Annotated in this window: 111 protein-coding genes and 3 tRNA genes (2 of these 114 cut by a window edge); 43 read left to right on the top strand and 71 right to left on the bottom strand. The window is 54.2% G+C overall.

The window, feature by feature from the left end:
- Window positions 1-870: the 3' portion of a succinylglutamate desuccinylase/aspartoacylase family protein gene (locus H6853_05810; protein ID USO03059.1), read on the top strand. 162 nt of this gene lie to the left of the window's left edge; the window shows 870 of its 1032 coding nt (coding positions 163-1032); the start codon falls outside the window, past its left edge; the stop codon is at window positions 868-870.
- Window positions 871-939: 69 nt separating this feature from the next.
- On the top strand, window positions 940-2793 hold the full coding sequence (locus H6853_05805) for a sulfotransferase (GenBank protein ID USO03058.1): 1854 nt from the start codon (window positions 940-942) through the stop codon (window positions 2791-2793).
- Window positions 2794-2812: 19 nt separating this feature from the next.
- Here H6853_05805 and H6853_05800 read toward each other — a convergent pair whose 3' ends face one another.
- Window positions 2813-6649, bottom strand: coding sequence for a type I secretion C-terminal target domain-containing protein (locus H6853_05800; protein USO03057.1), 3837 nt, complete (start codon window positions 6647-6649; stop codon window positions 2813-2815).
- 214 nt (window positions 6650-6863) lie between these two features.
- Between H6853_05800 and H6853_05795 the strand changes: the two genes are divergently transcribed.
- Window positions 6864-7346: a DUF4402 domain-containing protein gene (locus H6853_05795; GenBank protein ID USO03056.1), complete on the top strand. Its 483-nt coding sequence runs from the start codon at window positions 6864-6866 to the stop codon at window positions 7344-7346.
- Between the two features lie 24 nt (window positions 7347-7370).
- Here the strand turns inward: H6853_05795 and H6853_05790 are convergent, their stop codons facing one another.
- Window positions 7371-8732, bottom strand: coding sequence for an MBL fold metallo-hydrolase (locus tag H6853_05790; protein USO03055.1), 1362 nt, complete (start codon window positions 8730-8732; stop codon window positions 7371-7373).
- Between the two features lie 80 nt (window positions 8733-8812).
- Between H6853_05790 and H6853_05785 the strand changes: the two genes are divergently transcribed.
- Window positions 8813-9505 (top strand): TIGR00730 family Rossman fold protein, encoded by a 693-nt coding sequence (locus H6853_05785; protein ID USO03054.1) that lies wholly within the window; start codon window positions 8813-8815, stop codon window positions 9503-9505.
- 18 nt (window positions 9506-9523) lie between these two features.
- Here the strand turns inward: H6853_05785 and H6853_05780 are convergent, their stop codons facing one another.
- On the bottom strand, window positions 9524-12178 hold the full coding sequence (locus H6853_05780) for an HAD-IC family P-type ATPase (protein USO04616.1): 2655 nt from the start codon (window positions 12176-12178) through the stop codon (window positions 9524-9526).
- Between the two features lie 193 nt (window positions 12179-12371).
- On the opposite strand from H6853_05780, the gene H6853_05775 reads away from it, so the two are divergent.
- Window positions 12372-12647 (top strand): peptidoglycan-binding protein, encoded by a 276-nt coding sequence (locus tag H6853_05775; protein USO03053.1) that lies wholly within the window; start codon window positions 12372-12374, stop codon window positions 12645-12647.
- 109 nt (window positions 12648-12756) lie between these two features.
- Here the strand turns inward: H6853_05775 and H6853_05770 are convergent.
- Window positions 12757-12833 (bottom strand) — tRNA-Ile (locus H6853_05770).
- A gap of 116 nt (window positions 12834-12949) precedes the next feature.
- On the opposite strand from H6853_05770, the gene H6853_05765 reads away from it, so the two are divergent.
- Complete coding sequence (locus H6853_05765) at window positions 12950-13405, top strand: hypothetical protein (protein USO03052.1); 456 nt, start codon at window positions 12950-12952, stop codon at window positions 13403-13405.
- A gap of 54 nt (window positions 13406-13459) precedes the next feature.
- Here the strand turns inward: H6853_05765 and rpoD are convergent, their stop codons facing one another.
- The 3 genes from rpoD to H6853_05750 all read right to left on the bottom strand — a co-directional run bounded on the left by rpoD (window position 13460) and on the right by H6853_05750 (window position 18154).
- Window positions 13460-15616 carry an RNA polymerase sigma factor RpoD gene (gene rpoD, locus H6853_05760; GenBank protein ID USO03051.1) on the bottom strand — a complete coding sequence of 719 codons (2157 nt, stop codon included), beginning with the start codon at window positions 15614-15616 and terminating at the stop codon, window positions 13460-13462.
- A gap of 85 nt (window positions 15617-15701) precedes the next feature.
- Window positions 15702-17543: a DNA primase gene (locus H6853_05755; protein ID USO03050.1), complete on the bottom strand. Its 1842-nt coding sequence runs from the start codon at window positions 17541-17543 to the stop codon at window positions 15702-15704.
- Between the two features lie 152 nt (window positions 17544-17695).
- Window positions 17696-18154: a GatB/YqeY domain-containing protein gene (locus H6853_05750; GenBank protein USO03049.1), complete on the bottom strand. Its 459-nt coding sequence runs from the start codon at window positions 18152-18154 to the stop codon at window positions 17696-17698.
- Between the two features lie 98 nt (window positions 18155-18252).
- Here H6853_05750 and carA point away from each other — a divergent pair, with 98 nt between their 5' ends.
- The 3 genes from carA to carB are packed head-to-tail and all read left to right on the top strand — an operon-like array spanning window position 18253 to window position 24921.
- Window positions 18253-19428 carry a glutamine-hydrolyzing carbamoyl-phosphate synthase small subunit gene (gene carA, locus H6853_05745; GenBank protein ID USO03048.1) on the top strand — a complete coding sequence of 392 codons (1176 nt, stop codon included), beginning with the start codon at window positions 18253-18255 and terminating at the stop codon, window positions 19426-19428.
- On the top strand, window positions 19425-21623 hold the full coding sequence (locus H6853_05740) for a fused MFS/spermidine synthase (GenBank protein ID USO03047.1): 2199 nt from the start codon (window positions 19425-19427) through the stop codon (window positions 21621-21623). The genes carA and H6853_05740 overlap by 4 nt, the downstream gene beginning before the upstream one ends.
- A 13-nt stretch (window positions 21624-21636) precedes the next feature.
- Entirely contained in the window at window positions 21637-24921 is a 3285-nt protein-coding gene (gene carB, locus H6853_05735; GenBank protein ID USO03046.1) for a carbamoyl-phosphate synthase large subunit, read from the top strand.
- 129 nt (window positions 24922-25050) lie between these two features.
- On the opposite strand, the gene H6853_05730 is transcribed toward carB, so the two are convergent.
- Entirely contained in the window at window positions 25051-25479 is a 429-nt protein-coding gene (locus H6853_05730) for a hypothetical protein (protein USO03045.1), read from the bottom strand.
- A gap of 133 nt (window positions 25480-25612) precedes the next feature.
- On the opposite strand from H6853_05730, the gene H6853_05725 reads away from it, so the two are divergent.
- Together H6853_05725 and greA are read left to right on the top strand one after the other, a co-directional pair.
- Window positions 25613-26197: a hypothetical protein gene (locus H6853_05725; protein USO03044.1), complete on the top strand. Its 585-nt coding sequence runs from the start codon at window positions 25613-25615 to the stop codon at window positions 26195-26197.
- A 91-nt stretch (window positions 26198-26288) separates the two neighbouring features.
- On the top strand, window positions 26289-26762 hold the full coding sequence (gene greA / locus H6853_05720) for a transcription elongation factor GreA (protein ID USO03043.1): 474 nt from the start codon (window positions 26289-26291) through the stop codon (window positions 26760-26762).
- Between the two features lie 3 nt (window positions 26763-26765).
- On the opposite strand, the gene H6853_05715 is transcribed toward greA, so the two are convergent.
- Complete coding sequence (locus H6853_05715; GenBank protein USO03042.1) at window positions 26766-27575, bottom strand: class I SAM-dependent methyltransferase; 810 nt, start codon at window positions 27573-27575, stop codon at window positions 26766-26768.
- On the bottom strand, window positions 27575-28060 hold the full coding sequence (locus tag H6853_05710; protein USO03041.1) for an Lrp/AsnC family transcriptional regulator: 486 nt from the start codon (window positions 28058-28060) through the stop codon (window positions 27575-27577). Before H6853_05710 ends, H6853_05715 begins: the two co-directional genes overlap by 1 nt.
- 121 nt (window positions 28061-28181) lie before the next feature.
- On the opposite strand from H6853_05710, the gene H6853_05705 reads away from it, so the two are divergent.
- From H6853_05705 to H6853_05690, 4 genes are all read left to right on the top strand, one after another.
- Entirely contained in the window at window positions 28182-29108 is a 927-nt protein-coding gene (locus tag H6853_05705) for a mitochondrial fission ELM1 family protein (protein ID USO04615.1), read from the top strand.
- Window positions 29109-29113: 5 nt separating this feature from the next.
- The gene (gene trxB, locus H6853_05700) at window positions 29114-30100 is read left to right on the top strand and encodes a thioredoxin-disulfide reductase (protein ID USO03040.1); all 987 of its coding nucleotides are present in this window, start codon (window positions 29114-29116) and stop codon (window positions 30098-30100) included.
- Between the two features lie 89 nt (window positions 30101-30189).
- Entirely contained in the window at window positions 30190-31080 is an 891-nt protein-coding gene (locus tag H6853_05695) for a LysR family transcriptional regulator (GenBank protein USO03039.1), read from the top strand.
- Window positions 31081-31082: 2 nt separating this feature from the next.
- A complete protein-coding gene (locus H6853_05690) occupies window positions 31083-32309 on the top strand; it encodes a patatin-like phospholipase family protein (GenBank protein ID USO03038.1) in 1227 nt (408 codons plus the stop codon).
- On the opposite strand, the gene H6853_05685 is transcribed toward H6853_05690, so the two are convergent.
- The 3 genes from H6853_05685 to H6853_05675 form a co-directional block, all read right to left on the bottom strand.
- Window positions 32306-33529, bottom strand: a complete 1224-nt coding sequence (locus H6853_05685; protein ID USO03037.1) for an aspartate transaminase — start codon at window positions 33527-33529, stop codon at window positions 32306-32308. The two genes, H6853_05690 and H6853_05685, sit on opposite strands and share 4 nt — an antisense overlap.
- A gap of 66 nt (window positions 33530-33595) precedes the next feature.
- Window positions 33596-34717, bottom strand: a complete 1122-nt coding sequence (locus H6853_05680) for a phosphotransferase (protein USO03036.1) — start codon at window positions 34715-34717, stop codon at window positions 33596-33598.
- A complete protein-coding gene (locus H6853_05675) occupies window positions 34623-35018 on the bottom strand; it encodes a hypothetical protein (protein ID USO03035.1) in 396 nt (131 codons plus the stop codon). Before H6853_05675 ends, H6853_05680 begins: the two co-directional genes overlap by 95 nt.
- Window positions 35019-35155: 137 nt before the next feature.
- On the opposite strand from H6853_05675, the gene H6853_05670 reads away from it, so the two are divergent.
- On the top strand, window positions 35156-35737 hold the full coding sequence (locus tag H6853_05670; GenBank protein USO03034.1) for a hypothetical protein: 582 nt from the start codon (window positions 35156-35158) through the stop codon (window positions 35735-35737).
- 9 nt (window positions 35738-35746) lie between these two features.
- Here H6853_05670 and mfd read toward each other — a convergent pair whose 3' ends face one another.
- From mfd to H6853_05655, 3 genes are all read right to left on the bottom strand, one after another.
- Complete coding sequence (mfd, locus tag H6853_05665) at window positions 35747-39208, bottom strand: transcription-repair coupling factor (protein USO04614.1); 3462 nt, start codon at window positions 39206-39208, stop codon at window positions 35747-35749.
- 99 nt (window positions 39209-39307) lie between these two features.
- A complete protein-coding gene (locus H6853_05660) occupies window positions 39308-39586 on the bottom strand; it encodes a succinate dehydrogenase assembly factor 2 (protein ID USO03033.1) in 279 nt (92 codons plus the stop codon).
- 58 nt (window positions 39587-39644) lie between these two features.
- On the bottom strand, window positions 39645-40244 hold the full coding sequence (locus H6853_05655) for a hypothetical protein (protein USO03032.1): 600 nt from the start codon (window positions 40242-40244) through the stop codon (window positions 39645-39647).
- An 86-nt stretch (window positions 40245-40330) separates the two neighbouring features.
- Between H6853_05655 and recG the strand changes: the two genes are divergently transcribed.
- Complete coding sequence (recG, locus tag H6853_05650; protein USO03031.1) at window positions 40331-42418, top strand: ATP-dependent DNA helicase RecG; 2088 nt, start codon at window positions 40331-40333, stop codon at window positions 42416-42418.
- Between the two features lie 72 nt (window positions 42419-42490).
- A complete protein-coding gene (locus H6853_05645; protein ID USO03030.1) occupies window positions 42491-44443 on the top strand; it encodes a hypothetical protein in 1953 nt (650 codons plus the stop codon).
- Here H6853_05645 and H6853_05640 read toward each other — a convergent pair.
- The 3 genes from H6853_05640 to H6853_05630 are packed head-to-tail and all read right to left on the bottom strand — an operon-like array spanning window position 44424 to window position 47616.
- Entirely contained in the window at window positions 44424-45101 is a 678-nt protein-coding gene (locus H6853_05640) for a DUF502 domain-containing protein (GenBank protein USO03029.1), read from the bottom strand. The genes H6853_05645 and H6853_05640 overlap by 20 nt on opposite strands.
- Before the next feature lie 48 nt (window positions 45102-45149).
- Entirely contained in the window at window positions 45150-46121 is a 972-nt protein-coding gene (gene cysK, locus H6853_05635) for a cysteine synthase A (GenBank protein ID USO03028.1), read from the bottom strand.
- Entirely contained in the window at window positions 46111-47616 is a 1506-nt protein-coding gene (locus tag H6853_05630) for a glycine--tRNA ligase (GenBank protein USO04613.1), read from the bottom strand. The genes cysK and H6853_05630 overlap by 11 nt, the downstream gene beginning before the upstream one ends.
- A 167-nt stretch (window positions 47617-47783) precedes the next feature.
- Here H6853_05630 and H6853_05625 point away from each other — a divergent pair, with 167 nt between their 5' ends.
- Window positions 47784-49502, top strand: coding sequence for a sulfotransferase (locus H6853_05625; protein ID USO03027.1), 1719 nt, complete (start codon window positions 47784-47786; stop codon window positions 49500-49502).
- Here the strand turns inward: H6853_05625 and H6853_05620 are convergent.
- The 6 genes from H6853_05620 to ssb form a co-directional block, all read right to left on the bottom strand.
- A complete protein-coding gene (locus tag H6853_05620) occupies window positions 49499-51085 on the bottom strand; it encodes a hypothetical protein (protein ID USO03026.1) in 1587 nt (528 codons plus the stop codon). The genes H6853_05625 and H6853_05620 overlap by 4 nt on opposite strands.
- 138 nt (window positions 51086-51223) lie before the next feature.
- Window positions 51224-51299, bottom strand: a tRNA-Lys gene (locus tag H6853_05615).
- A gap of 76 nt (window positions 51300-51375) precedes the next feature.
- Window positions 51376-51879 (bottom strand): pantetheine-phosphate adenylyltransferase, encoded by a 504-nt coding sequence (coaD, locus tag H6853_05610; GenBank protein ID USO03025.1) that lies wholly within the window; start codon window positions 51877-51879, stop codon window positions 51376-51378.
- Window positions 51880-52444: 565 nt separating this feature from the next.
- A complete protein-coding gene (gyrA, locus tag H6853_05605) occupies window positions 52445-55141 on the bottom strand; it encodes a DNA gyrase subunit A (protein USO03024.1) in 2697 nt (898 codons plus the stop codon).
- 18 nt (window positions 55142-55159) lie between these two features.
- Window positions 55160-55654: a DUF2059 domain-containing protein gene (locus H6853_05600; GenBank protein ID USO03023.1), complete on the bottom strand. Its 495-nt coding sequence runs from the start codon at window positions 55652-55654 to the stop codon at window positions 55160-55162.
- A 72-nt stretch (window positions 55655-55726) separates the two neighbouring features.
- Window positions 55727-56200: a single-stranded DNA-binding protein gene (gene ssb, locus H6853_05595; protein ID USO03022.1), complete on the bottom strand. Its 474-nt coding sequence runs from the start codon at window positions 56198-56200 to the stop codon at window positions 55727-55729.
- Between the two features lie 436 nt (window positions 56201-56636).
- On the opposite strand from ssb, the gene H6853_05590 reads away from it, so the two are divergent.
- Together H6853_05590 and uvrA are read left to right on the top strand one after the other, a co-directional pair.
- On the top strand, window positions 56637-56912 hold the full coding sequence (locus H6853_05590; protein ID USO03021.1) for a hypothetical protein: 276 nt from the start codon (window positions 56637-56639) through the stop codon (window positions 56910-56912).
- 46 nt (window positions 56913-56958) lie between these two features.
- On the top strand, window positions 56959-59898 hold the full coding sequence (uvrA, locus tag H6853_05585) for an excinuclease ABC subunit UvrA (GenBank protein ID USO03020.1): 2940 nt from the start codon (window positions 56959-56961) through the stop codon (window positions 59896-59898).
- 11 nt (window positions 59899-59909) lie between these two features.
- On the opposite strand, the gene H6853_05580 is transcribed toward uvrA, so the two are convergent.
- Entirely contained in the window at window positions 59910-60341 is a 432-nt protein-coding gene (locus H6853_05580; GenBank protein USO03019.1) for a hypothetical protein, read from the bottom strand.
- Window positions 60342-60526: 185 nt separating this feature from the next.
- Here H6853_05580 and H6853_05575 point away from each other — a divergent pair, with 185 nt between their 5' ends.
- Window positions 60527-60796 carry a DUF2892 domain-containing protein gene (locus H6853_05575; GenBank protein USO03018.1) on the top strand — a complete coding sequence of 90 codons (270 nt, stop codon included), beginning with the start codon at window positions 60527-60529 and terminating at the stop codon, window positions 60794-60796.
- A 175-nt stretch (window positions 60797-60971) separates the two neighbouring features.
- On the opposite strand, the gene H6853_05570 is transcribed toward H6853_05575, so the two are convergent.
- Window positions 60972-61058 (bottom strand) — tRNA-Leu (locus H6853_05570).
- A gap of 77 nt (window positions 61059-61135) precedes the next feature.
- Between H6853_05570 and H6853_05565 the strand changes: the two genes are divergently transcribed.
- On the top strand, window positions 61136-61756 hold the full coding sequence (locus H6853_05565; GenBank protein USO03017.1) for an exopolysaccharide biosynthesis protein: 621 nt from the start codon (window positions 61136-61138) through the stop codon (window positions 61754-61756).
- A gap of 29 nt (window positions 61757-61785) precedes the next feature.
- The gene (locus H6853_05560) at window positions 61786-62337 is read left to right on the top strand and encodes a disulfide bond formation protein B (protein ID USO03016.1); all 552 of its coding nucleotides are present in this window, start codon (window positions 61786-61788) and stop codon (window positions 62335-62337) included.
- A gap of 3 nt (window positions 62338-62340) precedes the next feature.
- On the opposite strand, the gene H6853_05555 is transcribed toward H6853_05560, so the two are convergent.
- Both H6853_05555 and H6853_05550 read right to left on the bottom strand, forming a co-directional pair.
- Window positions 62341-62724 carry an STAS/SEC14 domain-containing protein gene (locus tag H6853_05555; protein ID USO03015.1) on the bottom strand — a complete coding sequence of 128 codons (384 nt, stop codon included), beginning with the start codon at window positions 62722-62724 and terminating at the stop codon, window positions 62341-62343.
- A 61-nt stretch (window positions 62725-62785) separates the two neighbouring features.
- Window positions 62786-63274, bottom strand: a complete 489-nt coding sequence (locus H6853_05550) for a hypothetical protein (GenBank protein USO03014.1) — start codon at window positions 63272-63274, stop codon at window positions 62786-62788.
- 276 nt (window positions 63275-63550) lie between these two features.
- On the opposite strand from H6853_05550, the gene H6853_05545 reads away from it, so the two are divergent.
- Window positions 63551-63814: a hypothetical protein gene (locus H6853_05545; GenBank protein ID USO03013.1), complete on the top strand. Its 264-nt coding sequence runs from the start codon at window positions 63551-63553 to the stop codon at window positions 63812-63814.
- 55 nt (window positions 63815-63869) lie between these two features.
- On the opposite strand, the gene H6853_05540 is transcribed toward H6853_05545, so the two are convergent.
- The 3 genes from H6853_05540 to H6853_05530 all read right to left on the bottom strand — a co-directional run bounded on the left by H6853_05540 (window position 63870) and on the right by H6853_05530 (window position 65680).
- Complete coding sequence (locus H6853_05540; GenBank protein USO03012.1) at window positions 63870-64220, bottom strand: hypothetical protein; 351 nt, start codon at window positions 64218-64220, stop codon at window positions 63870-63872.
- 33 nt (window positions 64221-64253) lie between these two features.
- Window positions 64254-64841, bottom strand: coding sequence for an HNH endonuclease (locus tag H6853_05535; GenBank protein USO03011.1), 588 nt, complete (start codon window positions 64839-64841; stop codon window positions 64254-64256).
- 185 nt (window positions 64842-65026) lie between these two features.
- Window positions 65027-65680: a phospholipase gene (locus H6853_05530; protein ID USO03010.1), complete on the bottom strand. Its 654-nt coding sequence runs from the start codon at window positions 65678-65680 to the stop codon at window positions 65027-65029.
- Window positions 65681-65814: 134 nt separating this feature from the next.
- Here H6853_05530 and H6853_05525 point away from each other — a divergent pair, with 134 nt between their 5' ends.
- The 3 genes from H6853_05525 (at window position 65815) to H6853_05515 (ending at window position 68123) form a co-directional block, all read left to right on the top strand.
- Window positions 65815-66597 (top strand): FTR1 family protein, encoded by a 783-nt coding sequence (locus H6853_05525; GenBank protein USO03009.1) that lies wholly within the window; start codon window positions 65815-65817, stop codon window positions 66595-66597.
- On the top strand, window positions 66548-67639 hold the full coding sequence (locus tag H6853_05520; GenBank protein ID USO03008.1) for a lipid A deacylase LpxR family protein: 1092 nt from the start codon (window positions 66548-66550) through the stop codon (window positions 67637-67639). Before H6853_05525 ends, H6853_05520 begins: the two co-directional genes overlap by 50 nt.
- 166 nt (window positions 67640-67805) lie before the next feature.
- Entirely contained in the window at window positions 67806-68123 is a 318-nt protein-coding gene (locus tag H6853_05515; protein ID USO03007.1) for a helix-turn-helix transcriptional regulator, read from the top strand.
- Here H6853_05515 and H6853_05510 read toward each other — a convergent pair.
- The 4 genes from H6853_05510 to H6853_05495 form a co-directional block, all read right to left on the bottom strand.
- Window positions 68112-69596, bottom strand: a complete 1485-nt coding sequence (locus H6853_05510) for a DUF853 domain-containing protein (protein ID USO03006.1) — start codon at window positions 69594-69596, stop codon at window positions 68112-68114. The genes H6853_05515 and H6853_05510 overlap by 12 nt on opposite strands.
- A 6-nt stretch (window positions 69597-69602) precedes the next feature.
- Complete coding sequence (locus tag H6853_05505; GenBank protein ID USO03005.1) at window positions 69603-70424, bottom strand: carbon-nitrogen hydrolase family protein; 822 nt, start codon at window positions 70422-70424, stop codon at window positions 69603-69605.
- Window positions 70425-70509: 85 nt separating this feature from the next.
- Window positions 70510-70767: a glutaredoxin 3 gene (gene grxC, locus H6853_05500; protein ID USO03004.1), complete on the bottom strand. Its 258-nt coding sequence runs from the start codon at window positions 70765-70767 to the stop codon at window positions 70510-70512.
- Window positions 70768-70820: 53 nt separating this feature from the next.
- Window positions 70821-71555 (bottom strand): ComF family protein, encoded by a 735-nt coding sequence (locus H6853_05495; GenBank protein USO03003.1) that lies wholly within the window; start codon window positions 71553-71555, stop codon window positions 70821-70823.
- Between the two features lie 38 nt (window positions 71556-71593).
- Here H6853_05495 and H6853_05490 point away from each other — a divergent pair, with 38 nt between their 5' ends.
- From H6853_05490 to gloB, 3 genes are read left to right on the top strand one after another with little or no spacing between them, the layout of a single operon-like run.
- Window positions 71594-74008 carry a class I SAM-dependent methyltransferase gene (locus tag H6853_05490; GenBank protein USO03002.1) on the top strand — a complete coding sequence of 805 codons (2415 nt, stop codon included), beginning with the start codon at window positions 71594-71596 and terminating at the stop codon, window positions 74006-74008.
- Complete coding sequence (locus H6853_05485; protein ID USO03001.1) at window positions 74008-74859, top strand: methyltransferase domain-containing protein; 852 nt, start codon at window positions 74008-74010, stop codon at window positions 74857-74859. Before H6853_05490 ends, H6853_05485 begins: the two co-directional genes overlap by 1 nt.
- Window positions 74856-75569, top strand: a complete 714-nt coding sequence (gene gloB / locus H6853_05480; GenBank protein ID USO03000.1) for a hydroxyacylglutathione hydrolase — start codon at window positions 74856-74858, stop codon at window positions 75567-75569. Before H6853_05485 ends, gloB begins: the two co-directional genes overlap by 4 nt.
- Here gloB and H6853_05475 read toward each other — a convergent pair.
- Both H6853_05475 and H6853_05470 read right to left on the bottom strand, forming a co-directional pair.
- Window positions 75566-75901, bottom strand: coding sequence for a hypothetical protein (locus H6853_05475; protein USO02999.1), 336 nt, complete (start codon window positions 75899-75901; stop codon window positions 75566-75568). The genes gloB and H6853_05475 overlap by 4 nt on opposite strands.
- Window positions 75902-76003: 102 nt before the next feature.
- The gene (locus H6853_05470) at window positions 76004-76186 is read right to left on the bottom strand and encodes a DUF1192 domain-containing protein (protein ID USO02998.1); all 183 of its coding nucleotides are present in this window, start codon (window positions 76184-76186) and stop codon (window positions 76004-76006) included.
- A gap of 222 nt (window positions 76187-76408) precedes the next feature.
- Between H6853_05470 and H6853_05465 the strand changes: the two genes are divergently transcribed.
- Window positions 76409-77104: a DUF1013 domain-containing protein gene (locus H6853_05465; protein ID USO02997.1), complete on the top strand. Its 696-nt coding sequence runs from the start codon at window positions 76409-76411 to the stop codon at window positions 77102-77104.
- Between the two features lie 217 nt (window positions 77105-77321).
- Here the strand turns inward: H6853_05465 and H6853_05460 are convergent, their stop codons facing one another.
- The 8 genes from H6853_05460 to petA form a co-directional block, all read right to left on the bottom strand.
- Window positions 77322-77513, bottom strand: coding sequence for a YdcH family protein (locus H6853_05460; GenBank protein ID USO02996.1), 192 nt, complete (start codon window positions 77511-77513; stop codon window positions 77322-77324).
- A 276-nt stretch (window positions 77514-77789) separates the two neighbouring features.
- On the bottom strand, window positions 77790-79301 hold the full coding sequence (locus tag H6853_05455) for an aldehyde dehydrogenase family protein (protein USO02995.1): 1512 nt from the start codon (window positions 79299-79301) through the stop codon (window positions 77790-77792).
- A 4-nt stretch (window positions 79302-79305) separates the two neighbouring features.
- A complete protein-coding gene (locus H6853_05450) occupies window positions 79306-80928 on the bottom strand; it encodes a Na/Pi cotransporter family protein (GenBank protein USO02994.1) in 1623 nt (540 codons plus the stop codon).
- Window positions 80929-81007: 79 nt separating this feature from the next.
- Window positions 81008-81559, bottom strand: coding sequence for a DUF924 domain-containing protein (locus H6853_05445; GenBank protein ID USO02993.1), 552 nt, complete (start codon window positions 81557-81559; stop codon window positions 81008-81010).
- A gap of 9 nt (window positions 81560-81568) precedes the next feature.
- A complete protein-coding gene (locus H6853_05440; GenBank protein ID USO02992.1) occupies window positions 81569-81880 on the bottom strand; it encodes a hypothetical protein in 312 nt (103 codons plus the stop codon).
- Between the two features lie 9 nt (window positions 81881-81889).
- The gene (locus H6853_05435; GenBank protein ID USO02991.1) at window positions 81890-82651 is read right to left on the bottom strand and encodes a cytochrome c1; all 762 of its coding nucleotides are present in this window, start codon (window positions 82649-82651) and stop codon (window positions 81890-81892) included.
- A gap of 3 nt (window positions 82652-82654) precedes the next feature.
- The gene (locus tag H6853_05430) at window positions 82655-83941 is read right to left on the bottom strand and encodes a cytochrome b/b6 (GenBank protein USO02990.1); all 1287 of its coding nucleotides are present in this window, start codon (window positions 83939-83941) and stop codon (window positions 82655-82657) included.
- Window positions 83942-83954: 13 nt separating this feature from the next.
- Complete coding sequence (gene petA, locus H6853_05425; GenBank protein USO02989.1) at window positions 83955-84497, bottom strand: ubiquinol-cytochrome c reductase iron-sulfur subunit; 543 nt, start codon at window positions 84495-84497, stop codon at window positions 83955-83957.
- Window positions 84498-84607: 110 nt separating this feature from the next.
- Here petA and H6853_05420 point away from each other — a divergent pair, with 110 nt between their 5' ends.
- The gene (locus tag H6853_05420; protein ID USO02988.1) at window positions 84608-85063 is read left to right on the top strand and encodes a tRNA (cytidine(34)-2'-O)-methyltransferase; all 456 of its coding nucleotides are present in this window, start codon (window positions 84608-84610) and stop codon (window positions 85061-85063) included.
- On the opposite strand, the gene H6853_05415 is transcribed toward H6853_05420, so the two are convergent.
- The 3 genes from H6853_05415 to H6853_05405 all read right to left on the bottom strand — a co-directional run bounded on the left by H6853_05415 (window position 85052) and on the right by H6853_05405 (window position 88993).
- Window positions 85052-86242, bottom strand: a complete 1191-nt coding sequence (locus tag H6853_05415) for a CCA tRNA nucleotidyltransferase (protein ID USO02987.1) — start codon at window positions 86240-86242, stop codon at window positions 85052-85054. The two genes, H6853_05420 and H6853_05415, sit on opposite strands and share 12 nt — an antisense overlap.
- Window positions 86243-86294: 52 nt before the next feature.
- Entirely contained in the window at window positions 86295-86957 is a 663-nt protein-coding gene (locus tag H6853_05410; protein ID USO02986.1) for a response regulator transcription factor, read from the bottom strand.
- A gap of 149 nt (window positions 86958-87106) precedes the next feature.
- A complete protein-coding gene (locus H6853_05405; GenBank protein USO02985.1) occupies window positions 87107-88993 on the bottom strand; it encodes a lytic transglycosylase domain-containing protein in 1887 nt (628 codons plus the stop codon).
- Window positions 88994-89091: 98 nt separating this feature from the next.
- Here H6853_05405 and H6853_05400 point away from each other — a divergent pair, with 98 nt between their 5' ends.
- Window positions 89092-89988 carry a 4-hydroxy-tetrahydrodipicolinate synthase gene (locus tag H6853_05400; GenBank protein USO04612.1) on the top strand — a complete coding sequence of 299 codons (897 nt, stop codon included), beginning with the start codon at window positions 89092-89094 and terminating at the stop codon, window positions 89986-89988.
- A 592-nt stretch (window positions 89989-90580) separates the two neighbouring features.
- Window positions 90581-91075 carry an SsrA-binding protein SmpB gene (gene smpB / locus H6853_05395; protein USO02984.1) on the top strand — a complete coding sequence of 165 codons (495 nt, stop codon included), beginning with the start codon at window positions 90581-90583 and terminating at the stop codon, window positions 91073-91075.
- Between the two features lie 49 nt (window positions 91076-91124).
- Here smpB and H6853_05390 read toward each other — a convergent pair whose 3' ends face one another.
- The 9 genes from H6853_05390 to flgB form a co-directional block, all read right to left on the bottom strand.
- A complete protein-coding gene (locus H6853_05390; protein ID USO02983.1) occupies window positions 91125-91361 on the bottom strand; it encodes a hypothetical protein in 237 nt (78 codons plus the stop codon).
- 4 nt (window positions 91362-91365) lie between these two features.
- Window positions 91366-92475: a recombinase RecA gene (gene recA / locus H6853_05385; GenBank protein ID USO02982.1), complete on the bottom strand. Its 1110-nt coding sequence runs from the start codon at window positions 92473-92475 to the stop codon at window positions 91366-91368.
- A gap of 176 nt (window positions 92476-92651) precedes the next feature.
- A complete protein-coding gene (locus H6853_05380; protein USO02981.1) occupies window positions 92652-95153 on the bottom strand; it encodes a PAS domain S-box protein in 2502 nt (833 codons plus the stop codon).
- Between the two features lie 107 nt (window positions 95154-95260).
- On the bottom strand, window positions 95261-96343 hold the full coding sequence (flhB, locus tag H6853_05375) for a flagellar biosynthesis protein FlhB (protein USO02980.1): 1083 nt from the start codon (window positions 96341-96343) through the stop codon (window positions 95261-95263).
- 9 nt (window positions 96344-96352) lie between these two features.
- Window positions 96353-97126 carry a flagellar biosynthetic protein FliR gene (gene fliR, locus H6853_05370; protein ID USO02979.1) on the bottom strand — a complete coding sequence of 258 codons (774 nt, stop codon included), beginning with the start codon at window positions 97124-97126 and terminating at the stop codon, window positions 96353-96355.
- 7 nt (window positions 97127-97133) lie between these two features.
- A complete protein-coding gene (locus tag H6853_05365; protein ID USO02978.1) occupies window positions 97134-97400 on the bottom strand; it encodes a flagellar biosynthetic protein FliQ in 267 nt (88 codons plus the stop codon).
- Window positions 97401-97484: 84 nt separating this feature from the next.
- The gene (locus H6853_05360) at window positions 97485-97796 is read right to left on the bottom strand and encodes a flagellar hook-basal body complex protein FliE (protein ID USO02977.1); all 312 of its coding nucleotides are present in this window, start codon (window positions 97794-97796) and stop codon (window positions 97485-97487) included.
- Between the two features lie 39 nt (window positions 97797-97835).
- Window positions 97836-98249 (bottom strand): flagellar basal body rod protein FlgC, encoded by a 414-nt coding sequence (gene flgC / locus H6853_05355; GenBank protein ID USO02976.1) that lies wholly within the window; start codon window positions 98247-98249, stop codon window positions 97836-97838.
- A 22-nt stretch (window positions 98250-98271) separates the two neighbouring features.
- Window positions 98272-98682 carry a flagellar basal body rod protein FlgB gene (flgB, locus tag H6853_05350; GenBank protein ID USO02975.1) on the bottom strand — a complete coding sequence of 137 codons (411 nt, stop codon included), beginning with the start codon at window positions 98680-98682 and terminating at the stop codon, window positions 98272-98274.
- 58 nt (window positions 98683-98740) lie between these two features.
- Here flgB and H6853_05345 point away from each other — a divergent pair, with 58 nt between their 5' ends.
- The 4 genes from H6853_05345 to fliP are packed head-to-tail and all read left to right on the top strand — an operon-like array spanning window position 98741 to window position 100441.
- A complete protein-coding gene (locus H6853_05345; protein USO02974.1) occupies window positions 98741-99124 on the top strand; it encodes an EscU/YscU/HrcU family type III secretion system export apparatus switch protein in 384 nt (127 codons plus the stop codon).
- 1 nt (window position 99125) lies between these two features.
- Window positions 99126-99386 (top strand): hypothetical protein, encoded by a 261-nt coding sequence (locus tag H6853_05340; protein ID USO02973.1) that lies wholly within the window; start codon window positions 99126-99128, stop codon window positions 99384-99386.
- Window positions 99387-99399: 13 nt separating this feature from the next.
- The gene (locus tag H6853_05335; GenBank protein ID USO02972.1) at window positions 99400-99687 is read left to right on the top strand and encodes a FliO/MopB family protein; all 288 of its coding nucleotides are present in this window, start codon (window positions 99400-99402) and stop codon (window positions 99685-99687) included.
- Entirely contained in the window at window positions 99668-100441 is a 774-nt protein-coding gene (gene fliP, locus H6853_05330) for a flagellar type III secretion system pore protein FliP (GenBank protein ID USO02971.1), read from the top strand. Before H6853_05335 ends, fliP begins: the two co-directional genes overlap by 20 nt.
- A gap of 6 nt (window positions 100442-100447) precedes the next feature.
- On the opposite strand, the gene H6853_05325 is transcribed toward fliP, so the two are convergent.
- The 9 genes from H6853_05325 to H6853_05285 form a co-directional block, all read right to left on the bottom strand.
- Entirely contained in the window at window positions 100448-103381 is a 2934-nt protein-coding gene (locus H6853_05325; GenBank protein ID USO02970.1) for a tetratricopeptide repeat protein, read from the bottom strand.
- Window positions 103382-103419: 38 nt separating this feature from the next.
- Entirely contained in the window at window positions 103420-104142 is a 723-nt protein-coding gene (locus tag H6853_05320) for an OmpA family protein (protein ID USO04611.1), read from the bottom strand.
- A gap of 80 nt (window positions 104143-104222) precedes the next feature.
- Window positions 104223-104957 carry a flagellar motor protein MotB gene (locus H6853_05315; protein ID USO02969.1) on the bottom strand — a complete coding sequence of 245 codons (735 nt, stop codon included), beginning with the start codon at window positions 104955-104957 and terminating at the stop codon, window positions 104223-104225.
- Between the two features lie 63 nt (window positions 104958-105020).
- On the bottom strand, window positions 105021-105602 hold the full coding sequence (locus H6853_05310) for a protein phosphatase CheZ (GenBank protein USO02968.1): 582 nt from the start codon (window positions 105600-105602) through the stop codon (window positions 105021-105023).
- Between the two features lie 17 nt (window positions 105603-105619).
- On the bottom strand, window positions 105620-106009 hold the full coding sequence (locus H6853_05305) for a response regulator (GenBank protein USO02967.1): 390 nt from the start codon (window positions 106007-106009) through the stop codon (window positions 105620-105622).
- A 197-nt stretch (window positions 106010-106206) separates the two neighbouring features.
- Window positions 106207-106947: a flagellar protein FlbB gene (locus tag H6853_05300; protein USO04610.1), complete on the bottom strand. Its 741-nt coding sequence runs from the start codon at window positions 106945-106947 to the stop codon at window positions 106207-106209.
- Window positions 106948-106988: 41 nt separating this feature from the next.
- The gene (locus H6853_05295; protein ID USO02966.1) at window positions 106989-107630 is read right to left on the bottom strand and encodes a hypothetical protein; all 642 of its coding nucleotides are present in this window, start codon (window positions 107628-107630) and stop codon (window positions 106989-106991) included.
- Window positions 107627-108757 carry a flagellar motor switch protein FliM gene (fliM, locus tag H6853_05290; protein USO02965.1) on the bottom strand — a complete coding sequence of 377 codons (1131 nt, stop codon included), beginning with the start codon at window positions 108755-108757 and terminating at the stop codon, window positions 107627-107629. Before fliM ends, H6853_05295 begins: the two co-directional genes overlap by 4 nt.
- 89 nt (window positions 108758-108846) lie before the next feature.
- Window positions 108847-109461 carry a flagellar basal body-associated FliL family protein gene (locus H6853_05285; protein USO02964.1) on the bottom strand — a complete coding sequence of 205 codons (615 nt, stop codon included), beginning with the start codon at window positions 109459-109461 and terminating at the stop codon, window positions 108847-108849.
- Window positions 109462-109737: 276 nt separating this feature from the next.
- Between H6853_05285 and flgF the strand changes: the two genes are divergently transcribed.
- From flgF to H6853_05265, 4 genes are read left to right on the top strand one after another with little or no spacing between them, the layout of a single operon-like run.
- The gene (gene flgF, locus H6853_05280; protein ID USO02963.1) at window positions 109738-110478 is read left to right on the top strand and encodes a flagellar basal-body rod protein FlgF; all 741 of its coding nucleotides are present in this window, start codon (window positions 109738-109740) and stop codon (window positions 110476-110478) included.
- Between the two features lie 37 nt (window positions 110479-110515).
- On the top strand, window positions 110516-111307 hold the full coding sequence (gene flgG / locus H6853_05275) for a flagellar basal-body rod protein FlgG (protein ID USO02962.1): 792 nt from the start codon (window positions 110516-110518) through the stop codon (window positions 111305-111307).
- Window positions 111308-111330: 23 nt separating this feature from the next.
- A complete protein-coding gene (gene flgA, locus H6853_05270; GenBank protein ID USO02961.1) occupies window positions 111331-112302 on the top strand; it encodes a flagellar basal body P-ring formation protein FlgA in 972 nt (323 codons plus the stop codon).
- A gap of 12 nt (window positions 112303-112314) precedes the next feature.
- Window positions 112315-113073 carry a flagellar basal body L-ring protein FlgH gene (locus H6853_05265; GenBank protein USO02960.1) on the top strand — a complete coding sequence of 253 codons (759 nt, stop codon included), beginning with the start codon at window positions 112315-112317 and terminating at the stop codon, window positions 113071-113073.
- Window positions 113074-113127: 54 nt separating this feature from the next.
- Here the strand turns inward: H6853_05265 and H6853_05260 are convergent, their stop codons facing one another.
- The 4 genes from H6853_05260 to H6853_05245 form a co-directional block, all read right to left on the bottom strand.
- Window positions 113128-113466 (bottom strand): hypothetical protein, encoded by a 339-nt coding sequence (locus H6853_05260; protein USO02959.1) that lies wholly within the window; start codon window positions 113464-113466, stop codon window positions 113128-113130.
- A 229-nt stretch (window positions 113467-113695) separates the two neighbouring features.
- On the bottom strand, window positions 113696-114130 hold the full coding sequence (dksA, locus tag H6853_05255) for an RNA polymerase-binding protein DksA (GenBank protein ID USO02958.1): 435 nt from the start codon (window positions 114128-114130) through the stop codon (window positions 113696-113698).
- 90 nt (window positions 114131-114220) lie between these two features.
- Window positions 114221-114664, bottom strand: a complete 444-nt coding sequence (locus H6853_05250; GenBank protein ID USO02957.1) for a flagellar assembly protein FliX — start codon at window positions 114662-114664, stop codon at window positions 114221-114223.
- Window positions 114665-114759: 95 nt separating this feature from the next.
- Window positions 114760-115343: the 3' portion of a hypothetical protein gene (locus H6853_05245; protein ID USO02956.1), read on the bottom strand. 223 nt of this gene lie beyond the right edge of the window; the window shows 584 of its 807 coding nt (coding positions 224-807); its start codon lies off the right edge, out of view; its stop codon occupies window positions 114760-114762.

The following is a 115343-nucleotide window of genomic DNA, read 5'->3' as shown; positions in this document are numbered from 1 at the left end:
ATTCACGGCGATGAAATCAACGGCGTGGAAATTATCCGCCGTCTTTTAGTGAAAAAAGCCCTGAAAAACATCAAGGGCACACTCATCGCCGTGCCTATCGTCAACGTCTACGGCTTCAACAGCAATTCGCGCTATCTTCCCGACCGGCGCGACCTGAACCGCAACTTTCCCGGATCGCCCAACGGCTCCCTGACAGCGCAACTGGCGTACACTTTCATGAGTGAAATTGTCGACAAATGCACCCATGGCATCGATCTGCACACCGCCGCAATCAACCGCGCCAATCTTCCGCAGATACGCGCCTGCCTTGACGACCCGGAAACACAGAGAATGGCGCACGCCTTTCAGGTGCCCGTCCTGCTGCACTCGACCCTGCGGGACGGCTCCCTGCGCGAAGCGACACGGGAAAGAAAAATTCCAACCCTGCTGTTTGAAGGAGGGGAAGCGCTGCGGTTTAACGAAAAAGTGATTAAAAGCGGTCTGCGCGGCGTCCTGTCCGTCATGCGGGAAATAAGGATGCTCCCTCCCCTGAAAAAAGAAACAGCCGACAAGCCGGAAGTTTTTATTGCCCGCTCCAGCCACTGGATACGGGCGCCCTATAGCGGCATCCTCTCGGTCAAAAAGAAGCTGGGAGAGCGCGTCAAAAAAGGACAGGTGCTGGGGATCGTCTCGGATCCGTTCGGCCACGACAGGCAGGAACTTCTGGCCCGCAGGACCGGCATTATCATCGGAACAACGACATTGCCCCTGCTTAATCGCGGAGACGCCGCCTTCCACATTGCGACGTTTGAAAATGCCAATACGGTCGAAGAAAGCGTCGATATGTTCGAAGAGCAGCTCGACAGCGATGACAGCAGGCGTTTCCTGTAAGACACCGGTTTTTCGTTCATCTTTTTTATTTTTGACGAAAAGAAAAGGAATCTATACGATCCGCCCGTTATGTCTTTTTTAAATCAGCCAGCCTCTCCTCCCAAGGATTCCTTACGGTCTCAGGCGCTCCGGTGTTTACGCGCCGGGCAAAGAGACCAGGCCATCTCCCTTTTAACGCAGGCGTTAAAAGAAACGCCGAATGACGGTCTTGTGCACAATGACCTGGCCTTTTCCCTGACGCAGGCCGGGCAGATGCATAAAGCCGAAAAACACTATAAAAAGGCATTGCATCTCCTCCCGGACCATCCGCGCGTGCATGCCGGATATGGCGGTTTTCTGGTTCAAAAAGGCAGCCTTCAAAAAGCGGAAGAGCATCTCAAAAAAGCTTTGGCAGCGGCGCCAAAAGACCCGGAAGCGCTCAACAATCTGGGAATGTGCTATCACAATCAGGGCCGGCTGGACGAGGCGGAAAGCCTCTATATCTCGGCCATACAAGCTCTGCCGCCATGGCCGGACCCCCATTATAATATCGGCAGGTTATATCACAGAAAACACTTCATTGCGCGTGCGCAGGCGGCTTTTGAAAAAACGGTGGCGCTCCAGCCGACCCATGCCCAGGCATGGTGCGCCCTAGGCGTTCTTTTTGACGAACAGAAAAAACCGGATCAGGCTGTTGCCTGCCTTGAAAAATCCATACAGCTGAATCCTTTGCTGGAGGCCGGATGGGTTAATCTGGTGCGGGTGCACAGAACAAACAATCAGACGGAAAAGCGGCGGCAGGCTTTGAACGCCGCCCTGAACCACATAAAGGACTCGCCGGGGCTTTTATTCGAACAGATTTCCCTTCTCCAGCATGACGGACAGGACGACGAGGCCCTGAAAATTTTTAACGCCCTGACAGATGTTTCGAACATTCCTTTGTCCCTCTTTTACGAAATGGGAAGCCTTTACGATAAAAAGGGGGACGTCCGCCGCGCTTTTTCCTACTTTGAGAAAGCAAATACCCTCTGCAAAAAAGAAACGGACGCACTGGATTATCCGCGGGACAACTTTCCGGACATGATAAAGGCCCTGCGGAAAGAGGTCGCTGAAAACGGTAAAAACTGGGCGCCCTCTCCCCCTTTGCCGAAAGGCATGCCCTCCCCTGTCTTCCTGGTCGGTTTTCCCCGCTCCGGCACGACCCTTCTGGAACAGATTTTCGCCTCCCATCCGGATATAGACACGGCGGAAGAAGTAGGGGCCGCAGGGATTGCGACAGGAACGATCGTAATGGAGAAGAAAAAAGATATTGAACATTGTCTGGGGGATATAACGGATGAAGATATTCAAAAAGCGCGGGAGGCTTATTTTGCCACGCTGAAACAAAGCGGTTTTTCTCCAAAAGCAGACCGGGTTTTTATTGACAAAATGCCCTTGAACCTTGTTTACGCCCCCGTCATTCACCGGATTTTCCCCGACGCGCGTTTCATACTGGCCCTGCGCCACCCTTGCGATTGCGTGTTAAGCTGTTACATGCAGTATTTCGCTTTCAATCAGGCCATGCTGCATATGACAGACCTGAAAAGCGCGGCAAAAATATACGATCTGAGTTTTGATGCCTGGGATGTGTTCGTCAAAACACTCGTACTAAATGTCTGCACCGTAAAATATGAAAACATTGTCGGGGATTTGAAGAGCGAAGCAACAAAAGCGCTTGAATTTATGGGGCTGGACTGGCGGGATGAACTTGCCCGCTTCGATAAAACGGCCCAGAAACGCAGCATCATGACGCCCAGCGCCAGGCAGGTCCGGGAAAAAATATATACGCGCGCCCTCGCCCGCTGGAAAAAATATGAAGATCAAATGCAAAAAGCCGGCGCTCTCGATATTCTGCTGCCATGGGCGGACAAGCACGGATATCCCCTCGATCAGGAATCGTCTTAACGACGGCAATGCGCATTTCTTAAACCGTCACGATCGCATCGTTGTTATACATGATATCCGCGTCCAGACCGGTAACGTCGACGATTCTCGCGATATCAAGAAAGTTCGCGCCGCCGCTCGCGCCGTTGGCATCCACGGAAACGATTGTGTCGTTGCCGACCTCGGTTAACTGCAGATAGTTATTGATATCGCCCTGAATCGGATGGCCGTCTATCCAGTTGGTCAACAGATCGCTGATGTCGATCGCATCGCCATTGGCGTAGGTGTAATCGTAAATCCGGTCGACGTCATTAAAGGCGCTGGCAGATTCAAACACGAAAACGTCTTTGCCCAGACCTCCATAGAGATAATCCAGACCGTCCCCGCCATAGATGACATCGTCAATCGCAATAGGCGCGCCGGGCACAAGTCCCGCCACAAGATCCGAGCGCTCCTGTATGTCCGCCTGCGAAAGGGCGGTGTTATACAGCGCGACATCCGAAATCCGTCCGTTGAAGAAATTGCTCAGCGAAGTATTGTCTGGCCCGTCATGATAGTAGTTGGCCTGGTTTTGCGCCCCGATCCCTATATCGCCGCTATGCGCATCCAGATCGGTCGCGGTGGCGCCCGTTCCGACAAGCGCCCCGTCCAGATAACCGCTTAAGGTCCCCGCGCCGGTCGTGTCCAGAACAATCGCCGCATGATAGGTCTGGCCGGACGTGATCGCGGCGCTGATCGTAAAGGGACCCCATTCCCCTGAATCGCGGGCATTGAAATAAATGCTGCCGCTATCAATATAAATCGTCAGAGCGTTGGTTCCGCCCCCTTCTTCAAACAGGACCTGCCGTCCCGCCGTCGTGTCGGCATTGAAAACAAGCTCGACCGTTCTTTGCGTTACAGCAGCCGTATTAATCAAAGCGCTGTCAGGAATGGAAATATAATCATTGGACCCGTCGAAATTCGCCGTGCCGTCGCCGCCGATGTACAGGTTGGCCGCATCCAGCGCAACCCCGTTTCGATAGGTTCCGTCAATACCGGACCCGCTCCCCAGATTGGTTGCCGTGGTTCCGGAAGTCTCGTTAAGCTGCCAGTATGCGACAGGCGCATCGGCCAGAATAATCGCGGAAAGAGATGAACCCGCCACCTGCGTGATCTGCCCGCTATCCGCGTAAATGATATCGGAACCGTCGCCGCCGCGCAGGATATCGCTGCCGTTTACAAAAATCGTTTCCGTATATGTGCCTTCTTCCAGCGCAATATAACCGACATTTTCCGTTGTATGGCCCGTTTCCGCGTCGGCGGATGTCTCTTCATCAATGTAGACCTGCGCCTGAGACGTCGAAAGGGATGCTCCGGCTGTATACGCTGCATCCGAACCATCCAGAACCTGCATATCCGCCAGAAATGCCGGCGTAGCGGAAAAGGTCCCGCCAAAATTAACCGCTGTGTTTGAATCCGTTACAACATCGCCCGTGGTTCCGACCAGCATGCCGCCAGCAACAGACCCGCCGGCTTCGATCGCGATCCACCCGATATCTTCCGTGGCGTGCGTATTCGCATTGGCGTCTTCTTCCTGCATTTGCACGGTAAACCCTGTAGACGTCACGCCGCTGTTCCTTGTCACGACCGCGCTCATTTCGTTGTCGGAGGAAACCTGCGAAAACACCACCGCATTGTTCAAGGAGGTGCCGAAAGAAATATTCGTGGAAGATTCATTCGTTGCCGTGGTCGTTCCCGCCGCGATGTTGAACCCGTTATCAAGCGTATGGGAGCCGCTGGCAACCGCAATCCAGGAGATGTTTTCCAGCGCGGTGCTGCCGTCCTGGTAATCAAATTCGTCCAGTTGAAACTGGAAACCCGTATCCGTGATGGAACGCACCCGAATGGTGAAAGGATCGCCCGTGACATCATTGCCGAACATTTTGACGACAGGATTTAAAATGGTGGCGGAGAAACTTACGCTGTGCCACTGGGCAGCGTTAAGCTGCGTTACGGATTCACTGCCTGCTTCCATGATAACGACGCTCGCTCCCGCAGAGTCGCCGTAAAGGACATCGTTCCCGGCGTCGCCGTTGATCGTATCGTCACCCAATCCCCCGTAGAGCGCGTCATTTCCTGTGCCGCCGTTGAGGATATCATTCCCGTCCATTCCCAAAAGGATATCGTTATCCGCATCGCCGTTCAGCGTGTCGTTTCCGTCAAAACCATAGAGAATGTCATCGCCGGATCCGCCGGAGAGTATGTCGGCGGCCCCATCGTCACCCATCAGGCCGGATTCCCATTCGATAACGTAGCCTTCCACATAATCCGTCCTTGCGCCGTCAATGTCTCCCCACTCGCCGCTGGTCCACATATATCCGTGGTTCTGGGTACTTCCGGAATCGTTGGGCTGTGTTGCATGCCAGTTTTCATACATGTTGTTCTGGGCCGAACCGCCGGTTCCTCCCTGCCAGAACTGCACGCCGGATTCGATCCCGGCATTCCAGACCCACTCGCCTTCCGTTCCGGTATCGTCCGCCGCCATCCAGACGATATCGTTGCCGCCCGGCCGGACCGTATCTGAAACATAAGTTTGTTCCGCCGCGGACGTCACGGTAACCAGATGGCCCGCCACACCGTTCAGAAGGGAAGCTTTTGCGACAGCGCTTGCCGTCGACCAGTTTACGAACCCGGCAACATATTGATAGAAACTGCCCGTTTCGTGGGAGTATGAGACATTCGGGTTTGCCTGAAGAATCGCGGACACTGCCGCGCTGTCGAGCCCGTGGCCATAGAGGCGATCATTGCCGGTCCCGCCGTCCATTGTATCCGCTCCGGCGCCGCCAATCAGGGAATCTATACCCGCGTCCCCGTTGATCGTATCGTCCCCGTCCCCGCCAGAAATCTTGTCGTCGTTATTGCCGCCGGAGAGGATATCCGCCCCCTCGTTTCCGAAAATTTCGTCGTCGCCATCCCCACCGTCTACGGTATCAACACCGGTCCCGCCCGTAATAAAGTCGTCTCCCGCGTCCCCGTTGATCGTATCGTCCCCGGAATCCCCATGCATTTGGTCATCATCGGCGCCGCCGTACATGACGTCGTTTCCGGCCTCGCCCAGAACCGTATCGTTCCCGGCGTCCCCATACAAAACATCGTCTCCGGTCCCGCCGATAACCCAGTCGTTCCCGTCTTCCCCGAAGAGAATGTCGTCGCCGTCGTCCCCTAAAAGGCCGTCGTCTCCGGTCCCGCCGTTGAGCATATCGTTGCCGGCGCCGCCGATCAGATAATCGGAATCCCCTTCACCATGAATGGAATCGTCGCCGTCCCCGCCAAACACCGTATCAAAGCCGGCGCCCGCAATAATGATGTCGTTGCCGTCTTCGCCAAAAATTGTGTCGTTGCCGGCCCCGCCGTTAATCGAATCGTCCGCGCCGACACCCCGGATACGGTCCGCGCCGTTTCCGCCATCGATGATATCCTCACCGGCGCCGCCCTGAAGATTTGTGTCGTCTCCGGCAGTCCCGTTAACCGTCGGCACCCCGAGGTCTCCCTGCGTGGGGGTCACGCGCCCGAAGAGATGATCCGTATTGGCAATATTCGCATTGGAGCTTTGATTGTATGTCAGGAAGACGGAACTCAGGTCGTCGCGGATGGACTGGCCGTTAACGCGCACATAATCAAGCGTTACGGAGCGCCCCGGCTCCCCCGACCCATCCAAAAACCTGATAGCCAGACTCGAAGGAAAAGAGCCGGTATAATCCAGCACGAAAGACAGAACGGTCGAGGCGCCGGTTACAACCCCGAAATCCTGAACCACCCCGCCAATCAAAATCTGTATCTGCGGCGCGTCTACCGCAAAAACAGAGCTGGCTTCTATATCCAGACGGAAAGTACTCACTTCTTAACCCTTCCCCTGTACGCCCATAAATCGGCAGGCATTAAGACACCTGCTCCTTATATTCCAGTGTACAATCATATGATTAATAAAATATTCATATAATTAACAAAAAATCCCGTAAGGATCTGATTTCCGGTGTTTGCTTTGCAAAAAACAGAAGATGCTGTACAAATTCAAGATAAATTCGAAACCCTGATCGTTTAAACAGAGACAGATGAAACAAAAAAAACATATAAAAAACAAACTGATAAAGATCGCCGCTCTTTCGGTGGCATTATGCCCCCTTCCCGTTAAAGGACAAAGTATCAATTGCATACAGCCGATGGTTTTTGGGGATATTGTGCCCTGCGGAACGGCGGGAACCGTAACGGTAAACCCGGACGGCTCGTCGGCCACGGGCGGATGCGTCACGGTAGGCGGTGCCCCCCAGGCCAACGCGCGCTGTGTCGTCACGCAGGGCTTTCCCTTCAGGCCTATTCAGGTGAGCGTGACCTCCCCGACTTTCACAATGAATAACGGGGGAGCGGGCGTGATGAACGTAAACGGGTTTAACCTGATTACGAACGGGGGCGGATATACCAAAACCGTAACAGCCCCTTTCGTGAACGTTCCCATCGGCGCAACGGCAAATGTCGGCGCAAACCAGGCTGCAGGCACGTATAGCGGCAGCTTTATTTTTTCCGCCGTGCTTCAGTAAGCCGGTTCTACGGCGCCCTCTGAATTAAATTTCCACCCTTTGTTCGTATTCGGGAATTTCAACGCGCCAGCCCAGATGCTCCTCAATTTTGAACTTCAGGGACGACGCCGCTTCCGGCTCGCCGTGCGTTAAAAAAACCTTCCCCGGCGGCTCGCGGAAATGGCCCAGCCAGTCCAGAATTTCCTGATAATCGGCATGGGCGGAAATATTATCCAGCATATCGATTTCAGCACGAACAGGAAACAACTGGCCATGGATTTTGATTTCGCTCTCGCCGTGGGCCAGCCTTGCCCCGCGCGTTCCCGCCGCCTGAAACCCGGCCAGCAGCACCGTGTTTCTCTCATCGCCGATGTAATGTTTCAGGTGGTGCAGGATGCGCCCTCCCGTTGCCATGCCGCTGGCGGAAATGACAATCACAGGCAGGCCGTTATTCCTGCTATAGATCGCCTTGGACTGTTCAACGGTTTGCGTGTAGATCACGCTGCCGCAAACATCCGCGCACGCCTCCCTTGACAGGCGGTGTTCCACCAGATGCTTTTGCAGGAGTTTTGTCGCGCTGATGGCCATCGGACTGTCAAGATAAACGGGGATGTCCGGAATGCGCTTTTCCTTTTTGAGCGCGTGGATATAGTACATCAGGCTCTGCGCCCGTCCGATGGCAAAAGCCGGAATGACAACGCTGCCGCCTCTGGCCGCCGTTTGACTGATAATGCCCTCCAGCTGGGTCAGAATATCCGTCTTTTCATGGCGCCGGTCCCCGTAGGTCGATTCAAGAATGAGGTAACCGGCCTCCTGAATCTGCGCCGGCGCCTTCATCACCGGGTCGTGCGGACGCCCCAGATCACCGGAAAAAACGATGGAGGTCTGCCCGTCGTCAATCCTGACGCAGGCCGCGCCCAGAATATGCCCCGCACGCGTGAGACGAAAAGACAGGAAATCGCTTAACCCATGCTCCTCGTCAAAAGAAACGGGCTTTAAATGCTCCAGCGCATTGAAGGCGTCTTCTTTCGTATAAAGCGGCAAGGCCGGTTTATGCCGCGTATAACCGTAACGGTTGGCCCGCCGGGCATCCTCTTCCTGCAAATGGGCGCTGTCGGGCAAAAGGATATCGCATAAATCCGCCGTCGCGGACGAACAATAAACAGGCCCCTTGAACCCGTTTTTGACAAGCAAAGGCAAATAACCGCTGTGGTCGATATGGGCGTGGGTCAGGATCACCGCATCAATATCCGCCGGGTTGACAGGCAGCTTTTCCCGGTTGCGCAAACGCAGGTTTTTCAACCCCTGAAAAAGACCGCAATCAATCAGAATTTTTCGATTATCGTCTTCCAGCAGATATTTGGAGCCGGTAACCGTTCCTGTCGCGCCTAAAAATGTCAGCTTCATAATATTCGAGATCCTTCAAAATGGCTTTCCCTGCCTTTAAAACGAGCGTATGAAATGTAGAATACCAGTATCCACCAGATATGCCAGAGCGCGCCATGATTAAAGACCCGGACTGTCACCTGCTGGAAGAAAGCCATAACGCTTACATGCCGGATTTGTGGCGTTCTTTCAAAATCTGGCGGGAGTTTCGAAAAGGATTTCACAAACTCCGCCACGTCAGGCATTGCGTGACGGTCTTTGGTTCCGCCCGTTTCGAAGAAGACAACCCCTATTATGAGATGGCCCAAAAAACAGCCTTCGAGCTTGGAAAGGCCGGGTTTTCCATCATGACCGGCGGCGGCGGCGGCATCATGGAAGCGGCCAACCGCGGGGCCAAAGAAGCAGGGGGCCTGTCCATAGGATGCAATATCAAACTGCCTCACGAACAAGCACAAAACCCTTATACCGATATCAATATCGAGTTTTATTATTTTTTCGTGCGCAAGGTCATGCTGCTGAAATATTCCTGCGCCTTCATTCTTTTTCCCGGCGGGTTCGGCACAATGGACGAAATATTTGAAACCGCAACATTGATCCAGACCGGTAAAATCTACGATTTTCCCGTGATCGCGATGGGCAGCGACTACTGGAAAACGCTCGGGCCTTTCCTGCGGGAGACGATGATTACGCACGGCACGATCGATGAAAAAGATCTCGATTTCGTCCGCATCACGGACGACCCGAAAGAAGTTCTCGACATGATCCGCGCCCGCAAGACGGGCCTGCATCTTTAAACACTTCCAACGGACCGGCTAACCTGGTCTAGCCTTCATTCCCTTGCATATTTCCGTCACGGCAAACAGCGGAACCGCAACCAGAATAATAACAACCCAATGCTCAACACCAAGCGGCACGGTCCCCAAAACTTCCCGCATAAACGGAACATAGACCGCTGAAATCTGCAAGGCAATCATAGCCGCAATGGCCAAAAGCATCCAGGGATTGGAAAACCAGCCAATGGTAGGCATCGTACTGCGCAGACTGCGAAAATTGAGCGTATGTATATTGGCCATCATGACAATGCCTGTAAAAACAACCGTATTGGCAAGAATATAGGACTGCGTTGCATAAACCTCATAAAGGATAAGAGACGCAATGCCGATATATGAGCCAAACAGGCCAAGCCGGGCGATAGCCCTTTTATCAAGAATATCCTGATTAAACGGGCGCGGCGGCTCCCGCATCAGGTTTCCCTCGGCTTTCTCGACACTGAGCGACAAGGCCGTAACGCTGTCGGTCACAAGATTGATCCAGAGAATCTGAACGGGCAGCAGGATAAGCGGACCGCCCATGAGAATATTCAGAAAGATCGCCAGCGTTTCCCCTATATTGGAAGATGTCAGATACTGGACAAATTTTTTGATATTCGCATACTGCCGGCGCCCTTCCTCAATAGCCTGCACGATCGAAGAAAAATTGTCGTCGGACAGGACAATATCGGCAGCCCCTTTGGCGACGTCCGTACCCCGAACCCCCATGGCAATGCCGATATCGGCCTGTTTCAAAGCCGGCGCATCGTTTACGCCGTCCCCCGTCATAGCCACGAGCTGGCCCTGAGCCTGAAGAAGCTGAACCAGACGGAATTTGTCTTCCGGCACCGTGCGGGCAAAAATCACGTCTTCTTCCAGCAAAACCATAGCCTCTTCATCCGAGAGCCGCGAAAGCTCGGAGCCTGCCACCGCTTTCTCCGCTTTTAAACCGATCTGCCGGCCAACCGCCAATGCTGTGTCGGGAGAATCCCCCGTAATCATAATGACCTTGATGCCCGCGCTGCGCGTCTTTTCTACTGCTTCCGCCACTTCCGCCCGCGGCGGATCAATAATGCCGGCCACCCCCAGAAAAACCAGATTGCTTTCCGCCGCGACCTCATCCGGCTGCGCCGAACTTTCCAAATTACGCTTTGCCAGCGCCAGCGTCCGCAACCCGTTTTGCGCAAAACGGGTATAAGCCGCTTCAATTTCCACGCGCATTTCATCGGTCATATCCTGCGCAACGCCATCTTTGAGCACTTTTGTTGACAGGGCCAGAAGCACCTCCGGCGCCCCCTTGACATGGACAACGTCCTGCCCGGCGCATTGCTCGACAACCGACATGCGCTTACGTATGGAGTTGAACGAAAACTCGCAAAAAATCCGGCTGTAATCGACGCTCTTCAAGCCTGCTTTTTCCGCCGCCACGATAAAGGCCGCTTCCGTCGGCGAACCGATAGCAGCCCATCCCCCGTCCTGCTGCACAATGCGCGCATGATTGCACTTCCCCCCCGTTTCAAGCAATGCTTTCAGATCCCTGTCTTCCAGAGGGTCTATCCGCCGTCCTTCGCGCGTAAAAATTCCCTCCGGCGCATAACCGGCGCCGCTGATATTGACCTCCCCGCTCGCCAGCCAGAGCGTCTGGATCGTCATTTCGTTTTTGGTCAGCGTCCCTGTCTTATCGGTGCATATGACGGACGTGGCCCCCAGCGTTTCGGCAGCCTGCAAATTCCTGAGCAGGGCCTTGCGACGGGCCATAATGCGCACGCCCAGCGCCAGCGTAATGGTCACAACCGCCGGCAACCCCTCCGGCACGGCCGCAACCGCAAGCGATACGCCGGCCAGAAACATCTGCAAAACGGGACGCCCACCAAACCAGCCGACAATCATGATGGCAACCGCAACCCCGATCGCCAGAAAGGCCAGCTGTTTCGCCAAGGCGCCCAGTTGACGTTTCAGGCGCGTTTCCGTTTCCTGAATTTTTCCCGTCAGCCCCGCGATGCGGCCGAATTCGGTATTCATCCCCGTAGCGACAACAACGCCCTGCCCGCGGCCGTTCACAACATGCGTACCCGTCCAGGCCATGCAGGTCCGCTCACTGATATCCTTGCTTTCATCCACCGGATGAATATCCTTGTCCACCGGCATGGACTCGCCCGTCAGGGTCGACTCGTCCGTTTTCAGATTGACGGCGTCAAACAAACGCAAATCCGCCGGAACGGAATTTCCGCTTTCCAGCAAGACAACATCCCCCGGCACCAAAAACCCTGCATCTATATCCTGAACATGTCCCTCGCGGATCACACGGCAACGAAGGGTGAGCATTTTCTTCAAATTTTTAAGCGCCGTTTCCGCCTTCCATTCCTGCGCGAACCCCAACAGCCCGTTCAAAAAAATAATGGCCAGAATAGCCAGAGAATCAATCACGTCATCTAGAAGGAAGGACAGCACCGCCGCGATAAAAAGGATCAGGATCAGAAAGTTCATGAACTGCCGAAAGAACACCTGATACCATGTAACGGATTCGCTCTCTGTCAGCCTGTTAGCGCCGCAGCGCTTCAGCCGCACGCCGGCTTCAGCCGCAGACACGCCTTCCCGGACACTCGTTTCCAGTGCCTCTTCTATATTTTTAACCGGGAGAGAATGCCACGCCTGCATAAAACGGTAATGTAGAGCAAACAGGAGTGAATGTCTTTTGTTTATCGGGATGATGCAAGGCGCTTCCGTTTTAACAATCATCCTGTCTTGACAGAATACTGATTTTATAGGAATACAATCCTTGCAAACGCCGTGACTCCGTCCGGCGTTTTTTTGTGCCCAAAACCAACTTTTAAAATTCCCGGGAACAATCATGAACATCAAACTCAACAAGCCGTTTGCGGCGAACTCCGCCGTGGACGAATTCGACGTGCGGCAAATCAAAAAGGCGCTCAACCGCCTCGGCTATTACCAGCCCTATGAGAAAACAGGCATTACGGGCATTCCCGATGCGGCTGTTTTTGAAGCTTTAAAAGCTTTCCAGAAGGATCAGGGCTTGCGGCCTACCGGAACGGCTCGGCCGGGCAATGAAACCGTTACAAAACCTGGTAGCGAAGCGAAGATGAATGGTGGGCCCGGCTGGATTTGAACCCCGCCGCGAAGCACGCCAGAGGCGTGCGTGCGGCACTTATAAATTGCGCTGGTTCACTTCATCGCACCTGCGACAAAGCTTCTAAAGATAAGCATATTGCGGTAAATGGTGGGCCCGGCTGGATTTGAACCAGCGACCGATCCGTTATGAGCGGAGCGCTCTAACCAACTGAGCTACAGGCCCTTATTCAGGAACCATTTATATGCCTCATCGCGGCGCCCCTGTCCAGATATTCAAAAAACTGGCGCTTCATGGAAAAAAGGGATATTTATGGAGGATCAAAAAGCAAGGAGACAACCATGAAACTCACCGGATTGATGTTATTCATACTCGTCATGATACCCTTTCAAAACGCACAGGCGCAGGATTTGCTTGTCCCTGCCGCCATGCAGCGCTGCACCGCAGATGCGGATTGCACCCTCTTTCCCGCCTCATGCGGCGATCCTTGCACCCGGACACCGGTCAATAAAAACAACATGGACTTGCTGGAGCGTTTAAAATCAAATCGTTGCGGCGAAAAAAGCGCCCAATGCCAAAACCCGGAAGATTTTGAAACCGCCTGTCTCGGCGGGCGTTGCACTGCAGTCCCCGCCTACAAGCCCGGCGCTTATCCGGCAGCGGAATCCCCGGTTCCCTACCAGAGCGACAATGATTATACCGATGTGAACGACAGGGACGGGAATTTCAGCGCCTATAACATGCCGGCCGATGTTATCCATCAGAACGTCATGGGGCAGTACAACTTTCCACAATAAGGCCTCTCAATAAGCTCTCTGATGTGCCGATAGCGCCGCTGCCGGCACGGAAGATCATGTATCCAGAAAACTGCGAAGCTTCCGGCTTCGGCTGGGGTGTTTGAGTTTGCGCAGCGCCTTGGCCTCGATCTGACGGATACGCTCGCGCGTGACGTTGAATTGCTGCCCGACTTCCTCCAGCGTGTGGTCCGTATTCATCCCGATCCCGAACCGCATCCGGAGAACGCGCTCCTCCCGCGGCGTAAGGGACGCCAGGACGCGGGTCGTCGTCTCCCGCAGGTTCGAATGGATCGCGCTTTCCACAGGCAAAATCGCATTTTTGTCTTCTATAAAGTCCCCCAGGGAAGAATCCTCCTCATCCCCGATAGGTGTCTCTAGAGATACCGGTTCTTTGGCGATCTTTAAAACCTTGCGAACCTTGTCCAGCGGCATGTGCAGCCGAAGAGAAAGCTCTTCCGGTGTGGGTTCCCGGCCGATTTCATGCATCATCTGCCGGGAGGTGCGCACCAGCTTGTTAATGGTTTCAATCATATGCACCGGAATCCGGATGGTGCGGGCCTGATCGGCGATGGAGCGCGTAATGGCCTGACGAATCCACCAGGTGGCATAGGTCGAAAACTTATAACCGCGGCGATATTCGAATTTGTCCACCGCCTTCATCAGGCCGATATTTCCTTCCTGAATAAGATCCAGAAATTGCAGGCCGCGATTGGTATATTTTTTGGCAATCGAGATAACAAGCCGGAGGTTGGCCTCCACCATTTCTTTTTTGGCGCGGGCCGCTTCCTTTTCGCCTTTCTGGACGGTCGAGACAATCCGGCGGAATTCCTTGATCGGCAAACCGGATTCCTCCGCGACAGCCGAAATCTGCTCGCGAATGCCTTCAATTTTTTCCTTGTTTTTATCCGCGAATTTTTCCCACGCCTTGCTTTTCTTTCTAACATGGACCAGCCAGCGCGGATCCATCTCGGCGCCGTAATATTCTTCCAGAAAATCCTCGCGCTTGACCTTGCAATCCACCGCCATGCGAAGGAGCTTTCCTTCCAGCCCGACCAGTTCCCGGTTGATGTTGTACAAAGCGCTCACAAGCTGTTCATTACGGGCATTGTTCAGGTGAACCTCATCCATCGCCTGAACCATTTCCTCTTTGATCTTCGTGTATTTTTTGTTAACGGCGTCGGAAGGCTCTTTCCCTTTTACAATGGCTTCCAGACGCTCTTCCCTGACCGCCTGAAGTTTTTTGTAAATCCGCTTGATCTTCGCAAACATCTTAAAAACTTTTGGCTTGATTTCTTCTTCCATCGCAGCCAGGGAAATATTCTCGGCTTCGTCGTCGCTGTCGCCGTGATCCCCCCCCTCTTCATCGGAGGACTCGTCATCATCGTCATTCGACCCGGATGAAGACGAACTTTCTCCCATATTCGAACTATCAGCCGTGACAACCTTCTTGCCGTAGGTCGTATCAAGGTCAATAACCTCCCGCAGCAGAATATCTCCCTTTTGAAGCGCCTCGTACCAGGCGATAATGGATTCAATCGCCAGGGGGCTTTCGCAAATCCCGCCGATCATCAATTCTTTTCCGGCCTCTATCCGTTTGGCAATCGCGATTTCGCCTTCGCGGGACAAAAGCTCCACGGTCCCCATTTCGCGCAAGTACATCCGCACAGGGTCGTCGGTACGACCCGTATCATCCGCAGAAATGTTTCCGCCGGCCTGGTAATCGCCGCCGATTTCATCCTCGTCCTCATCCTCGTCTTCGTCATCTCCCTCGTCACTCTCCGAAATCTGAACGCCCACATCGGACAGCATGGACATGGCATCCTCGATCTGCTCCGAAGAAAATTCTTCGGCAGGAAGCGCTTTATTCAGTTCGTCATATGTCAGGCTTCCGCTCTTCTTTCCTTTGGCGACAAGTTTTTTGAGGATTTGGGCCAGGGTTTCTTTCTGGACTTCCTCCGAAGAAGAATCGTCCTGTTCTTCCGCCTTTTCCTTTACCGGCGACGGTTTGGCCTTGGAAGAAGATCTGGGAGAAGACTTTGGCGTTTTCTTTGGCTCAACCTTTTGCCCCGACTCTTTTTTAGATTTTGTCGCCGCTTTTTTCACTGTTTTAGATACCTTTTTGGTTTCTTTCTTAGCTTTGGTTTCTTTTTTTGCAGGTTTTTTAACCGCTTTAGCAGGCTTTTTAACCACTTTTTTTGTCTTCGCTACCATTCTTTTCAACCTTGCCACATCGATTCGCCGGATTTGATGAGTTAAACAGGATTTCCCTTAAAAATCAAAGGAGTCTGATGTGTTTTTACCCGTCAGAAACCTTGCGCAAAGGATGGAGGGCCATAATCCTGTCCTCGTTCTCAGGGCTTAAATCCTCAACCAGCCTTGTCCCGGCGGATTTAAACTCTTCTCTCTCGCGGCCTTTCTCAATTTCGGCCAGCGCTTCCTTGAAATCGGCGAAAACACGCCCCTCTTCGGTCGAAGGCCGCGCAAAGGCCGCATGTGTATAAATCGCCTCGGACAAAACGCGCTTTAAGTCCCCTTCACATCCTTCCGACAAAAGGACTTTCTTTAACCCTTCCGTATCCAGCTTTGGATCGTGAGCCAGTGTTGATAGAACAGTGCGATGCAGGCGGTCAAGCCCTTTATCTCCCATCCGAAGCGCTGAAAACGGCTCTTCAATCTCTTCGAAAATATAAGGATGATTGATACAGGCTGCCAAAAGGACGTCCGGCGTCAGCCGTTCCCTTGAATAGGCAGGACGGCGCATCCCCGGCATCGCCCCCTTTTTTTCGCCCTGCCGGACAGTATAGGGCTTTTTATGGCCGGCCGCAGGCTTATACCCGAAAGCCTCCCGAATTTTTTCACGAAACGCCTGACGGTAGTAGTGCTGGACATCACGGTCCTGAATGCGCCCGGCCTCGTTTTCCAGCGTTCTGGACAGCCCCGCGCGCGATTCGGGCGTGTTGAAAGACCGCCCCTGCGTGTGATGCAGCCAGAAAAAGTCAGCCAGAGACATCGCGGACTCAAGAACCGCCTGGAAAGCCCTTGCCCCCTGCCCCGTAATCAGCGTATCGGGATCTTCCCCTTCGGGGAGAAAGGCAATGCGGGCGCTATGGCTCGGCTTTAAAAGGGGGAGCAGCCGGTCCGCCGCGCGGGCCGCCGCGCTACGGCCCGCTTTATCCCCGTCAAAACAAAGAACGGGCACCTTTTCCTCCGCCGGGATCATCCGCCATGCGAGTAAAATCTGGTCTTCCGTCAATGCCGTGCCCAAAGGCGCCACCGCCCCCCGAAACCCGGCGCGGCAACACGCCATCACATCCAGATACCCCTCCACAACCAAGAGGGGCTGGCCGTCCTGCGCCGCCTGCGCGGCTTGCGAGGCCCCGTAAAGCATCCGCCCCTTATCAAATAAAGGCGTATCGCCGGAATTCATATATTTGGCCGGGACGTAATCTCCCCGATCCGGCGCCCGCAGATGGTCCGGCAAAATCCGCCCGCCAAACGCCACGACGCGGCCCCGGCGGTCCGTGACAGGAAACATGATGCGCTCCCGGAAAAAGGCGTAAGGCGCGCGCCCGTCCTTTCCGGGACGTAAAACACCTGCCTCGATCATTTGCGCATCGCTATAGCCCTGAGCTGTTAAATACTGCCGCAAAGCCTGGCCATCGGAAGGCGCAAACCCGACCCGAAAAGCGCGCAACGCTTCTTCCGACACCCCGCGCTGAATAATATAATCATAGGCGCTGCGGTAAGGGAGGGAACGCAGTTGCTCCTCCATCCAGCTTGTCGCCTCCTCCAGCAAGGCATGAATGTCCTTTTGCTTTTTGGCCCGGGCAACCTCCTGCGGAGAAGCCTGCGGCACCTGCATCCCCGCCTGCGCGGCCAGCGCTTCCACCGCTTCAATAAAGGATAGATTCTCCATCTGCATGGCGAAATCAATGACCGAGCCGTGCGCCCCGCACCCGAAGCAGTGATAAAACTGCTTATCGTCATTCACCGTGAAAGACGCCGTTTTTTCGTTATGGAACGGGCAGCAGGCTTTGAACTCCCGCCCGGCGCGGGTCAAAGAGACTTTCTGCCCGATAATCTCGGACAGCGTGAGCCGGCTGCGCAGCTCATCCAGAAAACGCGGAGGAATCGTCATAACTCCGGATGCTAAAGGATTAGGGAATTAATGACCAGAAAATTGACCTGTCCAAAGATCTGAATTTTGTTTTTTCATAACTTTTTTCGCGGGAATACGTTTACTGAAAGGACCTCGTAAATGCAGGAATCATCACGGGTCCTTTACCTGCCCTATGCCAGTTTCTGTTTCACCGCGCCGCCGGCCTTGCCCATGTCGATCTGTCCGGCATAGCGGTTTTTCAGCTCCGCCATCACCTTGCCCATATCCTTGATATCGCCGGCGCCTGTTTCGGCAATCAGATCTTCAATCACTTTACCCACTTCCTCATCGCTCAGTTGCGCAGGCAAAAATGTCTGAATAACCCTGATTTCGTCCCTTTCGCGCTGCGCCAGATCCTCGCGCCCGGCACCGGCGTAAGTTTCAGACGATTCCTGACGCTGCTTGATCATGGATTGAAGCATGGACAAAATTTCAGAATCGGAAACGCCTTCGGCATTGCCCTGTCCGCGCGCGGAAATATCCCGGTCCTTGAGCGCCGCCAGAATCAAACGGATGGTCGATAAAGCAACCTGATCCTTGGCTTTCAGCGCTTCCTTCAGCGCAGAATTAAAATCTTCTCTTTTACTCACGTCTTTTCCCTCTCTTTTTCTTTTTTTTCTTCCGTTTTATGGCGGAAATCTGTATTAAATCATCTTCCAGTGGATGTGACTCACTGGAAAGATTTTGAATGCCTGATATTTCTACCTCCAAGCCCCCCAAAAACGCAAGCGCTGTCATTGTTTTAGCCGATGGAACCGTCCTCTGGGGACAGGGAATCGGGGCGCAAACCGACGCAGCGGGCGAGATTTGCTTCAACACCTCCATGACAGGCTATCAGGAAATCCTGACCGATCCGTCTTACGCCGGACAGATTATCACCTTTACTTTTCCGCATATCGGCAATGTCGGCACGAATGAAGAGGATATCGAAAGCCTTAAACCCGCAGCGCGCGGCGCGATTTTGCGCCAGCCGATCACAGATGAGGAATGCTGGCGCGCCGCCTCCCATTTCAACGACTGGCTGATCGCGCATCACCTGCCGGGCATTTGCGGCGTGGATACGCGGGCCCTCACCCGCCGGATTCGCGACGGCGGAGCCCCCATCGGCGTCGTCTGCCACAGCGCAGACGGAAATTTCGACCTCGAAGCCCTGCACGAACAGGCAAAAAACTTTGCCGGACTGGAAGGAATGGATCTGGCCAAAGAGGTCACGTGTTCTAAAAACTACGAATGGGACGAAACGCAGTGGGCGCTCGGCGAAGGATATGGACGCCAGCGCGCGCCGGCTTTCCATGTCGTAGCGATGGATTTTGGCATAAAACGCAACATCCTGCGCTGTCTGGCCTCGACAGGCTGCAAGGTCACGGTCGTTCCGGCAAACACGAACGCAGCCGACATTATCGCCCTGAAGCCGGACGGCGTGTTTCTTTCGAACGGCCCCGGCGATCCGGCCGCAACCGGGAAATACGCGGTGCCCACCATTCAAAAACTGATGGAAGAAAACCTTCCCATCTTCGGCATTTGCCTGGGACATCAGATGCTCGCCCTTGCCCTTGGGGGACAAACGGAAAAGATGCATCTAGGGCATCGCGGCGCCAACCATCCGGTCAAGGATTTGCAAACCGGAAAAGTGGAAATCACCAGCCAGAATCACGGGTTCAAAGTCATTCCCGAGTCCCTGCCTGAAAACGTGGAAGTCTCGCATGTGAGCCTGTTTGACGGCTCCAATGAAGGGCTCCGGGTAAAAAACAAACCCGTCTTCAGCGTCCAGTACCACCCCGAAGCCTCCCCCGGCCCGCAGGACAGCCATTACTTATTTGAAAGATTTGCAGAGAATATGAGAAAGGGAACCCGTTCGAGATGACCACGCAAAAAACGCTGCCGTATCTTTTTGCTTTTACGCTTTTTTTATCTGCCGCCCTGCTTTTCTCCGTCCAGCCCATGCTCGGGAAAATGATGCTGCCCCATGTCGGAGGGGCCCCGTCAGGGTGGGTTGTGGCGATGTTTTTTTTCCAGACCTGCCTTCTTGCCGGATACGGGCTGGCCTACCTGTTTTCAAAATTGCCGCCTTTTCTGAATATACTGACGGTTTTAATCCTGTTCATACCGGGCGCGCTTTTCCTTCCCATTTCATATCATGGCGGCATAACCGATTCCATTTCTCCCGCCTCTGTTTTTGTCCAGCTAACTTTTTCGGCGGCGGTGCCGTTCATGACCTTGTCAACCCTCGCCCCGGGTCTGCAGCGCCTGTTCTCCTTCAGCAAGCATGCCACGGCAGGCGACCCTTATTATCTTTATGCCGCCAGCAATCTCGGAAGCTTCGTGGGGCTTCTCGCCTACCCTGCCCTGCTCGAACCCCTGATCGGGCTGGAAATGCAAAGCCATATCTGGATGCTGCTTTATGCCCTTCTCGCCTTTAGCGTAGGACTGTGCGGACTGGCCGTCTTCAAAAAGGCCAGAAATCTCATCAGCCTAAAAATCCGGGACAGGGCCGTCAAAACGGAGACTCATCTGGAAACCCATCAGGACAGCAAGCCCCTCACATGGAAACGCCGTTTCTTCTGGCTTATCCTGGCGGCTCTTCCCTCCAGCCTGATGCTTGGCGTTACAACGGAAATCACAACGGATATCGCCTCGGTGCCCATGATATGGGTGATTCCTCTGGGGCTGTATTTGCTGACAAACATTATCGCGTTTTCACGCCGCAGGACGATTAATCTGAAACTTCTTTCCGCGCTTCATATGCTGGGCATCGCGCTCATCACGTTTCATATCACGATGAAGCTCGACTTTTCCTACTCGCTCCTGATGTCTGTGCTGGTAACCGTTTTATACCTGAGCGTCTTTACCTTGACCGCCCTGATATTGCACAGCCGTCTGGCGAATGACCGCCCCGAAACGAACAGGCTGACCGAATTTTACCTGATCCTTGCCCTGGGCGGCGCCATGGGCGGCGGGTTCAACGCGTTCATCGCCCCGGTGATATTTAACAATGTTTATGAATTCCAGGCTGTGCTGCTCCTGTCTCTTATTTTAAACCCCGCTTTTCACGAGAAGACTCCGCCGGCTCTTTCAAGGATGTTAAAAGTGATCGTTGCGCTTGCGCTCCTTTGCGTTGCGCTCACCTTTTTGACACAGACCGTTTTCGTCTACATCGCACTGGTTTTACTCATTTTCTTCGCCACGATTCACGCCAGAACGCTCTTTCTGGTCTGCGCGCTGGTGCTGACATCGCTGTCCCTTCATAACAGCGAATATCTCCATATAGGCCGCAACTTTTTCGGCGTGACCAAAGTGTATGAGGGCTACCTTGATAAAGCCGAAACAACCCCGGTGCTTAAATTTATGCACGGCACGACCCTGCACGGCTTTCAGGCGAAGGATAAAGCCGTCGCCCACAATCCGACAGGCTACTACAGCACAAAAGGGCCGGTCGGGGACGTCCTTGCCATTACAAACCCCAAAGACATCGCCGTGCTGGGCCTTGGGACCGGGCAACTCGCCTGCCAGAGAAAAAAAGGAAGAGACTTTACCTTCTATGACATCGACCCGCAGGTAATTGAAATAGCCACCTCCTATTTCTCCCACCTTGAAGAATGCGGCTACAAGGAAATTATCGAAGGCGACGCCCGTCTTGAGCTTATGAAACAAGACAAAATCTATGACGCGATTTTTGTCGATACCTTTAGTTCCGATTCCATTCCCGTACATATAATAACGAAAGAGGCCGTGGATCTTTATTTCTCCCGGCTCAAGGAAGGCGGGGCTATCACAATCCATATTACAAACCGCCACCTCGACCTGAGAACTCCGCTGGCGGCCACCGCGAAAAAGGAAGGCTATTTCTACCGCTTCAAAAGATACGACAAACAAACGGAAAATCCTTACGACCTGTCTTCCTCATGGGTTGTCCTGACCAGAAACAGGGAAATCGTGCGCCGGCTCGACCAAAGAGGATGGGAAGGCATGGACACGGATTCACGCCCCTGGACGGACGATTACAGCAACCTGCTGTCGACCCTGAAAATCCTGAACCCGGCAAAAGAGAAACGCGATTAAACGGATATAAAATATGCCCAAACGTACCGACATCAAAAGCATCTGCATCATTGGCGCAGGCCCGATTATTATCGGGCAGGCGTGCGAGTTCGATTATTCGGGCACGCAGGCCTGTAAAGCGCTGAAGGAAGAGGGCTACCGGATCGTTCTGGTGAACTCCAACCCGGCCACGATCATGACGGACCCGGAGCTGGCGGACGCCACCTATGTCGAACCCATCACGCCGGAGATTGTCGCCAAAATACTGGAAAAGGAAAAGCCGGACGCCCTCCTGCCCACCATGGGCGGGCAAACGGCACTGAACACCGCGCTGGCTTTGGCCGAAAACGGGACGCTGGACCGGCTCGGCGTGGAGCTGATCGGCGCCAACAGGGACGCCATCGCCAAAGCCGAAGACCGCGACCTGTTCAAAAAATGCATGGACGAACTGGGCCTTGAAAGCGCCAGATCCGCCCTGGCGCACAACATGAACGAAGCCCGGGAAGCTCTTGAAACCATTGGGCTTCCCGCGATCATCCGTCCCGCCTTTACACTCGGCGGCACCGGGGGCGGCATCGCCTACAACAAAGACCAGTACGAACAAATCACCGCCGAAGGACTGGACGCCTCCCCGATCTCCCAGATTCTTGTCGAGGAATCCCTTCTGGGGTGGAAAGAATTTGAAATGGAGGTCGTGCGGGACAAAAACGATAACTGCATCATCGTCTGTTCCATCGAAAATGTGGACCCGATGGGCGTGCACACCGGCGATTCCGTCACCGTCGCCCCGGCCCTCACCTTGACAGACAAGGAATACCAGATCATGCGCAACGCCTCGATCGCGGTCTTGCGCGGAATCGGCGTGGAAACCGGCGGCTCCAACGTTCAGTTCGCGCTTAACCCCACAGACGGCCGCCTGATCGTCATCGAAATGAACCCGCGCGTGTCGCGCTCGTCCGCGCTGGCGTCCAAAGCCACCGGCTTTCCGATTGCCAAAGTCGCCGCCAAGCTGGCCGTCGGCTACACGCTGGACGAACTCGGCAACGATATCACCGGCGGACGCACGCCCGCCTCCTTTGAGCCCACGATTGATTACGTGGTCACCAAAGTCCCGCGCTTTAATTTCGATAAATTCAAGGGCACGGAAAAACGCCTGACCACCGCCATGAAATCCGTCGGCGAAGTCATGGCCATCGGCCGCTCTTTCGAAGAATCCGTGCAAAAAGCCCTGCGCTCCATGGAAGAAGGGCTGAGCGGTTTTGACGACATGGAAACAGGCAAGCACCCGGATCAGGTCCGCGCCTCTTTGTCCATCCCCGCACCGCACCGCATCCTTTATGTGGCCCACGCCCTGCGCTTTGGCATGAGCGTGGACGAAATTTACGATGCCTGCAAAATAGACAAATGGTTCCTCAAACGCATTGAGAACATCACAAACCACGAAAAAACAATTCAGGCCAACGGGTTGCCGATCGATGCTGAAGGATGGCAGCAGGTAAAACAGGCGGGATTTTCAGACGCCCGCCTGGCCGCCTTGGTTGGCGTCGAGGAAAAAGCCGTCACAAAAGCCCGCCTGAAACACAAAGTCCGCCCGGTCTTCAAGCGCGTCGACAGTTGCGCGGCGGAAATCCCGTCCGAAACGCCCTATATGTACAGCTGCTACGAAAGCAGCAATGAAAGCGAATGCGCCCCCACCGACAAAAAGAAAGTCCTCATCCTTGGTGGAGGCCCCAACCGGATCGGACAGGGAATCGAGTTCGACTATTGCTGCGTCCATGCCTGCTATGCCCTGCAGGAAGCCGGGTACGAGACCATCATGGTCAACTGCAATCCCGAAACGGTTTCCACGGACTATGACACCGCCGACCGCCTCTATTTTGAGCCCCTGACGGCAGAGGATGTCATCGAAATCATCCGCGCCGAAGAACAAAACGGCAAGGTCCACGGCGTCATCGTCCAACTTGGCGGACAGACCCCGCTGAAGCTTTGTCACGATCTCCAGAAAGCGGGCGTCCCCATCCTTGGAACGGACCCGGATGCCATCGATCTGGCGGAAGACCGGGAGAGATTCCAGAAATTCCTGAAAAAACTGAAACTCCGGCAGCCGGATAACGGGCTTGCCCGCTCCGAAGAAGAAGCTTACGAAATCGCCGAAGGAATAGGATTCCCGCTGGTCATCCGTCCGTCTTACGTTCTGGGCGGTCAGGGCATGGAAATCGTCCAGACGCTGGAAGAGATGAAAAAATACATGTCGCGGGCCGTGAAAGCCTCCGGCAAAAACCCCGTCCTGCTGGACCGTTATCTCAAAGGCGCGCTGGAAATCGACGTGGACTGCATCGCGGACGGAAAAAACGTCTATATCGCCGGGATCATGGAACATATCGAGGAAGCGGGCGTCCATTCCGGCGACTCGGCCTGCGTCCTGCCGCCGCACTCCCTGCCCTTTAAAACGGTGCGGGAACTGGAAAAACAAACGGTTAAAATGGCCAAAGCCCTGAAAGTCAAAGGCCTGATGAACGTCCAGTTCGCGCTCAAGCGGAACCGGCAAACCGGCGAATACGATATCTTCATTCTGGAAGTCAATCCGCGCGCCTCGCGCACCGTTCCCTTCGTCGCCAAGGCCACAGGCGTGCAGGTCGCCAAAATCGCCGCCCGCATCATGGCGGGGGAAAAGCTTTCCGACTTCGCGGACCGGCTCACCGGCATGGCGGTCGATCATACCGCCGTCAAAGCCCCCGTCTTCCCCTTCGGGCGTTTCCCCGGCACAGACACCATTCTGGGCCCGGAAATGAAATCCACCGGCGAAGTGATGGGGCTGGACGGTGACGTGGCCCAGGCTTTCGCCAAGTCGCAACTGGCGGCCGGCACCGTTTTGCCTGTGGAAGGAAAGGTCTTCCTGTCCGTCAAAGACAGCGACAAGCAGAATCTTGTGCCGATCGCGCGCGAACTGGTCGAAATCGGGTTCAGTATCGTGGCCACGGGCGGCACCTGTTCCCATCTTCAGGCGGCGGGACTGGACGTTACGCGCATCAACAAGGTCATGGAGGGCCACCCCCATATTGTGGACGCCATCATTAACGGCGAAATCGATTTCATGATCAACACGACCAAGGGCCCGCAGGCCATGGCGGACAGTTTCAGCATCCGGCGCACCGCCCTTAGCCACAAAATCCCCTATTACACGCTGCTCACGGCGGCACGGGCGGGCGTGCAGGCCATCCGTTCCATGAAAAACCGCCCCATGGACGTGCGGCCTTTGCAGGATTATTTCCTGGAAGAGGCGTCAGAAATCGAAGACGAAAAAGACGAAGCCGCGTAAGCGCTTCTGGAACATTCTGAACTCAGGCCGGGTTACAACCCATTTTGTCATCCTGAGCCGAAGGCGAAGGATCCCGGCGTTTCCCGGAGATTCTTCGCTGCGCTCGGAAATGACAGGATGGAACCGGCCCTAGCATGGCTTGAGAGCAAGCCCGGGTGGCAAAACGGTGCCTTCGACACGGCTTTCGTAGCATTCCTCCGTGCAGCCCGTCCCCGCGTTTTCCAAAGGCGCTGAGACATCCTTTTCATTGAGGTTAGCTGCCAGCACGTTGAACCCAAGGATGCCGCCCCCAATAGCTGCTGCAGACCCGACTAAAAAGGTAGATTTAGGAGCTCCAAAATCCTTGGTAAACTGACAGAAACAAGCGAGAAGACCAATACCCACGGCAGCCGACGTAGTGTAACAAAGACCGGTGCCAAGAGGACTACCAGAAGCTTTAAAAGCCTCAGCCAAACCATTGAACGCTCCGGAAATGCTTCCAAATATAGCGCCGTACCCACCGGCGAACGTCATACCGGCAACATTTTCGCGCGTTATGTCTTGTCCTGCTATTTTCATGATGCAGCCCCTTTCCTTTAAAAACGCGATAACTTTAAAAACAGGCAACCTCTGTATTAAAAAAAAATAAAGTTATGTCAACAATTACCTAAAACAACTTGCCGGAAAGGCAAAAGCGCGGCAGGATTCCCGGATGAGCGAAACCAAAATACAAAACAACGTCGCCGCCGGACACAGAATGATCGAATACCTGCCGGCATTGATTTTATGCGCGCTGGCGTGGGGCGTGCCTGCTCTGGGCGGCAATCTTTGGCTCTCTGCCTGCGCCGCGCCCGATGAAGGCGCTTCCGCTTTTTTCCAAAACGTCCTGATCGCCCTTTGCTATCTGACGCCCTCCGGCCCGGCGGCAGGCTTTTTCGTCCTGCTCGTCCTGATATCCTCGATTCCCATTTCCTACCGTTCGTGGAGCCGCTGGTCGCGCTATCACCTCTCCCGCAACCACCCGTTTGCCGACACCGCCGTAAGCCTGACCGCCGTCCTGAGCGATTACGCCGCCTGCCTGCTTCTCCTGCTGGGCGCGAACATAGCCGGCACAGACCGCTACATTGCCGCCGCCCTCCTCGTTTCCCTCAGTCTGGGCCTGCTGCTTTACAGCGAAATCGTGTCGAACGATACATTCACCCCTTCCCAAATCTGGAAAAATGCGGACGTTTATTCTCTTGCCCTCATCGGCATCGCGCTCTGGGGCAATTTTGCGGCGCTCATCCTGCAAGGGTAAAAAACTTGACCTTTGGAGCGAAAACTCCATAGAATGTGCCTGATCCCGCCCGTGATTTGAGGCGGGTTTGTTACTTTAAGGAAGACCGGACATGGACACCATTCCCATCACGCCCGCAGGCTACAAGGCGATAGAAGCGGAATTGAAAGAACGCAAAAACGTAACGCGCCCCGAAATCGTCGAGGCCATCGCCGCCGCGCGTGAACATGGCGACCTGAAGGAAAACGCCGAGTATCACGCGGCCAAGGAACAGCAGGGCTTTAACGAAAGCCGGATTGCCGAGCTGGAAGCCGCCATCGGGGCCGCGCAGATTATCGATCCTGCGCAATTTTCCGGCACGATCATCAAATTCGGCGCCAGAGTTACCATTGCGAACGAAGAAACCGACGAGGAAAAAACCATCCAGATCGTCGGGGAATATGAATCCAACGCCGATGAGGGACGGATTTCCATTACCTCCCCGATCGCGCGCGCCCTGATCGGAAAATCCGTTGAGGACAGCGTCCCTGTCGTCACCCCGCGCGGCAGAGTCTCTTATGAAATTATTGAAGTGATCTTCGAATAAAAGTCAGGCCGCTTTCCGGGCCGTTAAACGAATGCCGGGCTTCCAGTTTCGCTGGAATTTGACCCCTGTAAAACCGTGGCGCTCCAGCAAAATGAAAAGCGCCTTTTTCGTGAAAAGGGAAATATGCTCCGGCAGTTTCATTTCGTGCCAGTGGCGCAAATCCTTTGGCGTCCGGAAATGCCCGGCGTCCGGCGTTGTCAGGTACAAAACGCCTTCCGGGGAAAGCAGCCTGTGAACGGCTTCCATAAAGCTGTTTACATCCTGCAAATGCTCGATGACCTCGGTCGTATAAATGATATCGAAGCGGCGTCCTGACGACCGGGCAAAATCCTGAACGGACGTTGCAACATATTCATTCTCCGGAAAAAGATCCTGCGCCATGGCCACGGATTCTTTGTCAATCTCGATTCCGCTCGCCGCCAGCCCGCACAAATGCGCAGCCTGCACGGCCGCGCCCACATTGCAGCCCACATCCAGAAAAGTTTTATACCCGCCCGCTTTATTGAGCTTGAGAATACGCCGCCGCGCGCGTGCAATCTTCTTTCCCAGCTTGGCGCTGTAGTCCCTGTTCGCATAATATTCCTGATAAAAACGCCCCAGATCCTCCGCCGCCGGATACGGATCCGCAAAACAGAATCCGCAGCCTTTGCACCTGCAAATACGCCTGATTCCGAAACACGCATTTTGCGCCATTACATCCGCAAATTTATGAAGAGGGGATGATTCTTTTCGGCTGATATCAAGCCACGATTCGGCTGAAAAAACGTCCTGAACGGAATTGGAACCGCAAACGGCGCAAACAGGGCAAGGCATTATCTGTCAGTATCAATCGGGACGCCGTGCTTCTGCTTGGCCGTACGCATCAACGGCATCGTCTTGGTCGAAACGACCCCTTCAAAAGCGGCAAGATCATCCCTCAAAAATTTCTGGGCGCCTTCCCAGTCGCGCGCGACAATGCGGAGCAGGAAATCGACATCGCCCGAAACCAGATGAGCTTCCCGGACCATATCCCATTTTTCGCACTGGCTTTCGAACTTTTTTATATCCGCATCAGATTGCCCGGAAAGCTTTACCTGCACGAAAACCGTCATGCCATACCCCATCGCCGAAGCGTCAATGTTGGCATGGTAGGATTTGATTAAACCGGACTCCTCCAGCGCCCGTACACGGCGAAGGCAGGGCGGCGCCGAAATTCCGGCATGCTCGGCGAGTTTTACGTTTGTAATCCGGCCATTTTCCTGCAAATCCTTCAGAATTTTCCGGTCAATTCTATCAAGCTTTATGCGTTTATTAGACATAAAATATCCTTTGAATATGCTTTCAAACTTGCCAGAGGTTGGTATAAAGTTGCGCGGTTAATAATTCAAGAGCTTTTCGTTGAAAACAAATTCGCCTCTTTGCTGGATTGTCACCGAAGGCATGGCCGGAACGGAAAACCAGTGCCTCGGGATAGCGGAAGCCCTGAACATCCGGCCCGTTATCAAGCGTATCGGGCTGCGCCAGCCCTGGAAGTTTTTATCCCCATGGCTGGGATTTGAAGGAAGCTACAGTTTTACAGGAGACAAACTGGGCCCGCCCTGGCCGGATTTGCTTCTGGCGTCGGGCCGCAAATCCGTTGCCGCCGCCCGCTATATCAAAAAAGCCAGCGGCGGAAAAACCTTCGCCGTCCAGATACAGGACCCGCGTATAGACCCTGCGTGCTTCGACCTCGTAGCCGTCCCCGCGCACGACCCTGCCCGTGGCGACAATGTCCTTGTCACCACCGCCGCCCCGAACAGGCTGACACAGGAGAGGCTGGACGCAGCCAAAGAACAATTTTCCTCCCTGTTTTCTCCACTGCCCGCCCCACGCGTGGCCGTTCTGATCGGCGGGTCCAGCAAGGCGCACCGGATGACTCCCGCCGTCATGGAAAAACTGGCGGCGCAGCTTGAGCCCCTGAATGCAGGTTTTATGATAACGGCTTCCCGCCGGACCGATGACGCCTGCATGGATATCCTGAAACACGCGTTGAAAGGCCGTCATGCTTTCATCTGGGATGGAACCGGGGAGAATCCCTATTTCGGCATGCTGGCCTGGGCGGATTATATTCTGGTGACAGAAGACAGTGTTTCCATGACCTCCGAAGCGGCAACAACGGGAAAACCTGTCTATACCATCCCGATGGAAGGCGGCGCGGCGCGGCTGGATAAATTTCATGAGGGCTTAAGGAAAGCCGGCATCACCCGCCTTTTCAACGGAAGACTTGAAAACTGGAAGTACCCGCCATTACAGGATGCCGAAAGGGTTGCGCAGGCCATCCAAGACAGACTAGACTGGCCTGCCCTTTTCCACGAAAAACAGGAATAAAAAACATGAGCGCCCCCCTCCACACCAAAGTCCTGATTATCGGCTCCGGCCCCGCCGGATATACCGCCGCCATTTATGCCGCCCGCGCCAATCTGGAGCCCCTACAGCTTTTAGGCAGGGAGCCGGGCGGACAGCTGACCATCACAACGGATGTCGAAAACTATCCGGGCTTTGCGAAAGCCATTCAGGGCCCGTGGCTGGTCGAACAGATGAAAGCGCAGGCCGAAGCTGTGGGTACAAAAATGATCTCCGACATGGTAACCGACGTGGATTTCGGACAAAGACCTTTCAGAATCACCGGGGAATCCGGGGCGCTCTACACCGCCGACAGCGTTATCATCTGCACGGGGGCCAAGGCACGCTGGCTGGGGCTGGAGTCAGAGAAAAAATTCATGAATATGGGCGTTTCCGCCTGCGCCACATGCGACGGATTTTTCTTCAAAGGCAAAGACGTTGCTGTTATCGGCGGCGGAAACTCTGCCGTGGAAGAAGCCCTCTTCCTCGCCCAGATTTGTAAAAAAGTAACCCTCGTTCACCGCCGCGATGAGTTGCGCGCCGAGAGAATCATGCAAGAGCGGCTGTTCGCAAAAGACAATATAGAGGTTCTCTGGGACAGCACCCTGAAAGAAGTTTTGGGGATTGAACCGGGCAAAACAAAAGAGGGGGAAATCCCCGGCGTTACCGGCATGCGCGTTGAAAATGTCAAGACAGGCGAAACGCGGGACATCCCTCTCGAAGGCATCTTTGTAGCCATCGGGCATGATCCGGCCACGGAGCTGTTCAAGGGGAAACTGGAGATGGACAAAGCCGGTTATCTGATAACCGCGCCGGATTCCACTGCGACCGATATCCCCGGCGTTTACGCCGCAGGCGACGTCAAGGACAAGGAATACCGTCAGGCCGTCACCGCCGCCGGCATGGGCTGCATGGCCGCACTGGAAGCCGACCGCTTCCTCGCCGCGCAGGAAAGCACCTCTCAGGCCGCTGAATAACCTGTTCTTCTACAGGAAGAGGCGGCGCAATGGTTATGTGAATAAATTTACCTGATTGAACCGCCCTGTGTTTCACGCTACAAAAACCTATGGACTGGGACAAACTTAGAATCTTTCATGCGGTCGCGGAGGCCGGAAGTTTTACGCACGCCAGCGACACGCTTCACTTGAGCCAGTCCGCCGTCTCCCGCCAGATCAGCACACTGGAAGAAAGTCTCGGGATCGTGCTTTTCCACCGCCACGCGCGCGGCCTGATCCTCAGCGAAGAAGGCGAGCTTCTCCACCGCACCGCGAGCGATATCATCGAAAAACTCACCATGATCGAAAGTCTTCTGGCGGACTCGAAGCAACTGCCGGAAGGCCCCTTGTTGATTACAGCCCCGCCCTTCATCGGCTCCACGTGGCTGGCCCCGCTCCTGAGGGAATTTCGGGAAGATTATCCCGACATCCAGATCACGCTGCGCCTGGACGACAGCATCCTGAACCTGAGCATGCGGGAAGCAGATGTCGCCATCCGGCTTTACAAACCGGAACAGCCGGACCTGATCCAGCGTCATTTGACAGACATTAAATTTCATATCTGCGCTTCGAAAGCGTATCTCGAAAAATACGGACATCCCGAAGACATAAAGGAATTGAAAGACCATACCTTGATCGGGTATCCGGACAACGTGCCGCCGCCTTTTTCAGACCCGAACTGGCTTTTCCGTGTAGCCGGAATCAAACTGCAAAACAACAGCAGGCTCATTATGATGAACTCCCTCCACGGTATCCATGAAACCGTGCGGGCGGGCGCCGGTATCGCCGCCCTGCCGGATTATCTGGTCAAAAACAGCACGCGCACGCAACGCATTCTGACAGAAATCCAGCCTCCCCCGGTATCCATGTATTTTGTCTATCCGGAAGACCGCCGCGATTCCAAACGCATTGCCGTTTTCCGTGATTTTATCCTGAAAACAATTCAGAAAACGGCTTTTTAACGATGGCCCCGAACGAACGGCCTTTGATAGCCCTCTTCAATTACGGCGGCGGCATGCGCGGCCTGATCCCCGCGCATATCATGAGCCGGATTGAAAAAACGACGGGCCTGCGCATGGCCGATATGGTGGATGTTTTTTGCGGCCCTTCAACAGGCTCTATCCTCAACGCCGCCCTCACCCTGCGCCATCCAGACAAGCCCGACCGGCCGAAATACCGCGCGCGGCACATGGTCCGCTTTTACGAACGCGAGGGACTTAACATTTTCCCGGCAGACAGATTCCGGGAATTTCGCGGCCTGATACACGATTTCAACAACCGGATGATGAAAATCGGGCAGCTCAACGCCATTTTCCGGCAGGGCCATTACAATACGGCAAACCTTTCCCGCTCTCTCAATGCCTTGTACGGCGATGCGAAACTCGCCGACAGTCTCCGCTCTCTGGTGATCCCGGCTTACAATATCGATGGCGAACAGCTCACGGTGATTGAGGAAGCGGGAGAAACCGACGAAACCCCCGTCCATACGATGAATAATTTCACGGATTCAGGCGGCCACGCCCTGTGGATGAAAAACATCCTTTTCAATACGGACATGAACACGCACAAGCCGCCGTTGAATGTCACCCTGTATGATGCGGTTATGGCCAGCGCCGCCGCCCCGACCTATTTCCCCTGCCATCACTTCAAAGCCAGCCAGCCGGGAATCGCTGCCGAACACGAATATACCGCCATTGACGGCTCTATCTTTGACAATCCCTGCATCTCTTACGCCGGCGCCCTGCGCCAGCATCTTACCCCCGGCCAGAAACTTGTCATGATCGGATTGGGTACGGGCACCGTTAACCGCTCGGTAAAAAAGGAAGCATGGAACAGCTATGGCTCTCTCGGCGTGGTCGATCCCGTGAACGACCTGCCACTCATCAACATCCTTTTTCACGCTTCGGAAAGCGCCCTGATGGAATCCTTCGCCGCCGAAATGAGCGGCCACCTCTATCTGTTCAATAAATCACTGGTGAAAGATCGTGAAAAAGACTGGCCCAATACCCAGCTCGACGACGGAAGCCCGGAAAACTTAAAGAAACTCAAAAACTTCGCAGAGCTTATTATAGAAGAAAATCAGGCCCTGTTCGATGAAGTCTGCCACATCCTCGCCACCAACCGCGACCGGATGGAGAAGGAAAAACCTTTCTTAGATAAATTGAAAACAAAGATTTTTTCTTCGTCTTAAGCCACTGCCTTCGCAGCCCCTTCCAGCGCTACGCACGCCTTTTTAATCCGCTCGCACGCTTTTTCCAGCGCTTCGGTTGAGGTGGCATAGGAAATGCGAAAATGGGGAGACAGGCCGAAAGCTTCGCCATGGACGCAGGCCACGCCTTCCGCCTCCAGCAGATAGGTCACGAAATCCGCGTCCGTTTTGATAACTTTCCCTTCGGGCGTTTTCTTGCCGATGCAGCCCGCGCAGGAGGGATAAACATAAAAGGCCCCGTCAGGGGTCGGGCACTCAATGCCTTCGCATTCATTGAGGAGGTCCACGACCAGATCCCGCCGCCCCTTAAAGGCTTCGATCCACGCCGCCATAAAAGACTGGTCCCCGTTCAGCGCCTCCACGGCAGCCGCCTGTGAAATGGAGCAGGGGTTAGAGGTGCTCTGCCCCTGAATTTTGGCCATAGCCTTAATCAGATCCTTCGGCCCGCCCGCGTAACCGATCCGCCAGCCCGTCATGGAATAGGCTTTGGACACTCCGTTTACGGTCAGGGTCCGGTCCATCAGTTTCGGCTCCACCTGCGCGGGCGTACAAAAATCGAACCCGTCATAGACCAGATGTTCGTACATGTCGTCGCTCATCACCCAGACATGGGGATGCTTCAACAGAACATCGGTCAGGGCTTTCATGTCTTCCCTCGTATAGCCGGCGCCCGTCGGGTTGGACGGGGAATTCATAATCAGCCATTTCGTCTTGGGCGTAATCGCCGCGTCAAGCTGCGCCGCGCTCATTTTAAACCCCGCTTCGGCCGGACAATCGACAATCACCGGCTCCCCTTCCGCCAGCAAGACCATGTCGGGGTACGACACCCAGTAAGGCGCCGGTATAACAACCTCGTCCCCCGGATTAAGAGTCGCCATCAACGCATTGTATAAAACCTGTTTTCCGCCCGTGCCGACAGAGATTTGATCCCGCGCGTAATCCAGTCCGTTATCGCGTTTGAACTTGGCGATAATCGCATCTTTAAGGTCCGGCGTGCCGTCGACAGCCGTATATTTCGTCTGGCCCGCATCCATCGCGGCCTTGGCGGCAGCCTTGATATGATCCGGCGTGTCAAAATCCGGCTCTCCGGCGCCCAGACCGATCACATCCCGTCCGGCGGCCTTTAATTCCTTGGCTTTGGCCGTAACGGCAAGTGTGGCAGAGGGCTTAATCCGCCCCAGACGATTTGCGATGATGGACATAAAATCTAACTCCCTGATGAATAAAACCTGAAACAAACAACAATGCTGAATGGAGAATAATAGAGACTAAAAAGCGTCAGGGGAAACAAATTTATCCGACAAATCCAGCGCCTCGTTAAAATCCACGCCCTGCCCGCCGAACCAGTCTTTAAGGGGCCGCAAAACCGGATATTCCAACCCGGCGCGAAGATAGGCCTGTATCCCGGGCAGGTTTTTCAAAGGCGCCGTCTTGCCGCCTTTTAACGCCAGCTTGAGAACCTGCCCGATCACACGGCAATGAAACTGCGTCCCGATCACGCGGTACCAAAGGGAAAAGGCTTCCCTGCCCTGCCCGTCCATCCCCTGCGTATAGCGCGCCATCATGTCATCGCGAATATCTTCCGGCACATCCCGCCGGATATCTTCGGCGAGGTTGACGAGGTCATAAGGAAGAGGCCCCCACAGCGCCCCCTGAAAATCCAATATGCCGCAACGGTTTAATCCGGTTTCCTGAGGCAGCCACATAAGATTCTGGGCGTGATAGTCCCCGTGAACAAACCCCTGCGGACACGACGGAAGGTTTTGTTCGATCTCCGTCCAGACAGCCAGATATTCCTGCACAAGCCCTGCCGGATTTTTGCGCTTGAGCGCCATGGGCAAATACCAATCCACAACCCGCCGCCGCCCTTCATGAATATGAGAGTCTTTGTAAAGAGGAAGGTTCAACGTATTGTTCAGAAAATATTTTCGCAAATGAACCAGAACATCCGTTGCCAGCCTGTAAAGAGGCGCGGCCTCCTCCCCCCTCTCCAGCGCGTCGTAAAACCGCACGCCCCCGAGATCCTCGAGAAGAACCAGCCCCTCCTCTTCCCGCGCGGCCATGATTTCCGGCGCATGAAGACCCGCGGCCCGCAAAGCGCGCCCGATACGCAGGAAATCGGATATTTTATGCCCCGGCATGGACTCCGGCGCATTATCCGCCACAGACTCCATAAGGATCGCGGTGCGGTTGTTCGCCTTAAGAGGAATGCGAAAGTAGCGCCGGGGCCCCCAGTCCTCCCCGATCAAAGAATAAGAGTGCTCAGAGCAGTCCTGCTCACGCAGGAAGGAGTCCCTACTCATCCCTGGAAGATCTTTTGCCGGCCAGTTGGTTAATCGCGTCAATATGCCGCTGGGACGCCGGTTGTTTATGCAGGGGAGGCCCGGCATTTTCCTGCCCGAATCTCGGAGAACCCTCCCCGGCGACCGCACGGAGGATTTCCATACCGAAAGCATGCTTCGGATCATCTTCGACAGCCGGCGGCGGCGCAGGCGGCGGCGTTTCCTTCCTGTTCATCACATGCCCCACCGCATGCGCCACAATGCCAAGCATATGCGGACGGGTAATCGCCTGAAGCAGCTTCATATCCTCGCGGGTCCAGGCGATAATCTGCTGCCGGGCATTGGCTGCATTCCCGCGGGAAAGCTTCAAAGCTTCCCTGATGCGCTTTTCGACATAGTCCTGGCTCATTGATACTCTCCTTCGCTTGCGATTCTTTTCATATTCTAGCAGAAACGGCGCAAAAAGCCGGAAAAAATGTTTTTCTTGTGTTTTTCATAATATATATGTTAGTAATAGAAAGCTTTAAAACGTTCAGGAGAGTAAAAATGGCAATTTCCGGAGATTATTTCACGAGCGCGGAAGGTATGAATGCCGCACACAAGGCCGCGTTGAAAGTTCTGCAGCAATTCGTGGACAAAGACCCCAAAACGCCCCTGCAGGCGAAAGATGTAAAGGTGGAAGGTATCGGGCAGGACCAGATTCCCGCTATACTCGATCGTCTAAAAACGGAAAATCTTCTGGACAAGGCCAGCATTCGACAAGGTTTTATCTCCGTTTCCGCTCAGGTTATCAATAGAAATGGCGAACGCTTACTAGAAAAAGCAGCGGGACAAGACTCAGATGAAACAGAAAGAAAAGCCGCCCTTGCGCTGTTACGCAATGCTAAAGATAAAGGACCTCACATTCCTGATATTCCAAACATCTCACGCTCACGTCAAGATTATATTGTCTCTGCTCTGGAGCAGAAGGGATACATAAAAGACTCCTCCATACAACAAGGACTTTTTAGGATTTCTGGTGTGGGTATAACAGAAAAAGGTGAAAAGCAACTGGCACGGGAAGAAAGAACGGTCCAGCCCGATCCCAAAAGGGATATAAACGGAACATACGCAAAACACACGCTATAGAAGTGTACGTTACGCGTCTCCGGTTTTAGCAAGTTCCGCCAGATCACGCATGAGGGACTTGACCCCGCCCACCCTTTCGCGCGCGCTGCCCCATTCGCGCACCGCAACGATTTTCTGGTCATGGCGGAGCTTGAAAGACCCGCTATAGCTGTTCACCCATTTCATCAGGCCCGGCACGTTGGGCGGGGTGTCCCGATAGAAACTGACGACCGCGCCTTTCGGACCGGCCTCGACCTTGTCCACCCCTGCGGCCCGGCAAAGCTGTTTAATCTGCGCAATATCCAGCAAATTCTCCACCTCTTCCGGCAGTTTCCCGAAACGGTCGATCAGTTCGGCGGCAAACCCTTCTATTTCCTCTTTGGTTTCAACACCGCCAAGACGGCGGTAAAGGCTCATCCTTATCCCTAAATCCTCGACATAGTTTTCCGGGATCAAAACGGAGGTCCCGACATTGATCTGCGGCGACCAGCCCCCCTCTTCCGGCGCATCCGTCAGATCCACGCCCGCCTTTGCCGCGGACACGGCCTCCTCCAGCATTTGCTGGTACAGTTCGACCCCGACTTCCCTGATATGGCCCGATTGCGCCTCGCCGAGCAGATTCCCCGCCCCGCGGATGTCCATATCATGGGACGCCAGTTGAAAGCCCGCGCCCAGCGTATCCAGCGTTTCGATAACCTCCAGCCGTTTTTGCGCCTGCGCGCTTAAGATCTTCGCGGGATCATAGGTAAGATAGGCGTAAGCCCGCATCTTGGACCGGCCGATCCGCCCCCTGATCTGGTAGAGCTGCGCCAGGCCGAACAAATCGGCGCGATGCACCACCATCGTGTTCGCCGTGGGGATATCGATCCCGCTCTCGATAATATTGGTCGCGAGCAAAACGTCATACTGCCCGTCATAAAAAGCGCTCATGCGGTCTTCCAGATCGCGCGGACTCATCTGCCCGTGCGCGGCAATCACTTTAACCTCCGGCACAAGTTCCTTAAGCTGCGCCTCCACATCATGGATGTCTTTGACACGCGGGCACACGTAAAAACTTTGCCCGCCACGGTAATGCTCCCTCAAAAGGGCCTCGCGGATGACCATATCGTCAAAGGGCAGAACAAACGTCCGGATGGCCAGCCTGTCCACCGGCGGCGTCGTAATCAGGCTCATGTCTTTCACGCCGCTTAAAGACATCTGGAGCGTGCGCGGAATGGGCGTCGCCGTCAGCGTTAAAACATGCACATCGCTCCTGAGCTCCTTGAGGCGCTCTTTTTGCTTCACCCCAAAACGCTGCTCCTCATCCACAATGACAAGCCCCAGATGCGCGAATTTGATCTCTTTGGCAAACAAGGCGTGCGTGCCGATCACGATATTGACGCGCCCGTCCGCCAGCCCTTCTTTTACGGCCCTGGCGTCTTTTGCATTGACCATGCGGGAGAGCTGCGCCACACGCAAACCGGTGCCGGCGAAGCGCTGCATGAAACCGGCGAAATGCTGGCGCGCGAGAAGGGTCGTCGGCACGGCCAGCGCCACCTGCACCCCCGCCATGGCGGCCACATAAGCCGCGCGCAGGGCCACTTCCGTTTTACCAAACCCCACATCGCCGCAAACAAGGCGGTCCATCGGCCGCCCCCCGGACAAATCCGCCAGCACATCGTTGATAGAGCGCTGCTGGTCTTCCGTTTCCTGATAGGGAAAGCGGGCGGCAAAACGCTCATACATGTCTTTATCGACATCCAGCTTTTCCCCCTCGCGAAGCTGGCGTGCCGCCGCAATTTCGAGAAGGCCGTCCGCCATCGCCATCAGGTCTTTTTTGACCTTTGCCTTACGGGCCTGCCACCCCGCCCCGCCGAGCCTGTCAAGTTGCGCCGCGCCTTCGTCCGATCCAAAGCGGGTCAGCACCTCGATATTTTCCACCGGCACGAACAGGCGGTCCTGCCCGGCATAGGTGATTTTCAGGCAATCATGGACGGCGCGCCCGACAGCCAGCGTTTCCAGCCCGTCAAAGCGCCCCACCCCGTGGTCGATATGAACCACCAGATCCCCCACATCGAGCGAAGAGACTTCGGTCAGGAAATTATCGGCTTTCTTGCGTCTGGCGCTCCGGCGGCTCAGACGATCGCCCAGAATGTCGGCTTCGGTAATAACCGCAAGATCGGGCGCGACAAAGCCGTGCTCCAGCGGCAAAACACAAAGCGCCGGACCCGAAACGCCCGCATGATCCAGCATCCCCTTCAAACGCTCTTTGGACCCTTCGGAATAGCACGCGATCAGGGTTTTACGCTGCAAAGAGCTTATGTGATCTTTGAGCGCCGCAAACACATCGCCCTCCGGCAGGGCGCGAATATCGGCAAAATCACGGCCCCTGGAAGCCCCGCCCTCTTCTTCCGGCCCGGAGAAAGGCATAAGCGTCTCGGCCTGCGTGGATATCCCGGCCCATTCTTCCGCCTTCAAATATAATTTCTCCGGCGCAAGCGGATGATACACCGCGCCGGTCAAAGACACGTCGGCGCCCTTTTTCTTTCCTTTGCAAGCGGCTGCCGCCTCCAGCGTTTTCCGCGCTTCATAAAAATCCTGAATTTGGGACAGGCGCTCGGAGGCCGACCGGGCGACATGCTGGTCCTGCGTCATGGCCGCCTCCGGCAGATAGTCAGACAGGCTCTCCAGCCCGTCGAAAAAAAGCGGAAGCCAATGTTCCATCCCGTTATAACGGCGCCCCTCGCTTACCGCCTCGTAAAGCGGATCGTCCTTTTGCTGCGTCCCGAATGCGTTACGATACCCGGCGCGAAACGTCCGGATATGCGCCTCATCCAGAAAAAACTCCGTCACAGGCCGCAGGGAAAAGCGTTCAAGTTTTGCCTGAGTTCGCTGGGTCACGGCGTCAAAGCTGCGCAGGCTCTCGACCTCGTCCCCGAACAAATCAATGCGGACCGGGATGTCTTCACTCGGAGAAAACAAATCGACTATCCCGCCACGGACGGCAAATTCCCCGGCTTCCCGCACCGTTTCCGTGCGCAGATATCCATTGCCGGCCAGATACGTCTGAAACGCAGCCATATCCAGTTTTCCACCTGCCTGAATCAGAAAAGAAGAATTTTCAAGGCTGCGGCGCGGCGTCACACGCTGCAAGAGCGCATTGACCGTTGTCAGCACAATGCGCGGCAAATATTTTTGCTCCTCCTTCCATGCCAGAAGCGTGCAGAGCGCATGCACGCGGCGCCCGACAATATCATGGCCCGGCGACACACGGTCATAGGGCAGGCAATCCCATGCGGGAAATTCAAGCACCTCCACCTTCGGCGCAAAAAAAGCCAGAAGGTCTTTAAGGGTCGCCACCCGCGCATCGTCCAGCGCCACATGCACCAGAACCCGCCGCTCCTTGGCCAGCGCTTCGGCGTGCGCCGCCAGAATACGCGCGTCCTGCCCCTCCGGCGCTCCGAAAAGAAATTTGGGCGCTTCCTCCGTCTCTTGCTGAATGGCCTGTTCCATGAGAGTTGTTTTAAGTGTCATCCCGGGCAAAGTCGAGGGATCTTGTATATATCCGCCATCAAAGATCCTTCGACTTCATTCGCCTGCGGCTCATTTCGCTCAGGATGACAGCAACATTGCCACTTTATGGTCCAGAAAAGCCTGAAGGATTGAATTGTCCTGACAGGACGCCGGAACGTCCTCTTTTCCCGTATACCAGTTATACAGATCGGGGTCGCTTTCCTGCAGCAGGTCCTCATATAGCTGCAGATCTTCTTCATTGAAGCCGGGCACATGCGCCTTTGCAAAAGAGCCAAGGATCAGGTCCATTTCCTGCGTCCCCCGGTGGCCCGAGCGAAAAATCAGGCGTTTTCGTTTGTTTTCAAGTGAGTCAGGCATGCCTTTACTTATAACGGCTTCGCGGGTGAAGTCGAGAAATCTTTGATAACGCCATTCTTTAACCAAATCTTTGTATGATGCTTTTCTGTACCACAGAGCCTTGCCCTGCAAGAACCATGGACTCAGTCATTATTTTAATAATCAATCTTTCGGTAGACAGTCGAACGATTTCCGAAGCATTTCCTCCCCCCTCTTGCAGCCCGGAAGAAATTTTCAACCCGCCCATTTCCAGGCGTCTTTCCAGACTTTCCGACAACGCGTTATGAAGCGACCGCCGTTTTTCCTCCGCTTTTCCTGCTTTTTGTACCGCGTCATCCCGTAAATTCCCCTCCTCTTGGGGAAAAAGCCCGTTCAAAACAGACCAATAATCCCGCCACACCTTCCTGTCCAGCGAAGCAACAGGTATGCTCATGGAAAGAGCCGGGGGAACATCCGTACAAAAAACATGATCTCTGGACCAGACGGAAACATCAACGGCTTTTCTATAGGCATCGAACATAAAATTCACTTCATAGGGCGGTGGATGGCCTGCCTTATCCAGATCAACAAAATATTTAGCCGTCAGTTTCCGGTTAAGTTCCGGCTCGTTACCCATAATAACCATGGTTACGCCGGCCGCATTGGAAAAAACGGTGACTATGCTGATATTTGATTTCATAGGAGCATGTTTACAATATGAAAACACAGCAAGACAAGAATTTTTTACCTTGGTGTCTTCGTGCCTTGGTGGTTTAAATATTCCCTATGCCGCGCCCCTTTGAACTTGATCCGCTGTTTCGCTCCCTCACCACCCTGCCGGGCGTAGGGCCAAAAAACGCGAAGCTGCTGGAAAAACTGATCGGCGGCAGCAAGATCCTCGACCTCCTCTGGCACAAGCCGGCAGATTTCGTTGACCGCCGCTTTTCCCCCGACGTCAGGGACGCGCCCAACGGCCAGATCGCCACCCTTGAGGTCCGCGTCAAAAAACACATGCCGTCCCAGCGGCGCGGCCTTCCCTACCGTATAAGCTGCGCCGACGACACGGGCAAAATAGACGTTGTCTTCTTTCATGCCGGAGCGGACTGGATCAAAAAAAACTTCCCGATAGACGCCGCCGTGATTATCAGCGGCAAAGTCGAATATTATCAGGGACAAGCGCAGATGGTGCATCCGGATGCCATCGGCAAACCGGAAGACCGTGCCGCCATCGAAACCATTGAACCGATCTATCCTTTAACGGCGGGCATCACCAACAAAACGCTCCACAAAGCCGTCAACGGCGCTCTCGGAATTTTGCCGCGCCTGCCGGAATGGCTGGACGCCGCCCACAAGCAAAAGAACAAATGGCCCGACTGGCACAAGGCCGTCGAAACGCTGCACAACCCGGCGGACGAACGCGGATTGCTGCCCGCCCATCCGGCGCGGGAACGGCTGGCTTACGACGAATTTCTGGCCAACCAGCTGGCCCTTGCGCTGGTGCGGCTGCGGCAAAAAAAGCAAAACGGTCGCGCCTGGAACACAAACGGGCCGCTCCGGAAAAAAATCCTGGCCTCCCTGCCCTTTGACCTCACAGACGCGCAGAAAAAAGTGATTGCCGAGATAGACGCGGACATGCAGGCCCCCCTCCGGATGCTCCGCCTTTTGCAGGGAGACGTCGGCAGCGGAAAAACAATCGTCGCGGCGCTGGCCATGGTCAACGTCATTGAAAACGGCGCGCAGGCCGCCATCATGGCCCCTACGGAAATTCTGGCCCGCCAGCATGAACAAAATTTCAAACCCTGGCTGGAAGCCGCCGGCATTTCCTGCCTGACGATTACCGGGCGCGACAAAGGCAAGGCGCGGGACCTGCTGCTGGAAGAAATCAAAGAGGGCAGCGCCCAGGTTGTAATCGGCACCCATGCCCTGTTTCAGGACGATATCGACTTTTCGGATCTGGGGCTGGCAGTGATCGACGAACAGCACCGCTTCGGCGTGCACCAGCGCCTGAAACTCTCCGGCAAGGGCAAGGGAACGGACGTTCTGGTGATGACGGCCACGCCCATTCCGCGCACTCTGACCCTTACCGCCTATGGCGATATGGAGGTCAGCCGCATCACCGAAAAGCCGAAAGGGCGCAAACCCATCGACACCCGCCTCATCCCCAAGGAAAAAGTTGAAAAAGTCATCGAGGCCATCGCCGGGCAAACCCAAAAAGGCGCGCGCATCTACTGGGTCTGCCCTCTGGTGGAAGAGAGCGAAAAGCTCGATCTGGAAGCCGCCGAAGAGCGTTTCGATATTTTAAAAGACCGCTTCGGCGATAAAGTCGGGCTTGTGCACGGCCGGATGAAGGCCGAAGAAAAAGACGCGGTGGTCAATAAATTTGCCCGCGGCGAGATCAATATCCTCGTCGCCACCACCGTCATCGAAGTCGGCGTGGATGTCCCCGAAGCCAATATCATGGTAATCGAGCAGGCCGAGCGTTTTGGCCTGTCCCAGCTTCACCAGCTAAGGGGCCGCGTCGGACGCGGCGCGGCAAAATCCTTTTGCTTTCTGGTTTATGCCGGCGGCCTGACGCAAAACGCCAGGGAACGGCTGAAAATCATGCGGGAAACCGAAGACGGGTTCCTGATCGCCGAAAAAGATCTGCAGCTGCGCGGGGGCGGCGAAATCCTCGGCACCCGCCAGAGCGGCCTGCCGGAGTTCAAAGTGGCCGATATCGCCGCCCATGGCGCGCTTCTGGCCGCCGCCCGCGACGATACGAAATTGATCCTTTCCCGGGACGAATATCTGGAATCGGAGCGCGGAAAAGCCCTCAAAACCCTCCTGTATCTCTTCGAGCAGGATAGCGCCATCGCCAATCTGAGAGCGGGATAGAAAAGAAAAGCTTGCTTTTTACCCCCTGTTTTTGTTAACTTTCCATTAATTAACATAAAAAGGATTTTTCCAATGGCCGGTATTATCGTTTCCTCCGCCCCGCAACACAGCTCCGCCCGTCAGGAGAAGGTTCCGCTCGTCAGGACCATTCCCGTCGCTTATGCGATTGTCGATCACGACGACAGAAGGAGGCTCGAGGCTGAAATCTGGAAGACGGAAAGAGCGCAGAAAAAAACAATAGAAACGCAACAGGCTTTTCTGAAAGCGTTGCAGGCAGATGAACAAAAAATAAAAATCTCCAAAGAAAAATTTCAACGCTCCGCAGAACAGGAAAACGCCCAATCTGAAACCTATCTGCAAAGCCTGAAAAAAGGGCTGACCGATCTCTTTGAGAAGGAAAGAAATCTCAAGACGTTTTCGGATGCCCTCGTCGCAGCTTTCTCCGGCTCGTTCTTCAGAAAATTCGGCGACAACGTCACCACGGACAATCTTATCGCGGCAAGGAAAAACGGAACGCTGGAGGATATGGCCTCCCGCCTTGAACCAAAAAAACAGAGCGCTTTGATGAAAGCGTTCAACCGGAAAACTGTTTTTGTCGACCGGGTATCGGGGCATAAACTTTCCGTCTCCCCGAAGAAAATAGACCATATCAAGAGCGCACCTTTTTCCCACGAGGAAGCCATGCAAATGGCGTGGTTTGCCGCACAGAACAAAGAAATGCTGGAAAACGGCATTACTCTTACCGGATCGCCGAAAGAGCGCGCACTGCTTCAAATGGCGATAGGGATCGTCAATAAAGACGCCGTCCATAAAGTCAGGATTACCGGCGGACTGGAAGGCATCACGCCTGAAATCAAAGAGTATGTCCGGTTGAGCGTGGCTGCCAGCGCCGGAAGCGTGATAACACCTGCTTTCGCGCAAAAAATAGCTGCCAAAGAAGGAACGCCGCGCCGAACGCAACAACAGCAACAGCCTTCCCGCGAAGCCGAAGCCTCTGATCTGGAGCTAAAAACAGAGGCAGGCAAAATGATAGACTCGTTTTCGAACTCCGGCCTCCTGAAAGACGGCGTTGATAAAAACGGACTGGAACACTCCCTCAGAGATATGACCAGTCTCTTGAACGCGATGAAAGACCTCCCTGAACAATCCAGCCCGGCATGGGAAAGCGAAGCAAGAGATCTTAAGGATTTAACATCCAGGGCGCTTCGCGAATTCGCCGGCTTTGTACATACGGAAGACAAGAAGCTCTATCATTTCGTGATGCAGAACAAGGAAGAGGCTTTTTCAAAAATGTTCCTGGAACTGGCCCGGGAAAACCAGAAACTTTTTGATTCTTTAGAGGAAAACAAACCTGTGCAGGCCGTATCCGCCGCGACAACCCCGGTAACAGACCTGGAAAAAATCACGGATTCTCTTCTGGACTCCGGCACGCTGAGAGACGGCATCCAGACAGGAAAGGTGGCAACCGACCAGACACTCCACGTCATAGAGATCGTGGACGAAATGCAAAATCTTCTGGAGGAAATCAAAGCGCTTCCCGCCGCCTCCCATCCGCACTGGTTCGGACAGGCCAGAGAATTGCATGAAAACGGTTCTTCCGTCCTGTCGGCCTTTGAAGACATTGTCGATAACTCGGAGCACATAACCGCGAAAGGCTGTGAAGGATTTCACGGTTCTGCGCAGACTCATGACAGAGGGTTTGACTTGTTTGTAGAGGAAAATCCGGAAGCCCCCTTCCCTCAAATGTATAAAAGCTTTATGGCAGAGTTCCAGAAACTTGACGAAAACATTGCCGCGCACAATGCGAAAAGGGAGGCACACCTGAAGGCACTGGATGAAAAACGGAAAAGAAACGTTTTGCCGGCAAATGCGGCCCCGGAAGAAAATTCCCCTGAACAGCCGAATGTAAATGTCATTACCCGCAAATTCGGAGATCAGGCAACGCCGCAAACAAAGCCGCCCGTTATACAGGAAAAAACGCCGGAAAACCTGAAAAAAGCCATTCTCAGACTTCGTCGGGCGTAATAATCCCGGCGGAAACGACCAGTTTCACACCGTCTTCCACGCTCATTTTCAGGTATGTGAGCTCCTTTTTAGGGACAAAAAGGAGGAAGCCGGATGTCGGGTTGGGCGTTGTCGGCACGAAGACGTTGATGGTTTCTTCTTTCGTGGCATCCTGCACCTCCCCTTCCGTCCGTCCCGTTACAAAGCCGATGGCCCAGATTCCCTTGCGCGGATATTCCAGCATCACCACTTCCCGAAAGGCCTGCGACTTGCTCGCCATGATGGTTTCGAAAATCTGTTTGATCGCCGCGTAAAGCGTCCGGATAACCGGCATCTTGTGCATCACATATTCGGAAATGCGGATTGCCAGACGCCCTAAAAAATTCCGTGCGAAAAAGCCGATCGCGATAAAAAACAAAACGGCAATAACAATCCCGATCCCCGGAACCGCATAAGGAAGATGCTCGGGCGATAAAAACTTTTCAAACGGGATAAGCCGCCGAACGCGGCTGTCGATCATATTTAAAAACGCCCATGTCAGGTAAATCGTGATTGCGATAGGCGCCGTAATCAAAATTCCCGCCAGAAAATACCCCCGCAAACGGACCAAAAGCGAAGTCGTCGGCAGGTGATTAATATGATCTTCCAGCGCGGACTTTCTCTTTTTTTCTTCACTCATTTAAAACAAGCTCCTCATGCTAACGCTTGATAATGCGGGCGGGTAAGTTCACGCATCAGGATTTTCAAACAATTCTGTCGAAATGTAACGCTCCGCAAAAGAAGGAATCATCACGACGATCCTTTTGCCTTCATTTTCCGGCTCTTTTGCCAGTTTAAGTGCCGCCGAGAGCGCCGCGCCGGATGAAATGCCCACAGGAATTCCTTCCACCCTTGCCACCCGCCGCGCCATTTCAAACGCCTCGTCGTTCCCGGCCAGCATGATCCTGTCAATGAAAGCGGGTTTCAAAATGCGCGGAATAAAGCCCGCCCCGATTCCCTGTATCTTGTGGGGACCAGCCTCCCCGCCGGAAAGGACAGGACTGTCTTCCGGCTCGACCGCAACCGTTTTCAGTTCCGGCAAACGCGCTTTCAGCACTTCGGAAACCCCTGTTATCGTGCCGCCCGTTCCGACACCGGCCACAAAAATGTCGAGCTTTCCGCCGCAATCGTTCCAGATTTCCTCCGCCGTCGTTTCGCGGTGCGTCCGTGTATTCGATTCATTGTCAAACTGTCCGACCATGTAAGCGTCCGGCATGGAAATCACGAGTTCCGCCGCCTTCTTGATCGCACCGCCCATACCGTCATCTTCAGGCGTCAGGATAACCTCAGCCCCCAGAAGCCTGAGCATTTTCTGCCGTTCCACCGACATGCTTTCGGGCATCGTCAAAATGAGGCGGTAACCTTTCGCTGCCGCGACGAACGCCAGCCCGATCCCCGTATTGCCGGAAGTCGGCTCAATGAGGATTGTTTTTCCCGGCGTAATCTGCCCTTTTTCTTCGACATCTTCGATCATGGACAGGGCAATCCGGTCCTTCACCGACGCCAGCGGATTAAAAAATTCCAGCTTCAGCAAAACTTCCGCGCAAAGATTCTCTTCCTTCGCCAGCTTTGGAATCCTGACCAGCGGCGTCGCGCCGACCGTATCCAGAATGCTGTCGTAAATCCTGCCTCTGGATTCAACAGGAGATTTATCCGGCATTTTTTATCTCCTTTTGCAAATACTCGGGAACCCGGTCCATGTGGATGCGTTCCTGCGCCATCGTGTTGCGTTCACGAACCGTGACCGTATCGTCCGAAACCGTCTCATCGTCGATCGTAAAGCAAAATGGCGTGCCTATTTCATCCTGCCGCGCGTAGCGCTTCCCGATATTCTGCTTGATATCAAGGTCAACCGGGAATTCCTCCCGCAGCGCCATGTAAAGTTTTTCCGCCTTTTCCGGATGCTCGCCCTTGGCGGTGAGCGGTAAAACCGCCGCTTTTTTCGGCGCCACTTTCGGGCTGAAATCCAGATACACGCCGGAGGGGCGGCTTTTGTCAATCGTGTAGGCTTCACAGATCAGCGCCAGCACCCCGCGCGTCAAACCGGAAGCCGGTTCAATGACATGGGGAATATAACGCTCGTTATCACGGGAGGGGTCAATATATTCCAGCTTCGTGCCGGAATGCTCCTGATGCTGGGTCAGGTCAAAATCGCAGCGGTGCGCAATCCCCTCCAATTCCCCGAAACCGGGATAGGTGAAGGGAAAACGGTATTCAATGTCGGCCGTGCCCAGCCCCGCTTTTGCATAGTGGGACAGCTCGTCGGAATCATGGTCGCGCATCTGAAGATTCGCATCGCTCAGCCCCAGATCCTTCCAGAATTTCTGCCGCTCTTCAAACCAGAAATGGCGCCATGTTTTGGCTTCGTCCGGATGACAAAACCATTCCATCTCCATTTGTTCAAACTCGCGGGAACGGAAAACGAAATTGCGCGGATTGACTTCATTCCGGAACGCCTTCCCGATCTGCGCAATGCCGAAAGGCATCTTCACACGGGAAGAATCCATCACGTTCTTGTAATTCAGAAAAATCCCCTGCGCCGTTTCGGGGCGCAAATACGCTTTATGATCTTCTGTCGCCGTCGCCCCGACATAGGTTTCAAACATCAGGTTAAATTCTTTGGGCTCCGTCAGGGTGCCGGCCTCTTTGGCCTCAGGCGCCAGGATTTTCGGATAATCGCCCGAATCAATTTTTGTCAGATTGACCCGATTAAAATCCGAAAGTGATTTCCCTTTGGCCGTTTTCTGGAGACGGCGCTCTAAAAATTCATCATCATCCTCCGGAACGGCAATCCAGTGATCCCCGCCATCTTTGGGCTGGAGAACGATCAGGTGATCCGCGCGGTAGCGCTTCTTGGTTTCCTTGCAATCCACCATCGGATCGGAAAAGCCGCCCACATGGCCCGACGCCACCCAGGCTTTCGGGTTTTGAATGATGGCGCTGTCGAGTCCGACAATCTGCACCGGATGACCGTCCGGCCCGATCGGCGGCGTGATGACCATGGCCTTCCACCATAAATCGCGCAGATTGTTTTTCAATTCCACGCCCAGCGGACCGTAATCCCAAAACCCGTTAATCCCGCCATAGATATCCGATGCCGAAAAGATAAAGCCGCGGCGTTTACAAAGCGCCACGATATCTTTCATATCCTTGATCTGATCTTCCGTTTCCATCTGCTCCGCAGGTTGCATAGATTTTACCTTTCTTTTCTGACCTGTCAGGTATAAGGGATTCTGGCAGAATCTCAAGCGTTATAAATTACCATAAACTCTTCAATCAGCCGGATTGCGCAGCGTAAAAGAATCTTTATGATAGGCTGGAAATGACCCCTCTTTCTTCCAATCCAGACAAAGATCCCGCAAAGCCGATTTTCCTGAAAGCCGTGCAGGATTTGCAGTCGGGAAAGACGGAAGACGCTGTAAAAGGCTTCCGGAAGGTTCTGGAAATAAGCCCCGCCCATTCCAAAAGCTGGACAAATCTGGGCATGGCCCTCTTGCAGAGAAACAAGCCTGAAGAGTCAAAAGACGCCTTTCAAAAATCCCTCGAAATCGACCCGGATCAGGCAAAAGTCTATAACGCCCTCGGCCGGATTTTCCATGAACAGGACGATCTCGCACAGGCCCTGGAATATTTTGAAAAATCCCTGACCCTCGATCCGGACCTGTCCAGAACGCACAATAACTTTGCCACCCTCCTCAAAGACCTTCAGCGCACGGAGGAAGCCGAAGAGCATTACAAAAAGGCCATCGCGCTGGAACCGGGATTTATCGAAGCCCTCAACAATCTGGGGACACTCCTCTGGCATGCGGACAAATTCGAAGAGGCCGAAAAATATTTCGAGCAGTCCTTAAAAGAAGATCCGGCAAATGAAGGGGCTTATTTCAGCCTTGCGACCATGTTCGACTTCTTAAGAAAAAAGGACCGCGTTGAAGATATCCTTGAAAGGGCGCAAAAAAATATCCCCGGCTCCGCCACAACCCTTTTGATCGCGGCCCGTCAGGCACGCAAAAAGGGAGAGATCGAACAAGCGATTTCGTTGCTTGGGAAAACAGACACCGAGGACGTCAACATCCATTTCGAACGCGGACAGCTTTTCGACAGGAACAACCAGCCGGACAAAGCCTTTGAAGAGTTCCTCACCGTGAATGCCCTCAGCCTGAAAGACACGGAAACCCGGGCCATAAACAAAAACCTCTATCCGGCTTTCCTGAAGAAAATGAAATATACATTTACGGCGGAATGGGTGAAAAACTGGAGCCCCCCGCCGCCGCCGGACCCAACGCAAACATCCCCCTGTTTTATTCTGGGCTTTCCGCGGTCCGGCACGACTTTGCTCGACCAGATACTCTCTTCCCATCCTTCCATATATGTCGCCGAGGAAAAACCGGTGATGGAGAAGATATACAGCCTTCTGGAACAAAAACCGCCCTGCCCTGAAAACCTTTCCACCTTAAAAGAAGAAGAAATCAAAGCGCTCCAGACAGCCTATTTCGATCAACACCGCAGCTATAAAGGCTATGAGAACAAAAAAATATTCGTCGACAAAAACCCCCTTTACACAAGCTACGGCGGCCTGATTCACAGGCTCTTTCCCGATGCGCGTTTCGTCTTCGCCCTGCGCCATCCCTGCGATGCGGTCTTAAGCTGTTTTATGCAGCGTTTCCGGTACAACGCCGCCACAATCCAGTTCCTTGACCTGGAACGGACCGCACGGTGTTATGCCGATGTGATGGATTTGTGGCTGCAATACCGGACGCTTTTCCCGCTCAACGTTCACACCATTCGCTATGAAGACGTTGTAACGAATTTCCAGGGCGAGGTGGAATCCCTTCTCTCCTTCATCGGGGTCCCGTGGGATGATGCCGTTCTGGCCTTCGACAAAACGGCCCGCCGGAAACAGGTTAAAACCGCAAGCTATGCGCAAGTGACCGAAAAACTCTATACCCGCGCGCGCTACCGCTGGAAAAACTATGAAAAGCATCTTGAGCCTGTCCTGCCTGTATTGGATCCCTACATAAAAGCCTTTGGTTACGATTCCTAGGTCAGAACGCTCAGAATGGAAAACCCGCTCTTGAAGGTAAAAGACAGGGTGGAAACCTGGATCTGTTCGCGTGTTTGAAGCGCCAGAAGCTCCGCCCCCATTTCATTTTGATCCGCCAGCGTCAAATCGTCGCTTCCACCTCGCAGCGTATTGATCGTTCCACGGGTGAAAGCCTCCCGCGTTTGAATAATGCTAAGATCGTTGGTAAGTTTCTTTCCAAATTGCCGAACTTTTTCAAGGGCGTCGCGTATTTTCTCAATCATTAACTCGACATCTGTAAGATCGTCGAAATCATGGTCCGGAATGCCAAAAGCGCCAACCGTAAAATCGACCCCTTCCGTGGTCAGGATACTTCGCCCGCTTTCATTAAACCGCGTAACAAGATTGTCGCCATGCAACAGATTGATCCCGCGATAATGCGCATCCGTGGAAAACCGGTCGATCTGTTCCCAAATTGGCTGAAATTCGTTGTTATGAATCTGTGTCGTCGTGGTGGCATTGAGCGATTCCGCGTGTCTTAAAAGCTCTTTCTCCGATAAAGCGCGATTATAAACAGCAACATCCGAAATCCGCCCGTCAAAATTATACCCGTTCCCCCCAGCCCCCTCGCCGTCATGAAACTGAACGCCGCCATTCATGCCGCCAATTCCGATATCACCGCTATGCTCGGGAAATATCCCGTTCGCAACCCCGACAGACCCGATATCAACCCCGTCAATATACCCCGTGAAGCTGTTGTCCGGCTGATTAAAGACAAAAGCGGCATGATAGGTCTGTCCGGCCACGATCGGCGCATTGATATTGGCGTCTATCCAGCGCTCCGCGCCCTGATCGTCCTCTCCCGTGACATAAAGACTTCCGTTATCTATATAGATTGTAAAACCGTTTACCCCCGCCCCTTCTTCATACAAAACCTGCCGCCCGGCGACCGTATCCGCGTTAAAAACAAGTTCAACCGTGCGCGCGGCCGTCACGGCCGTATTAATCAAAGGACTGTCCGGGACACGAATACGGTCATTAATACCGTCAAAATCCGCAGAAACGTCGCCACCGTTATTATAGAGCGCCGGGGCGCCTTTCACCGTGCCGCCCGTATAATCCGAATCCAAAGCCGCCCCCCCAAGCCCCAGATTGATCGCCTGGCCGGGACCTGTGTCATTGAGACGCCAGTAGGCGTCCGGACTGCCGGCCATAATCTGGGCGCTCAACGGCGGAGGGCTGCTGTCCTTGATGACTTCATAGTTGCTGACAATCGTCTCCCCGTTTTCGATCTTTACTTTTTTATCCAGCGCAACGGCCTCTGCCTGCGTCAGCAATCTTTCAATCGATTCAACCCCGTGCACCGCTTCCTGCACGGTACGAACACTCTGTCCGATACCGTCCAGAAGCGCAAACAAATCACTTGCCCGATTGCTCAAAGCCCGCGCCGTAAAAAAGTTTTGGGGGTTGTCCAAAGCCGAGTTGACGCGCAACCCCGTCGCCAGCCGAAGCTGGACGGAATCTACAATCCGAGCCGTCTTTTGCAGCGCAATTAACTGCTTCTGCGCCGTGCCGCTCAGAACATTTCCAATGGCACCACTCATACAGAATCCTTCTGTAACGCGGGCACAAAGCCCACCAATTTATCATTCTATGGTATTTCCGTTACCAAAAGGATAACAAAAGCTTAACAAACCAACGGCTTGGGATAACTTTTGGAAAAAATGGGAATTTGAAAAATATGGTGACCGCTGAGGGATTTGAACCCTCGACCTACTGATTAAAAGTCAGTTGCTCTACCAGCTGAGCTAAGCGGTCATATGGCGAAACGCCTTAAGAACCTGAGGAACATATGAATCTAGGGGCCTCACGTCAAGTTTTGTTTTGCGTTGTTTCATTTACCTTGTTTGGCTTTTAGCGCCTCCAGCACGGCAGGCGTCACGCATTCGCTCATATCCCCGCCCAGCGCATGAATTTCCTTCACAAAAGAGGCCGACACAAACTGCCAGCGATCAGCCGCCATCAGGAAAATCGTCTCGATATCCGGCGCGATCCGGGCATTCATCCCCGTCATCTGGAACTCGTAATCGAAGTCAGACACCGCGCGCAGCCCCCGGAAAATGAAGGAAGCGCCGTTTTCCCGCGCAAAATGAACCAGCAGCGTGTCCACTTCCCGCACCTCGATCTCGCAATGTTTTTCCGGCAGGTTCTCGATATCCTGCCGCACCAGCGCCAGACGCTCCGCATGCGAAAAAAGCGGCTTTTTATGCGCGTTATCCGCCACGCCGACAATCAAGCGGTCCACGAGCTTGCTGGCCCGCTTGATGATATGCAGATGGCCCTTGGTGATCGGGTCAAACGTGCCGGGATAGATGCCGATGCGGGGTTTTTCACTCATAACAATCTTTTAACCGCCAGAACGCCAAGGCGCAAAGGGTTTATAGCCCGCCCGGCATTTACCGTAATGCCGGAACACTCAGTTCGTTTGCAAAAATGGCGGAAACGCTTTCCCCTGCTTTCTTTGTTTTTCAAGGGGTTAGAATTTTTCGTCATTGCGAGCGACTGAAAGGAGCGCGGCAATCCAGAAGCTTTCCAAATGGCTCTGGATTGCTTCCACCTTCGCCCTATGGGCTTCGGCGGACAGGTCGTCGCTAAAGCTCCTCGCAATGACGGGGGATGATGTTGGATATAGAAAAACATAAAATCTATTATAGGAAAAAATACCTATTTTGTAAAGGTTTTCAGTTGAAACGAGAGGACAGAGCATTCTGCGATCAGGCCGAGCATGGCCCGCTTTGTCATCCTGAGCCGAAGGCGAAGGATCTCAATGTTTCCCGGAGATTCTTCGCTGCGCTCGGAAATGACAGGATGGAACCGGCCCAAGGGATGAGCGCTTTGACCAAAGATAAAAAAACCCAGCCCCCTGAAGCGTCATTCCCGCGCAGGCGAGAATCCGGCGCTGCCTATACGTCCGCTTCCTCATCCTCCTCATCTTCCTGGATAAGCCAGGCGACGGACACGACCTTTTCGTCCTTGTCCACTTTGAAGAGCGTGACGCCCTGCGCACCGCGCCCCGTGAAGCGGACATTAGAGACGGGAATACGGATAAGCTGGCCCTGATCGGACGTCAGCATCAACTGGTGCGCATCCGTCACGGGGAAAGTGGCCACGATCTCGCCGCCGTTTTTCCTGGTCAGGCCCATATTGGTGACCCCCTGCCCGCCGCGACCGGAAATCCGGTACTCGTAAGAAGAGGTCCGCTTTCCAAAGCCGCCGCTGGAGGCGGTCAACAGAAATTGTTCTTTCTCCTGAAGCTCTTTGAAACGCTCTTCCGAGAGTTCCGTATCCCCGGCTTCATATTCCACGCCTTCCTCATCAGCCCCGCGCAGCGCGTTCGCCGCTTTGAGATACGCCGTGCGCTCCTCGGCCGTCGCATCCACATGCTTCAAAACGGACATGGAAATGAGTTCGTCCCCTTTCTGAACCATTTTGATACCGCGCACGCCTTTTGAGGTGCGTCCGGCAAAAACGCGAATATCCGTCACGGGGAAACGGATCGCTTTCCCTTTTTTGCTTGCCAGAAGAATATCTTCATCGGGGGCGCAAATTTTGACGGACACAAGGCTTTCCCCGTCATCCAGCTTCATCGCAATCAGGCCGTTTTTGCGGATGCTCTGGAAGTCCGTCAGCTTGTTCCGCCGGACGGAGCCGTGCGAGGTCGCAAACATGACGTCCAGTTTGTCCCAGACATCTTCATCCTCCGGCACGCGCAAATAAACGGAGACATTTTCGTCTTTTTCCAGCGGCAAAAGATTAATCAGCGCCTTCCCGCGGCTTTGCGGAGACGCCAGCGGCAATTGCCAGACCTTCAGCTTGTGGGCAATCCCGCGCGAGGTGAAAAAGATAATCGGCGTATGGGTGGAAGCGACAAAAAGGTCGGAGACGAAATCCTCGTCCTTCAGCGCGGTCCCGGTCCGCCCCTTTCCGCCGCGTTTTTGCGCCCGGTACGTATCCAGCGGCACGCGTTTGATATAGCCGCCATGCGTGATGGTCACGACCATGTCCTCGCGCTGAATCAGGGATTCGACATCCGCTTCGAACTCCGCATCCACCAGTTCGGTGCGGCGGGGAGTCCCGAATTTTTCCTTCACTTCGGCCAATTCTTCCCGCAAGACATCCAGCATCTTTTCACGGTCCGCGAGAATGGCCAGATATTCGGCGATGGAATCCGTGATGGCTTTCAGTTCCTCGCCGATTTTCTCCCGCTCCAGCCCCGTCAGGCGGTGGAGTTTGAGGTCCAGTATCGCCTTGGCCTGCGTTTCCGACATGCGGTAGGCGCCCTTGGCATCGAGCGTATGTTCCGGATCGTCAATCAGTTCAATCAGCGGCGCGACATCCCCGGCCGGCCATTTCCTGGCGAGCAAAGCTTCCTTGGCCTCCAAAGGCGTCTTGGCTTTGCGGATCAACGCAATCACTTCGTCAATATTGGCCACGGCCACGGCCAGACCGGCCAAGACATGGGCCCTCTCCCGCGCTTTTCTCAGTTCATAAACCGTGCGGCGGGTGATGACCTCTTCCCGAAACTTTACAAAAGCCGAAATAAACTCCTTCAGCACCATGATCTGCGGACGGCCGTGATCCAGCGCCACCATGTTGCAGCCAAAAGAAGTCTGCAAAAGCGTATGCTTGAAAAGCTGGTTCAGGACAACATCCGATACCGCGCCCTTTTTGAGATCGACGACAATCCGCACGCCCTCCCGGTCGGATTCGTCCCGGACGGCGGTAATATCTTCCACGATTTTTTCGCGGGCGACTTCCCCCAGACGCTCCAGCAATTTCCCTTTGTTCACCTGATAGGGAATTTCGTGGAAGACGATCGATTCACGGCCGTTTTCCTTTTCCTCGAAAGAGGATTTGGCCCGCATCGTCACGGAACCGTGCCCCGTTGTATAGGCGTTATAAGCCCCCATGCGCCCCAAAACCTGCGCGCCCGTCGGAAAGTCCGGCCCGGGAATAATCTCGATAAGATCTTCGCTCGTTATATCCGGATTGTCGATATAGGCCAGGCAGCCGTCCACCACCTCCCCCAGATTATGCGGCGGGATATTGGTGGCCATCCCCACGGCAATTCCCCCCGCCCCGTTCACCAGAAGATTGGGAATGCGCGTGGGAAGCACTTCCGGCTCCAGCGTCGTGTCGTCATAGTTTGGATGAAAATCGACCGTTTCCTTGTCAATATCCACCAGAAGAAATTCAGCGGCCTTGTCCAGACGGGATTCGGTATACCGCATGGCGGCCGGCGGATCGCCGTCCATCGAGCCGAAGTTCCCCTGACCGTCAATCAAAGGCAGGCGCAGGGAAAAATCCTGCGCCATCCTGACCAGGGAATCGTAAATCGCCTGATCGCCATGCGGGTGATATTTACCCATGACATCCCCGACAATCCTCGCCGATTTCCGGTACGCCTTGTCGGAGGTATACCCCCCTTCGCGCATGGCGTAGAAAATCCGGCGGTGAACGGGTTTCAGCCCGTCACGCGCATCCGGCAGGGCCCGGCTCACGATCACACTCATCGCGTAATCCAGATAGGATTGCTTCATTTCCGATTCAATCGTAACGGTCGGAACGCCGGGAATAATATTTTCGGAAGTGTCGGTCATACTCTGTCTCTGATTCTGCTACTGCTGCTGATAAAATCCGTCCGGCGAACTGCCTGTGCGCACACTCATCAGGGCCCCGTCCAGCATCTTGATAATGGCAGGCTCCAGCGCCTCCATATACTCGCTTGTTTTGGCGGAAACGGAACGCCCTTCCTTGGAGCTGTAGAAGTCAAGCATCGCCTGAAGCTCCTCTACCGTGTAGATTCTGGCCATAGCCTCAATCGATTCTTCTTCGAGCTGGTCGTATTTAATCACTTTGCGCATATGCGCCTTGAATTCCGCCCTTTCAGCCTCCGGCAGGCTCTCCGCGGTCATATCAAGCGCATCCTCAACCCTGGGCCGGATCGGCCAGATATCGTGCATTTTTTCCGCAAGGTTAAGACGCTGCTCAAAATCGGGATCAAGGACAGGCTTTTCCTGCGCCTGCGCCGCCTTTTCTTCTTCCGGCGCATCCTGCGCAAAAGCAGGCGCCGCCAAAACCAAAAAACCCAAAAGAATCAGAAGCTGTTTCATGTTTTCATTCCCTGTTGTCCAGACGCCCGCTTTCCCGCAGGCCGTTTCGTTTATATCTTTTTACAGACCGCCCTAAAAGGGGATATCGTCCTCAAGCTCGTCCACCGGCGCAGGAGAAGCGGCAGGCGCCGCGCCCCCCTGATTGGCCGGCACATAACCGCCTTGTGCGCTTTCCCCGAAACTGCCGCCCGAAGCCCCTTTGGAATCCAGCATAGTCAGCTCGCTGCGGAAAGGACGCAGCACGATCTCCGTCGTATATTTTTTCTGCCCGTCCTGCTCCCAGCTGCGCGTTTCAAGCTGCCCTTCGATATAGACTTTGGAGCCTTTGTGAAGATAGCTTTCCGCGACATTCACCAGCCCCTTGTTAAAAATCACCACGCGGTGCCACTCGGTTTTTTCCTTGCGCTCCCCGGTGTCTTTATCTTTCCACGTCTCGGACGTCGCCACGGACAGGTTCACCACCTTGTCCCCCGATTGCATCGTGCGCACATCAGGCTCCGCCCCCAAATTTCCAACAAGAATAACTTTGTTTACACTGCCGGCCACGTTCCAACTCCTCTCATGTGATCTGAAGCGCCACTATAGCCCGCCCCGCGCGCATTGCAAACAAACATTGGCGTTTATGAACACCGGACTTGCACAGGTTCCCGCTTTTTCGTTCCTTCCCTCATTTATTTAGCCTGAACTACGGATAACTATCATTCTATATCCGTATTTTAAATGTCATCCCGAGCGAAGTCGAGGGATCCTGAATATATCAAACGACGAAGATTCCTCGGCTTCAGGCCGCTTGCGCGGCCCTTCGCTCGGAATGACAGGACTATTCGTCTCTTCTCCATAGTCGAGGTTATTTAGAATTTTAGACAGTTTTTACCTTGGGTTTACATAATATTGTCATAATAAAGGTTAGGGCAGATCGTATTAAAAAAGGGGGCTGTACCATTTAATCAGCCCCTCAAAAAAAAAAAACGGGGCAACAAGCGTGAAATTCTTTCTGGAATTAGGTCTTTTTCTTCTCATTTTATCCCAGATCAGCCAACTGGCGCACGCCGTGGGAACAAACGGCGTTCCGGCCCCGGTTACAAATCAATCCGTTGCTCTGGCGGCAGCCCGAACGATCGGCATGGCGCCGCAGGAACAAGGATTTGTACAGCTTGCCCAGGCGCAAGCCACACAAATTCTGGAAACAGGCGAGATTGACGGCTTTATGAACGAACTGGACCGCGCGCCGCTTGCCAAAACAGTTCTGGGGCTTTGACTTTTTTTTACTGGCGTTTTGGTAAAAGAGAACATATACAGAACGTATGTTGAAAACGATTTCTGTCCGCGGGGCGCGGGAACATAACCTGAAAGACCTGAACATCGATATGCCGCGCGACAGGCTTATCGTTATTACGGGTCTGTCCGGCTCCGGCAAATCCTCGCTGGCGTTCGACACCATCTATGCCGAGGGACAGCGGCGCTATGTCGAGAGCCTGTCCGCCTATGCCCGGCAATTCCTGGAAATGATGGCCAAGCCGGATGTCGATTCCATCGAAGGGCTCTCCCCCGCCATTTCCATCGAACAAAAAACGACCTCCAAGAATCCGCGTTCCACCGTCGGAACCGTCACGGAAATTTACGATTACATGCGCCTGCTCTGGGCGCGGGTGGGCATCCCCTATTCCCCCGCCACCGGCAAGCCCATCGAAAGCCAGACGGTCAGCCAGATCGTCGACCGGATCATGGAGATGGGCACGGAAACGAAGCTCTACCTCCTCGCCCCGATCGTGCGCGGACGCAAGGGGGAATACCGGAAAGAATTCAAGGAATTACAGGCCAAAGGGTTCCAGCGCGTGAAAGTGGACGGCACGCTTTATGAAATCGAAGATATCCCGCCCCTCAACAAGAAACTCAAACACGATATCGAAGTCGTGGTAGACCGGCTGGTCATTCGGGAGGACATCACCGGACGCCTCGCCGATTCCGTCGAAACGGCCCTGAAACTGGCGGACGGATTATGTATCGCAGAAAATGCGCAGAGCGGGCAGCAGACGATCTTTTCCGAAAAATTCGCCTGCCCCGTGAGCGGATTCACCATTGCGGAAATCGAACCGCGCCTTTTTTCCTTCAACTCCCCGCACGGCGCCTGCCCCGACTGTGACGGGCTGGGCGTCAAACAGATTCTCGACCCGGCACTGGTGGTGCCGGATATCACGAAATCCATCGCGCAGGGCGCAGTCGAACCATGGTCCAAAAACTTCGCGCCCTTTTACATGCAGGCCATGGAAGCCGTTGCAAAACATTACAATTTCAAAACAACAACGCCATGGGAAAAGCTCCGGCAGGAGCACAAGGACGCGATCCTTTACGGCTCCGGCGACGAGGTCATTCCGATCACCTATCACAGCAAATCCGAAAGCACATGGAAAAGCAACAAACCGTTCGAAGGGGTTATCCCGTCTTTAGAGCGGCGTCTGATGGAAACAGACAGCCCCTCCGTGCGGGAAGATCTGGCCCGCTACCAGACCGGCTCCCCTTGCGAATCCTGCAAAAACCAGCGTTTGAAGCCGGAAGCGCTGGCCGTTAAAATCGACGGGAAACATATCGGCGAGGCCGCCGACATGTCGATTGAAGAGGCTTATGCGTGGTTTCAATCACTTTGTCATCCCGACCAAGCGAAGCGCATGGAGGGATCTTCACAAAGTGCCGGCAAAAAAGATCCCTCGACTACGCTCGGGATGACAAGCAAGGGAAAATTAACAAAACAGCAGTTTGAAATCGGCGAGCGCATCCTCAGGGAAATCAACGAACGCCTGACCTTCCTGATGAATGTCGGGCTGGACTATCTGACCCTCGCGCGCGCGTCGGCAAGCCTGTCCGGCGGAGAAAGCCAGCGCATCCGTCTGGCCTCGCAGATCGGCTCCGGCCTGACGGGCGTTTTGTATGTGCTGGACGAGCCCTCCATCGGCCTGCACCAGCGCGACAACAACCGCCTGCTGGAAACCCTCAAGCGTCTGCGCGACCTGGGCAATACCGTTTTGGTGGTGGAGCACGACGAAGACGCCATCCGCTCCGCCGATCACCTCATCGATATGGGCCCCGGCGCGGGCGTGCATGGCGGCGAAATCGTCGCCGAAGGAACGCCGCAGGAGGTCATCAAGTCAAAAGAAAGCCTGACCGCCCAATATCTCAGCGGCAGGAAAACCATCCCCCTCCCCGCCAAACGCCGCAAGGGAAAGAAGGGGCAGCGCCTTACACTGAGCGGCGCAAGCGGCAACAATCTCCAAAACGTCACCGGGGAGATTCCGCTGGGCACCTTCACCTGCATCACAGGCGTCTCCGGCAGCGGAAAATCCACCTTTACGATCGATACGCTTTACAGGGCCGTGAGTCAGAAACTCATGAAAAGCCGCGAAGCCCCCTTGCCGTTCAAAGAGATCCGGGGGCTCGAATTCCTGGACAAGGTGATCGATATCGACCAGTCCCCCATCGGCCGCACGCCGCGCTCCAACCCGGCCACCTATACGGGCGCCTTCACCCCCATCCGGGAATGGTTTGCGGGCCTGCCGGAATCCAAGGCCCGGGGGTACGGCCCCGGACGCTTCTCCTTCAACGTCAAGGGCGGGCGCTGCGAATCCTGCAAAGGCGACGGGCTCATCAAGATCGAAATGCATTTCCTGCCCGACATTTATGTGACATGCGAAACCTGCAAGGGCAAACGCTACAACCGCGAAACGCTGGAAGTTAAATATAAAAACAAAACGATAGCCGATATTCTTGACATGACAGTCGAAGACGCCGCCGCATTTTTCAAGGCCGTCCCGTCCATACGCGACAAGATGGAAACCCTTAAAGACGTGGGCCTGACCTACATCAAAGTGGGGCAACCCGCCACGACCCTCTCCGGCGGGGAAGCCCAGCGCGTAAAACTCTCCAAAGAACTCAGCAAAAGATCCACCGGCAAGACGTTGTATATACTGGACGAACCGACGACGGGCCTGCATTTCGAAGATGTGCGCAAACTCCTTGAAGTGCTGCACAAGCTGGTGGACCAGGGCAATAGCATCATCGTGATCGAACATAATCTGGAGGTGATTAAAACCGCCGACCATATCCTTGATATCGGCCCCGAAGGCGGGCATAAAGGCGGAAAAATCATCGCCTCCGGCACCCCGGAAGATATCGCCGCCACAAAGGAAAGCTATACGGGCCGGTTTCTTGCCCCTATCCTGAAGACAGCACCGGCCCGCAAACGCGCCTGACGCGCCGCCCTTTAATATAAGAACCTGATATACAAACCGCCGTCCCTGTCTTTGTCATGCCGGTTTTTGTGAAAATGCGTGTTTTGGTAACGGGAACGGTGCTTATACCGGTCATGCGGTTTTTCCCGGTAAAAGACGCGCCGGGGATAATAGCGCGGATTCACGTAAACGACTTCTTTTTCGATCACCGTCTGAATCCGCTGCGGCGCGGGGGAAAAAACCGGCTGCTGATATTCATTCCGGATTTCCCACGAACCGTCGGGCTGCAGGCAGGCCGTGCCGTATCCCTCTTCCGTCCGGTTTCCAATGGTAATTGTCCGCACATATTCGCGGCAATATTCATCCTTTTTTCCGGCCGCTTCCGCCTCACCGGAAAAACCGGTCACGACAAGCACGGCCAAAGAGGCTGTCAAAAAGACAAAACGTTTCCATACAAAAGGCATAGTCATTTTTCTTCTTTCTCTTGTTTCAATCCCCCCTGATACGGTTCTAAATCCAAAACCCTTTGTTTTTTTCAAACATAAATTAAAAACGTAAAAAAGACCGGCGTAACCTTCCCCCTGTTCTTTGCGAATGAATCCCCATATACTGGTGTGGATTTTTACCCCTTGATCTTCGGAGAGATAAAATGAAATTCGAAAAAAATGTCGGAAAAATGGAGCGCCTCGCCCGCTTCGGCCTTGCCCTTGTCCTCGGCGGACTTTACGCCATGGGAATGATCGAGGGCACGGCAGGCGTCATTGCCCTGATCGTGGCCATTGTCATGCTGGCGACGTCGCTCCTGTCTTTTTGCCCGCTTTATACCCTCATCGGCAAAAGCCCTTGCGGCACCGGATGCTGCGGCCATTGCAAATCCGAAGACGCGCCTGAAAAAGCGGACGAAAAAAAAGAAGAGTAAGACCGGACCAAATCAGGTCAAATCAAGACAAATATCCTGCACACGGAAAGATACCGGTGCGCCCAGAAGCTGGGTCTGTCCCCGTCCGCCTATGCTGCTTCGCAGCTACGGCGTGACATCCGCTTCTCTAACGCTTCGCCGCGATAAATCACGTCGTAGCGTAAGCGAAGACGGATGGTGCGGGTGGCCGGAGTCGAACCGGCACGTCCTTGCGGACACCAGATTTTGAGTCTGGCGCGTCTACCAATTTCACCACACCCGCATATTTCGTGTCCGGTAACTGGAGACGTTTATCAGTAATGAGTTGTCAGCAAAAACTCAAGAGGGTAAAAGCCTTTTATGACACCGCGCCTCCTTTCACAGCTTTTAAACGATTTAAAAGCCGGAATTTCCAGCGAAACCGTCTCTGTCGGAGAGGTTTTGGAAGCCTTTCACGAACGGGGGCTCGGCTTTTTTGTCTTTCTGGTCGCCCTGCCTGCGGCGTTGCCTTTACCGGCGCTGGGCATCAACACGCTGATTGCCGTGCCCCTTTTGCTCCTGACGCTGCAGCAGGCCTTTGGCTCCCATACCGTCTGGCTGCCCGAGAGCCTCAAGAAAAAAACCGTCCGCCGCGAAACCCTCGAGAACATGATCGACGCCGCCCTGCCGTGGGTCCTGCGCCTGGAGATTTTTATCCAGCCCCGCATGGGATGGCTCACACAAAACGGCGCCTCCAGACTCATCGGATTTATAAATTTTATCATGGCGCTGGCCGTTTGCATTCCCATCCCCCTGACCAATACGGTGCCCAGCATGGGAATCGCCCTGATGTCCATCGGCATTTTAATGCGCGACGGGCTGTCCGTTCTGGCCGGCGCATTCATCGGCATAGCGTGGATCGCGCTTCTGGCAAGCGTTTTCATCTTCCTTGGACTGGAAGGGGCTGATCTGGTAAAAGACTTTATCAAATCGTTTTTTTAAATCTCTTTTAAAGCCGGAGCGCGTTTAACATGATTAAAAATATTTTCCTCAATGCGCAGCTCATGACTTTCGGACTGGCCGCGATTTCGGCCTTCGCCCTCAGCATGGCCTTTACGGCGCAATATATTTTCGGGCTGGAGCCCTGCATCCTGTGCCTGTATCAGCGCATCCCCTACGCGCTTGTCATTGCGCTGGGCCTGACCGGGTTCCTCACAGCTCCAAAATGCAAACTGGGCGCCGCCTTTTTTATAATCCTCTCCGGCTTTGTCTTTCTGGCCAATAGCGCGCTGGCCTTTTATCATTCCGGGATCGAGCAGCACTGGTGGCGCTCCCACCTGGAAGGTTGCGCCGTGCCGGAACTCGAGGGCAGCATCACCGACGTCCTGGCCACAATCGAAGCCCGGACGGAAGCCGTCCGCTGCGACGAGCCCTCCTGGCTCGACCCGGTTTTTGGCCTGTCCATGGCAAATTACAATGCCGCTTTCTGCTTCGGACTGTTTGCGCTCTGCCTGCTGTCGGGCACGGCCATCTGGCGCAAAGCCAAAGCCGACCGCGCCGCGAAAAAAGCCTGCGGTGTTTAGGCTTTAAGCCGCCTCCGACTCTTCGCCCTGCCAGCACCACTGCCGGGCCTGCGCCTCCTCGCCCAGCGTGAAGAATTTCGTTTCATCGCCGCGGAAGAGGTCATAGAACTTTCCGAACCATTCCACCCATTTCTGATCGTCGCGGCCAATGATCGCCAGACGGCCGAAATCGTTGAAATGCTTCATGCCAGCGAAAAAATCGTCCCACACGGCGCGCCATTCCCAGCCGTCCCAGCCGCTGAGATCAATTACACAATCCAGCTTGCCATGACCTTCCATGCGCGATTCCATTTCGGGAATAAGAGCCTGGTAATCCTGATGGGTCAGGACCCCCTCGGCGACAATATACAGGTTTTTACCCCTGGACTCGGGTTGTATCGTAAACATGAGAAACCTCCATTCTGTAAGGATTGGACGCCGCCATTTTACGCCTCAAGGAGGAGAGAATCTAGAGGGAAAGCTTTGAAGCCCTGTTCTGACGTAAAAGCTGTTCAGACGAGGCCCAGACTTTCTTGAATTCGTTCAGGTCCAGCGGCGTTTCAAAACCTTCATCCATTGGGACGAACTGGTGGACCGGATACCGCTTATTGGCAAGATGAAATTCCCCCGGCTTGCCGGACGCATCCTGAACCAGATAAAATTTAAGCGGATTTAAAAAATATTTCCGCTTATCTCCGGGTTCCGAAGATCTGGCACGGATGGGGCTTATGCCGCATCTGGAAAAAGACTCCAGAATACCCTCAAGACTTCCGACAAGGCTTCTTGTAAAAGAGAAAGCCTCTCCGCGAACGTTCTCGCTCCCCGGCTCTAAAAAAATACAATCGTAAGCCCCCGCGGAAGTTACGTTGGAAGTGCCGTCTGCATATAAGGATACGATGTATCCCCTGTCCTTATACCACTCGTCCGAAGACTCCTTATCAAACTCTTTTTTACTCATACCTAAACCCCCATCAAGGCCAGAAAACCGCTGACCCCCATGAACAGGCAGCCGTAGAACAGGTAAAAACCAATAGATTCTTTCAGGCTTCTTTGCTTTTCAAAGTTGAAAAGGTCCTTGAACATGTCGCGCTCCTGCGTTTTTAAACAATATTATTGAAAACAGCTTGTTAAAGGGGGACGCGCAGGAAGTCAAGTATTTTACAAAAAACATTGAATCCTCAAGGTATATTTGCGATAAAAATGGTGTTTTACAATACCGGGCAGAAGAAAATTCATGATAAAAACCCTCGCCGTTACCTTCTCTCACACGACAAAAGAACAGGCGGAGAAAATAGCCGACGGAATAGCCGAATCCGCCCTTGTCCGGCAATTTAACGACGATTTTTCCATGATACGCTCCGCCGACACAACGGGGATACGCCTGCAAATCGGGAGCGATCACGCTCAGGAGCTGGAAAACAACATAAGGGAACTTGCCCGAAGATCGGGGTGCGAAGGAGACCCTGTTTTTGTTTTGTACTCTTGCCAACCTTTTTAAAAATGCAAAAAGCCCGCTGCGAGAGCGGGCTTTTCGTAAAAATTATTTTAAAACCTTACTTTTTCAGCGTGGTCAAAAGCGCAACCGGAACAAGACCGATCATCACGCTTGTGGTGTAAGCAAGGTAGATGCCCACAGCCGCCACGAGGACAGCGAAAATGTCGCTCGTCATTTTTCTGGAGCTCAGAATAAGGCCGGAGAGCATCAAAACGAAGATCGAACCGATCAGCGTGTGGATTTCACCCCCGCCGAAGAAGGTTCCAACCCCGTCGACGACGCCAACCATTCCGAGGAAATGAACCATCGTGGTTGAAAGCCCGACAAGCAGGACCAGTGAAAGAATGTAAAACCATACAGCTTCCATCGTAGTCCGGTGTGTACCGACATCTAGTATTTTCCCAAACATAGCAATCTCCTTTCGTTTGCGTTTTCGGGTTTATTACTGAACAGCGGCTTCCTCCTCGTGATCGAGTTCGCTGTCCCAGTAAAGAAAATCCCCCCAGCTTTCATGCAGAAAATTTGGAGGGAATTTTCGTCCGTTTCGCTGAAGATCGAACATCGACGGCCTCACAGGCTCCGCCTTCAGGCGCATACCGCATTCATGGAGCAGTTTATGCCCCTTGCACGTATTGCAACTCCGGCAGGCCGCGACGATATTCGTCCAGCTTGTCTTCCCGCCACGCGATTTCGGCACCACGTGGTCAAATGTCAATTCATGCGTTTTCTGGTCCGCGCCGCAATACTGGCACTGCCACCCGTCCCGCAAAAACACGTTAAACCTTGTAAAAGCCGGCTTCTCGACCGCCGGCACAAATTCCTTCAACACCAGAACGCTGGGCAGTTTAAACGCCGTGCCCGGTGAATGCACTTCGCGTTCATATTCGGACAAAACGGTCACCGTCTCACGGAACACTGCCTTGACCGCATCCTGCCATGACCATAAGGAAAGGGGGAAATAGCTTAAGGGGCGATAATCGGCATTCAGAACCAGAGCCGGACATTGCTCCAATGACTGCATACTCTCCATTCAACCTCCTCGTTCCTACCCTTATTATACCGCAGAAACCAAGGCTCACAAAGGGTTATAGAGCGTTTTATGTGGCAGCGCACAACTTTAACTTTTTGCCACTTGTTTTATCAGGAAAACGAATATGTTAGGAGAAAGGTTAATTTGTGCACCTGCTTTAGTAACACTGCACAAATTTTCAATTTTTACGCAAAAAGACCGGATAAAAAAGCGGCGCCGGTTTCAATGCCTGCGTTATCTATCCCGTGTTCGAGCCCTTCCGTGACGTGCCCGCTCACCTCGAAACCTTTGGAGTGAAGAATGTTTCTGGCATGGAAATAGGCCCCGACCGGCACCACCGGATCGGCATCCCCGTGAATCAGGCAAACGGGCATTTTGTTGATATGGCTTTCCCCGAGCGTCTCTTCTCCGATCAGGGCGCCGGAATACCCCAAAATGCCGGCGATCCGTTTTCTGCGGCGCGGCCCCACATAGAGGCTCATCATGGTGCCTTGGGAGAATCCGACCAGCGCCAGATCTTTGTCTTCCAGTCCGTACCGGTCCAAAAGCCCGTCCAGATAGCCGTCCAAAAGCGGCGCAGCCGTCTGCACCCCGCTTAAAATGCGTTCCGGCTCCCGGTCCTGCAAGGAAAACCACTGATACCCCACCGGCGCCATATCGCAGGGAAAAGGCGCATCCGGCGATGCGAAAACAGCGTCCGGCAAAACCGCCTCCCAGTAACGGGCCAGACCTATCAAGTCCTGCCCGTTTGCGCCCAAACCATGCAAAAGGACTATTACCTGTCTCGGCGCGCCGCCTGAAGCCGGGTTTTGCGTGTATGTTTTAAAATCCGTATCCATCACGCTCCCTCTTTACCATGAACTCACAACGCACGCACCAAGAACAAAAGGCAAAAACCGATTTTTTGACCTTGCCTTTCCGGCAGGATTAGAATAAATAATGAGAATTATTATCAACTGGAAAGCCTCTCTTCATGCTTGAAACTGTTGTCATCACCTTCCGCGAAGGGCTGGAAATGTTCCTCATCGTGGCTATTATCCTTGCTTACCTGACGAAAACGGGCCGCACAAACCTGAGAATGCCTGTTTTCTGGGGCAGCGGCGCGGCTTTCCTCATCAGCGCCACAACGGGCTGGCATATCGCGGAACTGGCGCAGGACCCCGTCATGGAGGGAATGCTGGCCATTATTGCAGGGGTTCTGGTCGCGTCTTTGACCTACATGATGATGCGGGCATCCGGAAACATTAAGAAACAAATTACAGACAGGATCGAGCAAAGCGCCTCCAGATCCGGCATCGCCCCGATGGTCGGGATTTTCTTTTTCACCGCATTGATGATTACCCGCGAGGGCATGGAAACCGCCATGATGCTCGGCTCGATGACAGGCACGATGGCCGGAAGCGACATGCTTGTCGGGGCCATAGCCGGATTCGCTTCCGTCGGCCTGATCGGATGGCTGTGGATTTTGCAAAGCGATAAAATAAACCTGCGCCTGTTTATGCAGGTCACAGGAGTCTTTTTGATCCTGTTTTGCGTCCATCTCTTCGCCTACGGCTTTCATGAACTGACCGAAGCGGGCGTCGTTCCTTTTATTGACAATTTCTACTGGCATGTCCTGACGGAACCGCTGGAACCGGGAGAGCCGCTTGGAAACGCGATCACAATTGCCTTGCTTGCCGTGCCCTGCCTGTGGTTACTGGTTGGCTATGTCAAGGACAGAATATTCGCAAAAGAAGCACTGGGCGCGGCGGAATAAAACCGCCGGCCTCCTTGCCTTCCTTTTTTGCCTTTTCCTGCCCCCTTCGGCGCACGCACAGCAGGCGCGACATGAAACGCTTCAGGAAAAATACGCAGCCCGCGCGCAAAATGTAGAAGATAAAAACTACGTAAGCTTTTCCTTTGAAAACGATTCCATCGGCACCGGCACCGACCGCTTTTACAGCAGCGGCGAGCGCCTGAGCTGGTTCAACGTCAACACCCCCGTCCCGCCCGTGATAGACAGACTGGCGGATATTATCCCCACCTTTGACCTGAACGAGACAACCAGCACTCTTTTTACACTGGGACAAAACATCTACACGCCGGAAGATATCAGGATCGCCGCGCCGCAAAATAACGACCATCCATGGGCCGCCTGGCTTTACGGCTCTGTCGGGCTTGCCACGGTAACGGATAACCATATCGATGAACTGGAAGTCACGCTCGGCCTTGTCGGCCCCGAAGCGATGGGAGAGCAAACGCAGAAATTCATCCACCGGCATGTCACAAACTCCGCGATCCCCAAAGGATGGGCCCATCAGCTCGACTTTGAACCCGGCCTTATCCTGTCCTGGGCGCGGCGCTGGCCGCAGGCCCTCGCCTACGAACAAAACAATCTGAGACTGGCCCTTGAGCCGAATATCAACCTGTCCCTCGGCAATATCTACACCTATGCCGGCAGCGGCGTAACGCTCACCCTCGGGCCGCACCAGAACGCGCTGCAGGACAGGCCGCCGCGCATCCGTCCCGCCATTCCCGGTACGGGATTTTTTGACGTTCCGGACAAGGGATGGAGCTGGCACCTCTTCGCCAGCGCGGACGGACGGGCCATCGCCCGGAATATTTTTCTGGACGGAAACAGTTTCAGCGACGGCCCCGGTGTCAGCAAAAAACATCTGGTCGCAGACGCCAGCGCTGGCATCGCCCTTACCTTCGGCGATTACCGTCTGTCTTACGCCCTGAATTTCCGGTCAAAAGAATTCGACGGGCAGGACGATGAAAGCGTTTTTGGCTCCCTGACCCTGACAACACGGTTCTAGATTCTTCGCTTCGCTCAGAATGACAAGAATGATAGAATGTCGCAAAAGGAGACATTCCTTTAGTCACACGAATTTATTTTCCTACAAGGCGCAAGGAACGAAGCGTAGGAGAATCTACGTGAGTGACGCAGCAACGCAGTAGGAAGATAAATTAGAAAGACTAAACATGGACTACGATATTTTGCACATTAACGGCAAGCCGCATGTTCTTGTTCCCATCCATGATTTTACGGCGCTCAAAAACGGCGCAGGGCAAGAGAGCCTGCCGGAAGAAATTTTGGAACAACTCGCCCTGAAACAAAGCAGCCCCATCAAAATCCTGCGTAAATATCGCGGCTTCACACAGGGCACCCTGGCGCAGGCCGCCGGGCTGTCCCGCCCCTACCTCACCGAGATCGAAACAGGCCGCAAGGATGGCTCTGTCCGCGCCCTCAAAGCCATCGCGCAGGCGCTGGATGTGGCGTTAGAAGCCTTAGCGCCGTAAGCTGCCCATCACGCCGCGGACAATTTCACGGGCAATAGTGCGGCCGATCGAGGAACTGACGGAGCGGACAAGGGATTTAATCGCCGCCTCGCCCACGCCCTGACGATTGGATCTGCGGGGTGCGGTTTTTGATTTTTCGACGGCTTCCTGTGCCTTCTCTGCCTGCCGGGCGGCGGCCTCCGCTTTCTTTTGCAGAATTTCATAGGCGCTTTCACGGTCCTGAACCGTGTCGTACTTCCCGCCAATCCCGTCCGCCATTGAGGCCATACGCCGGGCCTCGGCGCTTGCCGTGCCCAAACGGGACATCGGCGGGCGGATCAGGGTCCGCTGCACGATGGAAGGCTTTCCCTTTTCTTCCAGCGTAGACACCAGCGCCTCCCCGACGCCCAGTTCCGTTATCACCTCCGCCACATCGAAGGCCGGATTTTCGCGGTAGGTCTGCGCCGCGACCTTGATGAATTTCTGCTGCTGGGGCGTAAAGGCGCGCAGGCCGTGCTGCACACGGTTTCCAAGCTGTCCCAGAACGCTTTCAGGAATGTCCTGCGGATTCTGGGTGACAAAATACACCCCCACCCCTTTGGAGCGGATCAGGCGCACCACCTGCTCCACTTTTTCGAGCAGCGCCTTGGGCGCGTCATCGAAAAGCAGATGCGCTTCGTCAAAAAAGAAAACGAGTTTCGGCCTGTCAGAATCCCCGGCCTCGGGCAACTCTTCAAACAGCTCGGCGAGCAGCCAAAGCAGAAACGTCGCGTAAAGACGCGGCGATTGCATCAGTTCATCCGCCGCCAGAATATTGATATAGCCCTTCCCGTCCATATCGGTGCGCATAAAATCCTTGAGATCCAGCGCCGGCTCCCCGAAGAATTTGTCCGCCCCCTGATCCTCCAGCCGCAGCAGGGCCCGCTGAATCGCAGCGACAGAGGGTTTCGACACCTGCCCGTATTCCTTGGAAATTTCGGACGCATTTTCATACAGCGCCGTGAGGAGCGCCTGTAAATCTTTCAGATCCAGCAAAAGCATGCCTTCTTCATCGGCATGCCGGAACGCGATATTGAGAACGCCTTCCTGCGTATCGTTCAGCTCCAGCATCCGCGCCAGAAGCACCGGCCCGATTTCAGAAATCGTCGTGCGGACGGCGTGACCCTGCCGGGCAAACAAATCCCAGAACACAACCGGGAAAGCCTGTTTTTTGTAATCTTCAAGGCCGATGACTTCCGCCCGTTTGACCAGAAAATCCTGCATCTCGCCGGGCATGCAGATGCCGGACAAATCGCCCTTCACATCCGCCATAAAGACAGGCACGCCCGCGTTGGAAAAACCTTCGGCCAGATTTTGCAGCGTGACGGTTTTTCCCGTCCCCGTCGCCCCGGCGATCAGCCCGTGCCGGTTGGCCCATTTCAGGGCAAAATACTGCCTGTTTTGCGGATGGTCCGTTTCGGACCCGAGATAAATGGCTTCTGCTGTATCACTCATAAGAGACTAAAAAGCATAATCGCAATCGTGCTGCAAGGCCGGAATGGCCGTGCGGGCCTTTTGAACGGCGGTAATGTCAAGCTCGGCGGTAATAAAACCCGTCTCTTCACCGGCCTGCGCCAGCACCTCCCCCCACGGGCCGACAATCATAGAATGGCCGTACGTCCTGCCTCCGCCCTCATACTCCCCCGTCTGCGCCGCCGCCAGAACGAAGCTGCCGGTTTCGATGGCGCGGGCCCGCTGCAGGATTTCCCAGTGCGCCCTGCCGGTCGGAACGGTAAAGGCCGCAGGGGTTGCCAAAAGAACCGCCCCCGCTTTGGCCAGATCGGCGTAGAGACGCGGAAAACGCAAATCGTAACAAATGCTTAAGCCCAGACCGCCCCAGGGCGTCCCGGCCACAACGGCCTTGTCTCCGGGCCTGACGGTTTCGCTCTCCCGGTGGCTTTCCCCGGTAGGCAAATCCACGTCGAACATGTGGATTTTATCATAAGCGGCCACAAGCTCTCCTGCGGCAGAAAACAGGAGTGAACGGTTCGCCACCTGTTTTTCCGAGATTTTGACCGCAATCGACCCCACCAGAATCCACACCCCCAGTTCCTTCGCCAGCGCCGCGAAAAACGGCAGGGCCGGATGTGTCTCTTCGGGCTGCGCCGAGGCCAGCTTTTTCTCGCCGGAAGCGCGGATATGGCAGGTGTTTTCGGGCGTCACGATAAGCTGCGCGCCCTCTGCGGCCGCCGCACGGACAAACGCCCCCGCCGCCTTCAGGTTCTCTTCAATCACCGGCCCGCTATTCATCTGCACGCAGGCCGCTTTGAGGATATTGCTCATCTTTCCCTTCCTTCCACCACAACATCCCGGCCTTCGCCGGGATGTTTTAAAGATGCTCCAAGAGACGCCTGAATGTTATAGGAACCTAAGAGGCCAACAACAACTCCAGCTCTCCCTTGCTGTCCAGATCGTGCAAATCGTCACAGCCGCCTATATGCCGCCCGTCGATAAAAATCTGGGGCACGCTTTTGAGGCCGTTCGTGCGCTCGAGCATCTCCACAATCACCTTCGGATTTGTGGAAATATTATATTCGGTATAGTCCGCCCCTTTCGCCTCCAGCAAAGACTTCGCCCGGACGCAATAGGGGCATGTGTTGCTTGAATAGACTTCGACTTTGGCCATGATATTCCTCCCGGTAAAACCTGTTTCGGCACACTATAGACAACGCGGCCGCCTTAATCCAGCCTTCTGGGCCGCACCACGCGGGCCAGCGTCAAAACATCCACCTGCCCGGCGCCCCCGTCCAAAAGCGTTCCGGCGCATTCGGAAACCGTCGAGCCGGTCGTATAGACGTCATCCACCAGAAGAATATGCTTGCCCGCAATCCTTCCCGCATGGCGCGGATGCAGACGAAAAGCGTTCCGCACATTCTTCTGCCTTTCCACGGGCTTCATATGGCCTTGTACCGGCGTGGCCCGCACACGCTGCAACATATCGGGAACGCAGGGCACGCCCGCGGCCCTTCCCAAAGCCTGCGCCATCAGGGCCGCCTGATTGTAACGCCGCCGGAGCAGCCGCCAGCGATGCAGCGGCACAGGCACCAATATCTCCGCCCCCGCCAGCAAATCCGCCCCTGCCCGCCTGAGCCACGGCACAAAACTCACAACATTTTGCATCTGGTCCCCATGCTTGAACCCAAGGATCAAATCCCGCGACGCCTCATCATAAACAAGCGCACTGCGGCCCCTGCCGTAAACAGGCGGCGTTTTCAGGCAGGCCGCGCATCTGGCCCCGGCGCTTTCAATTGAAAATTCCAAAGGCAGGCCGCAGGCGCTGCACACCGGATCGGAAATGAATTGCAGCCTAGCCCAGCTTTCCGGGGCAAGCATGCCCTGCGCGTCCACAATCTCCCCGCTCAAAGGGCAGCGTGGCGGCAAAGCGGCGTTAAGTATGTTCCCCCATAGCGACATCTGTTTACTTTTCCATAGCCTGTTTCTATATATATCCTATGATCGAAGCCGCAACCATAGAGGAAGACGATATTTCAGCCGTTCCTCCCCCTGAAAACGAGGACTGGCGGGAAACGCTGGAAAGCTTCCCTCCGGCCGTAATCCGGCAGGCATGGTTTACCATGGCGCATCTGGTTTTAGAAGACGGAAGCACCGTCGCCGACATGGGCACCCGGGATGGCGCTTTAACCTACGCAATGGCTGTCATGCATCCGCAGCATCATTTTATCGGCATGGACACAAGCGCCAAAAAGGTTCGGGATGCGCAAAAAAAATACGCACGGCCCAATCTGGAATACCACCACTGGAAAAACACGGAACCCTGCCTGAAGCCGGCCTCCGTTGAGGCCGTCCTGAACGGGTTTACCCTTCATGAAATTTATTCCGCCGGCCGCTGCAGCGAAGCAAAGGTCCTTGAAGCCCTGGAAGGGCAGTTTTCCTGTCTCAAACAAAACGGCCTTTTATTCATCCGCGATTTCGTTCTGCCGGAGCAGGACTACGTTCTTCTCGAAATGCCGGACGAAAACGCCGTGCCCGATCTTCTTATCCAGTATTCCGAAAAAGCCGGCCATCCGGACGACCCGGCCCAAAGCGGGTTTTATCTCGAAGAACTTCCCCCCCGTTTTCCCAGGACACGGCTTTTCCGCCTGCCGGGAAAATGGGCGTATGAATTTATCCTGCGCAAAGACGACCTTGAAAACTGGGAAGAAGAGCTGGGCAAGGAATACAGCTTCTTCACGGAAAAAGATTTCAGGCGCGCCCTGACCGGCATGGGTTCACGGGTTCTCTATACAGCCCCCCACTGGGACGAACAGATCGTCAAGTCCCGCTTCCGCAAAAAATTCAAACTTTTTAACGAAGCCGGCAGCCCTCTTGGCGCACCGCCCACAAGTTTCGTCCTTGTGGCGCAAAAGAAGAAAAACCGGGAATCGCTCCGGCTTCAGGAAAGAAAACATCTGCGCGGACAAGAGGGGAGCCTTCAAATCACCGCCATGCGCGACGACACGAACGGCCGCATCCACGATATTGTCTCCCGCGGCATCGAAAACACGGAAGTCCTTCCCTACCGCATCACGCAAGACGGGCGGCTGCACGTCTATGTGCACGAGGGCCTTCCGCGCGGCATTGTCAATGCCGTTCCCCGCAACGCCCCCAATCTCGACGGGAAAACATGGTCGGGCCATATGATTGAGGCCCTGTGCGTTCCGCAGGAAAAAATCCATGAAATCAAACCCGGCGATATCAAAAGCCTTGTGCGGTTTTCACAAACCCATGTGGGGCTTAAGCCCGTATTGGGCGCGGAAATGGAAGACGGCCCCGGATTTTACCCCGCGCCCGACAGCATTGACGAGCGCATTGAAACGAAATATCTCGCCGTGCAGAAGCCTCAGGGAAACATAAAACTCCCCGCCGTCACACCCGATATCGAAGGATTTTCGACACACGGTCATTTGCGTGAAATCGACGGGCAGGCCATTCTGAATGCGGTCGGCGTCGGGCTTGTCCCAAGCAGCCGTCTGGAGGTGCAGGTACTGGCCCTGTACGAAAAACTGAATATCCCTTACGAACCCTGGGCGGACTGCCCCCTCCTTCTTGAAACGGGAGAGGTCGAAAAAACCACGAAGCTTCAGGACATCATCTCCAAACTGGCCGCAAGCGACGACCGCTTTAAAGAAACTAAAGCGGTGGCCGGGCAATTCCGGACCATCCATTCCGTCTTTGTCGATGAAGGACAGGTTGACGGCGCCGCGGAGGGGCTGGCCTCCCGCAACATGGAGTTTGCCGTCCCGGAACATAAAAGCATGAATATGGCGGTCGTGCTGCCTTTGGTTAAAAAACTGAGCGGCGAAGTCATGGCCGGGATTACCGAACAATTCCTGCCCGTCCCGCAGCGCTACAAAGGCACCGGCTACACGGTCAGTTGTCCGGCCATAGCCCTGCCGAAAGACATCACAACACTGGAGATGGCACGCAAATATATTGCCGACCAGTTCGAAGTGCCGGTCGATTGCGTCTCCCGCATGGGAGAAAGCTTTTTCTGCCATGCCGGCATCACGCCGCAACGCATTTACCCCTTCGCGGTCACGAAGGCCGGGACCAAAGGCTGGCGGAAAGTGGGAAGAACGCACGGCGTCACAACCTATACGCCGCTTCCGGACCTGCATAAGCTCCTGTATCTCGACAATTATTACAGCTTCATGAAAGTTGCCGCGATGGCGTATAAAGGCGGTATCGGGGCCCATAGCGATCTGAGTCCTTCCTACGGCTTTTCCTCCTCCCAGGCGGCCGAAATAAGCCGCCCTGTCGGCGTGAGCGGCACGGATGTTTCTTCTTCCCTTCCGGCTTCCCCCCCGGCTTCCTCAAGCCCCTTGCGGTCCTTTTCTTCCGGCAGACCCGAACCTTCCACAAGTTAATGATCTTTGACCGCCATACTATACGCCGGCACAAAAACCGCGCCGCATGCAGGTTCAAAGACCACAGCTTCCTGACAGACTGGACCATAAAGGAGATGGAAGACCGCCTCTGCAGCATCAAACGCGCATTTCCCGCCGCCCTTCAAATCGGCGCCGACGCCCAAAACAGCCGAATGAAAATAAACGGCAACACGTTCCTTGTCCAAATGGATCTGGCGGAAAATCTTTTACCGGCCCGAAACGCCCTTCAGGCGGATGAAGAGTTCCTCCCTTTTGCCGAAAGCTCTCTGGATTTGATTTTCAGTCCCTTAAGCCTGCACAACGTCAATGACCTGCCCGGCACGCTTGTTCAAATCCGAAAAGCCCTGAAACCGGACGGGCTGTTTTTGGGCGCATTTTTCGGCGGTGACACGCTTCATGAACTTCGCAGCGCGTTGAGCGAAGCCGAACTGCAGATCAAAGGCGGACTCAGCCCGCGCGTTTCCCCTTTTGCGGACAAACGCCAAATGGGCGATCTGATGCAGCGCGCCGGGTTTGCCCTGCCGGTCGTTGACTCGGAAAAACTGAGCGTCAGCTACGCCCATCCGCTCGACCTGATGAAAGAGTTACGCGGCATGGGAGAAAGCTGCGCCATGAGCGCCCGCCCCAAACATTTTACAAGCCGAAATCTCCTTGACGCCGCCAACGACATTTACGTCCGGAAATTTTCAGAAAAAGACGGGCGCATCCCCGCCTCTTTTGAAATTCTGTTCCTGACAGGCTGGGCGCCGCACGAAAGCCAGCAAAAGCCCTTGCCCCGCGGCAGCGCACAGCATAGTCTGGCAGAGGCATTAAATACGGAAAAACCATGAAGATCACACTCGTTCCCATCCTGAATGACAATTACAGCTATCTCCTTGAGGCCGGCGGGGAAGTCGCCATTGTAGACCCCGGGGAGCCGGCCCCTATCGAATACATACTGGAAGAGCGAAACCTTCGCCCTTCCTTTATTCTCAATACGCACCACCATGCCGATCACATTGCCGGCAACAAATATTTCCAGAAAAAATACGGCGCGAAGGTTGTTGCGCCGAAACGGGAACAAAAACGCATTCCCGATATCGATATCGGCATTTCAGACGGCGACACGCTCACGCTGGGCGACGAACAAATCTCCGTTCTCGAAACCCCCGGACATACAACAGGACATGTCTGTTTTTACGCGTCCAAAAACGGCGCCCTTTTTTGCGGCGACACGCTTTTTTCCATGGGCTGCGGACGGCTGTTCGAAGGCACCCCGGAAGAAATGTGGGCGTCTCTGCAGAAAATTGCGGCCCTGCCGGACCACACGCAGATTTACTGCGCTCACGAATATACGGAAAAAAACGGAAATTTTTGTCTGGCGATCGAGCCAAACAATCCGGACCTGATCAAAAGAATGAATGCGGTCAGGAAACTGCGCGCAAACGGAAAGCCCACCATTCCGGCGACCCTCGAAACCGAAAAAAAGACGAATGTCTTCCTGCGCAGCGGTAAAGCGGCCGCTTTTGCGCAGCTCAGGCGCCTTCGCGATTCTTTTTAATCTTCCTGCTCGTCTTCCTGCTTTAAAGAAACCTTCCGCGTGCGCCCTGCCGGAGCTTTTACATTCCCGTTGCCGTTGCCGTTACCGTTGGCAGTGGCCTTGGCTTTATGGGCGGAACGATGGGGCGGGATAGGAAGCGGTTTTTCAGACATTTCGCCCCGTTCGCTCACGGCCATTTCAATCTCGACGCGGGAGGTCACTTTGCGCAGTTCGTGGACGGAGTCCTGAAGGGCTTCTCTCGCTTTACCGTCCTTTTCGTTTTTGCGCCAAGCTTTGTACGTCTCGATACATGTATCTGCGCTCTGGCGGAGTCTCTTTTCTATTTCATCCATGGCCCTGGCTCCCTTCACTGCCTCATAAAAACGTTCCGGCAGATTAGACCAACCCAAAAAAAATCACAAGGAACCTTCTATATAATTTTTAGGAGGCCAGCGTTAAGTGTTAAAAACAGACCCCGCCGCTTCAAGCACTTTTTTCTTTTTTTCTATCTCTTCTTTGACGCGCAGAATTTCAGCCTCCATCTCCGTGATGTAGTTTTTCAGCTCCTCCACAGACATGGAATCCAGATTTTTAAGAACGGCGGCTTTTTTTTGCGGTTCCAGATCGTCATCGAACATTCTATCTCTCCTTTCAGACTCGTCTTTTTACCCTATCCCGGCGAAAAAATACGGGAAAAACTTGCATTCTATACCAAAAAGACTATGATGCTGCGCATTCCCCAAACATTTTAAACATCTGATAAAGGATGTTTTGGTGTCAAAACAGTTGATTCGGGCGGGGCCGGATCGACCGCATGAAGCTATGTTCGCATGGAAAACCATGCCAAAAGGAGAAAAGATATGAGTAAACCACAGGAAGCGCCGGAACTTTTATTGCCGAAAGCAACGGCGACATGGCTGATTGACAATACAGCCCTCACCTTTGAACAAATCGCCGATTTTTCAGGGCTTCACGCCATTGAAGTGCAGGCTTTGGCCGATGAGGATGTCGGATTGGGAATTGTAGGACGCGACCCCATCATAAATGACGAACTGGACCCTGAAGAGCTTGAAAAAGCGCAGGCTGACCCGGCCTATTTCATGAAAGTCAAAAAATCCCGTTCAGACATGCCGGTCGTAAAAACACGGGCAAAAGGCCCCAAATATACGCCCGTTTCCAAACGCGGGGACAAGCCGGACGCGATTGCGTGGATTATTAAAAATCATCCTGAAATTTCAGACGCCCAGATTACAAAACTGGTCGGGACGACAAAGCCAACCATTGCGGCCGTGCGGGAACGCACGCACCCGAACAGCTCCAATATTCGCCCGCGTCATCCGGTGGAACTGGGACTTTGCAGCTATCAGGAAATCGAAAAAGCGTCCGATAAGGGCTTAAAAGCGCAGGGAAAAGACCCGGAAGCCGTCAAGGCACAGCGCCAGCGCCAGATGGAAGAAGAGAGCAAGCCTGCCGATCCAACCGAAAAAGATCCTTTCGGCGGCTTTGACTTCTCAAATTTCGTAAGCGGCAGCGGCACAGCAAGCAGCGAGGAGTAAAACGGCCTCTGTCACCCCCGCGTCCCCGCGCAAGCGGGGATCATACGGCGGAGGTCCAGAAAAAGAGAGCCGCAAAGCGGCTCACATATTGTGCTAGATCCCCGAACGGCACTCGGCATTGCCTCGTTTGTCGGGGATGACGGTTTGGTGAAACGCAAAACGCAGCGCCGGTTTTCAGCGCTGCGTTTTTTTATAGATTCCTTTTTTAGCCGGAAAATCAGGAGGTTTCCCGAATTCCTTCAATTTCTTCTTTCAGGCGAAGCTTTTGCCTTTTCAAATCCTTTAAGTACGAATCGTCGGTCGATAAGCTGCTTTGGCTGGCTTCAATTTTTTGCGACAAGCGGGCATGTCTTGCGCGCAAGGCTTCCACCCGCGCGGGCTGCTGCGATACCAGAGCTTCAGATTGCATGGATAAGCTTCCTTTCGTTGGAGGGGACTGAATGTTTATGTTACATCAAGAAGGCTAAATTGCGCAAACTCTATCCTATCAGAAATAAAATTTCTAAAATTAGAAAAGTCTAAATAGAATTTAATTTTCTTTTTTTCCAATATGTTGGATGTCTTCGGAATTTCTTTCGAATTTTTGCGGCCAAATAAACCGTCCTTGAGAACAATATTCATTCTCTCACAGCCCCTGTGAAGAATCCGTTAAAAGAAGACGCATTTTTAGCAAATCGAAACAGGACTACAGATCGAAGACAACACCCTGCGCCAGAGGCACATCGCTGGAATAATTCACCGTCTGGGTCTGGCGGCGCATGTAGACTTTCCACGAATCCGATCCGCTTTCTCGTCCGCCGCCCGTTTCCTTCTCCCCGCCGAAAGCGCCTCCGATTTCCGCGCCGCTCGGCCCGATATTCACGTTGGCCAGGCCGCAATCGCTGCCTGTGGCCGAGAGAAACGTTTCCGCCTCACGCATGTCGTTTGTGAAAATGCACGAAGACAGCCCTTGCGGAACGCCGTTCTGGATATCCAGCGCGTCGCTAAAATCCGTATAACTCATCACATACAGGATAGGCGCAAAGGTTTCCTGCGTGACAACGGCGGACTGGGAGGGCATATCGACCAGCGCCGGACGGACATAATACCCCTTCGCAGCCTCCTTCACGGACACGCGGTCCCCTCCGATCAGAACCTTCCCGCCCTGGGCCTGCGCTTTTTTCAGGGCGGATTGCATCCCCGTGAAAGAATCCTTGTCAATCAAAGGGCCGACAAGCGTTTTGGACTCCAGCGGATTGCCGACACGCACGGACCCGTAAGCTTTTTTCAGGGATTTCAAAAGGCGCGCTTTCACGCTTTTATGGACAATCAGGCGTCGCAACGTCGTGCAGCGCTGCCCCGCCGTCCCCGCCGCCCCGAAGAGGATCGCCCGCACCGCCATATCCAGATCCGCCGAAGGCGCCACAATCATGGCATTGTTCCCGCCAAGCTCCAGCAGGGATTTTCCAAACCGCGCCGCCACGCCGGACGCAACCGCCTGACCCATGCGGGTAGAACCTGTCGCGCTTATGAGCGCCACATCTTTATGATCGACCAGCGCCTCACCGACATCCCGCCCCCCGATCAAAAGCTGCAGCAGGTGATCCGGACATTCATGCCCGTTGCCGCGAAAACGTGCCGCAGCCTTTTGAAAAATTTTCTCGCAGGCCAAAGCGCTGAGCGGCGTTTTTTCAGAAGGCTTCCAGATCACAGGATCGCCGCACACAAACGCCAGCGCCGCATTCCAGCACCAGACCGCCACCGGAAAATTGAAGGCCGAAATCACCCCGACAGGCCCGAGCGGATGCCACATCTCGCGCATATGATGCCCGGGCCGCTCCGAAGCGATCGTCAGCCCGTAAAGCTGGCGGGAAAGCCCCGTTGCAAAATCGCAGATATCAATCATCTCCTGCACTTCCCCGAGCCCTTCGGAAAGAATTTTCCCGCTTTCGATTGTAACCAGCGCCCCGAGATCCTCCTTCGCCGCGCGCAATTCTTCGCCCAGCAACCGGACCAGTTCGCCCCGAACGGGCGGCGGCACCGCGCGCCACGCCTGAAAAGCCTTCTGCGATTTTTGCACAGCCCTGCCCGCCGTTTGAGGCTTGTCTTGCGGCAAGCGCCCCAGCAAATCCCCGTCAATGGGCGAATAAACCGGCAAATCCCCTTTGGACAGGGAAGACAGACCGTTCGCCTGCAAAATTTCGCTATATGCCGTCATTTTTTTATTCTCCTCCCTCCCCGCGTTCCTTTTCGGGCCGAAGACGCGAAGACCTGATCTGCCCCTTTCCTTCCAGAATAGGATAAGCCACGGTGCACATATAGGTGTTGATGCGCCGGTAATCCCGAATGATATCCAGATGCAGGCTGCTCGTAGCCAGGGTTTCCGGCACACCGTCGCGCAGACGGTCGATATGGGTCGCCATCCCGTCAATTTCGGCCTTGCGGATCAATTCCTTGTCCTTGAGCAACCGGCGCGCCATATCGACGTCTCCCGAAACAAAAACAGACTGGGCCAATTGCACGCTCTCCATCACAAAATCGTGAATCTTTCCGATTTCTTTCATCCCCTCTTCGGAGAAGTGCAACTGACGCTCTATTTTCTTTTTGGCCAGCACCATCAGGTTTTTATCAATGACGTCTCCCGTATGCTCCAGATTTGTCGCAAACATTAAAATCTGGACGTACCGCTCCGCTTCTTTCGGCCCCATAAATTCTTCCGTCAGGCGGGCCATATAGTTTTTGATCGCGGTATAAAGGCTATCAACCGCATCGTCTTCTTTTTTGACTTTATTCATAAGCGTTTTGTCATTGGTCTGAAGAACCTGGATCGTATCCTTGAGCATTTCCTCAACCATGTCTCCCATACGCAAGGTTTCCCTTGTCGCCGCAGCCAGCGCCACAGACGGCGTATCGAGATTTTTGTCGTCCAGATAAAGCGGCCGCCCCGGATCCTTCGGCTTCACCCTCTCGGGCAAAGCTTTTTCAAGCAGCGTATTGATCCAGCCCGTCACCGGCAGAAAAACAAGCGCCAGCGCAATGTTAAATCCCGTATGGAAATTGACGATCTGACGCCCGGCATCGGCGGAAAAAGCGCCGACATGCGGCTGCAGGATATGGATAAAGGGAACAACAGCCAAAACGCCGATAATCCGCACCAGCATATTTCCCAGAGGAATACGCATAGCGTCGGGATCATCCCGCAAGGTGGCAATCAAAGGCGGAATGGTTCCCCCCAGATTGGCGCCCAAAACCATATAAAGGGCGAGCATCGGCGGCAAAACACCGCTGGCCGCGAAAGACATGAGAAGCAGGACAATCGCCAAAGAGGAATGCGCCAGCCATGTCAAAAGCACTGTTACAAGAATGGCAAAAAACGGGTCTTTGTCCAGGGATTGAAGAATCATGGGCAGAATCTCGGCTTCTTTCAGGGGTTCCGCCGTTTCCCTGATCCAGCCCAGCGCAAGGAGCATCAAAGCCAGTCCCACCAGCATCCGGCCGACATTCTTGATGCGCCCGCCATGTTCAATGGAAAACAGGACATAACCGCCCGCCATGCAGACAGGCACCAGCAGCCCCATATCCAGCGAAAGAAACTGCGCCACAAGGGTCGTGCCGACATCCGCGCCCAACACAACGGCAATCCCCGCGCCCGCCGTAATCATCCCCTGCCCCGCAAAAGAAGCCACTATCAGGACGGCCGCCGTCGAACTTTGCAGGAAAACCGTCATCAGCATGCCGGAAAAGAACGCCTTGATGCGGTTGGACGTGCTCACCGCCAAAATACCGCGCAGCTCCGCGCCAAACCCGCGCGTCACGCCCAGACGCAAAAGCGTCACCCCCCACAACAGAAGGCAAACGCCGGCAACAATATTTACAAGGACAACACTCGGTGTAATGGCAGATCTCCTGAGGTTATATCAGATACTAGAACCCGGAGCCGGGACGCGCAAGGTACTCTTCCTCTTCAGGGGTATTCATCCTCCCCAAAATTCCGTTCCTGTGCGGAAAACGTCCATACGCGTCGATAACCTGAAAATGACGCAGAGCATAGTCATAGCTTAAAGGATCTTCTTTTTTCGTTTTTTCAAAAAATTCAACGCAGCATCTCTGATCGTTCAAAACCTCGCTGTGTTCGTAGGGAAGATAGAGAAAACGGCGCTTTACCAGAGGCAAAACCTGGTCGAACCCCTTTGAAACAGCGTATTTGGCAATGACAAGCGCCTTTGAATCCGTGGCGTACGCCTGCGCCGTCCCCCGAAACATATTGCGCGGAAACTGATCCATTAAAAGGCACAAGGCCAGACACCCGTCCGCGTCGCGGCGCCAGTCATCCAGAACGCCGCCGCGCGCTTTTTCATATCTTTCCGAAAAAAGCTGCGCAACCAACGCATCAAACTCCGGATTGATCTGGAACCATTGTTGCGGAGAGGTCTTCTCAAACCAGAAATCGAGAATATCTTTCTGCGAATCATTCATATGACAGGTTTACGCCGCGTTTTTTTGAGATTCAACCCCCTCGCCTTCCCGAACATCCTTCGACGTCTCTTTTTTGGATTCAAGCAAGGCAATCAGTTTCTTTTCATAGCGAACAGCCTGCCAGGACAGGACAAACGCCGGCAAAAAAGGAATCACAAGTATCAGGACAATATACGGGTTCTTCAAAACGGCGAGCGCGTCCTCATTCGTCGTGTGATAATACATGAAAGCGAAAACAGCCACGCCGCACACGGCGAAAACAAGCGCCGCAAAACGATAGAATTTGGATTTCAGTAAAAGTGCGCGCAGTTCTTTTTTCATGAAATCCTCCTAATGCAGCTCCGCCCATATTTTCTTTTTCACCGCATACATCACGCCGGCAAACAAAAGCAGGAAGAGAATCGCTTTAATCCCGGTGCGTTCGCGGTCTTCCATTTCCGGGGCCGAAGCCCAGGTTAGAAAATGAGAAACATCTTTCGCATACTGCTCCACGCTTCCGGCCGTGCCGTCTTCATAATCAACAGCGCCACGCATCAGAGGCGGCGGCATCGAAATTTTATGCCCCGGGAAATATTTGTTCCAATATTGCCCTTCGCCCAGTTCCTCATCGGCCGGCGGCTTTTCATAGCCTGTCAGAACGCCGAAAACATGGTTGGCGCCATTGGCGCGCGCCTTGACAATCAAGGACAGATCCGGCGGCAACGCCCCGTTATTTGCAGCCTTCGCAGCCTCGTCATTCGGGAAAGGAGACACAAACCTGTCGCTGGGAAGGGCCGGACGCTCAAACATCTCCCCTTCGTCGTTCGGGCCGTCCATCACCACATCCTCGGCAGCAAGCGCCTTTATCTCTTCCTCGCTATAGCCCAGCGCGCTCAGGTTACGGTACGCCACACGCTTCATGGAATGGCATGCCGAACAAACCTGCCGGTACACCTGAAATCCGCGCTGCAACGCCGCGCGATCATAGGTGCCCAAAGGCCCGTCAAAACGCCAGTTCATCTGCGGCGGATGTTCCCCCCCGGACGCCTGAACCGGAACAGGCATCACGGCAAACAAAAGAGCGGCAGACAAAATCAAAAATCTTCTGGGCATCCCTTATTCCCCTTCCGCTGCAGGTTTATTTTTAGCCAGAACCGCTTCGTGAATACTCGACGGCAGTGTCCGGACAGGCTCAAACTTATTCAGGAGAGGCAGAATAACAAGGAAAAACCCGAAATAATAGAGCGTTCCAACCTGTCCGATAAGAACCCAAATACCTTCCGGCGGATTTCCGCCCGCCTTGCCCAGCATAAACGTCGCAACGACCAGACCGATCAAAGCCGCACGGAACCAGGGCCGAAAGCGCGCACTGCGCACCGGGTGTTTATCAATGAAAGGAAGAAGCAAAAGAAGGGCGATCGCGCCAAACATGGCCAGCACCCCGCCGAGCTTCGCCGGAATAATCACAATATCCGTAAAGGGAATACCGATATCAAAAGTCACCGCCCGCAAAATCGCGTAAAAAGGCAGGAAATACCACTCCGGCACGATATGCGGCGGCGTCACCAGAGGATTCGCCGGAATATAGTTATCAGGATGCCCCAATTGATCCGGAGCAAAGAAGCTGAAAGCCACATAGACCATCAAAAAGACCAGCACGCCAAACGTGTCTTTCATCGTGTAGTAAGGGTGAAACGGCACCGTGTCCTGCGGTCCTTTGGGATCGATCCCCAGCGGATTGCCCGACCCGGTCACATGCAGCGCCCACACATGCAGCGCCACAACGGCAAAAATCACAAAAGGCAAAAGATAATGGAGCGCAAAGAACCGGTTCAGCGTGGGATTGTCCACGGAAAACCCGCCCCACAGAAGCGTCACAATATCATCCCCGACCAGCGGGATCGCGGAAAACAAATTGGTAATCACCGTCGCGCCCCAGAAGCTCATCTGCCCCCACGGCAACACATAGCCCATAAAGGCGGTGGCCATCATCAGCAGGAAAATAACGACCCCTAAAATCCAGAGCAATTCCCGCGGGTTTTTATAAGACCCATAATACATCCCCCGGAAAATATGGATATACACGGCAATAAAGAAAAAGGACCCGCCATTCATGTGCAAATAGCGGATCAGCCAGCCGTGATTGACGTCGCGCATAATGTGCTCGACGCTGTCGAAAGCCATATCCACGTGCGGCGTATAATGCATGGCCAGCGTAATGCCCGTGATGATCATCGTCACCAGCATCACCATCGCGATTGCCCCGAAATTCCAGAAATAATTAAAATTCCTCGGCGTGGGAAAGACGCCGTATTCTTTTTGCATCAGGGTGAAGACGGGCAATCTTGAATCAATCCACTCCACAACCGAATTATCAAATTTTGTACGTTCTCCGCCCGACATGGCTTAAGCCCCCTTACCCAATCCTGATGGTTGTCTCGTCCAAAAACACATACTCCGGCACCTGCAGATTTTTCGGGGCAGGCCCCTTGCGAATGCGCCCGGACGTATCATAGTGGGAGCCGTGGCACGGACAAAACCAGCCGCCAAAATCCCCCCTTGGATCCGTGGATTTCTGCCCCAAAGGCACACAGCCCAGATGCGTGCAGATGCCGACCGTTACAAGCCACTGCGACTTCTGGACCCGGTCCGAATCCGCCTGCTTGTCGCGAAGGGTTGCAATATCGACGTCCTGCGCCTGCTTGATCTCTTTTTCCGTCCGCCTGCGGACAAAAACGGGCTTTCCGCGCCACATCACCGTAATGGCCTGCCCTGTTTCAATCGGCGATAAATCCACCTCCGTCGAGGCCAGCGCAAGCGTATCGGCCGCCGGATTCATCTGGTCCACCAGAGGCCACGCCACGGACCCCGCGCCGACCGCGCCAAACGCTGCTGCTGTAAGATAGAGAAAATCGCGGCGGCTTTCGCCCGCTTCGTCAACTGTCATATCCATACCCATTTTTGATTTTTCTGCCCCTGTTCGAGCCGATAGTATAATCTCAAGTTCTAACGAAAACCAGAAAGCAATTCCAGATTTTCATTCAAACTTATACATGGATAATAACCGATATGATCGACCTTGCCCTCTACCAGCCGGATATTCCGCAAAATGTCGGCGCTGCCATGCGGCTGTGTGCATGCCTGAATGTGACGCTCCACATTATCGAGCCCTGCGGTTTTCCCTGGAATGAAAAGAAAATCCGCACCAGCGCCATGGACTATATCGACCATATAAAGCTGCAAAAACACAGTTCATGGAACGCCTTTCGGCAGGCAAGCGCCCCGCGCCGCCTCATCCTGATGAGCACCAAAGAATCCCGGCCCTATACGGATTTCCGTTTCCGGCCCGACGATATCCTCATAGCGGGAAGCGAAAGCAGCGGCGTGCCGCCTGAAATACATAACGATGCGGATGCCGGCGTGACGATCCCGATGGCCGCCGGCCTGCGCTCCCTCAACGTCATCAACGCCTCCGCCATGATTTTAGGCGAGGCGTTGCGGCAGCAGCGCGGGTCAGCCGCCTAACCTTTCCAGACAAGCAGCTTTGCCGGGCTCAAAATGCCGGTCCATCCACCAGCTTTCGATTTCGGACAACTTTTTCCCCAGACCGGGACCCGGGGACATTCCCGCCTTAAGCAAATCCTCCCCCGTTAAGGGAAATTCCGGCGCCCGCCAGCTTTGCGCCAGCGCCCTTAAATCCTCCGGCGCCCCTTTGAAGAAAAGAACCTGAAGCGCGATATCGTTTTTATATTTATAAACAAGCTTCTTAACCGTCTTTTCTGAAATTTCGCCCAAACCGGAAAAAGCCGCCTCGTAACAACCCAGCGTTTTTTTCTGCGCGTTCGACAGCATCAGAAAGGAACCGACATCCTTGTGCCGCAGCCCGTCCAGAACAAACAGCCGGGCCATAATCTCCGGCGCCCGGTATCCGGCCTGCAACGCGCATAACTCCGAGAGGCGCTCCGGTTGATATTCTTTGGAAAAAAGTGCCTCTAATATCTTGTTTTCAAACATAAGAGACAAAACGTCTACCGGATCAGGTACCGCCAGAATTTTTAAAACCTCGTGCGTGATCCGCTCCTTCGAAAGCGTCGATATTTTATCCGCCGCCGCCCGGCAGGCCGCAAGCGCCGCGTCATCGGGGGCGCCTTTCCCGTACCAGGCATAAAAACGGAAAAAACGCAAAATCCGCAAATAATCTTCGGCAATGCGTTCATCCGGCGCCCCGACAAAAACCACGCGCCGCGCCTCACTATCCGAAAGGCCCCGCCCTGTGGGATCGTAAACCGCGCCATCAGGCCCGGCGAGCAGGGTATTGATCGTAAAATCACGCCGCTGCGCATCTTCCCGCCAATCCTGCGTAAAGGCCACAACAGCGCGGCGGCCGTCCGTCTCCACATCCCGGCGCAAGGTTGTGATTTCAAAAGGCTTTTTATTGACGACAGCCGTAACCGTTCCGTGATCTATTCCGGTCGGGATGGACTTGATATTCGCGAGACCCAGGCGCTCCACCACCTCTTCCGGCGGAAGGGCCGTGGCAATATCGATATCCACTACGGGATCGCCGAAAAGAGTATTGCGAACGGCCCCCCCGACGAAAAGAGCCTTTGGCGGCGTCTCGTCCCCGCCGAGCGCGCGCATCACCTTTTGCGTTTCAGGCTGTTTCATCCACCCGGGCGGCGTTATATATTTTGACGCTTTCATCTTTTCCAGCGTAAAGCAGAAGCGGATATTTTCAAAGAACCCCGGATCAAATTCAGATCAAATTATGTTTCTGGGCTTTCAGCGCCGCCTGAGTCCTGTTTTGAACATCCAGTTTTTTGCAAAGGCCCCGCACGTGAAGTTTTACAGTCACCACCTCTATGCCAAGCGCCCGCGCGATCTCCTTATTCGATACCCCCTTCGCCAGATAGGACAAGACTTCCTTTTCGCGGGGGGTCAAAGAGTCAAATATTTCCGTTTTTGGAAGAACGCCGGAAAAAGAAGAAGGAGAAGAAGAGGAGGAAGAAGAATGGGCCCGCGCCGATTCAAAATCATAACCGTTCTGTCCCGCCAGAATCATCCGCAGGCCCTCTACAATCTCCTTGCCCGAGAGATTTTTCGAAAAATAGCCCGCCGCCCCCATATCGCGGGCCCGTTTCAGAAGCTCCTCATCGTCGCGATCCAACAAAACGGCCACGGGAACATCGAGCGTTTTACAAAGCCCTTCCCCGGCCTCTTCCTTTTCCAAAAAATGAAGACTTTTCAAAATCAGATCGTAAACACCCCCGCGATCCAGAAAACGGCGGGTTTCCCGCCACCCTCCGGTTCCATCCACACGGATATCCGGCGCAACCTGCTCAATATATTGTTTTAGCGCATCGCGAAACAATCGATGACCGTCCAAAAGCAATACCCTGCTTATTCCAAGCCTACTCATTCCACACATCCCTTCCCGTTAGAAGAGGAAAAAGGCAAAAACCCTGCCAACACAAAACGTCTGCTAACCATTTGAAAAACAATCCTTTAAAGAATATTCCTTTTTCTCTTTTTAAGAAAAATTGCATTTTGCAATCCAAAACAAAAATTTTACTGCATCGCAATATGTATCGGCGCTCTGGGCTCCTTTTGAATGTTTTTCAAATGCAGGCGGTACACATAGACCCCTTCAAGAACCCGCTGGACATAGTTGCGCGTTTCATAAACCGGAATCCGTTCAATCCACTCTATCATGCTTATGTCCCCCTTTCGCGGATCTCCAAAAGTCTCGATCCAGCGCGCCACGCGGTTCGGACCGGCATTATAGGCCGCTACAGCCAAGGCATAATTCCCGTCAAAGCGATCCAGCATTTGGCCTAAATAACCTGTCCCTAAATTTATATTATGGGAAGGACGGGACGTCAACCAGCCTGTCTGGTGCGCCGCACCGCTTTTGCGGGCAACCTCTTTGGCTGTCGCAGGCATAAGCTGCATCAACCCCAACGCGCCGGCGGGGCTGGCGGCACGCTCATCAAAACGGCTTTCCTGACGAATCAGCGCATGGACCAAAGCCCATTCCACATTTCCAACTTTACGCAAATGAGAGGTCACGGAAGGGTAGGCCTCGCGCGGCAGATAAAAGCCGTTTTTCTGCGCGTCCTGTGCAATTTTGATGGCAATATGAGGCTGCCCGAGATCTGCCGCCAGTTTTGCCGCATAGGCATAGTCCGACTGATTTTGAGAGAGCTTTCCCATCTTCAAAAGAAAAGACGCGGCTTCAGAACGCAATCCGGCCTTCGTCAACCAGCGGGCCGCCCTTACCATATCCTGATGTTTAAAATTTTCCCCGGGAGCCTGCACGGAAACCAGCGTAGGAAGCGATGGCCGCGCCCCGATTTCCGACCGGGCCAGCTGTCCGTAGAAAACGGTCGGATGAGCCGCCGCCTGCTCGTACCACTTCCTGGCAATCTCGGGATGCCCCAGCGCCGCGCTCGCGCGCCCGGCCCAGTACGCCCCGCGCGCCTTGCTGATCGGCGTTTCGACATTGTTATACAGCCGTTCAAAATGCTCGAAGGCTTTCCACGGCTTATTAACAAATTCCAGCGCCAGCCAGCCGGACACCCACTCCGCCTGCGCGAAAGGAAACCCTTCCTTTTGCCTGTGCGAGCGCGCCAGATCATAAGCCCTTTTATATTGTTTTTTCTCGATAAGGCGGCGGACAAGAATGTGCCGCTCCGCCCACCAGGCATCCGGCTGATACATCTGCCCGGCACCCGGGGCCTTCTTTAAAATTTCAATGGCCCCTTCGTCCAGATCATGCCGGCGGCGCCACCTCAAACGCTCATAAAGAAGCCCTTCATCGTTGCGCAAATTCGAAGGAACGGCATCGAGCACGGCGTTCACGTCCCCCCGCCCTTCTGCCAGCGCAATGCGCGCCTCGCTCAGGGCCGGATACCCCTTTCCAAGCACCGCCGCTATAGCGCGCGCATTCGAATATTCCCCGCGATAAAGAAGCATATTCAAACGCTCTAAATGGGACGCCCGGTCAAAATAAGCGCCGTATGCCCTGAAAAATGTTTTCTGCTGATCCCGCGTCATGGAAGCGCCCTTCCACCAGGACCGTAAAATATCGCGCGCCTCGCCGCTGCGCCCGACGCGCATCAACGCCTTCACATAAATATCCATTCCCCCCGGCGTCACCGGCTGGTTTTCCTGAAACCAGTCGATCACTTTCTGGGGCGCGTAGCCTTCCGGCATTGCCTTTTCCGCTTCCGCTCTCAAACGGTTCAGGCCCGGCCAGTCGGGATGGGAAGACATAAAGGCCGCAATATCTTCAAACCGGCTGCCCGGCGCGCCTTCCTGATAACGCATCCACCGAAGGATATCCCGTTCCAGAGGATCGTTGCCCGAAACGACGTTGGCCGCTTGCGCAGGCGGCGCGAAAAAGGAAATCGCGCTTAAAAGAATAAAAAGAAATATGAAAGAAGCACGCATCATCCCGACCCAACCCCGCCCTTGCAAGCGTTTTCGTAAAACTGTAAGTTCTTGGTTCGTAGACAATAGTACAGACTTAAAGAGAGATGGACGATAAAAAAATGTTTAAAGGCTCCATTACAGCGTTAATAACGCCCTTCAAAAACAATGAAATCGACTGGAAAAAATTCGAGTCCTTCGTTGAATGGCAAATCGAACAAGGATCCGACGGGCTTGTCCCCTGCGGCACAACCGGGGAATCCCCGACCCTGTCCCATGACGAGCACAAGGCCGTTATCAATCGCTGTATCGAGATCACGGCCGGACGCGTGCCCGTCATTGCCGGGACCGGCTCCAACAATACGCACGAGGCCCTCGACCTTACGCAGGAAGCAAAGGACTCCGGCGCGGATGCCGCCCTTGTGGTGACGCCCTATTACAACAAGCCCACACAAGACGGGCTTTACGCACATTACAAAGCGCTGAACGACCAGGTGGATATCCCCGTCATTATTTACAATATTCCGGGACGCAGCGTTGTGGATATGAGCATTGAAACCATGGCGCGTCTGGCCGAGCTGCCCCGTATCATCGGAGTCAAGGACGCCACCGCCGACCTGGCCCGGCCACTGGAACTGCGCAACAAAGTTGGAAACGATTTCTGCCAGCTCTCCGGCGAAGACGCCACCGCAACCGCCTTTCTCGCACAGGGCGGTCACGGCTGCATTTCCGTCAGCGCCAACGTCGCCCCTTCCTTATGCGCCCGAATGCACAAGGCGTGGCGGGAAGGAAACATAGAAGAAATGGAAAGATGCCGGGATACCCTTGCGCCCCTTCATAAAGCCATGTTCGTGGAAAGCTCGCCTGCGCCGGTAAAATATGCCGCAAGCGCCCTTGGCCTGTGCAGCGATGAAGTGCGCCTGCCGCTCCTGCCTGCCAGCGCCTCCTGCCGCGCCGTGGTTGACAAGGCGCTGGCGCATGCGGGATTGCTGCCCGCCCCGCTGGCCCGCGCGCTGTAAGCCGTCTGGACTGTGATTTTTAGCCGGGTTATTTACAGCTCTCATGGGTTAGTTATAGCAATCCTGCCACAGATGTCATCCTGAGCGCAGCGCACTTTGGCGCGCGCAGTCGAAGGATCTTCATAACGTTGAATTTACCTGCCCCCTTACCACCCCTCCATTTCTCTCTCCCCGCCGGGGAGATGGATGCACAAGCCTGGCAAACTCCGGACTTGATCCGGGGTAAGCCTTGGCTGGAGCGGGGAGAGGAGGGCAGAAGTATTTTACACCCTCTCCCACTCAGCCGGGGCTTCGTTGCCCTCTCCCTTTAGAGCGTTCATCGTTTAGATTGAGTCACGACCCGTTTTGTCATCCTGAGCCGAAGGCGAAGGATCCCAAACTTTTCCGGAGATTCTTCGCTGCGCTCGGAAATGACAGGATGGAACCAACCTAAACCCACAATGCTCTAAGGGAGAGGGAAAAAGGTGGAAAAATTTGAGGGGCGGCAAGAACCCTGCCCCTTTCCCCTGCAACGCAGCCAGATTTTACATAATGCATTATGTAAAATAAAGGGCTTCGGATTGCCGCCACTTCATGGTAAAGAAAACGCGCTATGGTCAAGAAAAAGAAAAGAAAATCGGGGCTGATTTCGACAAACCAGACTGTCGCCCATAACCGCCGGGCACGGTTCGATTACACGCTGGAAGACAAATTCGAAGCCGGACTGGTACTCACGGGAACGGAAGTGAAATCCCTCCGGCACGGGCAGTGCAGCCTGAATGAATGCCACATCGGACCCAAAGGCGAAGACCTTTTCCTGCTCAACGCCCATATCCCGGAATATTCGCAGGCAGGCCCGCATTTGCAACATGAGCCGCGCCGGGCGCGCCAGCTTCTTCTCAAAACCCGCGAGATTAAAAAACTGATGGGCTCCGTGCAGCGCGAAGGCTACACGATCGTCCCCGTCAAACTTTATTTCAACGCCAAAGGACTGGCCAAACTCGAAATCGCCCTGGCCAAGGGAAAGAAATCCCACGACAAGCGCGAAGACGTGAAATCAAGAGACTGGGGCCGCCAGAAACAACGCCTTCTGCGCGAAAAAGGCTAGAACTTATTTGCATCCGGCTCCCCGTCTGCGCAGGGATGGAAAAACAAAATCAGGCTTCGGCCCCTTTCATAAAAAACTGGCGCACCTCGTTTTCGTCATCATTACGACCCCACCAATAGTCATGTCGGTCGTTATAATCGTGATAATCAAACCCCTTTACTTTATCTTTACAATAACGATCGCACGCGCTCTGCTCGAGGCTTCTAAACCCCGTATCTTTTTCAGAAACAACTTCCTCGCTTCTGATTTTAACGACCTGTTCCGTCACGCGCCAAGCTGCATCCATAATCCTACCCCGCTTTTTTGGTTTTTGGCCGGGCTGTGCCTGTTTCTTCCGTGTCTTCAAAGCTGTCTCCTATTCCCTCTTCCTCCAAATCCGCCCCCGTCAGCATGGCTTCGGAAACAAGCCCCGCATTTTCGCGGATTTTTTTCTCCAGCGCCGCCATCATATCCGGATGTTCCAGCAGATATTTCTTGGCGTTTTCGCGCCCCTGACCTATCCGCTCCCCTTCCGCCGAAAACCATGCCCCGGATTTTTCAACAATTCCCGCCTGAACCCCCAGATCCAGAATTTCCCCGGTCTTGGAAATGCCTTCCCCGTACATGATATCGAACTCTACCTTGCGGAACGGCGGCGCCATTTTATTTTTGACCACTTTCACGCGGGTCTGGTTTCCAACGATCTCCTCCCGGTCCTTGATCGCCCCGATCCGGCGAATATCAAGCCGGACGGAAGAATAGAATTTCAGGGCATTTCCCCCTGTCGTGGTTTCGGGCGACCCAAACATCACCCCGATTTTCATGCGAATCTGGTTGATGAAAATCACCACCGTCCCCGAACGTGAAATGGAGCCCGTCAATTTTCGCAAAGCCTGGGACATCAGCCTGGCCTGAAGCCCCACATGCGTATCGCCCATTTCGCCTTCCAGTTCGCTGCGCGGCACCAGCGCCGCCACGGAATCAACCACCAGCACATCCAGCGCGCCGGACCTTACAAGCGTATCGGCGATTTCCAATGCCTGCTCCCCCGCATCCGGCTGGGAGATCAGAAGATTATCGACATCCACGCCCAGCTTTTTGGCGTAAGACGGGTCCAGCGCATGCTCCGCATCGACAATCGCGCAGGTTCCCCCCGCTTTTTGCGCTTCGGCAATCACATGAAGCGCCAGCGTCGTCTTGCCGGAACTTTCCGGCCCGTAAATTTCAACCACGCGCCCCCGTGGCACGCCGCCAATCCCCAGCGCAATATCAAGCCCCAAAGACCCCGTTGAAATCGTTTCCACCTCCATGGGATTGTGGTCGGCGTTCAGCTTCATTACAGAGCCCTTGCCAAAAGCCCTTTCGATCTGTCCCAAAGCCGCCTCAAGCGCTTTTTGTTTTTCCTCAGGATTTTTATTCATAGCCTCGTCCTTTTTAAATGGTGTCACGCTCATTGGAATTCCCCTTCTTTCTGGCATAAAGTGCAGTTTCGCGCAAAGTCCTAAAACGCTTTACGCACAACGATCCTGCCTTCAATGTACCCGTTTTGTTCTACATGTAAAGGGAAAAGAACAAAAAAAGAACATTTTTTCAGGGATTATTCTCCCAAAGCTTCTTTGACCTTGCCAGCGAGCTGTTTGAGGGTAAAGGGTTTGGGCAGGAAATAAATATTCTTGCCCATATGGTCTTTGAGGCGGTCTTCCGTATAGCCGGAAATAAAGATGATTTTGAGGTCGGGAGAGGTTTCCCGCATATGGCCGGCCAGAGTCGGCCCGTCCATATCCGGCATCATGACGTCGGTAATCAACAGATCGACCGTTTTGTTTTCCTGTTGCTCCATCAAATCCAGCGCCGCGCGCCCATGCTCCGCAGACAGGATTTTGTATCCCTTGTTCTCCAGCGCCCTGGTGGAAAACATCCGCACCGCATCTTCGTCTTCGACGAGTAAAATACGCGCGCTTCCCGTCAGATCCCCTTCGGATTCCTCTTCCGTTTTGACGACGCTGTGTGCCTCTTCCTCTTCCTTTTTAGACAGACGGGGGAAATAAAGGGAAAAAACGGTGCCTTCCCCGACCTTGCTCTCCACATGAAGATAGCCGCCGGTCTGACGGACAATCCCGTAAACGGTGGCCAGCCCCAGCCCCGTCCCTTCCCCGACCTCCTTCGTGGTGAAGAAGGGTTCAAAAATACGGGAAATATTTTCTTTTGATATCCCGGTTCCCGTATCGCGCACCTCGATCCTGACCCACTGCCCGGGCGGCATCTGGTCATCCCCGCGTTTCATGACCCGGGCGGTTTCAAAATTGGAAGAGGATATCGTCAGCTTTCCGCCTTCCCCCATCGCATCCCGCGCATTCACCGCCAGATTCACAAGAACCTGCTCCATTTGCCCCAGATCGACCTTAATCAGGCCAAGGTCCTGCCCGTGCACCAGATCCAGTTCAATATTCGCGCCGATCAGACGGCGGATCAGGTGAGAAACCTCTATCAGGATATCCGAGACGTCATGCACCTGCGGCCGCAGGGTTTGCTGGCGCGAAAACGCCAGAAGCTGGCGCACGAGATTCGCCGCCCGGTTCGAATTCTGCTTGACCTGCATAATATCGCCGAAAGAAGGATCGCCCGGTTTATGGCGCAAAAGAAGCAAATCGCAAAACCCGATAATGGCGGTCAAAAGATTGTTAAAATCATGCGCCACGCCGCCCGCCAATTGCCCCACAGCCTGCATTTTTTGCGACTGGATGAACTGCGCCTCAAGCGCTTTTTGATCCGTTAAATCAATAAAGTGGAGAACGGTGCTGTCGCTTCCCTTGAATTTTTTGGCATGCATTTGCACAGAAACATTTCTTTCCCCCGACAACGTAATCTCCATCGGCGCGAGCATTTTTTCCCCCTGCCCGATCTTTCTCAGCGCCCCCAGAACAACGTCCTGGTCTTCCACCGAAATCAGGTCCTTGAACGCCACGCTTTCCAGCGCTTTAACCGGACGGCCCAAGACATTGGCCAAAGCCAGATTGCAATCCTGCACCATGCCGTCCGCATCGATCAACGCAATCCCCAGCGGCGCTTCTTCGAAAAAACGCTGGAAACGATCTTCGGAAGCCTGCAAGGCGCGCCGCATTTCCCGCTCGCTTGTCAGATCGTGTACAACGCCCCTTGTCCGGACGCGCCCGCCCTCTTCTCTCACCACCGCCTGGTTGACCGAGGCCAGAAACGTTTTTCCGCCGGGGCCTTTCATCATAATTTCAGCCACCTGCCGCGCGCCGCCTTTTTCGACGATATCATAAGGCGCGCCGTCAAGAGGCGGCTGGGCAAGATATGTATGCAGCCGCCCGTCGCTTAAAAGCTGCTGGATGTCGTTCCCGAGCCAGCGCGCCAGCGTGGCGTTCACAAAAACAAAATGCCCCTTTTCATCCACGGAGAAAAAGCCCACCGGCGCATTGTCCGTAAAATCAATAAGCTTTTCGCGTTCCTCGCGAATGGCGAAATCATGATCCCTCTGATCTGTAATCTCATTGATGCGCCAGTGAATATAGCCCGTAAAGCCGGTCACAGGCCGGGCCGTTACCATGAACCAGCGCCCTTTTCCCCCGCTGCCCGTATAAAGCTCCGCCGAATCGCTCAGACCGCGCCCGGCCTGCTCCTTCAAAAGATGAAAAGCGTTCCGGGACTCTTCATTGTTGCAGAAAAGATCGGACAGGGCTTCCAGCCCCTCTTTTGCCTGTTCGCCGCACAATGCCTCGAATTTCCGATTAAAAAAAACGCTCTGCTCCAGCCCGTCCGTAATCAAACGCGCGCCCCGGCTTCCCTCCAGAACTTCCCGCAGCAAATGCCACTCCTTTTCCCGCGAGCTGTAACCCTGCAAAAAACGCTGGACCAGAAAAGCAAACAGCGCCGCCAACACAAAGACCACACCGGCAACCAGCATGGTGAATTTGCTCACCTCGAGCATGACCGCAAGCGCCACGCACCCTGCAAAATACAGGAAGAAAAAGACAAAAGAGAAGAATATCTTCCGGCACGTTTTTTCTCCGCCGGCTTGCCCGGCGGTTTCGGCCTTTTCCTGCCTGAGAATAAATTCGGTGTGGTCGATCTTCATGACAAAGCCAGAATGACACAGATTCCGGCAAATTGGCCAGAAAGATCATGCAAAACGTCCCCTGATTTCATTACCCCCTGCAATCTCCCAAAACGGCAGCCGGAATTTTAGCCGGAAGGCTGCAGCTTGCCTTTCAAACGGAACACATAGGAAATAATTTCTGCCACCGCCTTGTAATGTTGCGCCGGCACCATCTGGTCCAGCTCCACGTTTTTGTACAAAGCCCGTGCAAGGGGCGGATTTTCAACAATTATGACATCGTTCTCTTTGGCAATTTCCCGAATGCGCAGCGCGACTTCATCCACCCCCTTGGCCACCAGAACCGGCGCATCCATTTCATCGGGATCGTATTTGAGCGCGACGGAAAAGTGGGTCGGGTTGGTAATCACGACATCCGCCCCCGGAACGGACTGCATCATACGCGCGCGCGCCTTTTCCTGCCGGAGCTGGCGCAGCTTCGCCCGGACCATGGGGTCCCCTTCCGTCTGCTTGTATTCGTCCTTAAGCTCCTGCTTGCTCATGCGCATTTTTTTGTAATGTTCGCTGCGCTGGAAAATCAAATCAAGCACGGCCACAACCAGAAGAACAACGAGAATGCCGATCATCAGGCGCGACACAAGCCCCTTGAGCTCATCCATCATCAGCGGAACGGGCAGGCCAACCATGTGATCGACGCTCGCATAAAAAGGATAAAGCAGCATAAATCCTACGCTGCCGATAATGCCGAGCTTCAAAAGCCCCTTGAAAAACTCCATTAAAGACCGCTTTGAAAAAAGACGCTTAAACCCCTGGATCGGTGAAATTTTACCGATATCCGGCTTAACGGCTTCAGGAGAAAAAAGAGGACCGACCTGAAGAAAGGGCGCCAGAAAAGCCGCCGCCATCAGGATAAGAAACGGCAAAAGCAGCATTTTCAGGACTTCGAAAAAAGTGCCCTCCAGAATGACGCCAAAGCCCCCGGGCGCGCCGGGCATTAAATGCGCCTGCTCGATATAGCTCCTCATATAAGAGGTCATCGCGGTAAAAAAGGACGGCGCCACCGCCAGAAGAACGACCGTCCCGGTCAGCAGCATCACCCAGTTATTCACCTCGCGGGAAAGCGCGACCTGCCCCTTCTTTCGGGATTCCTCAAGCTTTTTCGGGGTGGGGTCCTCGGTTTTCTGGGAGTCGTCTTCGTCGCCTTCGGCCATATCCCCACCTCACCCTGCCGACGTTAAGAAAAAGACCATGCCCTCTTCAAACCTGGACAGCCAGTAGAGAAGCCCGGCGGACAAAACCAGAGACAAGGTAAGAAGCGACAAAAGAATCTGCATCGGCAGCGCAAGAATAAACACCTGAATTTGCGGCATCAGGCGCGAGAGAACCCCCATCCCGATATAAATCAAAAGCGCCACAACGACAAAAGGAATGGCCAGCTGGAACCCGATCAGGAAACTGGTGGAAACCGCCCGCGTCATCAGTTCGGCCATACTGCCCGCATCCGGCGCGCCGCCTACGGGAAACATGTGGTAACTCTCGACCAGCCCATAGATCAGGAGATGATGCATGTTCGTCGCGAAAAGAAGCACGACCCCCGTCACAGACAAAAACGCACCGGCAATAGAGCCCTGACCGGATAAAGAAGGGTTAAATATCTGCGCATTGGCCAGCCCCGAAGACATCGAGATAATCATCCCCGCCGTATCCAGCGCCACCATCAGGACCCGTGCGATCGTGCCGAAGAACAGCCCCGTGACGAATTCCATAAAGATCAGCAAAAACAAGGCCGGAAGCGCCGGCATCGGATCGGGAATAAAGGGACGGATCACCGGCGCCAGAACCAGCGACAACCCCAGCGCCAGATAAAGCCGGATATTTTGCGGCACGAAGGAATCCCCTACGCCGGGCATAATCATAAAGGCCGTGCCGATGCGCACGAAAACCAGCAAAAAAGCGAAAATACCGGTGGTTAAAAATGTTTGAAGCGTTTCCATCGTCCGGCTATCCCAGCCCGATCATCCTGTCCGCAAGGCTCTCCATAAAGGCTGTCATAGCGCCCACAAAACCCGGGAAAAACACAAAGATAGACAGAAAAATTGCCAGGATTTTTGGCACGAAAACAAGCGTGATCTCCTGCACCTGCGTGAGCGCCTGCACAAGCGCAATCGTCACCCCGACAAACATGCCCACGAGCATCACGGGCGCACCGATCCTGATCGACATCAAAATCGCCTCACGCGCCAGTTCAATGACTTCGGTCTGGTCCATGGAGAGATTGTAGCGTCAGGAAACCGTCCTGTACAGAGGCAGCCCAAAACCATCCCTGCTCTCTTACAGTCATAATCAGATCAGCTAGATCGGCATTCTCAGGATTTCCTGATAAGCGGAAATCATGCGGTCGCGCACAGCCACGACCGTCTGCAAGGTCAGTTCCGCAGCCGTAATCGCCTGCACCACGTCAGGAAGAGAAGCCTCTCCCGTGACCGCACGGGCGGAAGCGGCCTCCCCGGCGCGCATGGTCTGAATCGATTCCCTGGCAGCCCCTTTGAGCACGTCACCAAAGGACTCGCCCTTCGGCGCTTCCGCGCCGGGCAAAGACGCCGCTTTCGCCGTATTGGCATAAGCCCCCGCAGCCGCAGCCGGATTTGAAATTTGAGTGACCATCGTCTTGCTCTCCGCTTTTCAGTCTAACATATTTTACCGTTAACGTAACATATCGATTGTCCGCAGCATCATGGAACGCGACTGCTCCATCATCCCCAGATTGGCTTCGTAGGAGCGCTGCGCTTCGCGCATATCGTTCATTTCAATCAGCATGTTCACATTCGGCATTTTTACATAGCCCGCTTCATTGGCGCCCGGATGATCGGGCATATATTTCAGCGGGAAATCCTTTCTGCTGTCGTCCTTGATTTTATCCACCTCGACAAGACGCTGGCGGCTCTCACGGTCCAGCGCATTTTTAAACGTAATGATTTTACGCGCATAAGGCTGCTCATCCGGGGTTTTAGCCGCCGTATCCGCATTGGCGATGTTTTCTGAAATCACGCGGGTCCGCTCTCCCTGTACCCGCATGCCGTGGGCGGAAATGGCAAGACTGTCAAATAAATCAGACATGCTTTACGTCCTTTCTAACTCTCTACTGTCCGCGCCCCAGCGCAATGCGGATCATGCCTGTCTGCTTGCGCATCAAATTGGTCATGAGGTTAAAATCCATCGTGGTCTGGGTCGCTTTGACCATTTGCTCCTCAACGATCACCGCGTTACCCGCCGGGGCGACTTCATACGTAATTTTTTGTTTCTGGTTTTTGCTGCTTTTGGTCACATCCGGCGACGGCATATGTCCCGGATGGGTTTTTTCCATCCGAACCCTGTCGGAATCGATGACATCCTCCAAAACGCTGCCGAAATCGACCTTCGTCAGATCCCGGGCACGATATTTCGGCGTATCTGCGTTGGCGATGTTCTGGGCCAGCACGTCCTGACGCATTGACAGATATTGCATTTTTGCGCCCATCGCCTGCAGCAGAGGAATATTTTGTAATGTCATCGCCTCATCCCTGATATAGTAAGTTATCCCTTGCTCGAAAGTTGCAGGATATGTGCCAATGACAAATGAATTTGACGACGGATACGGAAATCAGGACGAAGATCCGCTTATCCCGCTGAATTTAAAGAAAAAATCCCTCCGGCAGACCGCTGTCGCGCTTAAAGACCGCACGCGGGAAAGGCAGGTCCCGAAAGTTGTGGCTGCCGGACGGGGAAAAATTGCCGAGCAAATCCTGCAACTCGCGCTGGAAAATGATATCCGCGTACGAGAAGACAGCGCGCTGGCGGAAATGCTGGCCGTTATCGAACTGGACAGCCCCATCCCGTCCGAAGCTTTCGCGGCCGTTGCCGAAATTCTGGCCTTTGTCTACCGCGCAAACGGACAACCAAATCCCTTTGACGCAGCCCTCACAGATGCTATGGAAGACAAAGAGAAAGAATAAAATGAATAGTGAAGACATACAAAAACGTCTCAGCGAACTGAATGCTTTCATCCTTGACTCCACCCGGACCGTCCAAAACGGCGAGATGGTCGATCTTGGCGATCTGGACGGAGAAGTGGCTTCCATTTGCGATTCCATTGTCACCCTGCCCCCGGAAGAGGCCCTGCAAATCCAGCCTCTTATGGCGGAAATGATCGGACATCTTGAAAAACTGGGAGAGGCCCTGCACACATACGAGAATGAACGCCACAGCGAAGATTAGGACTTAAGGACGCATGGAAATCACAGAACTTGCAAAATTTGCCGCTTCCCTCCTTTTCGTTCTGGCATTAATGGGCGGACTGGCCTTTATTATCAGGCGCTTCGGTCTGGGACAGGCCGGACGTTTTATATCCACAGAAAAAAAACAGCTTAGAATTATCGAAACGCTGCCGCTGGATGCGCGGCGAAAGCTGGTCCTGCTGGAACGCGGCCCGAACAGGCATCTTGTCATTCTGGGACCGTCGGGTGAAACTGTCATCGAAACAAATATTACGGCAGAAGATGATGATGATAAAAAATAAAACAGCTTCTCTTGCTTTCTTCGGACTTTCCGTCCTTCTGCTTTCCGACCCCGCCCTCGCCCAGACCATCTCGCTGGATTTCGGCGGCGAAGAAAACGGCACCGTCACAGGCCGCGTGATCCAGCTTGTCCTCGTGATGACCGTCCTGTCACTGGCGCCAAGCATTCTGGTGATGATGACGAGCTTCACGCGGATCATCGTCGTGCTGTCTTTCCTGCGCACCGCGATCGGCATCCAGCAAACGCCGCCCAATACCGTGATGATCTCGCTGGCTCTCTTTTTAACCTTTTTTATCATGGCCCCCACGCTGCAAAGCGCCTATGAGAGCGGCCTAAAACCCCTGATTAACGAAGAAATAGACGAAGTGCAGGCCTTTGAACAGGGCGTCGAACCTTTCAAGGAATTTATGCTCAAACATGTGCGCGAACGGGATCTGGAACTCTTCGTTGAACTCAGCGGAGACGGGCCTTTTGAAAAGCCCATGGCCGTACCGCTGCAGATTTTAATTCCCTCTTTCATGATTTCGGAACTCCGGCGCGCCTTCGAGATCGGCTTTATGCTTTTCCTGCCCTTCCTGATTATCGACATGGTCACCGCCTCTATTTTGATGTCCATGGGGATGATGATGCTCCCGCCCGTGATGATCTCGCTGCCCTTCAAGATTATCTTCTTCGTGCTGGTGGATGGGTGGTACCTGATCTCCGGCTCTCTTATCCAAAGCTTTGAGACATTGCCGGCAGGGGTAAGCGGATAAAAAAAACTACTCCTGCGCTTTTCCGGTTTTCCGGTAGCTCTCCAGAAAGTCCTTGAACAAATCCACTTCGGAAATAAGCGACATAACCTGCTCCCGGCTTCCGATCAGGCCAAGCTGACGCGGCCTTGTCACGACGTCAAAAAACTGGTGTTTTTCCGTCTCTTTCATCGAATCCTTGAACCGTTCGCGCAAATTCGTGAGCCCCACACGGTTTCCGGAAAGATTAAGCGCAATCGCCCGGTTTAAAATCAAATCCCTCTGATAGTCCGTCAAAGGGCGTTTCAGGGAAATATCCTCCGATAAAATCAAATCCTGAAAAGCATCCGCCGCTTCATCCCACCGTCCGGCGTTCCACGCGACATCCGTCCGAAGGCGGCTGACAACCGGCTCGTTCGGAAGCTGGTCCAGAAGCGCCAGCGCCTGATCCGTTTTTTTGAGTTTTGAAAAAGCCCGCGCGCGCAAAAGCTTGATTTCACGTTCCCTCTCAAGCGGAATCCCCTCGCTGCCAAAAACGTCCTTATACGTTTCTTCCGCGACATCCAGCGCCCGCAAAGCGCCTTCCGGTTTCCGGTCCAGCAAACGCACCCCGGCCAGACGCACGGCCAAACGGGCTTTTTCCTCCCCTTCCAGACGGTGTGCGACCTGATTTTCCAAAATTTTTGCCGCGCGGCCCAGAAGGTCGGCCTCCACGAGTCGCTCCGCCAGAAGCTCGGTAAATTTATCCCCTTCCTCTCCTGCCGGCGTCAGTTCTTTAAATTCGTCGTAAATGGTCACGGCTTCAAGCGGCGGAATATCATACACGCCCTCTTTCATAAACAGGTCCCGGAAAACCTGCCCCATATAATTTGCGACCTGCTGCGCGATTTTTGACCCCGGCTGCAGGGAAACGGCGTTCCGCAAAACAGACAGCCCCTTCAAATAATCGCCGTTATCGATATAGACATGGCCCAGCCTTAAATTCACAAGGGTTTCCAGTTCGTCTCCGCGCCACGCATAGCGCAGCCCCTCCAGCCGATCGATGGCCTGTGCCGGCGTGATATCTTTATTTTCAAGCTGAAGGCGGGTCAGCGACAGGCCCGCTTTCGCGCGGTAGAGGTCATCCTTCCCTTTGACAAGAGGCTCCCAGTATTCTTTGGCTTTGTCCGTGTTTCCAAGCTGGCGCTGCATCTCTCCCATCAGGTAGTTCCAGGCGGCCTGATAAGGAGGAAGCATCTCCTTCATATCCATTTCCAGCATCCCCAGAAGACCTTCGGCAAGATCGGTTTTCCCGGCCCGCAATGCCACTTCCGACAAGGCAAGGGCGACCGGCTGCCGGAGCTGCGGCGGATAACCGGCCAGAACGTCAAAGCCTTCCGGCAAAACGGAAATGGCCTGCTGCCAGTCTTCCAGCCCTGCCAGCGTGAAGGCTTTCCAGTAGCCGAGTTCCCCGTAATCCTGCAGGGAAGGATCCGATAAATCCTCAATCGCCGAATCATGCTTGCCGGAGAGCGCCCGCGCACCGCCTCTGAGCGCAAGATATTCCGGGCTTTCCGAAACGCCCGGCAATTCCTGCGCCGCCACCCGCAAATACCCCAGAGATTCATATCCCCGGTCATTGGCCAGCATCAGCTTGGCCAATGTCATCAAATCCTGCGCCCGCCCGTTTTTATTCTTCGCGCCAAGCGTTGCCATTAAAACCTGCTGGTTTGAATCCAGCGCCCGCACGCCGCCCATTTCCCACCGGTCGAAGTTGTAAATACGGGAGAGCGGGGATTTTTCTTCCTCCACAATTTCCGCCTGCGCTTCTTCACGCATCTCCACAGGCTTGACGTCCTTGTCCCTTGAAAGGATGAGCCCGCCGGCCCGAAAAGCTTCAACCCCTGCGCCTTCCGCCGCCATGCGCATCCCCAGATCATCCACTTTGGGAAGAACGGCGAGGCCGATTGCGGAAGGCAAAGATTCAAGATCGGGAAACGCCCTGGAAGCCCCTGCGGACTGCCCCGCTTCTTCCACCGTCACGACTTTTATCACATCGCCGAAGACGGGATCTTTTACGTCCAGTATTTTACGCACATTCGAAAGAGGCCAGCGCAAGACACCTCCGCGCAAAGGATCATCCCCTTCAAACGCTTTTTCCGGCAGAGCATGTTCGATTTCTTTTTCCGCCGGGCTGGCGACAATCCGCCACAACAGCCCGCCCCCTTCGCCGCGGACATTCAGCCCCTGTGGAAGCTCCAGCCGGTAAGCGACCCCTTCCGGCAATTCGTAACGAACAGGGTCCCCGAAACGGTCTTTCTGCGGACCTGATATTTGCGGCAACACGGATATGCCGGGGTCATCCATCACAAGCCAGAGCCAGCCGGCCCGTTCAAAAACAGCCATCCCCAAAACCTGGGTTGCCGTCACCGTAATCACATGCGGATCGACATCCGGCGGCGGAAGGACAGCGGTTTCAACGTCTTCAGGCGCCGCCGCCTGCATGTCCTCTACGTCTTCCTTTACATCTTCCCTTATACCTTCCCCGGCCGGCTCTTCTTTCACGGCAGGTTTTTCCTTGGATTTTATCTCTTTGGCCGAAGCCGCCGAAACCTTCCCGCCTTGATTGTAAACATCGACGACAATCCGGCCTCCGGCCGAAAAATGCCGGAAACGGCTTCCTTCGGGAATATCTATGGATATCTCCAGATTATCCCCTTTCCCGGAAAGGACTTTCAGATTTTTAATGTTTGGCAACCCCTCCGCTTTGAAAGCGTTTAAATCAAGATCCGCCGCTTTCTGAAACGACATGTGCAGCGTCGCGCCCTTTTGCGACAGGCTGTAAGAGGGAGGATCGGGCCAGTCGAAAACAAGCCGGTTATAACTGGAATGCACGCCGGAACGCAGCGCAACCTCCTGCCCGGCCCACACGGGAACAGGCGCAAACGCGCTGATAAAAACAAGACCTAAGAGGAGTCTAAACATACCTGAAACCCTGCCACAGCAAAGCCTCAAGAACAAGATCAGGGCGACCCGATATCGAAAAGCTTCACACGTTTTCCATCATCTTCCATAATAAGAATATCCACGCGGCGGGATAATTCCAGCCGTTTGCTTTCGGGAACGGACCCTTCGAGGTCCAGATACCGTCCGCCGGCCTGCCCCCGAATGACAACGCTTTGACCGTAGCCGACATTCTCAAGCACGGCGGCGACCTGCGCGGCGCGCATCATGGAAAGTTCCCAGTTGGAAGGAAAGTCTTCCGTCGATATCGGCCGGGGATCCGTATGCCCGACCACTTCCACCCGGTTTTTAATGCGCGAGAGAATATTGGCCAGCGTAAAGAGGGCACGCCCCGCATCCTCTTTTATCTTCGCCTCTCCAGGATCGAATAAAAGATCTTCCGGCAGCGAGAGGATCAAGGTTCCCGACTGGCTGATAAACTTGACCACTTTCAGGCTTGGCTCCCGCTCAATCAGGGATGCAATCAGCGTCCTTAGATAATTCAAATCCAGCGCCTGCGAGAAATTTACCTTTTCAATGCTGACAGCGTCCTGATGCCCGCGATTTAAAAGCTGCCCGGCATATTTATTAAAATTATTCTGGACGGTATCTTTGATCCCCTCCCAATTCTCTTCCCGGGGGTTGGACATCGCAAAAAGCAGGACAAAAAATGTCAGCATCAGGGCCATAACGTCCGTAAAGGAAATAAGCCAGATCGCGCCGCCGCCGCCGCGATCCCCCATCCGCCGGGCATAACGCCGTCTTGTCGGCTCCTGAGACTTCTGAGAGAGAACCTCTTCCTTTTTTTGTTTTTTTTCTTCCTTCATTTTGCTGTGTCCGGGCTATCTTGCGAAATCGCAGGAGAAAACGGCTCATGCCTGCGGAAAACAAGTTCGACAACATCCGGGTCCCCCTGCCGGATGCCCATGCTCATCAATTGTTGAGACAGGCCCGTTTTTTCAAGCTGGCGCGCGAAGCTGCCTTCCCTCTTCATCGTTTTTAGCAAGGATTTCGGTTTCTGGTTTTGCAGTTTTGCAGGGTTTTCCTTCGTATGCAAAACAACATCCATCCGGTAAGGAAGGCCCTGCCGATCGGATTTCAGAATGGACACCAATGTCGGCAGAAAAAAATTCTTTCCTGTCGAAATACTGCGTGTTTTCGTTACGTCCTCCTGACCTATCGCCATAATGCTTTTTGAAAAAACATCCAGCGGCAACGTCACATACATCGTGCCGGAATGAACGTTTTTCTTCGCGTTAAAAGAACTTATCTGCGCCTGAAACAGGGCGTCCAGACGCTCAACCGTTTCCCCTTCATTGATCGAGCTGACAGGATCGGGCGTCACAGAGGTTTTTTTATCCTGCCGCTGGACATCTTTTGAAAAAGCCTGTTCAACGCTGTCCATCACGGAACTCATTTTCTTTTCTTCAAAAGAAGAAATGGCATTCAGCACGATAAAAAAGGCAAGCAGCATAATGAACAAAGACAGGCCCATAAGCTGGCTGGCGTTGGAAGTTTGTGTTTTTACGCTCGAAAGGCGTCTGCGGCGATATCTCATAACAACGCCAGTATACGCTCTGGCAAGAGAGGCTTAAAAGGAAATTAAAACCAAAATACGGGATTAATTATCAAATTCCGCCAATATCTTGTCGATATCTGCCTGGCTAACGGCTTTTTCAGGCATTTGCGGTCCGTTCAGAAGACGGCGGTCGTCATTCGGATCGACATTCGGCTCCTTTGCGGCAATGGAGGCAATCGGCCCCACCTGCTCATTCAGCGCCTCCATGATATGGGCCACCTTGGAATCGACAATCTTGAACGTATCGACAACCTTGGTAATTCTCTGGCCTGTAATATCCTGAAAGCTGCAGGCTTCATATATTTTACCTATTTGATCGCCGATGCCTTCAATCCCTGCCTTCTCGGAAATCTTTTCGATCTCTTCGCAAGCGCTCATGATGGTATTCGTGGCCTCTGCCGTTGCCTTGACGACAGCATCCAGTTCATCCGTCGCCTCGGGAATTTCTTTGTTTTTCAGATGGTCGGCGCCGCCATGTGAAATGTCCGTTTTGAGCTTGTTGATCGCTTCGGCCAAATCCCTGATCTGTTGGAACAAATCAACAGATGCGCCCGAACTTTCCATTTTGTCGATGACAGAATGGATGATTTTGACGACTTGCCCCCGTTCGTAAGCTTTACCCATCTTAACGCTCCATACTTCTAGAATTCGCCCAGAACGGCTGCAATTTTTCCTTTCAGCGTCTCGGCGTTAAAAGGTTTTACAACATAATTATTGACGCCGGCCTGCTTGGCGATAATCACGTTTTCCGTCTTGCTTTCCGCCGTTACCATAATGAAAGGAACATCGCTGTAATGTTCGTTTGACGTGCGTATGGCTTTCAGGAGATCCAGCCCCGTCATGGGCTCCATGTTCCAGTCCGAAATAATCAACCCGTATTGCTTGCTTTCAACACGGCTCAACGCCTCCTTGCCATTGCTGGCCTCATCGACATTACAAAACCCGATCTGCTTCAGGAGATTCTTGATAATACGGACCATCGTCTGATAGTCGTCCACAACAAGAACATTCATATTTGTATCTACAGGCACGGCTTTCCACTCCTATTCCTAATCGTTTCATTCAAATCAAATTGCGGATTTTTTACCTTTCGAGCCTCCGATATTGCGCCGAACTGGTTAAAAAAATCTAAAATAATCCGGATTATACTCAGAAAAACACCTTAACAGCATTAGATACCTTTAGAAGAGCCCTGTCCTGCGGCGCCCTACGATGGTATTTTGCCCTCCTAACGAAGAGCGCCTTCAGACAAATCAGGCAGCTTCCTTTGCTCGGCCAGCATAATAGTCACGCTCCGCGCCCGTTCGGGATTCATGGCGGCGATAATCGGCGCGGATTTCCGTTCCGACATCTGGCCCAAAACCTGAAGCAAAACCCCCATATCCAGCGTATCGAATATCCGGGCGGCGCTTTTCGCCTTCATCCCTTCATAAATTTTAACCAGACTGGCGATGCGTTTTTCCTCTTCTTCCGATTGCGTCTTTAACAAAGACTGTATCTCCTCACGCAAAGAAATCAGCTCCTTGTATTTCTGGTCGATCTCCTGCTCCGCGGCCCTTAAAAGGGCTTCCCGCATGACAAGCTCCCGCTCCCGCGATTCCAGATCGTCGCGGCGGCTTGAAAGATCCTGAAACAATTCCATCTTTGTCGCCGAAAACTCAAGATTGGAATCCATGGAATCCTTCCATTTTTCCCCTTCTTTTCCTTCATGCGTTTTTTCTTCTGCTTCTGCTTTTTCTTCTGTTTCAGCGCCGTCCTGCCCCTCTCCTGCGTGCTCTTCCGGCAAAGCTTCATGAGCGCCTTCTTCCGAAGACAGCTCATCCTGTGAGGGGGGAGACGCCTCCTCAGAGGGGACCGCCGGTTCTTCTTTCGCGTAAGCAAAACCGCCGGAGGTTAGAGAACCGGACTTACCGGTTACAAGCTCACCAAAGCGCACCCCGAAAGACAGCGCCAGAAAAAGGACCAGAATGGGCAAAATACGCACATGCTTGAAAATGCGGAAAAGCAGGGTCACGAAACACCTCCCGCACGGCTCTTAACCTGCGCGCGCTTTTTCCCGCGCTTTTGCAGGGCTTCGTAGAACTCTTTTTCCGCTTCGCTTTTGAAATCGCCCAGATCGGAAAAAGATTCGGAAGAGTCTATCCCGTCTGCCAGTCCATGCTCCGATTCCTCGAACTCCCTGTCCTGAATTTTGAAAAAGGGATCAGGTTCTTTTTCCCTGGAAACCTCCCTTTCATGAAAAGAGGTAGAAGGGGCCCGCCTTTCACGGACATAAGGTTCGCTCACCCCGATCCCGCCAGAACTTTCCAGAAGGTCCACCAGTTCGCGGTTGCGTTCCGCCAGTTTTTCCAGCCTTCCGGCCAGCGCATCGCCGGACTGGTTCATAAACTGCAACTCATCCGACAGAAACTTTGCTTCCTTGATAACATCCTGAAGGCTCTCCCCCGAAGAGGCCGCCGCATTATGCATCCCCTGAATGGAGCGCTCCGCCTGCTCTATGTTTTTCGAAAGGGCTTCGATCAGTTTGATCAGGTCCCGGCGCCCTTCCTGAAACGTCCTCATGAAAAACGACAGGCGGGCCGCGTAGAGTATCGTAATACCAAGTAAGACAAGGATGACAAAATCCAGTATGAACCCTGTATTAAAACTCATCTCTCCTCGCTTCGTTCCGGGGGAATATACTTGTCGATTTTGACGGCGATACTCCCCTGTTTCTGACCGACAGGACCGCGGAACATCGGAACATGGCCGCAGCGGAGCTCCAGTTCGTCATCCACGAACGTATTGAAGATCACGCGGGACCCCACCTTCCAGTTCAGCATATCCCTCAAGGTCATCGTTTTTTCCCCCATGACCGCCTGCAGGGGAACTTCCGTCCGGTAAAGCTCTTCCGTCAGGTGCGTTTCCCAAATGGAATCCCGCCCGAATTTTTCCCCCATAAACATCTGCAGGAGCAATTCACGGATAGGCTCCAGCGTGGCATAGGGCAAAAGAATTTCAATCCTCCCCCCGCGATCCCCCATATCCACACGCAGGCGCGCAAGCACGCAGGCATTTCCGCTTTGCGTGATCGTGGCAAAACGGGGGTTCGTTTCCAGCCGCTCCAGCGAAAAACTTACCGGGGACAGCGGATCGAAAGCGGAAGACAGATCGCTCAAAGCCACCTGCACCATACGCTCCACCAGACGGCTTTCGATTGTCGTATAAGGCCGCCCTTCTACCCGAATGGCCGGCATCCCTTTCCGTCCGCCCAGAAGCACATCCACGATGGAATAAATCAGGGCGCTGTCCGTAACGATCAGGCCGTTATCGTCCCACTCCTCCGCCTTGAAGACAGAGAGCATCGCAGGCAACGGCACGGAGTTCATATAGTCCCCGAAGCGCACCGTCGACACCTGATCGAGAGAAACCTCCACGTTGTCGGACGTCAGGTTCCGCAAAGACGTGGACATCAGCCGGACAAGGCGGTCGAAAACGATATCCAGCATCGGCAGGCGTTCGTAATTGACCATGGCCGAATTAATCAGGGCCATCACACCGGATGTTTCCGTGGCCCCGAAACCGTCATCGTCAAACCCCAGAAGGGAGTCGATCTCTTCCTGATTCAGGATACGGGCCGTCGCTTCGCCATCCCCGCCGCCGAAAATATCATCCGCGGCGCCATCGCTGCTGTCGCCCCCATCGCCTTCGCCGGCCATGCTTTCCCATTCGGCCATCATGGCCTTTTCTTCGTCGCTCATCTCCTCTTCAAGGGGAGCTTCTGTCTCCGTATCACTCATGAGCCTGTTCCATCAAATCGGATATGTTCCATGCAATTTATCCTTCATATCCAGCAAAAACCATGCCGGAAGCCCTTCATGGGGGCCCTCTATTGTATCAGAATCTCCTGAAACAAAACATCCTGCACCTCAATGGGGTAAGCCGCGGCATTTACACGGGATAAAAGCTCCATCTGGAGACGGTATATCCCTGCCGAACCGCGCAAATCCTGCACCCGAAGTTCTCTCAAATAGGTTTGAAACTGATCCACGACACGGGGCATCACCTGCTCCACCCCCTGAATGTCCGCCTGTTTTTTAAGCTCCAGTTGAACGCTCAAACGCAGGTAACGCGGCTGCGCGCCTTCACCGCTCAGATTGACGATCATATCGGGAATTTTCAGGAACGCGGGTCCGGCAGGAATGGGAACGCCATGTTCATCGACCGCGGCAGCTTCCCCATGCCCCCCCTCTTCGGCAGCATGCTCTCCTCCTTCAGCGCCGGCTTCCCCGTGTGCTTCGCCTTTGCCGAGCACACTGTCCAGCATGCCCGTAAAATAAAGCCCCGCACCGCCGCCGGCCAGAACAAGCAGTGCCGCAACGGCAATGATAATAATCTTTTTCTTTCCGCCACCTTCAGATTCTTCTCCCTCTTCGGTAGAATCGTCTTCTCCTCCTTTGGAAGCCTCTTCCGGTTCGTCCTCATCAAGCGCTGCGTTAGCCATATCGTATCTATCCTGTTTGCTTTTGAATCACCGCAATTATACGAACAACATGCCCCCTATGCCTAGAGCGTTTCTCAAAACCTCCACAGCCCTCCCCCCGTGCCGACTTAGGCAAAAACTTCCCTTTTGGGAATCCTGCCTGACCTGCTTTTTCTAAAAAAAGGGAAAACAATGCCTGTGGATAACCGCTAACCCCTTCATATCCATATATTTTTTTGGTTGGCACAAGGGCTGCATCGCCAAAGGGCGTAGAAACAAAAAGAGTTTGGTTTAAACATGGAAAATTCGCTTTATATCGGCCTGTCCAGCCAGGTGGCGCTTCACGAGAAGATGTCCATTATCGCCAACAATGTGGCCAACCTGAACACGCCGGGCTTTCGCGCCCAGAATATGGTGTTCGATGAATATGTTCACGACGCGGCCCGGATAGACACCCGCAACATGAAGGAAAACATCTCCATGGTGCTGGATTACGGCCAGTACCAGATGACGGACCCCGGTCCGGTCAAAGTGACGGGCAATGCTCTGGACGCCGCGCTGATCGGGCCCGGCTTTTTCGGCATCCAAACACCCGAAGGCGTTCAATATACGCGCGCGGGAAATTTCTCCATGGCGCCGGACGGCACCATCGTCAACGCGCGCGGCCTGCCTGTCGCCTCTCAGGGCGGCGGAAACCTGACCGTCCCCACGGACGCGAAGAATATTTACATCGATCACAAGGGCGTTGTGTCCACGGATAACGGTCAGGTGGGCGCCTTGATGGTTGTTGAATTTGAGAACGAGCAAAAACTCGACCCCGCCGGAAACGGTCTTTACAAAACGGACGAAGCAGGCACCCCCGCACAAAAAACAACCGTCCACCAAGGCAAGCTCGAAGGATCGAACGTCGAATCCGTTGTCGAAATGACACGGATGATTGACGTGCTGCGGGAATATCAGGCCGTTCAGAACATGATGAGAAACGAACATGAGCGCCTGCGCACGGCCATTCAGCGGCTCTCGAAAACAAACGGATAACGTAACGGATAAAAAATAAAGCTTAAGGAGACAAACCATGGTGACACGTTCTTTGGATATCGGCGCAACGGGCATGCTGGCCCAGCAGATGAATGTCGACGTTATTTCCAACAATATCGCGAACATGACGACCTCCGGTTTTAAGCGTCAGCGGGCCGAGTTCCATGACATGATCTATCAAAACAAACGCCGCCCCGGCGCCACCTCTTCGGATGCCGGAACCACCATGCCCTCGGGCCTGCAATTCGGTCTGGGGGTCGCCCTTGGCTCCGTCTACCGCCTCCACGAACAAGGAACGATCCAGGTCACGGGAAACAAGCTGGACCTGGCCATTACCGGCAAGGGATATTACCAGATCGAACTTCCCGACGGCGATACGGCCTATACGCGCTCGGGCGTTTTCCAGCTCAATGAAAACGGGGAAATCGTGACCGCGCAGGGATACCCTCTCCAGCCCGGCCTTGTCATTCCTGCGGACGCGATTGATATCGTGGTCAACAATGCCGGCGAAGTTCTGGTCAAAATCCCGGGACAGATCGCCTTTCAAAATGTCGGGCAAATCCAGCTCGCGACATTCGTCAATCCGGGCGGGCTGGAAGCGATCGGGGATACCCTCTTCCTTGAAACAACGGCCTCCGGCACCCCCACAACGGGAAACCCCGATACAGATGACCTTGGCGAAATCCGGCAGGGGTCGCTGGAAAACTCCAACGTCAATGTGGTGGAGGAAATTACCAACCTGATCGCGGCGCAGCGCGCTTACGAAATGAACTCCAACGTCATCAGCACAAGCGATGAAATGCTTCAAACCGTGACACAGCTTCGTTAGGTCGAAAGAAAAAGGAAAGTAAAATGACACTGAAATTTTTATGGGTAAACTTTGCGCTGACCTTGCGGATTGTTTTGTTCGTTCTGGCGCTCGGCATAGGCGTGGCCACCCTGATTGCAGGCACGCAGGCCGCCCTTGCCGCCAACCTTAAAAATATCAGTATCGTAACAGGGGACGAGTTAAAACTCGGCGATCTTTTTGACGGGCTGGAGAAAAACGCAGATTATGTGTTAGGGCCCGCTCCCCAGCCGGGAAAAGACATGGTCCTCAATGCCCGCACGCTCTACAGGATTTCCACGGCCTTAAATCTCTCATGGCGGCCGGCCAGCTCTTCCGAACAGATTATTGTCCGGCGGGCGGCAACGGTTGTTCCGCAAAATAAAATCGAAGAGGCCCTGAAAGAGGCTCTCTCCGGCGAAGGACTGGAAGGCCGTTACAACCTTCTCATCAGCGGCGGCGATCAACAAATGATCCTGCCGCACGGCCTGCCGGACAGCGTCGAGGTGTCCTCCATAAAATTCGATCCCCGGCGCGATATCTTCGAAGCCGCGCTGGTCGCGCCTTCAAAGGAAACCCCCGTCAAACGCCTTTCTCTTATGGGGCAGGTCGAAAGAATGGTGGCCGTTCCCATTTTGAAAAGCACACTGCGCAACGGCGATATCATCGGCAAACATGATTTGAACTGGATAGAGATGCCCGCCAGGCAAATCCAGCACGACACCCTCCTGAAAGAAAAAAATCTGGTCGGGATGACGCCGCAGCGGATTTCCTTTGCCGGGAAACCCCTTCTGGCCAGCGACCTTGAAAGTCCGAAACTTGTGGAACGCGGCGACATTATCACGATTACATTCAAAGACGGGCCTCTTTTCCTCAGCACAAAAGGAAAGGCCCTTCAGTCCGGCGCGAAAGGAGAGATCGTCCATGTTGCCAATCTGAGCAGCAAGAAATCCCTGGAAGCCGTTGTCACAGGCACACGCGAAGTCATCGTCAGATAAGGGAGTAAAACAATGGAACATAGCGGAAAAAAATTATTCATAGGCATTTGCGGACTTTTGGCCGTGAGCGCGTTAAGCGGATGCGGCGCCGGCGAGCGTCTGGCGGATGTGGGGAAAACCCCCGACATGACCCCGATTGAAAATCCGGCGACCTCCTCCGAAAACACCGTTGTGTCCATGCCCATGCCGGCCCCCAAACTCTCAAACCCGCAAAAGAATTCTCTGTGGGGCGGGGAACGCCAGACCTTCTTTAAAGACCAGCGCGCCAGCGATGTCGGCGATATCCTGACCGTTATGATCGATATCAAGGATGAAGCCGCCCTGGACAATGAAACCGAACGCAAACGCACCAGTGGCGAGGATGCGTCCCTCGGCGCCCTTCTGGGATACGAAACGGCCCTGAACCGTCTGTTGCCGCAGGATGTCGTGAATACGGACCTGATTGAATCGGATTCCAACTCCAACTACAAAGGCACCGGGACGGTTGAGCGTGAGGAAACGGTCAAAATGAAACTGGCCGCAACCATCACGCAGGTCTTGCCCAACGGCAATATGGTCATTCAGGGCAAGCAGGAAGTACGGGTGAATTTTGAAAAGAGAATTCTCCAACTCGCGGGTGTCATCCGTCCGGAAGATGTCTCTGTCGAAAACACCATTTCCTACGACCAAATCGCCGAAGCGCGGATTTCCTACGGCGGTAAAGGACAAATCACAGACATGCAGCAGCCGCGTTACGGCCAGCAGGTCTATGACATTATCTTCCCGTTTTAAAAGTTGTTTTTCTCCAAATGAAAAGCCGGTCTCGCAAGGACCGGCTTTTTGAATTCAGTCTGAAGAAAGTCGAAGCGGCCCAGGGTCTATTCTATGCCGTCTTTCTTCCATCAAACGATGCCTTTCACCGGGATCGATCCTGGAAACAACAACGGACCCGGCAAAAGCCGAAGAACATCCTGCACCGCTTCTGAGATATCTGAGGTGTTCATCCGTCCTGTCAAGAGCCCTGTTCGCTCTACCAAGCAACTCCTTGATTTCCTCCATGTCCCGGGAGGTTCTCTCAAACTGTTCAGTTAAACGGGAAATGACGCTATCGAATGCATCATTAACCGTTCCGGCAAATGCCTCACGAAGGGGGTCCAGAGACTCTTCCGTTTCCTTTTCTGCCATGCTTTATTTCCTTCCCTCACCGTTTAACCTGCGGGGCAAGTAGAAAAAATTTTTCGCTTTATGTCAAGAAATTATCCGTTCGAACTTACCACCCGCCAATTTTCGTCATCGCGAGCGACCGGAGGGAGCGCGGCGATCCAGAATCTACGGATCCTCTGGATTGCTTCGTCGCCTACGGCTCCTCGCAATGACGAAAAAGAAGGCTTTTTTAATGCGGGTTCGAAGAAAACTATTCCTCGCGGTGCGTCTTTTCCATCCGTTCGTGACGCTCCTGCGCTTCAAGGCACAAAGTGGCCACAGGACGGGCTTCCAGACGCGAAACCCCGATCGGCTCTCCCGTCTGTTCGCAATAACCGTATTCCCCTTCGTCAATACGCGCCAGCGCCGCATTGATTTTTGAAATCAGTTTGCGCTCGCGGTCGCGTGTGCGCAGCTCCAGAGAATGGTCCGTTTCCGCCGAAGCGCGGTCCGCAGGGTCGGGTTTTTGCAGCTCTGTTTCCTGCAGGGTATGCTGAATCGTATCGGACGTTTCCTGCAAAAGCTCTTCACGCCAGTCCAGAAGCTTCTGCCGGAAATATTCCAGCATCGTCGGATTCATATATTTTTTCGTATCTTTGGTCGGATCGTAACTTTCCGGCACCTTTGATTTTTTTGCTGCTGACATTTCCCTCTCCAAAAGCTTTACGTCAAAAAATGAAAGCGGCAACTATAGGCAGCTCTCACCGGGGGCGCAAGCCCCAAATTATACCCCAAATTATACCGATGGGGACGCGTTCAGACTTTTGCGCATCTTGGCGATTTCGACCTGCGCCCGCAAATCGATTTCATCCAGCAGGGAGGTTAAGGAAGGGTCCGTGATTTTTTCCCTGTGCGAGGCCACGACATCCGCAATATCCAGGCAATGCCCCAGTGTCAAAGTTCCGCTCAGCAGGGCCATCCGAATATTGTCCAGTCCGTTCAGAAGATCGTCGGCGCGCACATACATACGTTTGCGGGCCGCTCTCTCCGTCGGGTCCTCCGCCCCCTGCACGGCAAGCAGCGCATCCACCTGCGCGATCGACCGTGACGGCGCAGCCGCCGCCGTTTTAGCCGTTCCTGCCGCGACATACTCCCCGAAAGAAGCCTCCGTCTTACCGGTTTTCCCGGTCTTTCCGGACTTTGACGTCTGCTGCGTGCGCGATGGACCTTCGATTTTCATGAAAACCATCATAGCCCTTTTCCCGTGCCGAGTACAGCACGAGAATCCCCGCTCTTGCCGGAGGAAAGGCCGCCCGCCGGGACCATCCGGATCGTTTAATACTGATTCTGCGGAAGAAAGGCGGCTTTTTGAACCGCACCTGAATTCTGGGCCACTTCCGGCGCCCCTGTTTCGGGAGACGACGTTAGATAGTCGTTGTCACCCCAAGACGTCTCCTCTACAAGCTTGGCATAATCTCCGCCATTCTGCTCGTAGTCATGAACGCTTCCAATGGCCGCGCTTTTCAGCCCTTCCTCAATCCTCATCAGGGCCCGCGTATTTGGTTTATCTTCATCCCCACCCATCAGAGTATGATCTGTGGGTTCCAGATATATTTTCGCGTCTCCACCTTCCCCGTCATGTCCCGCCGCGCCGGACGCATCGACATGGTATTCATATTCATCCCTTCCGGCCATGACCGTCCCGTGCATCATGCCCGGAAATCCTTTTCGGGATAAGGTTTCAATCGTGTCCTTATGCGCCTGCTGCGCTGCGCCGGCGCTTCCAACAAAATCTACAACTTGTGATGCTCCCGTTCCCGCGGCCTCAATAACCATACTTTTTCCCCTATTAGCAACCTCAAGAGGCAACGCATCTGTCCACTGGTCCACATCACATTGACCGGCAGAGGCAAATTTCT

This window comes from Rhodospirillales bacterium, from assembly GCA_023898765.1.
Taxonomy (GTDB): Bacteria; Pseudomonadota; Alphaproteobacteria; order Micavibrionales; family Micavibrionaceae.
This window is presented reverse-complemented; position numbering and strand designations above follow the sequence as displayed.

Excerpts from the sequence above, each read along its gene's own strand:
- H6853_05805 (USO03058.1), top strand. The coding sequence starts at position 940 with ATGTCTTTTTTAAATCAGCCAGCCTCTCCTCCCAAGGATTCCTTACGG.
- H6853_05795 (USO03056.1), top strand. The coding sequence starts at position 6,864 with ATGAAACAAAAAAAACATATAAAAAACAAACTGATAAAGATCGCCGCT.
- H6853_05790 (USO03055.1), bottom strand. The coding sequence starts at position 8,732 with ATGAAGCTGACATTTTTAGGCGCGACAGGAACGGTTACCGGCTCCAAA.
- H6853_05785 (USO03054.1), top strand. The coding sequence starts at position 8,813 with ATGCCAGAGCGCGCCATGATTAAAGACCCGGACTGTCACCTGCTGGAA.
- H6853_05780 (USO04616.1), bottom strand. The coding sequence starts at position 12,178 with ATGCAGGCGTGGCATTCTCTCCCGGTTAAAAATATAGAAGAGGCACTG.
- H6853_05775 (USO03053.1), top strand. The coding sequence starts at position 12,372 with ATGAACATCAAACTCAACAAGCCGTTTGCGGCGAACTCCGCCGTGGAC.
- H6853_05765 (USO03052.1), top strand. The coding sequence starts at position 12,950 with ATGAAACTCACCGGATTGATGTTATTCATACTCGTCATGATACCCTTT.
- rpoD (USO03051.1), bottom strand. The coding sequence starts at position 15,616 with ATGGTAGCGAAGACAAAAAAAGTGGTTAAAAAGCCTGCTAAAGCGGTT.
- H6853_05755 (USO03050.1), bottom strand. The coding sequence starts at position 17,543 with ATGACGATTCCTCCGCGTTTTCTGGATGAGCTGCGCAGCCGGCTCACG.
- carA (USO03048.1), top strand. The coding sequence starts at position 18,253 with ATGCCTGATATTTCTACCTCCAAGCCCCCCAAAAACGCAAGCGCTGTC.
- H6853_05740 (USO03047.1), top strand. The coding sequence starts at position 19,425 with ATGACCACGCAAAAAACGCTGCCGTATCTTTTTGCTTTTACGCTTTTT.
- carB (USO03046.1), top strand. The coding sequence starts at position 21,637 with ATGCCCAAACGTACCGACATCAAAAGCATCTGCATCATTGGCGCAGGC.
- H6853_05730 (USO03045.1), bottom strand. The coding sequence starts at position 25,479 with ATGAAAATAGCAGGACAAGACATAACGCGCGAAAATGTTGCCGGTATG.
- H6853_05725 (USO03044.1), top strand. The coding sequence starts at position 25,613 with ATGAGCGAAACCAAAATACAAAACAACGTCGCCGCCGGACACAGAATG.
- greA (USO03043.1), top strand. The coding sequence starts at position 26,289 with ATGGACACCATTCCCATCACGCCCGCAGGCTACAAGGCGATAGAAGCG.
- H6853_05715 (USO03042.1), bottom strand. The coding sequence starts at position 27,575 with ATGCCTTGCCCTGTTTGCGCCGTTTGCGGTTCCAATTCCGTTCAGGAC.
- H6853_05710 (USO03041.1), bottom strand. The coding sequence starts at position 28,060 with ATGTCTAATAAACGCATAAAGCTTGATAGAATTGACCGGAAAATTCTG.
- H6853_05705 (USO04615.1), top strand. The coding sequence starts at position 28,182 with ATGGCCGGAACGGAAAACCAGTGCCTCGGGATAGCGGAAGCCCTGAAC.
- trxB (USO03040.1), top strand. The coding sequence starts at position 29,114 with ATGAGCGCCCCCCTCCACACCAAAGTCCTGATTATCGGCTCCGGCCCC.
- H6853_05695 (USO03039.1), top strand. The coding sequence starts at position 30,190 with ATGGACTGGGACAAACTTAGAATCTTTCATGCGGTCGCGGAGGCCGGA.
- H6853_05690 (USO03038.1), top strand. The coding sequence starts at position 31,083 with ATGGCCCCGAACGAACGGCCTTTGATAGCCCTCTTCAATTACGGCGGC.
- H6853_05685 (USO03037.1), bottom strand. The coding sequence starts at position 33,529 with ATGTCCATCATCGCAAATCGTCTGGGGCGGATTAAGCCCTCTGCCACA.
- H6853_05680 (USO03036.1), bottom strand. The coding sequence starts at position 34,717 with ATGCCGGGCCTCCCCTGCATAAACAACCGGCGTCCCAGCGGCATATTG.
- H6853_05675 (USO03035.1), bottom strand. The coding sequence starts at position 35,018 with ATGAGCCAGGACTATGTCGAAAAGCGCATCAGGGAAGCTTTGAAGCTT.
- H6853_05670 (USO03034.1), top strand. The coding sequence starts at position 35,156 with ATGGCAATTTCCGGAGATTATTTCACGAGCGCGGAAGGTATGAATGCC.
- mfd (USO04614.1), bottom strand. The coding sequence starts at position 39,208 with ATGGAACAGGCCATTCAGCAAGAGACGGAGGAAGCGCCCAAATTTCTT.
- H6853_05660 (USO03033.1), bottom strand. The coding sequence starts at position 39,586 with ATGCCTGACTCACTTGAAAACAAACGAAAACGCCTGATTTTTCGCTCG.
- H6853_05655 (USO03032.1), bottom strand. The coding sequence starts at position 40,244 with ATGAAATCAAATATCAGCATAGTCACCGTTTTTTCCAATGCGGCCGGC.
- recG (USO03031.1), top strand. The coding sequence starts at position 40,331 with ATGCCGCGCCCCTTTGAACTTGATCCGCTGTTTCGCTCCCTCACCACC.
- H6853_05645 (USO03030.1), top strand. The coding sequence starts at position 42,491 with ATGGCCGGTATTATCGTTTCCTCCGCCCCGCAACACAGCTCCGCCCGT.
- H6853_05640 (USO03029.1), bottom strand. The coding sequence starts at position 45,101 with ATGAGTGAAGAAAAAAAGAGAAAGTCCGCGCTGGAAGATCATATTAAT.
- cysK (USO03028.1), bottom strand. The coding sequence starts at position 46,121 with ATGCCGGATAAATCTCCTGTTGAATCCAGAGGCAGGATTTACGACAGC.
- H6853_05625 (USO03027.1), top strand. The coding sequence starts at position 47,784 with ATGACCCCTCTTTCTTCCAATCCAGACAAAGATCCCGCAAAGCCGATT.
- H6853_05620 (USO03026.1), bottom strand. The coding sequence starts at position 51,085 with ATGAGTGGTGCCATTGGAAATGTTCTGAGCGGCACGGCGCAGAAGCAG.
- coaD (USO03025.1), bottom strand. The coding sequence starts at position 51,879 with ATGAGTGAAAAACCCCGCATCGGCATCTATCCCGGCACGTTTGACCCG.
- gyrA (USO03024.1), bottom strand. The coding sequence starts at position 55,141 with ATGACCGACACTTCCGAAAATATTATTCCCGGCGTTCCGACCGTTACG.
- H6853_05600 (USO03023.1), bottom strand. The coding sequence starts at position 55,654 with ATGAAACAGCTTCTGATTCTTTTGGGTTTTTTGGTTTTGGCGGCGCCT.
- uvrA (USO03020.1), top strand. The coding sequence starts at position 56,959 with ATGTTGAAAACGATTTCTGTCCGCGGGGCGCGGGAACATAACCTGAAA.
- H6853_05580 (USO03019.1), bottom strand. The coding sequence starts at position 60,341 with ATGCCTTTTGTATGGAAACGTTTTGTCTTTTTGACAGCCTCTTTGGCC.
- H6853_05575 (USO03018.1), top strand. The coding sequence starts at position 60,527 with ATGAAATTCGAAAAAAATGTCGGAAAAATGGAGCGCCTCGCCCGCTTC.
- H6853_05565 (USO03017.1), top strand. The coding sequence starts at position 61,136 with ATGACACCGCGCCTCCTTTCACAGCTTTTAAACGATTTAAAAGCCGGA.
- H6853_05560 (USO03016.1), top strand. The coding sequence starts at position 61,786 with ATGATTAAAAATATTTTCCTCAATGCGCAGCTCATGACTTTCGGACTG.
- H6853_05555 (USO03015.1), bottom strand. The coding sequence starts at position 62,724 with ATGTTTACGATACAACCCGAGTCCAGGGGTAAAAACCTGTATATTGTC.
- H6853_05550 (USO03014.1), bottom strand. The coding sequence starts at position 63,274 with ATGAGTAAAAAAGAGTTTGATAAGGAGTCTTCGGACGAGTGGTATAAG.
- H6853_05545 (USO03013.1), top strand. The coding sequence starts at position 63,551 with ATGATAAAAACCCTCGCCGTTACCTTCTCTCACACGACAAAAGAACAG.
- H6853_05540 (USO03012.1), bottom strand. The coding sequence starts at position 64,220 with ATGTTTGGGAAAATACTAGATGTCGGTACACACCGGACTACGATGGAA.
- H6853_05535 (USO03011.1), bottom strand. The coding sequence starts at position 64,841 with ATGGAGAGTATGCAGTCATTGGAGCAATGTCCGGCTCTGGTTCTGAAT.
- H6853_05530 (USO03010.1), bottom strand. The coding sequence starts at position 65,680 with ATGGATACGGATTTTAAAACATACACGCAAAACCCGGCTTCAGGCGGC.
- H6853_05525 (USO03009.1), top strand. The coding sequence starts at position 65,815 with ATGCTTGAAACTGTTGTCATCACCTTCCGCGAAGGGCTGGAAATGTTC.
- H6853_05520 (USO03008.1), top strand. The coding sequence starts at position 66,548 with ATGTCAAGGACAGAATATTCGCAAAAGAAGCACTGGGCGCGGCGGAAT.
- H6853_05515 (USO03007.1), top strand. The coding sequence starts at position 67,806 with ATGGACTACGATATTTTGCACATTAACGGCAAGCCGCATGTTCTTGTT.
- H6853_05510 (USO03006.1), bottom strand. The coding sequence starts at position 69,596 with ATGAGTGATACAGCAGAAGCCATTTATCTCGGGTCCGAAACGGACCAT.
- H6853_05505 (USO03005.1), bottom strand. The coding sequence starts at position 70,424 with ATGAGCAATATCCTCAAAGCGGCCTGCGTGCAGATGAATAGCGGGCCG.
- grxC (USO03004.1), bottom strand. The coding sequence starts at position 70,767 with ATGGCCAAAGTCGAAGTCTATTCAAGCAACACATGCCCCTATTGCGTC.
- H6853_05495 (USO03003.1), bottom strand. The coding sequence starts at position 71,555 with ATGTCGCTATGGGGGAACATACTTAACGCCGCTTTGCCGCCACGCTGC.
- H6853_05490 (USO03002.1), top strand. The coding sequence starts at position 71,594 with ATGATCGAAGCCGCAACCATAGAGGAAGACGATATTTCAGCCGTTCCT.
- H6853_05485 (USO03001.1), top strand. The coding sequence starts at position 74,008 with ATGATCTTTGACCGCCATACTATACGCCGGCACAAAAACCGCGCCGCA.
- gloB (USO03000.1), top strand. The coding sequence starts at position 74,856 with ATGAAGATCACACTCGTTCCCATCCTGAATGACAATTACAGCTATCTC.
- H6853_05475 (USO02999.1), bottom strand. The coding sequence starts at position 75,901 with ATGGATGAAATAGAAAAGAGACTCCGCCAGAGCGCAGATACATGTATC.
- H6853_05470 (USO02998.1), bottom strand. The coding sequence starts at position 76,186 with ATGTTCGATGACGATCTGGAACCGCAAAAAAAAGCCGCCGTTCTTAAA.
- H6853_05465 (USO02997.1), top strand. The coding sequence starts at position 76,409 with ATGAGTAAACCACAGGAAGCGCCGGAACTTTTATTGCCGAAAGCAACG.
- H6853_05460 (USO02996.1), bottom strand. The coding sequence starts at position 77,513 with ATGCAATCTGAAGCTCTGGTATCGCAGCAGCCCGCGCGGGTGGAAGCC.
- H6853_05455 (USO02995.1), bottom strand. The coding sequence starts at position 79,301 with ATGACGGCATATAGCGAAATTTTGCAGGCGAACGGTCTGTCTTCCCTG.
- H6853_05445 (USO02993.1), bottom strand. The coding sequence starts at position 81,559 with ATGAATGATTCGCAGAAAGATATTCTCGATTTCTGGTTTGAGAAGACC.
- H6853_05440 (USO02992.1), bottom strand. The coding sequence starts at position 81,880 with ATGAAAAAAGAACTGCGCGCACTTTTACTGAAATCCAAATTCTATCGT.
- H6853_05435 (USO02991.1), bottom strand. The coding sequence starts at position 82,651 with ATGCCCAGAAGATTTTTGATTTTGTCTGCCGCTCTTTTGTTTGCCGTG.
- H6853_05430 (USO02990.1), bottom strand. The coding sequence starts at position 83,941 with ATGTCGGGCGGAGAACGTACAAAATTTGATAATTCGGTTGTGGAGTGG.
- petA (USO02989.1), bottom strand. The coding sequence starts at position 84,497 with ATGGGTATGGATATGACAGTTGACGAAGCGGGCGAAAGCCGCCGCGAT.
- H6853_05420 (USO02988.1), top strand. The coding sequence starts at position 84,608 with ATGATCGACCTTGCCCTCTACCAGCCGGATATTCCGCAAAATGTCGGC.
- H6853_05415 (USO02987.1), bottom strand. The coding sequence starts at position 86,242 with ATGAAAGCGTCAAAATATATAACGCCGCCCGGGTGGATGAAACAGCCT.
- H6853_05410 (USO02986.1), bottom strand. The coding sequence starts at position 86,957 with ATGAGTAGGCTTGGAATAAGCAGGGTATTGCTTTTGGACGGTCATCGA.
- H6853_05405 (USO02985.1), bottom strand. The coding sequence starts at position 88,993 with ATGATGCGTGCTTCTTTCATATTTCTTTTTATTCTTTTAAGCGCGATT.
- H6853_05400 (USO04612.1), top strand. The coding sequence starts at position 89,092 with ATGTTTAAAGGCTCCATTACAGCGTTAATAACGCCCTTCAAAAACAAT.
- smpB (USO02984.1), top strand. The coding sequence starts at position 90,581 with ATGGTCAAGAAAAAGAAAAGAAAATCGGGGCTGATTTCGACAAACCAG.
- H6853_05390 (USO02983.1), bottom strand. The coding sequence starts at position 91,361 with ATGGATGCAGCTTGGCGCGTGACGGAACAGGTCGTTAAAATCAGAAGC.
- recA (USO02982.1), bottom strand. The coding sequence starts at position 92,475 with ATGAATAAAAATCCTGAGGAAAAACAAAAAGCGCTTGAGGCGGCTTTG.
- H6853_05380 (USO02981.1), bottom strand. The coding sequence starts at position 95,153 with ATGAAGATCGACCACACCGAATTTATTCTCAGGCAGGAAAAGGCCGAA.
- flhB (USO02980.1), bottom strand. The coding sequence starts at position 96,343 with ATGGCCGAAGGCGACGAAGACGACTCCCAGAAAACCGAGGACCCCACC.
- fliR (USO02979.1), bottom strand. The coding sequence starts at position 97,126 with ATGGAAACGCTTCAAACATTTTTAACCACCGGTATTTTCGCTTTTTTG.
- H6853_05365 (USO02978.1), bottom strand. The coding sequence starts at position 97,400 with ATGGACCAGACCGAAGTCATTGAACTGGCGCGTGAGGCGATTTTGATG.
- H6853_05360 (USO02977.1), bottom strand. The coding sequence starts at position 97,796 with ATGGTCACTCAAATTTCAAATCCGGCTGCGGCTGCGGGGGCTTATGCC.
- flgC (USO02976.1), bottom strand. The coding sequence starts at position 98,249 with ATGTCTGATTTATTTGACAGTCTTGCCATTTCCGCCCACGGCATGCGG.
- flgB (USO02975.1), bottom strand. The coding sequence starts at position 98,682 with ATGACATTACAAAATATTCCTCTGCTGCAGGCGATGGGCGCAAAAATG.
- H6853_05345 (USO02974.1), top strand. The coding sequence starts at position 98,741 with ATGACAAATGAATTTGACGACGGATACGGAAATCAGGACGAAGATCCG.
- H6853_05340 (USO02973.1), top strand. The coding sequence starts at position 99,126 with ATGAATAGTGAAGACATACAAAAACGTCTCAGCGAACTGAATGCTTTC.
- H6853_05335 (USO02972.1), top strand. The coding sequence starts at position 99,400 with ATGGAAATCACAGAACTTGCAAAATTTGCCGCTTCCCTCCTTTTCGTT.
- fliP (USO02971.1), top strand. The coding sequence starts at position 99,668 with ATGATGATGATAAAAAATAAAACAGCTTCTCTTGCTTTCTTCGGACTT.
- H6853_05325 (USO02970.1), bottom strand. The coding sequence starts at position 103,381 with ATGTTTAGACTCCTCTTAGGTCTTGTTTTTATCAGCGCGTTTGCGCCT.
- H6853_05320 (USO04611.1), bottom strand. The coding sequence starts at position 104,142 with ATGGGGGATCGCGGCGGCGGCGGCGCGATCTGGCTTATTTCCTTTACG.
- H6853_05315 (USO02969.1), bottom strand. The coding sequence starts at position 104,957 with ATGAGATATCGCCGCAGACGCCTTTCGAGCGTAAAAACACAAACTTCC.
- H6853_05310 (USO02968.1), bottom strand. The coding sequence starts at position 105,602 with ATGGGTAAAGCTTACGAACGGGGGCAAGTCGTCAAAATCATCCATTCT.
- H6853_05295 (USO02966.1), bottom strand. The coding sequence starts at position 107,630 with ATGAGTTTTAATACAGGGTTCATACTGGATTTTGTCATCCTTGTCTTA.
- fliM (USO02965.1), bottom strand. The coding sequence starts at position 108,757 with ATGAGTGATACGGAGACAGAAGCTCCCCTTGAAGAGGAGATGAGCGAC.
- H6853_05285 (USO02964.1), bottom strand. The coding sequence starts at position 109,461 with ATGGCTAACGCAGCGCTTGATGAGGACGAACCGGAAGAGGCTTCCAAA.
- flgF (USO02963.1), top strand. The coding sequence starts at position 109,738 with ATGGAAAATTCGCTTTATATCGGCCTGTCCAGCCAGGTGGCGCTTCAC.
- flgG (USO02962.1), top strand. The coding sequence starts at position 110,516 with ATGGTGACACGTTCTTTGGATATCGGCGCAACGGGCATGCTGGCCCAG.
- flgA (USO02961.1), top strand. The coding sequence starts at position 111,331 with ATGACACTGAAATTTTTATGGGTAAACTTTGCGCTGACCTTGCGGATT.
- H6853_05265 (USO02960.1), top strand. The coding sequence starts at position 112,315 with ATGGAACATAGCGGAAAAAAATTATTCATAGGCATTTGCGGACTTTTG.
- H6853_05260 (USO02959.1), bottom strand. The coding sequence starts at position 113,466 with ATGGCAGAAAAGGAAACGGAAGAGTCTCTGGACCCCCTTCGTGAGGCA.
- dksA (USO02958.1), bottom strand. The coding sequence starts at position 114,130 with ATGTCAGCAGCAAAAAAATCAAAGGTGCCGGAAAGTTACGATCCGACC.
- H6853_05250 (USO02957.1), bottom strand. The coding sequence starts at position 114,664 with ATGAAAATCGAAGGTCCATCGCGCACGCAGCAGACGTCAAAGTCCGGA.